The sequence below is a fragment of the Pseudomonas reidholzensis genome (genome assembly GCF_900536025.1).
Taxonomy (GTDB): Bacteria; Pseudomonadota; Gammaproteobacteria; order Pseudomonadales; family Pseudomonadaceae; genus Aquipseudomonas; species Aquipseudomonas reidholzensis.
On the sequence record NZ_UNOZ01000031.1, the window covers coordinates 164,803 to 280,145 of the forward strand.

Annotated in this window: 83 protein-coding genes (2 of these 83 only partly in view); 39 read left to right on the forward strand and 44 right to left on the reverse strand. The window is 64.1% G+C overall.

Translation table 11 applies throughout. The features are described from left to right. The 4 genes in view from CCOS865_RS23100 to CCOS865_RS23115 are tightly spaced (at most 22 nt apart) and all read right to left on the reverse strand, a layout consistent with a single transcriptional unit that may run on beyond the window. On the reverse strand, positions 1 to 1,001 hold the 5' portion of the coding sequence (locus CCOS865_RS23100) for a GspE/PulE family protein (RefSeq protein ID WP_119145205.1). It extends 448 nt beyond the left edge of the window; 1,001 of the gene's 1,449 nt are visible here — the first part of the coding sequence; it begins with the start codon at positions 999 to 1,001; the stop codon falls past the left edge of the window. Then, positions 1,001 to 2,947, reverse strand: a complete 1,947-nt coding sequence (gene gspD / locus CCOS865_RS23105) for a type II secretion system secretin GspD (protein ID WP_119145207.1) — start codon at positions 2,945 to 2,947, stop codon at positions 1,001 to 1,003. The genes CCOS865_RS23100 and gspD overlap by 1 nt, the downstream gene beginning before the upstream one ends. Positions 2,948 to 2,969: 22 nt before the next feature. Then, positions 2,970 to 3,395, reverse strand: coding sequence for a pilus assembly protein PilZ (locus CCOS865_RS23110; protein ID WP_119145209.1), 426 nt, complete (start codon positions 3,393 to 3,395; stop codon positions 2,970 to 2,972). Further along, positions 3,392 to 5,032 (reverse strand): bifunctional UDP-sugar hydrolase/5'-nucleotidase, encoded by a 1,641-nt coding sequence (locus CCOS865_RS23115; RefSeq protein ID WP_119145211.1) that lies wholly within the window; start codon positions 5,030 to 5,032, stop codon positions 3,392 to 3,394. Before CCOS865_RS23115 ends, CCOS865_RS23110 begins: the two co-directional genes overlap by 4 nt. Before the next feature lie 223 nt (positions 5,033 to 5,255). Between CCOS865_RS23115 and CCOS865_RS23120 the strand changes: the two genes are divergently transcribed. Further along, complete coding sequence (locus CCOS865_RS23120; RefSeq protein ID WP_119145212.1) at positions 5,256 to 7,304, forward strand: PhoX family protein; 2,049 nt, start codon at positions 5,256 to 5,258, stop codon at positions 7,302 to 7,304. Between the two features lie 140 nt (positions 7,305 to 7,444). Here CCOS865_RS23120 and gspK read toward each other — a convergent pair whose 3' ends face one another. Continuing rightward, positions 7,445 to 8,410 carry a type II secretion system minor pseudopilin GspK gene (gene gspK / locus CCOS865_RS23125; protein WP_119145214.1) on the reverse strand — a complete coding sequence of 322 codons (966 nt, stop codon included), beginning with the start codon at positions 8,408 to 8,410 and terminating at the stop codon, positions 7,445 to 7,447. A gap of 145 nt (positions 8,411 to 8,555) precedes the next feature. Between gspK and tatA the strand changes: the two genes are divergently transcribed. Genes tatA through tatC form a run of 3 tightly spaced genes read left to right on the forward strand, consistent with a single transcriptional unit; the run spans position 8,556 to position 9,843 of the window. After that, positions 8,556 to 8,786, forward strand: coding sequence for a twin-arginine translocase TatA/TatE family subunit (gene tatA, locus CCOS865_RS23130; protein WP_119145216.1), 231 nt, complete (start codon positions 8,556 to 8,558; stop codon positions 8,784 to 8,786). Next, a complete protein-coding gene (gene tatB, locus CCOS865_RS23135) occupies positions 8,786 to 9,088 on the forward strand; it encodes a Sec-independent protein translocase protein TatB (RefSeq protein WP_119145218.1) in 303 nt (100 codons plus the stop codon). Before tatA ends, tatB begins: the two co-directional genes overlap by 1 nt. Beyond that, positions 9,085 to 9,843, forward strand: a complete 759-nt coding sequence (gene tatC, locus CCOS865_RS23140; RefSeq protein WP_119145220.1) for a twin-arginine translocase subunit TatC — start codon at positions 9,085 to 9,087, stop codon at positions 9,841 to 9,843. The genes tatB and tatC overlap by 4 nt, the downstream gene beginning before the upstream one ends. Before the next feature lie 46 nt (positions 9,844 to 9,889). Here tatC and CCOS865_RS23145 read toward each other — a convergent pair whose 3' ends face one another. Further along, positions 9,890 to 10,201 carry a YqfO family protein gene (locus tag CCOS865_RS23145; protein WP_119145222.1) on the reverse strand — a complete coding sequence of 104 codons (312 nt, stop codon included), beginning with the start codon at positions 10,199 to 10,201 and terminating at the stop codon, positions 9,890 to 9,892. 3 nt (positions 10,202 to 10,204) lie between these two features. Then, positions 10,205 to 14,104 (reverse strand): phosphoribosylformylglycinamidine synthase, encoded by a 3,900-nt coding sequence (gene purL, locus CCOS865_RS23150; protein WP_119145224.1) that lies wholly within the window; start codon positions 14,102 to 14,104, stop codon positions 10,205 to 10,207. Positions 14,105 to 14,439: 335 nt separating this feature from the next. Here purL and mltF point away from each other — a divergent pair, with 335 nt between their 5' ends. Then, positions 14,440 to 15,897, forward strand: coding sequence for a membrane-bound lytic murein transglycosylase MltF (gene mltF / locus CCOS865_RS23155; RefSeq protein ID WP_119145226.1), 1,458 nt, complete (start codon positions 14,440 to 14,442; stop codon positions 15,895 to 15,897). 128 nt (positions 15,898 to 16,025) lie between these two features. Here the strand turns inward: mltF and tadA are convergent, their stop codons facing one another. Then, the gene (gene tadA / locus CCOS865_RS23160; RefSeq protein WP_119145228.1) at positions 16,026 to 16,505 is read right to left on the reverse strand and encodes a tRNA adenosine(34) deaminase TadA; all 480 of its coding nucleotides are present in this window, start codon (positions 16,503 to 16,505) and stop codon (positions 16,026 to 16,028) included. Beyond that, positions 16,505 to 17,887: a multicopper oxidase family protein gene (locus CCOS865_RS23165; RefSeq protein ID WP_119145230.1), complete on the reverse strand. Its 1,383-nt coding sequence runs from the start codon at positions 17,885 to 17,887 to the stop codon at positions 16,505 to 16,507. Before CCOS865_RS23165 ends, tadA begins: the two co-directional genes overlap by 1 nt. 278 nt (positions 17,888 to 18,165) lie before the next feature. Here CCOS865_RS23165 and CCOS865_RS23170 point away from each other — a divergent pair, with 278 nt between their 5' ends. Beyond that, positions 18,166 to 21,042 carry a dermonecrotic toxin domain-containing protein gene (locus CCOS865_RS23170; protein WP_415842603.1) on the forward strand — a complete coding sequence of 959 codons (2,877 nt, stop codon included), beginning with the start codon at positions 18,166 to 18,168 and terminating at the stop codon, positions 21,040 to 21,042. 76 nt (positions 21,043 to 21,118) lie between these two features. Here CCOS865_RS23170 and CCOS865_RS23175 read toward each other — a convergent pair whose 3' ends face one another. Both CCOS865_RS23175 and CCOS865_RS23180 read right to left on the reverse strand, forming a co-directional pair. Then, the gene (locus CCOS865_RS23175; protein WP_119145234.1) at positions 21,119 to 21,541 is read right to left on the reverse strand and encodes a type II toxin-antitoxin system VapC family toxin; all 423 of its coding nucleotides are present in this window, start codon (positions 21,539 to 21,541) and stop codon (positions 21,119 to 21,121) included. Further along, positions 21,538 to 21,792, reverse strand: a complete 255-nt coding sequence (locus tag CCOS865_RS23180; RefSeq protein ID WP_119145236.1) for a FitA-like ribbon-helix-helix domain-containing protein — start codon at positions 21,790 to 21,792, stop codon at positions 21,538 to 21,540. Before CCOS865_RS23180 ends, CCOS865_RS23175 begins: the two co-directional genes overlap by 4 nt. 421 nt (positions 21,793 to 22,213) lie before the next feature. Here CCOS865_RS23180 and CCOS865_RS23185 point away from each other — a divergent pair, with 421 nt between their 5' ends. The 3 genes from CCOS865_RS23185 (at position 22,214) to CCOS865_RS28510 (ending at position 37,530) form a co-directional block, all read left to right on the forward strand. Further along, entirely contained in the window at positions 22,214 to 33,988 is an 11,775-nt protein-coding gene (locus tag CCOS865_RS23185) for an autotransporter-associated beta strand repeat-containing protein (protein ID WP_119145238.1), read from the forward strand. Between the two features lie 384 nt (positions 33,989 to 34,372). Continuing rightward, positions 34,373 to 36,682 (forward strand): autotransporter family protein, encoded by a 2,310-nt coding sequence (locus tag CCOS865_RS23190; RefSeq protein WP_119145240.1) that lies wholly within the window; start codon positions 34,373 to 34,375, stop codon positions 36,680 to 36,682. 536 nt (positions 36,683 to 37,218) lie between these two features. Beyond that, positions 37,219 to 37,530: a hypothetical protein gene (locus CCOS865_RS28510; protein WP_119145242.1), complete on the forward strand. Its 312-nt coding sequence runs from the start codon at positions 37,219 to 37,221 to the stop codon at positions 37,528 to 37,530. Positions 37,531 to 38,056: 526 nt separating this feature from the next. Here CCOS865_RS28510 and guaA read toward each other — a convergent pair. The 4 genes from guaA to CCOS865_RS23220 all read right to left on the reverse strand — a co-directional run bounded on the left by guaA (position 38,057) and on the right by CCOS865_RS23220 (position 42,631). Beyond that, entirely contained in the window at positions 38,057 to 39,634 is a 1,578-nt protein-coding gene (guaA, locus tag CCOS865_RS23205; RefSeq protein WP_119145244.1) for a glutamine-hydrolyzing GMP synthase, read from the reverse strand. 78 nt (positions 39,635 to 39,712) lie between these two features. After that, entirely contained in the window at positions 39,713 to 41,182 is a 1,470-nt protein-coding gene (gene guaB / locus CCOS865_RS23210) for an IMP dehydrogenase (RefSeq protein WP_119145247.1), read from the reverse strand. A 92-nt stretch (positions 41,183 to 41,274) separates the two neighbouring features. Continuing rightward, the gene (locus tag CCOS865_RS23215) at positions 41,275 to 41,826 is read right to left on the reverse strand and encodes a sugar ABC transporter ATPase (protein WP_119145249.1); all 552 of its coding nucleotides are present in this window, start codon (positions 41,824 to 41,826) and stop codon (positions 41,275 to 41,277) included. Positions 41,827 to 41,875: 49 nt separating this feature from the next. Next, a complete protein-coding gene (locus CCOS865_RS23220; protein WP_119145250.1) occupies positions 41,876 to 42,631 on the reverse strand; it encodes a sulfite exporter TauE/SafE family protein in 756 nt (251 codons plus the stop codon). Positions 42,632 to 42,723: 92 nt separating this feature from the next. On the opposite strand from CCOS865_RS23220, the gene CCOS865_RS23225 reads away from it, so the two are divergent. The 4 genes from CCOS865_RS23225 to leuA all read left to right on the forward strand — a co-directional run bounded on the left by CCOS865_RS23225 (position 42,724) and on the right by leuA (position 48,836). Then, positions 42,724 to 43,602, forward strand: a complete 879-nt coding sequence (locus CCOS865_RS23225; RefSeq protein WP_119145251.1) for a LysR family transcriptional regulator — start codon at positions 42,724 to 42,726, stop codon at positions 43,600 to 43,602. Positions 43,603 to 44,528: 926 nt separating this feature from the next. Then, positions 44,529 to 45,908, forward strand: coding sequence for an exodeoxyribonuclease VII large subunit (gene xseA, locus CCOS865_RS23230; protein WP_119145252.1), 1,380 nt, complete (start codon positions 44,529 to 44,531; stop codon positions 45,906 to 45,908). A gap of 3 nt (positions 45,909 to 45,911) precedes the next feature. Next, complete coding sequence (locus CCOS865_RS23235; RefSeq protein WP_119145253.1) at positions 45,912 to 46,739, forward strand: M23 family metallopeptidase; 828 nt, start codon at positions 45,912 to 45,914, stop codon at positions 46,737 to 46,739. A 423-nt stretch (positions 46,740 to 47,162) separates the two neighbouring features. Continuing rightward, the gene (leuA, locus tag CCOS865_RS23240) at positions 47,163 to 48,836 is read left to right on the forward strand and encodes a 2-isopropylmalate synthase (protein ID WP_119145254.1); all 1,674 of its coding nucleotides are present in this window, start codon (positions 47,163 to 47,165) and stop codon (positions 48,834 to 48,836) included. Between the two features lie 66 nt (positions 48,837 to 48,902). Here the strand turns inward: leuA and CCOS865_RS23245 are convergent, their stop codons facing one another. The 4 genes from CCOS865_RS23245 to zwf form a co-directional block, all read right to left on the reverse strand. Continuing rightward, a complete protein-coding gene (locus CCOS865_RS23245; protein WP_119145255.1) occupies positions 48,903 to 49,640 on the reverse strand; it encodes a monalysin family beta-barrel pore-forming toxin in 738 nt (245 codons plus the stop codon). Between the two features lie 124 nt (positions 49,641 to 49,764). After that, positions 49,765 to 50,439: a bifunctional 4-hydroxy-2-oxoglutarate aldolase/2-dehydro-3-deoxy-phosphogluconate aldolase gene (locus CCOS865_RS23250; RefSeq protein ID WP_119145256.1), complete on the reverse strand. Its 675-nt coding sequence runs from the start codon at positions 50,437 to 50,439 to the stop codon at positions 49,765 to 49,767. 17 nt (positions 50,440 to 50,456) lie between these two features. Continuing rightward, the gene (pgl, locus tag CCOS865_RS23255) at positions 50,457 to 51,170 is read right to left on the reverse strand and encodes a 6-phosphogluconolactonase (RefSeq protein WP_119145257.1); all 714 of its coding nucleotides are present in this window, start codon (positions 51,168 to 51,170) and stop codon (positions 50,457 to 50,459) included. After that, entirely contained in the window at positions 51,157 to 52,626 is a 1,470-nt protein-coding gene (gene zwf / locus CCOS865_RS23260; protein WP_119145258.1) for a glucose-6-phosphate dehydrogenase, read from the reverse strand. The genes pgl and zwf overlap by 14 nt, the downstream gene beginning before the upstream one ends. Before the next feature lie 211 nt (positions 52,627 to 52,837). On the opposite strand from zwf, the gene hexR reads away from it, so the two are divergent. Further along, positions 52,838 to 53,701 (forward strand): DNA-binding transcriptional regulator HexR, encoded by an 864-nt coding sequence (gene hexR / locus CCOS865_RS23265; RefSeq protein WP_208644562.1) that lies wholly within the window; start codon positions 52,838 to 52,840, stop codon positions 53,699 to 53,701. Here the strand turns inward: hexR and CCOS865_RS23270 are convergent. From CCOS865_RS23270 to edd, 10 genes are all read right to left on the reverse strand, one after another. Continuing rightward, positions 53,694 to 54,548, reverse strand: a complete 855-nt coding sequence (locus CCOS865_RS23270; protein WP_119145262.1) for a D-hexose-6-phosphate mutarotase — start codon at positions 54,546 to 54,548, stop codon at positions 53,694 to 53,696. The two genes, hexR and CCOS865_RS23270, sit on opposite strands and share 8 nt — an antisense overlap. A 118-nt stretch (positions 54,549 to 54,666) precedes the next feature. Beyond that, entirely contained in the window at positions 54,667 to 56,010 is a 1,344-nt protein-coding gene (locus tag CCOS865_RS23275) for a carbohydrate porin (RefSeq protein ID WP_119145264.1), read from the reverse strand. Positions 56,011 to 56,047: 37 nt separating this feature from the next. Beyond that, complete coding sequence (locus tag CCOS865_RS23280; protein ID WP_119145266.1) at positions 56,048 to 57,202, reverse strand: ABC transporter ATP-binding protein; 1,155 nt, start codon at positions 57,200 to 57,202, stop codon at positions 56,048 to 56,050. Positions 57,203 to 57,205: 3 nt separating this feature from the next. Beyond that, complete coding sequence (locus CCOS865_RS23285) at positions 57,206 to 58,051, reverse strand: carbohydrate ABC transporter permease (RefSeq protein ID WP_119145268.1); 846 nt, start codon at positions 58,049 to 58,051, stop codon at positions 57,206 to 57,208. Further along, the gene (locus CCOS865_RS23290; RefSeq protein WP_119145269.1) at positions 58,044 to 58,952 is read right to left on the reverse strand and encodes a carbohydrate ABC transporter permease; all 909 of its coding nucleotides are present in this window, start codon (positions 58,950 to 58,952) and stop codon (positions 58,044 to 58,046) included. Before CCOS865_RS23290 ends, CCOS865_RS23285 begins: the two co-directional genes overlap by 8 nt. Before the next feature lie 174 nt (positions 58,953 to 59,126). Continuing rightward, on the reverse strand, positions 59,127 to 60,413 hold the full coding sequence (locus CCOS865_RS23295; protein WP_119145271.1) for an ABC transporter substrate-binding protein: 1,287 nt from the start codon (positions 60,411 to 60,413) through the stop codon (positions 59,127 to 59,129). A gap of 147 nt (positions 60,414 to 60,560) precedes the next feature. Beyond that, positions 60,561 to 62,015, reverse strand: coding sequence for an ATP-binding protein (locus CCOS865_RS23300; protein WP_119145272.1), 1,455 nt, complete (start codon positions 62,013 to 62,015; stop codon positions 60,561 to 60,563). Further along, positions 61,996 to 62,721 (reverse strand): response regulator, encoded by a 726-nt coding sequence (locus tag CCOS865_RS23305; protein WP_119145274.1) that lies wholly within the window; start codon positions 62,719 to 62,721, stop codon positions 61,996 to 61,998. Before CCOS865_RS23305 ends, CCOS865_RS23300 begins: the two co-directional genes overlap by 20 nt. 161 nt (positions 62,722 to 62,882) lie before the next feature. Then, complete coding sequence (locus CCOS865_RS23310; protein ID WP_119145276.1) at positions 62,883 to 63,842, reverse strand: glucokinase; 960 nt, start codon at positions 63,840 to 63,842, stop codon at positions 62,883 to 62,885. After that, entirely contained in the window at positions 63,839 to 65,665 is a 1,827-nt protein-coding gene (edd, locus tag CCOS865_RS23315) for a phosphogluconate dehydratase (RefSeq protein ID WP_119145277.1), read from the reverse strand. The genes CCOS865_RS23310 and edd overlap by 4 nt, the downstream gene beginning before the upstream one ends. Positions 65,666 to 65,947: 282 nt before the next feature. On the opposite strand from edd, the gene gap reads away from it, so the two are divergent. From gap to CCOS865_RS23350, 7 genes are all read left to right on the forward strand, one after another. After that, positions 65,948 to 66,949 (forward strand): type I glyceraldehyde-3-phosphate dehydrogenase, encoded by a 1,002-nt coding sequence (gene gap, locus CCOS865_RS23320; RefSeq protein WP_119145279.1) that lies wholly within the window; start codon positions 65,948 to 65,950, stop codon positions 66,947 to 66,949. Positions 66,950 to 67,111: 162 nt separating this feature from the next. Further along, entirely contained in the window at positions 67,112 to 67,624 is a 513-nt protein-coding gene (locus CCOS865_RS23325; protein ID WP_119145280.1) for an RNA polymerase sigma factor, read from the forward strand. A gap of 92 nt (positions 67,625 to 67,716) precedes the next feature. Next, the gene (locus tag CCOS865_RS23330; RefSeq protein WP_119145282.1) at positions 67,717 to 68,679 is read left to right on the forward strand and encodes a FecR family protein; all 963 of its coding nucleotides are present in this window, start codon (positions 67,717 to 67,719) and stop codon (positions 68,677 to 68,679) included. Between the two features lie 126 nt (positions 68,680 to 68,805). After that, positions 68,806 to 71,412: a TonB-dependent receptor gene (locus CCOS865_RS23335; protein WP_119145284.1), complete on the forward strand. Its 2,607-nt coding sequence runs from the start codon at positions 68,806 to 68,808 to the stop codon at positions 71,410 to 71,412. Between the two features lie 131 nt (positions 71,413 to 71,543). Then, entirely contained in the window at positions 71,544 to 72,149 is a 606-nt protein-coding gene (locus CCOS865_RS23340; protein ID WP_119145287.1) for a biliverdin-producing heme oxygenase, read from the forward strand. A 52-nt stretch (positions 72,150 to 72,201) separates the two neighbouring features. Then, a complete protein-coding gene (locus tag CCOS865_RS23345; RefSeq protein WP_119145289.1) occupies positions 72,202 to 72,615 on the forward strand; it encodes a YbaN family protein in 414 nt (137 codons plus the stop codon). Positions 72,616 to 72,672: 57 nt separating this feature from the next. Next, a complete protein-coding gene (locus CCOS865_RS23350; protein ID WP_119145291.1) occupies positions 72,673 to 74,022 on the forward strand; it encodes a CoA transferase in 1,350 nt (449 codons plus the stop codon). 109 nt (positions 74,023 to 74,131) lie between these two features. On the opposite strand, the gene arcD (CCOS865_RS23355) is transcribed toward CCOS865_RS23350, so the two are convergent. Continuing rightward, entirely contained in the window at positions 74,132 to 75,559 is a 1,428-nt protein-coding gene (gene arcD, locus CCOS865_RS23355; protein ID WP_119145293.1) for an arginine-ornithine antiporter, read from the reverse strand. 435 nt (positions 75,560 to 75,994) lie between these two features. Between arcD (CCOS865_RS23355) and arcD (CCOS865_RS23360) the strand changes: the two genes are divergently transcribed. The 13 genes from arcD (CCOS865_RS23360) to CCOS865_RS23420 all read left to right on the forward strand — a co-directional run bounded on the left by arcD (CCOS865_RS23360) (position 75,995) and on the right by CCOS865_RS23420 (position 91,734). After that, the gene (gene arcD, locus CCOS865_RS23360) at positions 75,995 to 77,422 is read left to right on the forward strand and encodes an arginine-ornithine antiporter (protein ID WP_119145294.1); all 1,428 of its coding nucleotides are present in this window, start codon (positions 75,995 to 75,997) and stop codon (positions 77,420 to 77,422) included. 36 nt (positions 77,423 to 77,458) lie between these two features. Then, the gene (gene arcA / locus CCOS865_RS23365) at positions 77,459 to 78,715 is read left to right on the forward strand and encodes an arginine deiminase (RefSeq protein ID WP_119145296.1); all 1,257 of its coding nucleotides are present in this window, start codon (positions 77,459 to 77,461) and stop codon (positions 78,713 to 78,715) included. Positions 78,716 to 78,787: 72 nt separating this feature from the next. Next, on the forward strand, positions 78,788 to 79,798 hold the full coding sequence (locus CCOS865_RS23370; RefSeq protein ID WP_119145298.1) for an ornithine carbamoyltransferase: 1,011 nt from the start codon (positions 78,788 to 78,790) through the stop codon (positions 79,796 to 79,798). A 180-nt stretch (positions 79,799 to 79,978) separates the two neighbouring features. Then, positions 79,979 to 80,908, forward strand: coding sequence for a carbamate kinase (arcC, locus tag CCOS865_RS23375; protein ID WP_119145300.1), 930 nt, complete (start codon positions 79,979 to 79,981; stop codon positions 80,906 to 80,908). Positions 80,909 to 80,961: 53 nt separating this feature from the next. After that, a complete protein-coding gene (locus CCOS865_RS23380; protein WP_119145302.1) occupies positions 80,962 to 81,330 on the forward strand; it encodes a DUF5064 family protein in 369 nt (122 codons plus the stop codon). Between the two features lie 122 nt (positions 81,331 to 81,452). Beyond that, positions 81,453 to 82,961 carry a sigma-54-dependent transcriptional regulator gene (locus CCOS865_RS23385; protein ID WP_119145304.1) on the forward strand — a complete coding sequence of 503 codons (1,509 nt, stop codon included), beginning with the start codon at positions 81,453 to 81,455 and terminating at the stop codon, positions 82,959 to 82,961. 213 nt (positions 82,962 to 83,174) lie between these two features. Continuing rightward, on the forward strand, positions 83,175 to 84,380 hold the full coding sequence (gene gltS, locus CCOS865_RS23390) for a sodium/glutamate symporter (protein WP_119145306.1): 1,206 nt from the start codon (positions 83,175 to 83,177) through the stop codon (positions 84,378 to 84,380). Between the two features lie 273 nt (positions 84,381 to 84,653). Next, entirely contained in the window at positions 84,654 to 85,037 is a 384-nt protein-coding gene (gcvH, locus tag CCOS865_RS23395; protein ID WP_119145308.1) for a glycine cleavage system protein GcvH, read from the forward strand. A gap of 9 nt (positions 85,038 to 85,046) precedes the next feature. Further along, positions 85,047 to 87,902 carry an aminomethyl-transferring glycine dehydrogenase gene (gene gcvP, locus CCOS865_RS23400; protein ID WP_119145310.1) on the forward strand — a complete coding sequence of 952 codons (2,856 nt, stop codon included), beginning with the start codon at positions 85,047 to 85,049 and terminating at the stop codon, positions 87,900 to 87,902. Between the two features lie 166 nt (positions 87,903 to 88,068). Then, positions 88,069 to 89,445: an L-serine ammonia-lyase gene (locus CCOS865_RS23405; RefSeq protein ID WP_119145312.1), complete on the forward strand. Its 1,377-nt coding sequence runs from the start codon at positions 88,069 to 88,071 to the stop codon at positions 89,443 to 89,445. A 26-nt stretch (positions 89,446 to 89,471) separates the two neighbouring features. Next, positions 89,472 to 90,593, forward strand: a complete 1,122-nt coding sequence (gcvT, locus tag CCOS865_RS23410) for a glycine cleavage system aminomethyltransferase GcvT (RefSeq protein ID WP_167469097.1) — start codon at positions 89,472 to 89,474, stop codon at positions 90,591 to 90,593. A gap of 345 nt (positions 90,594 to 90,938) precedes the next feature. Then, the gene (locus tag CCOS865_RS23415) at positions 90,939 to 91,151 is read left to right on the forward strand and encodes a cold-shock protein (RefSeq protein WP_119145316.1); all 213 of its coding nucleotides are present in this window, start codon (positions 90,939 to 90,941) and stop codon (positions 91,149 to 91,151) included. A 94-nt stretch (positions 91,152 to 91,245) separates the two neighbouring features. Further along, positions 91,246 to 91,734: an RDD family protein gene (locus tag CCOS865_RS23420; RefSeq protein WP_119145318.1), complete on the forward strand. Its 489-nt coding sequence runs from the start codon at positions 91,246 to 91,248 to the stop codon at positions 91,732 to 91,734. 602 nt (positions 91,735 to 92,336) lie between these two features. Here the strand turns inward: CCOS865_RS23420 and CCOS865_RS23425 are convergent. From CCOS865_RS23425 to CCOS865_RS23445, 5 genes are all read right to left on the reverse strand, one after another. Then, a complete protein-coding gene (locus tag CCOS865_RS23425) occupies positions 92,337 to 93,293 on the reverse strand; it encodes a helix-turn-helix transcriptional regulator (RefSeq protein WP_119145320.1) in 957 nt (318 codons plus the stop codon). A 264-nt stretch (positions 93,294 to 93,557) separates the two neighbouring features. After that, positions 93,558 to 94,613 (reverse strand): GlxA family transcriptional regulator, encoded by a 1,056-nt coding sequence (locus CCOS865_RS23430; protein ID WP_119145322.1) that lies wholly within the window; start codon positions 94,611 to 94,613, stop codon positions 93,558 to 93,560. A 74-nt stretch (positions 94,614 to 94,687) separates the two neighbouring features. Continuing rightward, positions 94,688 to 95,716 (reverse strand): glycine betaine/L-proline ABC transporter substrate-binding protein ProX, encoded by a 1,029-nt coding sequence (gene proX, locus CCOS865_RS23435; RefSeq protein WP_119145324.1) that lies wholly within the window; start codon positions 95,714 to 95,716, stop codon positions 94,688 to 94,690. Between the two features lie 58 nt (positions 95,717 to 95,774). Next, positions 95,775 to 96,725, reverse strand: coding sequence for a glycine betaine/L-proline ABC transporter permease ProW (proW, locus tag CCOS865_RS23440; protein WP_119145326.1), 951 nt, complete (start codon positions 96,723 to 96,725; stop codon positions 95,775 to 95,777). A 31-nt stretch (positions 96,726 to 96,756) separates the two neighbouring features. Continuing rightward, entirely contained in the window at positions 96,757 to 97,917 is a 1,161-nt protein-coding gene (locus CCOS865_RS23445; RefSeq protein ID WP_119145328.1) for a quaternary amine ABC transporter ATP-binding protein, read from the reverse strand. 399 nt (positions 97,918 to 98,316) lie between these two features. Here CCOS865_RS23445 and CCOS865_RS23450 point away from each other — a divergent pair, with 399 nt between their 5' ends. Together CCOS865_RS23450 and galE are read left to right on the forward strand one after the other, a co-directional pair. Beyond that, complete coding sequence (locus CCOS865_RS23450) at positions 98,317 to 99,297, forward strand: LysR family transcriptional regulator (protein ID WP_119145330.1); 981 nt, start codon at positions 98,317 to 98,319, stop codon at positions 99,295 to 99,297. A 560-nt stretch (positions 99,298 to 99,857) separates the two neighbouring features. Next, complete coding sequence (galE, locus tag CCOS865_RS23455) at positions 99,858 to 100,820, forward strand: UDP-glucose 4-epimerase GalE (protein WP_119145332.1); 963 nt, start codon at positions 99,858 to 99,860, stop codon at positions 100,818 to 100,820. A 35-nt stretch (positions 100,821 to 100,855) separates the two neighbouring features. On the opposite strand, the gene CCOS865_RS23460 is transcribed toward galE, so the two are convergent. The 8 genes from CCOS865_RS23460 to CCOS865_RS23490 all read right to left on the reverse strand — a co-directional run bounded on the left by CCOS865_RS23460 (position 100,856) and on the right by CCOS865_RS23490 (position 110,669). Further along, positions 100,856 to 101,665 carry a CpsD/CapB family tyrosine-protein kinase gene (locus CCOS865_RS23460; protein ID WP_119145334.1) on the reverse strand — a complete coding sequence of 270 codons (810 nt, stop codon included), beginning with the start codon at positions 101,663 to 101,665 and terminating at the stop codon, positions 100,856 to 100,858. An 11-nt stretch (positions 101,666 to 101,676) separates the two neighbouring features. Beyond that, positions 101,677 to 103,242 (reverse strand): GumC family protein, encoded by a 1,566-nt coding sequence (locus CCOS865_RS23465; protein ID WP_119145336.1) that lies wholly within the window; start codon positions 103,240 to 103,242, stop codon positions 101,677 to 101,679. 20 nt (positions 103,243 to 103,262) lie between these two features. After that, positions 103,263 to 104,372 (reverse strand): hypothetical protein, encoded by a 1,110-nt coding sequence (locus CCOS865_RS23470; RefSeq protein WP_119145338.1) that lies wholly within the window; start codon positions 104,370 to 104,372, stop codon positions 103,263 to 103,265. Positions 104,373 to 104,398: 26 nt separating this feature from the next. Continuing rightward, the gene (locus CCOS865_RS23475; protein WP_119145340.1) at positions 104,399 to 104,959 is read right to left on the reverse strand and encodes a polysaccharide biosynthesis/export family protein; all 561 of its coding nucleotides are present in this window, start codon (positions 104,957 to 104,959) and stop codon (positions 104,399 to 104,401) included. A 250-nt stretch (positions 104,960 to 105,209) separates the two neighbouring features. After that, entirely contained in the window at positions 105,210 to 105,386 is a 177-nt protein-coding gene (eppA, locus tag CCOS865_RS28245) for an EPS-associated small membrane protein EppA (RefSeq protein ID WP_167469098.1), read from the reverse strand. Positions 105,387 to 105,804: 418 nt separating this feature from the next. Continuing rightward, positions 105,805 to 106,920: a glycosyltransferase 61 family protein gene (locus CCOS865_RS23480; RefSeq protein WP_119145342.1), complete on the reverse strand. Its 1,116-nt coding sequence runs from the start codon at positions 106,918 to 106,920 to the stop codon at positions 105,805 to 105,807. A 74-nt stretch (positions 106,921 to 106,994) separates the two neighbouring features. Further along, positions 106,995 to 108,149 carry a hypothetical protein gene (locus CCOS865_RS23485; RefSeq protein ID WP_119145344.1) on the reverse strand — a complete coding sequence of 385 codons (1,155 nt, stop codon included), beginning with the start codon at positions 108,147 to 108,149 and terminating at the stop codon, positions 106,995 to 106,997. Positions 108,150 to 108,428: 279 nt separating this feature from the next. Then, positions 108,429 to 110,669: a putative bifunctional diguanylate cyclase/phosphodiesterase gene (locus CCOS865_RS23490; RefSeq protein ID WP_119145346.1), complete on the reverse strand. Its 2,241-nt coding sequence runs from the start codon at positions 110,667 to 110,669 to the stop codon at positions 108,429 to 108,431. Between the two features lie 140 nt (positions 110,670 to 110,809). On the opposite strand from CCOS865_RS23490, the gene CCOS865_RS23495 reads away from it, so the two are divergent. The 3 genes from CCOS865_RS23495 (at position 110,810) to CCOS865_RS23505 (ending at position 114,259) form a co-directional block, all read left to right on the forward strand. Further along, positions 110,810 to 112,429, forward strand: a complete 1,620-nt coding sequence (locus tag CCOS865_RS23495) for an NADP-dependent glyceraldehyde-3-phosphate dehydrogenase (protein ID WP_119145348.1) — start codon at positions 110,810 to 110,812, stop codon at positions 112,427 to 112,429. Positions 112,430 to 112,522: 93 nt separating this feature from the next. Next, positions 112,523 to 112,990, forward strand: coding sequence for a VOC family protein (locus tag CCOS865_RS23500; RefSeq protein ID WP_119145350.1), 468 nt, complete (start codon positions 112,523 to 112,525; stop codon positions 112,988 to 112,990). An 84-nt stretch (positions 112,991 to 113,074) separates the two neighbouring features. Further along, positions 113,075 to 114,259, forward strand: coding sequence for a hypothetical protein (locus tag CCOS865_RS23505; protein ID WP_119145352.1), 1,185 nt, complete (start codon positions 113,075 to 113,077; stop codon positions 114,257 to 114,259). Positions 114,260 to 114,620: 361 nt separating this feature from the next. Here the strand turns inward: CCOS865_RS23505 and ilvA are convergent, their stop codons facing one another. Next, on the reverse strand, positions 114,621 to 115,343 hold the 3' end of the coding sequence (ilvA, locus tag CCOS865_RS23510; protein WP_119145354.1) for a threonine ammonia-lyase, biosynthetic. 840 nt of this gene lie beyond the right edge of the window; 723 of the gene's 1,563 nt are visible here — the last part of the coding sequence; its start codon lies beyond the right edge, outside the window; the stop codon is at positions 114,621 to 114,623.

Genomic DNA, 115,343 nt, shown 5'->3' on the forward strand with positions numbered 1-115,343 from the left:
TGGCCGGTGAGGCTGGCCTGCACGGCGATCTGTGCGGTCTCCTGGTCACGGATCTCGCCGAGCATGATCACGTCCGGGTCCTGACGCAGGATGGCGCGCAGGCCCGTGGCGAAGGTCAGGCCGGCGCGCGGGTTGATCGCGGTCTGGCCGATGCCGGCGATGGCGTATTCGACCGGGTCCTCGACGGTGAGGATATTGCGGCTGCCGTCGTTCAGGCTGTTGAGGCTGGCGTACAGCGTGGTGGTCTTGCCCGAGCCGGTCGGGCCGGTGCTCAGGACGATTCCGTTGGGCCGCGCCAGGCAACTGCGCAGGCCGCGCAAGACCGCCTCGGGCATGCCCAGGTTGGTCAGCGCGAGCAGGCTCGCCTGTTTGTCCAGCACGCGCATCACCACCCGCTCGCCATGGATACCGGGCAAGGTCGAGACCCGCACATCGACCTCGCGGCCCGCAGCGCGCAGGGTGATCCGGCCATCCTGCGGCTGGCGCTTCTCGGCGATGTCCAGGCGCGCCATGACCTTGATCCGCGACACCAGCATCGCCGACAACGCGCGTGGCGGGCGCAGCACTTCACGCAGGTGGCCGTCGACGCGCAGGCGCACCACCAGGCTCTGTTCGAAGGTCTCGATGTGGATGTCCGAGGCACGCAGGCGCAGGGCCTGGCCGAACAGGCCGTTGATCAGGCGGATCACCGGCGCTTCGTCGTCGCTTTCGAGCAGGTCTTCGATGCGTGGCATCTCGCTCATCAGGCTGTCCAGGTCGACCTGCTCGCCGATGCCGTCGATCAACGCCTGGGTGGTGCCGCTGCCGGCTTCGTACAGCTGGCCCAGGCGCGCATCGAAGGCCTCGGCATCCAGGTACTCAAGCCCTTGGGGTTGGCCATGCACGCGCAGCAGCTCCTGCAGCTGGTCACTGTCGGCGTCGGGCCGCAGCCACAGCTGCCAGCCTTCGGCGAGCGGCGCCATGGCCAAGCCGGCCTGACGCGCCAGGCGGTAGGGCAGCATCACCAGTTACCGCCTTCAAGCCGCGCCCGGCTCGACGGGAACACCTTGAGCAGCGGCGTGCCTTCGGCCAGCTCGGGCAACTGCAGCGGCGTGGTCTGTTGCAGGGTGCGGTATTTTTCCTGGCTGAGGCCGGCCAGGCTCGGCCCGTCACGCAGGATCCGCGGGCGAATGAAGACCATCAGGTTCTGCTTGGTGTTCTTGCTCGCGTCGGAGCGGAACAGCCGGCCCAGGTAGGGAATGTCACCGAGCAACGGCACACGCTGGTTGCTGGTGCTGAGCTCGTCGCTGATCAAGCCACCGAGGATCACCAGGCCATTGTCCTCGACCATGACCTTGGTCTTGATCTCGCGTTTGTTGGTGATCACGTCGCTGGCGCTGGTGCTGTCGGCGATCGACGAGACCTCCTGGACGATGTCCAGGCGCACGCTGTTGTCGATGTTGACCTGCGGCTTGATGCGCAGCTTGACCCCGACTTCCTTGCGCTCGATGGTCTGGTAGGGGTTGGCGTTGTTCTGGGTCACGGAGCCGGTGACGAAGGGCACTTCCTGGCCGACCAGGATCGACGCCTCGGCGTTGTCCAGGGTCAGCAGGGTCGGCGTCGACAGCAGGTTGAAACCGCTCTTGCCCTTGAGCGCGTTGATCAGCATGGCGAAGTTGAAGCCGCCGCCAAAGCTGCCGATGCCGGCGGTGACGCCGGTGGTGGCCGACAGCAGGTCACCCAGCGCCTCGTTGTCGCCACTGGCGGCGGCGCCGGCGATGTTGGCGATGTTGACCCCGTTGCTGCCGAAGTTGACGATCCCCGCGCCGAACTTCTCGTCGGCGAACAGCCACTGCACGCCCAGCTCCTGCGCCTGGCTGTCGGAGACCTCGGCAATGATCGCCTCGACCACCACCTGGGCGCGGCGAATGTCCAGCTGTTCGACGATGTTGCGGTAGGCGGCCAGCTCGCTGTCCGGGCCGACCATGACCACGGCGTTGGTGCCTTCTTCATATTCCAGGCGGATGCCCGAATCGCTGGCCATCGCCAGCGGCTGGTCCTTGCCCTCGCCCTGCCCTTCGCCCTGCCCGCCGGCGGGCACCGCGCCGGTCTGGCTGAGGCCGCGCAACACCTTGACCACCTCACTGGCGTTGGCGTGGCGCAGGTAGATCACCTGGGTGTTGCTGCTGTGCAGGTTGTCACCGGGCCGGTCAAGCTGGGCCAGCAAGGCCTTCACCCGTTCGCGGCTGTCGGCGCTGCCGCGCACCAGCAAGGCGTTGCTGCGCGGGTCGGCGACCACCTGGGCGCGGTCGGCCGCTTGCTCGCTGGCCAGCAGGCGGGTGACCAGCTGGGCGGTGTCGGCGGCACTGGCATGCTGCAGCTTCATGACCTGCAGCGGCTCTTCGCTGACCTGGTCGAGCTGGCGCAACAGCTTGTCGATGCGTTCGAGGTTGCTGCGCCAGTCGGTGACCACCAGCAGGTTGGCCGCCGGGTACGGCGTGATCACCCCGACCCGGGGGTCGATCAGCGGCTTGAGGATGCCGAGCATCTGCTCGCTGGCGGCGTTGCGCACATTGAACACGCGGGTCGCCACGCCATCGCTGCCGGCGGTTTTTTCGCCGCCACCTTCGACCGGTACCGGCTCCAGCCGCGCGGCCTGGTCGGGGACGATCTTCACGCTGCCGTTGGGCAGGTCGACCGCGGCATAGCCCTGGGCGCGCAGCTGGGCGAGAAAGATGTCGTAGATGGCATCGGCGTCATGCCGGTCGACGGTGCGCACGGTGACCTTGCCCTTGACCCGCGGGTCGACGATGAAGGTGGTGCCGGTGATGCGCGAGACGCTGTCGATGAACTCGACCAGGTCGGTGTCGACGAAGTTCACCTCGTACATCGGCGTGCCGCCCTCGTCGAACACCTCCGGCTCTTCGGCCCAGGCCAACGACAGGCTCAGGGTCATCACAGCCGCCATGCAGTATCTAGCCAACATCGCTCTATCCTTGCCGCTTGAAGCCGGTCACGGCAGGCCGTGGCGGCCAGGGCAGGCGCTCGCGCCGCCCCTGGTTGTCGAAAATAAGGCCATCGCTGTCGATGTCCTGCAGGACGATGCCGGGCGCCAGCCGCTGGCCACGGCCCAGCGTGCGCACCTGCTGGCCATAGCGCAGCACCACCACGGTGGATGACAGCGGCTGGGCACGCAGGCCGCCGAGGTATTGCAGGGGCAACCGGGTCAGCGGGATCACGCCGTCAGCGACTGGCGCCTGCCACTGCCCAACCATCAGGCCGGGCAATGCCGGTGCAGCCATTGCCGGCGCGGCGGCCAGCTGCGGCTGGCGGCTGGCTTGCAGCACGCACTGCGCGGCCAGCCAACCGGCCAGGGTCAGCAGGGCGGCGTTGAACAGTCGGCCGCGCCAGGTCAAGCCGGCACCTGCCGTGGGTGCCAGCCGGGATGGCCTTGTACGTAGCGCACTTCGGGCAACTGCAGCGGCGCCAGTTGCCAGTCGCTGGGCTGGCGCACCAGCCAGGCTTCGACCGTCTGCCACAGCGGCTCACCGGCCTGCGGGTCGAACTGCAGGCCGAAGGTGCGGCACAGGCCCTCTACCGGTTCGAGGCCGCTGATGCGCTTGCCCTGTGGGCTGTAACTGACGCGCCAGGCCTGGCCTTGCCAGCGCGGCAGGTCCTGGCTGTTGTCGAGCAGCAAGGGGTCGCCGAACAACTGCTCGGCGGCGTTTTCCAGCACCTGCTCGACCTGCCGCGCGGGCGCTTCGACCACGGGCGCGGTGTAGCCGCCCGTGAGGCTGATCAGGTGTTCGCGGGTGATCGTCTCGCCCGCCGCCAAGGGCGCGTCGTAACGCAGGCCGGGGAGCAACACCGGCATGCTGCTGTCATTGGCCAGGGCCTGGTGCAGCAGCCGGTCCCAACTGCCGCCACGGGTATCACGCCGCCACAGCGCCTGGGGTGCGCGCGCCAGGGGTTGGTCGAGCCAGGCGGCGTGGCCGGCGCGTTGCTGGCGCAGCACGCCACGCAACTGGCTGGCGCGGGCCTGGGCGGTGGGCGGCAGCTGATGCTCGAACGCGGCAAAGAAGCGTGCATCGAACTGCCACTGGCCGGCCACCTGCTGGCAGCGCAGGCGAAACGCGCCACTGGCCCGGCAACCGGCGAACAGCACCGGCACCCGCCGGCCGCTGGCCTGGGTGGCCTGCACCGGTGCCGGCCACAGGTCCTGGCCACGGGCACACAGCAGCACGTCGATTTCATTGACCCGCTCGGCCAACCACAGGCCGGGCCCGGTGCCGACATCGGCCAGGGCCACTACCAGGTCCGCGTCGCGCCGAGCTTGCTGGAAGACCGGCTGCAGCGATTGATACCACTGCTTGAGCGAGGCTTTCTGATCCTGCGCATAGGGGTCGGTGACACCGACCACGGCGATGCGCACGCCGCCGCGCTCGAACACCCGCAGGCTGTCCAGGCCAAACGCCTTGGCCTGGTCGCCGGCAAGCCCGGCACCGAGGGTAATCGCAGAGGATTGGTGATACAGCGCCGCGCAGCGTTGTGGCCAGAGCACCCGCTCGTCGCTGCTGACGCGCACTTCACTGCCGAGCAACTGGCTGCCCTGCACGCCGCTGTCGCCTTGGGTCAGGTAGGCCAGGCCGCTGCCGTTCCAGCCTTGGCCGTTCTCCAGGGTCAGGCAGTTGTGCGCGCCGGCCTCGCTGCGCAGTTGCTCGAGCAGCGCCGCCAGTACCGGGTAGCCGCCAAGCTGGGCATTGCCGGCCTGGCTGGCGTCGAGCAAGGGGGCAAGCTCGGCATGCGCGGCACTGGCATTGCTGCCGGTCATCCACGGTGCGCGGCCGAGATGGCTGACCGGGCCCAGCCGGGTGGCCGGCACCACGGCCTGGCCAGGTTGCCGGGCATCCAGGGTGTCGGCGACATACAGCAGGTCTACCGAGGCACCGCCAGCGCCCTGGCCGGGGAGTGCAGAACAGGCGCCGAGCAGCGGTGCCAACGCACCGACACCCATCCAGCTGATCACTTCGCGTCTGCCCACACTACTAGCCATCAGGCCCGCATCCTTTCCGAGTTCACTTAGGGTCCCGGATATTGCGGCGCTCACATGACAGTTTAATGGCAGATATTCGACAGTAATTGCCGAATGATCTGTAAACCGCATCGCCTAAGAACGACTAGTTTTAAGCGGACCTTAATATTTCTGCCAAAGAATCATCACACAAGCGCTCTAAAGTCGCGGGTTCCTCCAACTCAGCCACTATAAGGACACCCTGATGAGTCGAGACACCGGCGACAACCTGGACCGGAACCTGAGCGCAAACCTGCCAATGGCCAGCGTCATGGACGCTTACCTGAGCCGTCGCACCGTGATGCGGGGCAGCCTTGGCGCAGCGATCGCGATGATCGCCGGTACCGGTCTGACAGGCTGCTTCGACAGCGGTGGCGGTTCCGACGACGATGATCCGGTTACCGAACCAGAAGTACCGAAACTCAAGCTGGGCTTCACCTCCATCGCCGGCTCGCGCACCGACGCCTGCGTCGTCGCCGCCGGCTACAGCGCCTACGTGCTGGCACCTTGGGGCACGCCGCTGAACAGCCAAGCCAACCCGTGGAAATCCGACGGCAGCAACACCTCCACCGACCAGGCCAACGCCATGGGCATGCACCATGACGGCATGCACTTCTTCCCCATCAACGGCAGCTCCGAGGATGGCCTGCTGGCGATCAACTTCGAGTACATCGATGCCCAGGCCCTGCACCCGGCCGGCCCGACCACCGATGCCGGCGGCAAGCGCCCGGTCGAGGAAGCGCGCAAGGAAATCAACGCCCACGGCGCTGGCGTGGTGCGCCTGAAAAAGGTCAGCGGCCGCTGGCAGGTGGTCGACAACGACCCGCTCAACCGCCGCTTCACCACCGTCTCGCTGATGGACATCGCCGGCCCGCTGCGCGGCACCGACCACGTCAAGACCAAGTTCTCGCCGGGCGGTACCCAGGCCCGTGGCACCAACAACAACTGCGGTAACGGCTACACCCCGTGGGGCACCTACCTGACCTGCGAAGAGAACTGGCCCGGCATCTTCGTCAACAAGGCCGCCCGCCCGGCCGACCAGGTGCGCATCGGCGTGAGCAGTACCAGCGGCCAGTACAAGTGGGAAACCTGCGCCGGTGACGCCACCGAGGTGGATGATGAATTCGCCCGCTTCGACATCACCCCGACCGGTGCCAGCGCCACCGACGACTTCCGCAACGAAGCCAGCACCTATGGCTACATCGTCGAGATCGACCCGTACGACGCCAGCACCCGTGCGGTCAAACGCACCGCGCTGGGCCGCTTCCGCCACGAAGGCTGCTGCCCGGGCCTGCCGGTAGTCGGCAAGCCGCTGGTCTGGTACACCGGCGACGACTCCAACAACGAGTACCTGTACAAGTTCGTCTCCACCGCGCTGTGGGAAGCGGCAGACGCCACGCCAGCCGATCGACTCGCCACCGGTGCCAAGTACATGGACCAGGGCAAGCTCTACGTCGCCCGCTTCAATGCCGACGGCACAGGCAACTGGCTGCTGCTCGACGTGGCCACCGCGACCACCGGCGGCAGCACCCTGGGCGCGCTGTATGGCGACCTGGCGGGGATCATCCTCAACACCCGTGGCGCGGCCGATGCGGTCGGTGCAACGCCGATGGACCGTCCGGAGTGGACCGCGGTGCACCCGACCAACGGTGATGTCTACCTGACCCTGACCAACAACAGCGCGCGGACTGCCGACAAGGTCGATGCGGCCAACCCGCGTGGCCCGAACCGTCATGGTCATATCATCCGCTGGCACGACAGCGACGATCAGTTGAGCTTTGACTGGGATATCTTCGTGTTCGGCGCCAACGCCGCCGGCACCGCCGACATCAACCGCTCGGGCCTGACCGAACTGAACCAGTTCGCCAGCCCGGACGGCATGAGCTTCGATAGCCGCGGGGTGTTGTGGTTCGAGACCGACAACGGCGAGTCGACCCTGACCAGCTACACCAATGACCAGTTGCTGGCGGTGATCCCGACCGATCTGGTGGACGCCTCGGGCAAGCAGATCCCGGTCAATGCGCAGAACCAGGTGGACCTGCGTCGGTTCTTCGTTGGGCCCAACGGCTGTGAAGTGACCGGGATCGCCTTCTCGCCGGACAACAAGAGCATGTTCGTCAACATCCAGCACCCGGGCAACTGGCCGTACAACGATGTGGCCACCGATGCGGCGCCAGCGGGGGCTACCGTGCGCCCACGGGCTTCGACGGTGGTGATCCAGCGTAATGATGGCGGTGAGATCGGTACTGCCTGATCCATTGCCGGGGCCGCTATGCGGCCCATCGCTGGCAAGCCAGCTCCTACAGGGACAGCGTCGGTTTTACGATCGGCGCTGTGCTGTAGGCGCTGGCTTGCCTGCGATGGGCTGCGAAGCAGCCCCAGCACTCTCAAGGCTTAAAAGGGCAGCGGCTCACGGCTGCGGACCCGCACCTGCTGCGCCGGCACCCGCGCATGCCACTGCACCACCCCCAGCGCCTCGATCTGAAACTGGCTGCGCAGCCTCACCCCCTCCTCCTCGAACGACAGCTGCAACAGGTAATGCCCACTGTTGAGCAGCAAGCCTTCGCTCAACCGGGCAAACGTCTCGTCATCCACCGCCCCCAATGCCTGGCGCAACGCCGCGGCATCCACATACCCCGCCGCCGGCCGCCCACTGACGATACGGCTGAGCAGCGAACGCGGATAACGCCCCTCGTACAACGCGTCCAGCAACCCCAGGTGCTCCAGCCCCAAGGCATTGGCGTTCAAGCGCCAGCCGCTGGTCTGCGGCAGGGCACACAACATCGGGTAACGGCTCTGTCGACTGGCATCCGGCTCGAGCAGCAGGTTCAACTCGCTGCTGTCGACCATCGGCTGGTTGGCGGCAAGGCGCGCCGGTTGCTGGCGCAGGTACTGCGCACTCTCGGCGCCTTGCAGGCGCGCATCGCTGTCACTGTCGAGCCAATCGCCAAGCGCGTGCACCAGCCGCTCGGCCACCATGTCATCGCCGAGCAGGAAGCGCAACTGGCGCTCGGCGCGCTCGGCATCCTCACCGAGCAAGGCGTTGACGTTGAAGCAGGTGTGCTGGTCGCGTACCCGCAACTGCGCATTGCCGGCGCCAAAATCATAGTTCAGCGGCTGCCCGCGCAAGGCCTGCCAGAACAGCGGGCTGGCGCGCCAGGCCGGGTCACGCAAGGCCTGCGCGGCGTAGACCAGGCCCGCCTGCTGCATCGCTCGTGCCTGCACGCGTTGCTGCAACAGGCGCACTTCATCGACTTGCCGGCGGCCCCCCTCGACCAGCCAGGTCAGCCCTGCGGCAATCATTGCCAGCGCCACCATGACCATCAGCAGCGCGGCGCCGCGCTGTCGTTCCCTGCCCATCCTTGCCACCGTTTGCATCGCCGAAAACGCCAGTCAACACCGCGCGTGTTTCAGCCAGATGGCAACCTGCGCGACAGTCATGTTCACGTCATCTACGACAGGCAGGATTGCCTCTCTTTTCATGGCCTTACAGGAGTGGTCTCTAATGGGTGGCATCGGAATCTGGCAACTGGTGATCGTGCTGATGATCGTGTTTCTGCTGTTCGGCACCAAGCGCCTCAAGGGCTTGGGCAGTGATGTCGGCGAGGCGATACAGGGGTTTCGCAAGTCCATGGGTGGCGACAATGACGCCACTCCGAGCAACCCACAGGTCCAGCAGCAACCGCCGCTGAACGCCCAGCCCGTGCAGCAGGCCCAGACGGATCGGCAGGCCTGATGTTCGAGGTAGGCTTCACCGAACTGCTGCTGGTGGCGGTCGTCGCCCTGCTGGTGCTCGGGCCCGAACGCTTGCCGGTAGCGGCACGTACCCTGGGCCGCGGGCTGGGCCAGGCACGCCGGGCGATGAACGCCCTGCGCGCCCAGGTCGAGCGGGAAATAGACCTGCCGGCGCTCGACAGCGCACCGCTGCAAAAGCTCGAACAGGACCTGCGCCAAGGCATCCGCCTCGAGGCAGAACCGGCCAATGACGCCGCAGCACCGCTGGCTGCCAAGCTGCCGGCCAAGGAGGGTGTGTCATGAGCGTGGCCATGCAATCCGATCCACGCATGCCGCTGACCGCGCACCTGCGTGAGCTGCGCAAGCGCCTGATGCGCGCGCTGCTGGTGATCGCCGTGCTGTTTGCCGGGCTGTTTCCGTTTGCCCAGACCCTCTACACGCTGATCTCCGAGCCGCTGCGGCGTTACCTGCCGGAAGGCACGAGCATGATCGCCACCAGCGTCACCTCGCCGTTTCTCACGCCGTTCAAGCTGACGGCGATGTGCGCGCTGTTCCTCGCCATGCCGTTGTTGCTGCACCAGGCCTGGGGCTTTATCGCCCCTGGGCTGTACAAGCGCGAACGGCGCATCGCCCTGCCGCTGCTGGTGTCGAGCATCGTGCTGTTCTATGGCGGGATGGCCTTTGCGTTCTTCCTGGTGTTCCCGATGATGTTCGGCTTCTTTGCCAGCGTGACCCCGGACGGGGTGGCGATGATGACCGACATCGGGCTTTACCTGGACTTCATCATGGCACTGTTTCTGGCGTTCGGCCTGGCGTTCGAGATTCCGGTGGCGACGTTCATCGTGGTCTGGGCGGGGTTGACCGATGTGCCGACGCTGCGCCGTAGCCGGCCTTATGTGATCGTCGGGTGCTTTGTGGTGGGCATGATTCTGACACCGCCGGATGTGTTCTCGCAGACGATGCTGGCAGTGCCGATGTGGGTGCTGTTCGAGGTGGGGTTGTTGGCGTGCGGGATGATTCGACGGCCTGAGGCTGGCCGGGAGATTGTTGCTGAATGAGCTGATGCAATCGCGGGGCAAGCCCCGCGATTAGCGTCAGTGAGCTCTAGAACTCGGCGAGCCGCCAGACCTCATAGGCTGGCGTCTCGTACGGGTGGCTCTGCTTGAGTGCAGCGACGACCTGAGCGATCAGTTCGTCAGCCACCACCAGCTCCACCTTCCACTCGTCCACCACTTCGACCTGGCCCGCCTGCCCGAGAAACGGCTGGCTGCCGTCCATCGGGCGAAACTGGCCTTGGCCGAGGGTCTGCCAGGCGCAGTGCTCATAGTCGCCGATGCGTCCGCCGCCAGCGGCGAACACAGCGGCCTTGACCACCTCGACATGGCTCGCCGGGACGAACAAGGCGAGCTTGTACATGGCTTAGTTCACCCAGACCCGCGCATTGCGGAACATGCGCATCCAGGCCGCGTCTTCCTGCCACTCGTCCGGACGCCACGAGTTCTGCACGGCGCGGAACACACGCTCCGGGTGCGGCATCATGATCGTCACACGGCCGTCGCGGCTGGTCAGGCCGGTGATCCCGCGTGGCGAACCGTTCGGGTTGGCCGGGTAGCGTTCAGTGACCTTGCCGTGGTTGTCGACGAAGCGCAGTGCCACGCAGCCGGACTGGTCGGCCTGGAGCAATGCATCCTGGCTGGCGAACTCGGCATGGCCTTCACCGTGGGCAATGGCGATCGGCATGTGCGAACCGGCCATGCCCTGCAGGAAGATCGAGTTGGACTTCTGTACCTCGACCATCGCCACGCGCGCCTCGAACTGCTCCGAGCGGTTACGCACGAAGTGCGGCCAGTACTCGGTGCCCGGGATCAGCTCGTGCAGGTTGGACATCATCTGGCAACCGTTGCACACACCCAGGGTGAAGCTGTCGGTACGCTCGAAGAAGGCCTGGAAGGCATCGCGAGCACGGCTGTTGAACAGCGCCGACTTGGCCCAGCCCTCACCGGCACCGAGCACGTCACCGTAGGAGAAACCACCGCAGGCGACCAGGCCCTTGAAGGCGTCCAGGTCGACGCGACCGGCGAGGATATCGCTCATGTGCACGTCGATGGCGTTGAAGCCGGCACGGTCGAACGCTGCCGCCATCTCGACCTGGCCGTTGACGCCCTGCTCACGCAGGACCGCCACTTGCGGACGCACGTCCTTCTTGATGTACGGCGCGGCGATGTCCTGGTTGACGTCGAAGCCGAGCTTGACGCTCAGGCCCGGGTTGTCTTCCTCGAGCAGGCCGTCGTACTCCTGATCGGCGCAGTCGACGTTGTCGCGCAGGCGCTGGATCTGGTAGCTGGTTTCTGCCCACTGACGCTGCAGCAGGCGACGGTCGCCCTTGAACAGCTCTTCACCGGCCAGCTTGATGAGCACTTCGCCGTTGTTGATCGGCTGACCGATCACCGCGACGCAGTCTTCACCCAGGCCAGCGGCGCTGAACTGTGCCAGCACGTCCGGCGTGGCGTCCTGACGTACCTGGATCACCGCACCGAGCTCTTCGTTGAAGAGGATGGCGCTGACTTTCTCTGGCTTGCTGGTCAGGGTGTCCAGTTCCAGGTCAAGGCCGCAGTGGCCGGCGAAGGCCATTTCCAGCGCGGTGGTCAGCAGGCCGCCGTCGGAACGGTCGTGGTAGGCCAGCAGGTGACCGTCGGCGTTGAGGCCCTGGATCACGGCGAAGAAGGCCTTGAGGTCTTCAGCGTCGTCGACGTCAGGCGCTTGCGCACCGAGCTTGCCGTGGGTCTGGGCCAGGATCGAGGCGCCCATGCGGTTCTTGCCGCGGCCCAGGTCGATCAGGATCAGGTCGGTTTCGCCCTTGTCCATGCGCAGTTGCGGGGTCAGGGTCTTGCGGATATCGACGACCGGGGCGAAGCCGCTGACGATCAGCGACATCGGCGAGGTGACGCTCTTCTCGGCGCCCTCTTCGCTCCACTGGGTCTTCATCGACATGGAGTCCTTGCCCACCGGAATGGTCAGGCCCAGCTCAGGGCACAGCTCCATGCCGACGGCCTTGACCGTGTCGTACAGACGCGCGTCTTCGCCCGGGTGGCCGGCAGCGGACATCCAGTTGGCCGACAGCTTGATGTCGGACAGCTTGCCGATGTGCGCGGCGGCCAGGTTGGTCAGGGTCTCGCCGATCGCCATGCGGCCCGAGGCCGGGGCGTCGAGCAGGGCCAGCGGGGTACGCTCGCCCAGTGCCATGGCTTCGCCGCTGTAGACGTCGAAGCTGGTGGCGGTAACGGCGCAGTCGGCCACCGGTACCTGCCACGGGCCGACCATCTGGTCGCGGGCAACCAGGCCGGTGATGGTGCGGTCGCCGATGGTGATCAGGAAGCTCTTGCTGGCCACCGCCGGGTGACGCAGGACACGCTCGACCGAGTCGCTCAGTTGCAGCGTGCTCGGGTCGAAGTCATCGCCCAGCTCGGCTTCGCGGGTCACCGAACGGTGCATGCGCGGCGGCTTGCCCAGCAGCACGTCGAGTGGCATGTCCACCGGGGTGTTGCTGAAGTGGCTGTCGGTCACGGTCAGGTGCGGCTCTGCGGTGGCTTCACCGACCACGGCGAACGGGCAACGCTCGCGCTCGCAGATGGCCTTGAAACGCTCGAAGTCGGCAGCATCGACTGCCATCACGTAACGTTCCTGCGACTCGTTGCTCCAGATCTCGTGCGGGGCCATGCCCGGCTCGTCGTTGGGCACGTTGCGCAGTTCGAAGCGGCCACCACGGCCACCGTCGTTGACCAGCTCCGGGAAGGCGTTGGAAATACCGCCCGCGCCGACGTCATGGATGAAGGCGATCGGGTTCTGGTCGCCGAGCTGCCAGCAGCGGTCGATGACCTCCTGGCAGCGGCGTTCCATTTCCGGGTTTTCGCGCTGTACCGAGGCGAAGTCGAGGTCTGCCGAGCTGGCACCAGTGGCCACCGACGACGCGGCGCCGCCGCCCAGGCCGATCAGCATGGCCGGGCCGCCGAGCACGATCAGCTTGGCGCCAACGGTGATCTCGGCCTTCTGCACGTGGTCTTCACGGATGTTGCCCAGGCCGCCCGCCAGCATGATCGGCTTGTGGTAGCCGCGCACTTCTTCACCGTGCGGGGTGTTGATCGACTGCTCGAAGGTACGGAAGTAGCCGGTCAGTGCCGGACGACCGAACTCGTTGTTGAACGCCGCGCCGCCGAGGGGGCCGTCGACCATGATGTCGAGGGCGGTAACGATCCGCTCTGGCTTGCCGTAAGGCTTTTCCCATGGCTGTTCGAAGCCTGGGATACGCAGGTTGGACACGGTGAAACCGGTCAGGCCAGCCTTGGGCTTGGCACCGCGGCCGGTCGCGCCTTCGTCACGGATCTCGCCACCGGAACCGGTAGAGGCACCGGAGAACGGCGAAATGGCGGTCGGGTGGTTGTGCGTCTCGACCTTCATGAGGATGTGCACCGGCTCCTGCACCGCACCGTACTGGCGGGTTTCAGGGTTCGGGAAGAAGCGCCCGGCGACGCTACCGACGATCACCGAGGCGTTGTCCTTGTAAGCCGACAACACGCCTTCGCTGTGCATCTGGTAGGTGTTCTTGATCATGCCGAACAGGCTTTTTTCCTGCGACTGGCCATCAATATCCCAACTGGCGTTGAAGATCTTGTGCCGGCAGTGCTCGGAGTTGGCCTGGGCGAACATCATCAGTTCGATGTCGTTGGGGTTGCGCTTGAGGCCCTGGAAGGCCGCTACCAGGTAGTCGACTTCGTCTTCGGCCAGGGCCAGGCCCAGGTCGATGTTGGCTTGCGCCAGGGCGGCACGGCCGCCGGCAAGCACGTCGACCGAAGTCATCGGCTTGGGCTGGGCGTGGCTGAACAGGTCGCTCGCCTCTTCCAGACGGGCCAGGACACGCTGGGTCATGCGGTCGTGCAGCTCGGCGGCGATCAGTGCGGCATCGGCATCGCTGACGCTGCCGGCAACGTAGTAGGCGATACCACGTTCCAGCCGGTGGATGTTCTGCAGGCCGCAGTTGTGGGCGATGTCGCTGGCCTTGCTGGCCCAGGGCGAAATCGTGCCCAGGCGCGGGACCACCAGGAACAGGCGGCCGTTTGGCTCCTGCACCGGTACGCTCGGGCCGTACTTGAGCAGACGGGCCAGCACCTGCTGCTGGTCAGCGGTCAGCTCACCGTCGACTTCGGCGAAGTGGGCGAATTCGGCATACAAGCCGGTAACAGCGGGGACTTTCTGGCTCAGTTGCTCGAGTAGCTTACCGTGGCGAAAGGCAGAAAGGGCAGGAGCGCCGCGCAGGATCAACATCGTCGGGACAGCCTCAGGAAGGGGTGTGCTTAGAGGCCGTGCATTCTAGCGTAATTCGAGCGGTTTCGGCACCCGCTCGACACCAATGCTGCCGGGCGGCGGAACCGGACTCCGAGGTCAAAAAATAACGTCACTTTTTACGTCAGGCGCAAACCCTGCAGGAGCGGCTTTACCCGTCAGAAGGGTCATGCGCCAAGCACCGTATCTGTGGGCAAACCCGCCCCCACAAGGGCCTGGCCGGGGTCGGCGAGGTCGATTCGGCCATAAACCGCTAGCAGACAAGCCACTTATTGTCGAGATATGGCAGGCGCGGCCCTTTGCGTATACTGCAACCTATGTTCGCCCACACTGCTTTGCGCCAGCGTTGCGCCAGATGGCTCTTCGCAACCGGACTCTTCCTGATGCTCGGTGCCTGTGTTGAAAAACCCAGCACACTCGAGCGCGTCAAGGAGGACGGTGTGCTGCGCGTGATAACCCGCAACAGCCCGGCCACCTACTTCCAGGATCGCAACGGCGAAACCGGCTTCGAATACGAGCTGGTCAAGCGTTTTGCCGATGACCTGGGGGTGAAGCTGGAGATTGAGACCGCCGACAATATCGACGAAATGTTCAACCAGCTGGGCAAGCCGTCCGGCCCGGTATTGGCCGCGGCGGGCCTGGTGAGTAGCGAAAAGCGCGTCACCCAGGCGAAATTCTCCCACCCGTACCTGGAAGTCACGCCGCAGGTCATCTACCGCAACGGTCGTTCGCGGCCGACCCAGGCCAAGGGCCTGCTCGGCAAAAAGATCATGGTGCTCAAGGGCAGCAGCCACGCCGAACAGCTGGCGACACTTAAAAGGCAGTTTCCCACGCTGGAATACGAAGAGTCCGACGCGGTTGAAGTGGTCGACCTGCTGCGCATGGTCGACGAGGGGCAGATCGACCTGACCCTGGTCGACTCCAACGAGCTGGCCATGAACCAGGTCTACTTCCCCAACGTGCGCGTGGCCTTCGACCTCGGCGACACCCGTGACCAGCGTTGGGCGGTGGCCGCCGGGGAAGACAACAGCCTGCTCAACGAGGTCAACGAGTTTCTCGACAAGGCGCAGAAGAACGGCACCTTGCAGCGCCTCAAGGACCGTTACTACGGGCATGTCGACGTGCTCGGCTATGTCGGTGCCTACACCTTTGCCCAGCACCTGCAGCAGCGCCTGCCCAAGTACGAAAAGCACTTCAAGGTCTCGGCCAAGGTCGAGGAAGTCGATTGGCGCCTGCTGGCGGCGATCGGTTACCAGGAGTCGATGTGGCAACCCGAAGTCACCTCCAAGACCGGTGTGCGCGGCCTGATGATGCTCACCCAGCGCACCGCCCAGGCCATGGGCGTGTCCAACCGCCTGGACCCCAAGCAGAGCATTACCGGCGGCGCCAAGTACTTCATGCTGGTCAAGGCGCAGCTCGACGACAGCATCAAGGAGCCGGACCGCACCTGGTTCGCCCTGGCGGCCTACAACGTCGGCAGCGGTCACCTGGAAGACGCGCGCACCCTGGCCAAGCGTGAGAAGCTCAACCCGAACAAATGGCTGGACGTGAAGAAGATGCTTCCGCGCCTGTCGCAGAAGCAGTGGTTCAGCAAGACCAAGTACGGCTATGCGCGCGGCGGCGAGCCGGTGCATTTCGTGGCCAACATCCGCCGTTACTACGACATCCTGACCTGGGTGACCCAGCCGCAGCTCGAAGGCCAGGTGGCCGAGGGCAACCTGCATGTGCCAGGGGTCAACAAGGACAAGCCGGCGGAGCAGTCGCCGCCGATGTAGTGCCAGTTGTCGCCTCTTCGCGGGGCAAGCCCGCTCCCACAGGGACCGCGCTAGTCTTCAGTACTGCTGCATACCTGTGGGAGCGGGCTTGCCCCGCGAAGAGGCCCTGCCCGACCAACGCCGATCTGTCAGCCCTTGGCCCGCCGGGCCTTGAAGAACTCACTGAGTATCTGCCCGCACGCCTCGGCCAGCACCCCGCCCTCATACAGCACCCGATGGTTGAGGAACCCCTGGGTAAAGAACTGCCCCTGGCTCTGCACGATCCCCGCCTTGGGCTCCAGCGCGCCATACACCACCCGCGCCACCCGCGAATGGACGATCAGGCCCGCACACATGCTGCACGGCTCCAGGGTCACGTACAGCGTGCTGCCCGGCAGCCGATAATTGCTGGCCGCCTTGGCTGCCGCGCGAATCGCCACCATCTCGGCATGCGCACTGGGGTCGCTGTCGACGATGGGTCGGTTGAAGCCACTGCCCAGCACCTGGCCGTGCTGCACCAGCACCGCGCCCACCGGCACCTCGCCCAACGCCGCGCCTTCGGCGGCCAACTGCAGGGCCAGGCGCATGAATTCCTCATCCCGGCTGCGATCAATGATCTGTGGGCGCATCAGACCACCGCAATCGCGGCCATCAGGCCGGTTTCCATGTGGTCGATGACATGGCAGTGGAACATCCAGGTACCGGGGTTATCCGCCACCAGCGCCACCTGCGCGCGTTCGTTCTTGCCCAACAGGTAGGTATCGGTAAACCACGGCTCGACGATCTTGTGGCGATTGGAGCCGATCACCTTGAAACTCATGCCGTGCAAATGGATCGGGTGCTGGTACTGGGTCATGTTCTTCAGCTCGAAGATGTAGCTCTTGCCCTTCTCCAGGGTAGCGATTGGCCGGTCGGCACAGGTCTTGTCGGTGATGTCCCAGGCCTTGCCGTTGATCTGCCACAGGCTCGGCGGCCGGCCGCTGTCGGTGTCGACCGAGACCTTGCCGACCCACTCGAAGTTGAAGTTGATCTTCTCGGCATTCTCCAGGTCCGGCTCGGCAATCGGGTTGGCCGGCAAGGCCTTGGGCCAGTCGCCCGGCGCCTCGCTGCTGGCCACCGAACGCAGGGTACCGAGGCGCACGAAGCCGTCGCGCAGGGAAATTTCTTCGCCAGGCTCGGGGATGCGGATCGCCAGGCAGATACGCATGCCCGGGCCCAGCCAATAGTCGTCCTCGAGCGGGCGCGGCGTCACCGGGTTGCCGTCCAGCGCATAGATCATCGCCTCGCAATTGCCGCGCAGGTTGAGGCGGTAGGTCCAGGTGTTGTCGAGGTTGAGCAGGCGCACCCGCACCACCTGCCCGGCGGGCAGTTCGGTGACCGCGTCGGCCTGGCCATTGATGGTGATCAGGCGTCCGGCGGTGCCATTGCGCGCCGCCTCACGGGGAATGCTGAACGGCAGCCAGGCGCCCTGCTCGTCGACATGCCAGTTTTTCAGGCTCAGCGTGCGCTCATGCTGGAAGCCGGTGGGCTCGCGTTCTTCGACGATCAGCGGGCCGACCAAGCCGCGGCCGAGCTCTTCGGAGCTGCTGACATGCGGGTGGTACCAGTAGCTGCCGGCGTCTGGCACGCGGAACTTGTAGTCGAAGAACTCGCCCGGCTTGACCGGCAGCTGCGACACGTAAGGCACGCCGTCCATTTCCAGCGGCAGGCGGATGCCGTGCCAATGAATGGTGGTTTCCACCGGCAGGTGGTTGATGAAGCGCACCCGCAGCCAGGTGCCCTGGCGCACCCGCAGCTCGGTGCCCGGCGCCGACGGGCCGAAGGCCCAGGCCTCGGTCTTGAAGCCCGCCACCAGCTCGACCTCGAGCGGCGCGGCGATCAGTTCATAGTCATGCCCGGCATTCTCGTCCTCGACCTTGCCCAGCCAATAGCGCGCTGCGCCTCCAGCGCCCAGGCCAACCACGACCAGGCCGGTGAGGCCCTTGAGCATTTGTCGACGGGTAAAGGACATCGGTGCGGGTACCTCGTTATACGCGATCAGTCTGCCAGCAGCGGCTGGCGAGGAAGGGCGAATACGATACACCTGCAAGTGAGAAAGATTAAGTGAAGAGTGCCCACCAGCCCGGCGCCTGGCCCAGACATATGTAACACCCGAGCCGTGCCGAACGGCCCATCCTGAGCCCTCCCCACCCACCGCAGGAGAGGCTCATGGCGTCGCGCGAGCAACCGCAGGCCGTTCAACGACAATTGAGAGCACTGGCCGAGCCGCTGGTCAGTGCATGCCCGGACATGCGTCAGATGGCCCGGGAAGCCGCCACCGCTACGTTGAGCAAGTATCAGCAACCTGCGCTGGACCCTGACCAAGTCTACTTCAACCGCTTCACCACGGCCGTTAGCGCCCCGACCTACAGTGGCTGGGCCCACCATGAGCGGCCGGTCCAGTCCCTGACCTTGCCGCAACTGGTCATGCAGCGCTTCGACGTCAACGATCAGGACAACGCCGACCTGCTCAGCGACTACACCGGGTTCTATACGGCCGGTGCCAACAAAGCCGTGTTCGATGCCTCGAACCAGATCCCGATCGACCCCCAGCGGGTGCTCGAAGACTTCTGGGCGTTCGACTTCAGCAGCGTTTTTCATCAGCGGCTCACGGCGTTCTGGCAACAGCACGCCGACGACTTCTGCGTGCTGGCGAAAACCAACTTCATGGCCAAGGTGATGGAGGTGTGCGCCGATCACCCTGGCAGTGAACTGGCCAAACGCTCGCTGCTGGCGGCAGACGCGCTGGGCAGTGAGATCACTTCGCCCGTCACGCTGGAGCACCTGCGGCGAACCACGACGCCTGCGCAAGGCTCCCAACTGCGCAGCCTCGACATCGGCGGGTACGTGGCCAGCGATATCCTGCGTATCGCGATGACCGACGGCGCCGAGCTGGTCTATGTGCCAGGTGAAGTGGATGCCCTGCACCTGTTCGCCAATCGCAACGAACTCTACTGGTGGGTACTCAGCCAGACCAACGCGCGTGAGAATCGTGCGCGCTTCATGAGCCACTTCGCGCTGGCCTGCCACGCGGAACACGGTAGCGACGTCGGCCTCAACCACCAGCTTGATCTGATGTTCTATCACTGGGGCGGTGATGACGGTCAGTACCTCAATCAGCGCGACCAACGGATTCAGGGCGATGCCTTCATCCACCTGCGCGACTCGGCACACCAGCGCATGCTGGACGACGCGCATTTTGCCCTGCGCTCGAACAGCGACCTGCGCAAACAACTGTGGATCGGGTACCTGAAGGCGTTCGGACAAGTCTTCGGCCCCATGGCCGCCTTGAATTGGCCGATTGCCCTGGCCGTAGTCGGCGCAGGGCTGGCAGACACGGGCTTGAACATCGACCAGGCGGTCAATGGCCACACGACCGCCGAACGCCGAGCTGGCGTGGTCGGCGCCGTGTTCGCGGCTATCGATACGCTGTTCAATGCAACGCTACTGGCCAGTGTCAGCGGCGCACTGGGCGAAGAGCTTGTCGAGGCGGGTGCGGGTGAGCCATCGACTGAAATCGAGCCGCAAACACCCTTGAGCAGCAGCGAACTGGAGGCGCGCCTACCCGAGCCATTCCAGCCAAAAGCGCCGGATCAGTTGCTGGCGGGCTTCGAGTCCAATGAAATCCTCAACGGCGCACCGGGCAGCGGTGAACTTGCAGGGGTCTACACCCAGCAAGGACAGTTCTATGTGCTGATTGACGACCTGCCCTATCAGGTGCGGTATGTAGGGGAATCCACTCAGTGGGTGGTCGTCGACCCGGAGTCGCCCTTCTCGTTCGCTCGCCACGTGCCCCTTCAGCGCACGCCCGAGGGTGCCTGGCAACCCATGGCACGCAACGGACTCAAAGGCGGCAAGCCGCCCAAGGCCCTGCTCAAACTCCTGGGGATCAGCGCCACTCCGTCTGCACTACCGCCCTTGGAAGTCACGCCGTACGAGGTGCCGGCCGCACGGCGTGCGACGTTCATGAAATACGATATTTCCCCACAGAACAGGGTCATCAGCGGGGACCACTTCTCGTTCGATGCAGAGGCCAATCACGTCTACGAGGAATATGCCCAACTGCGAGACCGACTGGCCGCCGACGCCACTCAATACATCCATTCCGCCACGCTGCCAGAGCGCCCGCAAACGCCGGACCTTGCCAGCCAGGCGAGCCCGAAACAGATCATTCGGGGCATCTACGAAAACACGGACGGCCTGGTCATTGGCGAGTCGCATTCTGCATTGGGCAGCAAGCGCTTCCTCATCGACAATATGGCCGAGTTGAAAAAACAGCAGGTGAAAGTGCTGTACATGGAGCACTACACGACCGACTTCCAACAGGTCGAACTGGACCAATTCAACCGCACCGGGCAGCTGCCAGACAAAATCCAGCGCTACATCAAAGCCCAGGATTTCGGCCATATCACTGACCGCTCAGGCCACTACACCTTTGAAAATGTCATGCTCAAGGCCCAACAGCATGGCATCCGCATCCAGGCGATAGATTGCATGGCCAGCTATGCACAGGCATGGGCCAAGACCCCAAGCCCGTTGGCACGCCAACAGATGATGAACTACTTCGCCCACCTCATCATCGACGCAGACCAACTGATACGTGGCAAGAGCAGGTGGGTAGCGTTGGTGGGCAACACCCACGCCAACAGCTATGAAGGCGTACCCGGCTTGAGTGAGATGCAAAAGGCGATCGGCCTGCGCGTGGTGGATATCGATATCGGCCAACCCGGCGGCATCGGCGTTGACCCCGGCTTCCCCTATATTGACGAGAACATCACAACCACTCGAATCAAGAGCGAGCTCTTGTTGCGGGCTCCATTGACAGTTGCCCAGGCAGAGACCGGTAGCCTTGACGCGCTGCCCCCACCCGCCGTTGAGGACAGCCAGCTTGAGCAACGATTAAGTACAGCCGGGGACTTCATGTTCATCACCAGGGACAATAGGCCGTCCCTGGTGCACCGCAACCGCGTCGGCCAACTGGTGTTTACGCCCATTCTTGTGGATGACCATTTCTTCTATATCGACAACAGCCGTTGGCCTTGGGCGGATCAGTACCGCACACCTGAGCTGAAGCGCTTGAAGGTTCTGTTTGAACGCAATGGCATGCATTACAAGCCTGCCAGCTAGGGCATAAAAGGGGTGAAATCTCATGGCTTCACCCTTTTTATTGTTCATTCGCAATAGGAGTGCCAGAGACAGCGGGCTAAGTGCGATTCCAAGGGTTGAGGACAGTCAGGCCAGCAGCCTGAAAAGGACTGACGTCGCGCGTAGCAATCAAAAGCCCATTGGCACTGGCGATAGCCGCTATACAGGCATCGGCCGTCTCAATACCACTGCCCGCCTTCCGAGCCTTGACCAACACCTCGGCGTAGGCGTTGGTACACGCTTGGTCAAACGGCAACACACGCCCGAGAAAGACCGGCAGAACACGCCTCTCCAGATGTTCATGCAATGCCGTCCGACGCTTCCCTTGCGGCATCAGGGCAACGCCAGCCCGCAGCTCCGCCACGGTGATTGCCGACAGGTAGAGCGTTTCCAGCGGCTGCGCGTCCAGCCACTCGATAACGCAAGGCTCCGGCTCGCGGCGCAGCGGCTCGGAGATGACATTGGTATCAAGCAGGATCATTCAAAGCTCGCTGCGCGGGCCTGGGTTTTATCGCGCACACCCTCGAAGATTGCCGTTTCTTCATCGCTGAGCGTGACCTCACGCCCGATCTCGGCCAGCAGCGACCCCAGCTTGATACGGCCGCTTGGCCGTACCGCGGACTCAAGGATGTCACGCATCTCGGCCTCGATGCTCCGGCCATGCTGAGCGGCACGCACGCGGATCGCGCGGTGCACCTCTTCAGGCACATTTCGAACAGTAACGGATGGCATCTTGCAATCCTCCAAAACGCTGCGATTGCTTGCAATTTAAGCTAATGCATTCACCCGCACAATGAATACCGGGCTGCAATCCGTAAGATCAGATCGGCGGTAACCTCCGACACCCCAGAGCCGGCTCGCTCTTTTATTACTTAAGTCATATATCCATGTAAGTAATCACTTGGGAACTTCATTGCCCCCTCCTCTCTGACCCAACGTCCCTGACGATTTGTCCGCCATAGAGAGGCTGCACTTTTTTTCGCACACGAGCCGCTCTAGGGCGCGCACTCCCAAATATACATAGCCGCACTCTGGAAAAAGTGGCTAGGTGACACTACCGAATACTACGCGCTGAACTATCGTGATTCTCTCCAACGCCAGCCCATCTGATTTCGATGTGTGGTCGTTCTGAGAAAACAGGGAAGTGCACGCAATGAACCGAGTATTTGCGCTGGTATGGAACGCCTCGATGGGCTGCTGGACAGTGACTCACGAACACAGCAAGCGTTGCCGCAAGGGCTCGCGTCGCCTGGGCAAACTGGCGCTGCCGGCCTTGCTGCTGGGTGCCCTGGCCAGCCAATCGGCTCAGGCCACGTGCTCCGCCGCCGGTAGCACAATCACCTGCAGCGGCATTCCGACGCCGCCGCTGTATCTTAATGACTACAGCAGCGCCACCAGCGGGCTGACGGTCAACGTGACCTCGGGCGCGGAGATGAACGCCACCGAGGGCGGCAAGGTCATCAACCTGACCGGGGCCAACATCAACCTGAACAACTCCGGCACCATCGACCCGAATGTGGGGGCCCTGGTCCCGGTGTCGGTCCTCAGTGGCGGCGCGTTCATCGGCACCGGCGCGACCAGCACGGTCAACGTGGTCAACAACACTAACGGGATCATTCGCGGCACCGGCATGGTGCTCGGCTCCACCCTGACCAGCATCGACGGTCTGGGGATTGCCGTGAACAACGGGGTGTCGGGCACCACGACCATCACCAATGACGGCACTATCACCTCCACCCGACTGCCGCCCGGCGTGAACACCCTGGCCGATACGCCAGTGGTCGGGGTGTATGGCGGTTCGCAAGTCAACATGACCAACAGCGCCACCGGTACGATCAACGGCCGGGTCGCGTTCGAGACGTCGGTGGCGGGCAACACCTTCACCAACGCCGGTAACATCACCGGCGGCGTGTCGATGGGGGCGGGCAGCACCAACACCTTCTACGCGATCACAGGTTCGAGCGTTAACCAAGGTGACGGTGCGCAATTGTCCGTCGGCGTCGGTGGCTTGATCGGCGTCAACCTGACCTTCGCCCCCACCGGGACGATCGATGGCGGCGCAGCCGGTACCAACACGCTGATCCTGCAAAACCCGATCGGCCTCGGCGGCGGCACCACCGGGACCGGCACGGCGTCCAGCCTGGTCTACGTCAACTTCAACAACCTGACCCTCAACAGCGGCACCTGGACCTTGCAGGGCCCGTTGGTCAGCGGCGCGACCACCCTCAATGGCGGTGTCGCGCAGTTCAACGACAACGCGGCGTTCGGCAGCGGTGTGCTGACGTCCAACGGCGGGATTCTGCAGGCCAGCAATGCCGGTTTGACGCTGGGCAACCAGATCAACCTGGGCGCCGGTGGTCTGACCTTGCAGGGCATCAACGGCATGACCCTGAACGGGGTGATCTCCGGCACGGGCGGCCTGACCAAGATCGGCAGCGGCCAGATCAACCTCAGCGGTATCAACACCTACTCCGGCAATACCGTGCTCAACGGCGGTGTGGTGCTGGTGGGCAACAACCAGGCGTTCAGCACCGGCGGCATCACTGTTAGCGGCTCTTCGAGCATCTCGGCGACGGCGCCGATTTCGCTGGCTAACGCGATCACGCTCAACAGCACCCTGACCGCCACCGGCACTGGTGCGCTGACTCTGGGCGGAGTGATCAGCGGCGCCGCCAACCTGACCAAGACCGGCAGCGGCAGCCTGACCCTCAACGGCATCAACACCTACACCGGGATCACCAGCCTCAGCGCCGGCACCTTGCGCGTCGGCAACAACAACGCCCTGGGTACCGGGGTGCTCAACACCAGCAACGGCACCAGCCTCGACAGCACCGGCAATGTGACCCTGGCCAACAACGTCGGCATCACCGGGGCGTTGAACGTGCTCGGCAGCAATGGCCTGACCCTGGCCGGCGTCGTGTCCGGCACCGGCGCAATCACCAAGAGCGGCAGCGCCAGCCTGACCCTGACCGGCAACAACACCAACAGCGGCACCACCGCCCTCAACGGCGGCAGCTTGCTCGTCGGCAGCAACACCGCCCTCGGCACCGGCGCATTGAACGCGGCGGCCGGCACTACGCTGGATGCGACCACCGCCGTGACCCTGGCCAACGCGGTTGCGCTGTCAGGCGGGCTGACCATCGGCGGCACCCAGGCGCTGGGCCTGAGCGGTGTCATCAGCGGCGCCGGCAACCTGATCAAGGGTGGCACCGCGAACCTGACCCTCAGCGGCAACAACACCTTCTCCGGCGGCACAGCGCTGGATAGCGGGACGCTGATCGTCGGCTCCAACACCGCGCTGGGTACCGGCGCCCTGACCACGGCGGCGGGCACCACCCTCGACGCCAGCACCACCGTGGCGCTGAGCAACGCGGTCGCACTGGGCGGCAACCTCAACGTCGCCGGCAACGCCAACCTGACCCTCGGCGGTGTCGTCAGCGGCAGCGGCGAGCTGACCAAGAACGGCGCGGCCAACCTAATTCTCAACGGTGCCAACACCTTCAGCGGCGGCACCACCCTCAATGCCGGCACCCTGACCGTCGGCAATGCCGCCGCACTGGGCAGCGGCAGCCTGACCGTCGCCAACGCCGCGACCCTCGACAGCAACACCTCGGTGATCCTGAACAACAACCTCGCCCTCAACGGCAATCTGGCCATCGGCGGCAGCAACGGCATGATCCTGGGCGGCGTGCTCAGTGGCGCCAGCCAGTTGATCAAGAACGGCACGGCCAACCTGACCCTCAACGGCGCCAACACCTTCACCGGCGGCACCGCGCTCAACGCCGGCAGCCTGACCGTCGGCAACGGCGCGGCACTCGGCAGCGGCACGCTGACCATCGGCGGTGCGGGCGCAACGCTCAACAGCAGCACCAATGTGATGCTGAACAACGCGATTGCCCTCAACTCCAACCTCACCGCCGGCGGCGCCAACCCGCTGACCCTCGGCGGCGTGATCAGTGGCGGAAGTAACCTGATCAAGGCCGGTACTTCGACCCTGACCCTGACCGGCAACAACACCTACACCGGGACTACGTCACTGAATGCCGGGACTCTGATCGTCGGTTCCAACACCGCGCTTGGCACTGGCGTACTCAACGCGGCAGGCGGCACCACGCTGGACGCCAGCACCGCAACCAGCCTGGCCAACAACGTCAACCTCGGCGGCAATGTGACCATCGGCGGCAACAACGCGCTGACCCTCGCGGGTGTGGTCTCCGGGGTCGGTGGCCTGACCAAAAGCGGCCCGGCCGACCTGATTCTCAACGGCGCCAACACCTACTTTGGCAACACCGCACTCAACGTCGGCAAGCTGATTGTCGGCAGCAATACCGCGATCGGCAGCGGCGCATTGAACGCAGCGGCCGGCACCACACTGGATACCAACACCGCCGTCACTCTGGGCAATCAGGTCAACCTCGCCGGTGCCATGAACATCGGCGGCAGTGCCGATCTGACCCTCACCGGAACCGTCGCCGGTGCTGGCAGCCTGGTGAAAAACGGTGCGGCCAACTTGAACCTCAATGGCACCAATACCTACGTCGGCGGCACCACACTGAACGCCGGTACGGTGACCGTCGGCAACAGCTCGGCGCTCGGCACTGGTGCCTTGACCGTCGGCGGTGCGGCAACGCTCGACAGCAGTTCGCCGCTGGCCAGCCTCGCGAACGCGGTTGTTCTCAATGCGGCGCTGAGCGTCGGCGGCACCCAGGACCTGACCCTCGGCGGTGTGATCAGCGGCACCGGCCAGTTGATCAAGAACGGCGCGGCCAACCTGACTGTCAACGGCAGCAACACCTTCAGCGGTGGCAGCACGCTCAATGCGGGTACGCTGACACTGGGCTCGGCCGCTGCACTGGGCAGCGGCGGCTTGACCGTCGGCGGCGCTTCGACGCTGGACACCAGCACCGGCATGAGCGTCGGCAACAACATCACCCTCAACGCCGGCCTGACCCTGGCCGGCAGCAACACACTGAACCTCAGCGGCGTGATCGATGGCGCCGGCAGCCTGACCAAGGACGGCTTCGGCGATCTGACGCTCAGCGGCAACAACACCTTCACCGGTGCGCTGAACATCGCCTCCGGCAGCGTCACCACCGCGAGCAGCGGGGCGCTCGGCAACACCTTCGGCGCCACTATCAGCGCCGGTGCCAGTCTCTATCTCAACAGCAGCGCCAACCTCAACGGCTTGAGCGGCAGCGGCAGTGTGCAGGTCGCCGGTGGCAATACCCTGACCGTGGGCGGCGTGAGCAGCACCAGTACCTTCGACGGCGACCTCGGTGGCAGCGGTGGCCTGACCAAAGTCGGTAGCGGGACGCTGAACCTCACCGGCATCAACGGCATCACCGGCAACACCACCGTCAACGGCGGTACGCTGAACCTCACCGGTTCGCTGGCCAGCTCGCAGCTCAACGTCAACAATGGCGCCACCCTCACAGGCACCGGTTCGGCGCTTGGTTTCATCACCATTAACAGTGGCGCTCATCTGGCGTTGTCCTCGGGCAACACCTTGTCCGCCTCGTCGCTGATTCTGACGGCCAACAGCAATGTCGATGCGAGCCTCGCCACGCCATCGACCACGTCGCTGATGAACATCGGTGGCAACCTGACCCTCGACGGCAATCTCAACGTCACCGATGCCGGCGGTTTCGGCGTGGGTGTGTACCGCTTGTTCAACTACGTCGGTGCGCTGACCGACAACGGTCTGACCGTGGCCGGTGTGCCGGTGGGTTACGACCTCGGCGACATCCTCGTGCAGACCCTGGGTAATCAGGTCAACTTGGTAGTGTCGGCGCCGAACACCAACATGCGTTTCTGGGACGGCAGCCAGAGCATCCCCAACGGCACGGTGGATGGCGGCAGCGGCACATGGAGTGCCGGCGGCAGCAACTGGACCAACTCCAACGGCACCTTGAACCAGACCTGGGCCGGCGACTTCGCGGTGTTCCAGGGCACGGCCGGCACGGTATCGGTCAACGGCACGCAGCTGTTCAGCGGGATGCAGTTCCTCACTGATGGCTACAACGTGGTCAACGGCACGTCGGGGCTGCTGACCGCCGTCAACGGCAGCGGTGGCACCACGGCAATGCGCGTTGACCCGGGTGTGACCGCCACGGTCGGCGTGAACATCGATGGCAGCGGGATTCTCAACAAACTCGACGCGGGCACTCTGGTACTCAACGGTGCCAACAGCTACACCGGCGGTACGCAACTGGACGGCGGCGCCCTGGTGGTGGGCAGCAACACCGCGCTGGGCAGCGGCGCGCTGATCGCCAATGCCGGCACGCAACTCGACAGCAACACCGCCGTGACCCTGGCCAATGCCGCCACGCTCAACGGCAACCTGACGATTATCGGCAGCAATGCCTTGACCCTCAACGGTGTCATTTCCGGCACCGGCGGCTTGATCAAAAACGGTTCGGCCAGCCTGACCCTCGGCGGCAACAATGCCTTCCTCGGGCCGGTGGCACTGAACGCGGGCGGGTTGATTCTGGCGTCGAACAGCGCACTGGGTTCGGCCACCCTGAACGCGGCGAACGGCACCACCCTAGATGCCAGCGACGTCTTCACGGCGGGTAACGCGATCAACCTGGCGGGCCACCTCGGCATCGTCGGCAGCAACGATCTGACCCTGAGCGGGGCGATCAACGGCGCCGGCAGCCTGACCAAGCATGGCGCGGCCAACCTGATCCTCAGCGGTGCCAACAACTTCCTCGGTGGTATCACCCTCAACGCCGGCACCCTGACCGCCGGCAGCAACGGCGCCCTCGGTCTGGGCAACCTGACCGTCGCCGATGCTTCGGCACTGGACAGCAACACGTCGGTGTCGCTGGGCAACAACGTGGTGCTCAACGCCAACCTGACCAACACCGGCAACAGCGACGTAGCGCTCAGCGGCGTGGTCAGCGGCACCGGCGGCCTGATCAAGAACGGCGCCTCCAACCTGACCCTCAACGGCATCAACACCTACAGCGGCGGCACCACGCTGAGCGCCGGTACCGTGACCCTCGGCACCTCGTCGGGCCTGGGCTCCGGCGCGCTGACCGTGGCGGGCGCTTCGACCCTCGACACCACGGCGCCGCTGGTGCTGGCCAACAACGTCAACGTCAACGCCAACCTGAGCGTGGCCGGTAACAACAACCTGACCCTAGGCGGCGTGATCGCCGGGGCGGGCACCCTGACCAAGAACGGTCTGGCCGACCTGACGCTGTCCGGCAACAACATCTTCAGCGGTACCTTCGACGTGCAGGCCGGCAGCATCACCACGCTGGGCAACTCGGCACTGGGCAGCAACGCCGGGGTCAACCTCGGCAATACCGCGACGCTGAACCTCGGCAGTTCGGCCAGCCTCGCCAGCCTGACCGGTAGCGGCACCACACTGATCGGTGGCGGCAACACGCTGAGCATTGGCGGCAACAACGCCAGCAGCATTTTCGGCGGTGTACTCACCGGCACCGGCGAACTGAGCAAACTCGGCACTGGCACGCTGACCCTGACCGGCCTCAACAGCCTGACCGGCAACACCACGGTCAACGCCGGCACCCTGAGCGTCAACGGCTGGCTGGACAGCGCCAGCGTGCTGGTCAGCAGCGGCGGCACCCTCACCGGTGGCGGTTCGCTCGGCGGCGCCGTGAGCGTGGCGGACGGTGGTCATCTGGCCGGCGCCACCGGCAGCACCCTGTCGGTGAACTCACTGGTGTTCAACGCCAACTCCAATTTCGATGTCGCCCTCGGCGCACCGGTCTCCGGTGGCGGCAATCCGCTGGTCACCGTCGGCGGCAACCTGACCCTCGACGGTACCCTCAATGTCAGCGACATCGGCGGTTTTGGCAGTGGCGTGTACCGCTTGATCAACTACACCGGCGGCCTGACTGACAACGGCATGCTGATCGGCACCCTTCCGGGCATCTTCACGCCGGGTGATCTGACGCTGCAAACCGCGCTGGCCAATCAGATCAACCTGGTGGTCACGGCGCCGAACACCACCCTGGGTTTCTGGGACGGCAGCCAGACCATCCCCAACGGTACGGTCGATGGCGGCAGCGGCACGTGGAATGCCGGCGGCAGCAACTGGACCAACTCCAACGGCACGTTTAACCAGACCTGGGCCGGCGACTTCGCGGTGTTCCAGGGCACGGCCGGCACGGTGTCGGTCAACGGCACGCAGCTGTTCACCGGGCTGCAGTTCGTCACCGATGGCTACAACGTGGTCAACGGCACGTCGGGGCTGCTGACCGCCGTCAACGGCACCGACGGCACCACGGCGATGCGCGTTGACCTGGGTGTGACCGCTACGGTCGGCGTGAACATCAACGGCAGCGGCACTCTCAACAAAATCGACAGAGGCACGCTGGTCCTCAACGGCGCCAACAGCTACAGCGGCGGTACCCAACTCACTGGCGGCACACTCGTGGTCGGCAGCGACACCGCGCTGGGCAGCGGTGCGCTGATCGCCAATGCCGGCACGCAACTGGACAGCAACACCGCCGTGACCCTGGCCAACGCCGCCACGCTGAACGGCAACCTCACGGTGCTCGGCAGCAATGCGCTGACCCTCAATGGCGTGATCGCCGGCACCGGCGGGCTGATCAAAAACGGCTCCGCCACCCTGACCCTCGGCGGCAACAACGCCTTCCTCGGGCCGGTGGCATTGAACGCGGGCGGGCTGATTCTGGCGTCGAACAGCGCGCTGGGTTCCGCCACCCTGAACGCGGCGAACGGCACCACCCTGGATGCCAGCGGCACTTTCACTGCGGGCAACGCGATCAACCTCGCTGGCAACCTCGGCATCGTCGGCAGCCACGATCTGACCCTGGGCGGGGCGATCAATAGCGCCGGCAGCCTGACCAAGAACGGCGCGGGCAACCTGACCCTGAGCGGTGCCAACAACTTCCTCGGGGGCATTGCCCTCAATGCCGGCACCCTGACCGCCGGCAGCAACGGCGCCCTCGGTCTTGGCAACCTGACCGTGGCCGGTGCCTCGGCGCTGGACAGCAACACGTCGGTGTCGCTGGGCAACAACGTGGTACTCAACGCGAATCTGACCCATACCGGCAACAGCGACGTGGCGCTCAACGGCGTGGTCAGCGGCACTGGCGGTCTGATCAAGAACGGCGCCTCCAACCTGACCCTCAATGGCATCAACACCTACAGCGGCGGCACCACGCTGACCGCCGGTACCGTGACCCTCGGCACCTCGTCGGGCCTGGGCTCCGGTGCGCTGACCGTAGCGGGCGCTTCGACCCTCGACACCAGCGCCCCGCTGGTGTTGGCCAACAACGTCAACGTCAATGCCAACCTGAGCGTGGCCGGCAACAACAATCTGACCCTAGGCGGCGTGATTGCCGGGGCGGGCACCCTGACCAAGAATGGTCCGGCCGACCTGACACTGTCCGGCAACAACACCTTCAGCGGCACCTTCGACGTGCAGTCTGGCAGCCTGACGACGCTGGGCAACTCGGCGCTGGGCAGCAACGCCGGGATCAACCTCGGCAATGGCGCGACGCTGAACCTCGGGGGTGCGGCCAGCCTCGCCAGCCTGACCGGCAGCGGCACCACACTGATCGGTGGCGGCAACACGCTGAGCATCGGCGGCAGCAACGCCAGCAGCAGTTTTGCCGGTGTGCTCACCGGCACCGGCGAACTGAGCAAGCTCGGCACCGGTACGCTGAGCCTGACCGGCATCAACAGCCTGACCGGCAACACCACGGTCAACGCCGGCACCCTGACCGTCAACGGCTCGCTGGACAGCGCCAGCGTGCTGGTCAACAGCGGCGGCACCCTCACCGGTAGCGGTTCGCTCGGCGGCGCCGTGACCGTGGCGGACGGTGGTCATCTGGCCGGTGCCACCGGCAGCACGCTGTCGGTGAACTCACTGGTGCTCGACGCCAACGCCAACTTCGACGTCGCCCTCGGCGCACCGGTCTCCGGTGGCGGCAATGCGCTGGTCAACGTCGGCGGCAACCTGACCCTCGACGGCGCCCTCAACGTCAGCGACGTCGGTGGTTTTGGCAGTGGCGTGTATCGCCTGATCAACTACACCGGCGGCCTGACCGACAACGGCCTGCTGATCGGCAGCGTCCCAGGCAGCGTCACTGCGGGCGACCTGACCCTGCAAACCGCGCTGGCCAACCAGATCAACCTGCTGGTCACCGCGCCGGGCGTCACCGTGCAGTTCTGGGACGGCAACCAACTGGCCGCCAACGGCTCGGTGGATGGCGGCAGCGGCACCTGGGGCACCGGCACCAGCAACTGGACTGACGTCAACGGCACGACCAATCAGCTCTGGAGCAACAGCTTCGCGGTGTTCCAGGGTACTGCGGGCACCGTCACCGTAAACGGTACGCAAACCACCACTGGCATGCAGTTCGCCACCGACGGCTATCGCCTGCAGAACGGTACGGCCGGTGCGCTGAACCTGGTCAACGGCGCCACGGGCAATGCTGCGGTTCGCGTCGATCCCAATGCGACTGCCGTCCTCGACGTCACGCTCACTGGCAGTGCTGCGCTCGGCAAATATGACAGCGGCACCCTGGTGCTCAATGCGGCCAACAGCTACAGCGGTGGCACGCAGCTCAACGGCGGCACGTTGGTGCTTGGCAACGCCGCAGCCTTGGGCAGCGGCGGACTCACCGCCGCCAACGGCACCACACTGGACACAAACGTAGCGTTGGCCCTGGGCAATGCGATCACCCTCGACGGTGGCCTGGCTGTCGCCGGCAGCCACGACCTGACCCTCAATGGCGCGATAAGCGGGAGCGGCTCGCTGAGCAAGCAGGGCAGCAGCACCCTGACACTCAACAGCGCCAACACCTACAGCGGCGGTACCCGGCTCGAGGGGGGCACGCTGGTGGTCGGCAACAGCGCTGCTCTGGGCAGCGGCGGCCTGATTGCTGCGCCAGGCACCCTGCTGGACAACAGCACTGCGCTGACGCTGGGCAATGCCGTCACCCTCGACGGCGAGCTGACCCTCGTCGGCAGCCACGACCTGGGCCTGAGCGGCGTGATCAGCGGCAGTGGTGCGTTGATCAAACAAGGCGTCAACAACCTGACCCTGAGCGGCGACAATACCTTCAGCGGCACCCTCGACATCCTCGACGGCAGCCTGACCCTGAGCGGCGACAACGCCCTGGGCAACGCCCACCTGAACCTCAGCGAAGCGGCTAGCCTCAGCGTCAGCGGCATCACTGAGCTCGGGGCATTGAGCGGCGAAGGCGATCTGGTCCTTGCCTCGGGCAGCGAGCTGCAGGTGGGCACTGACAATTCCAACAGCGTCTACGACGGCACTCTCAATGGTCCGGGCCGGCTGAGTAAAACAGGCAGCGGCAAGCTGGTGCTCAACGGCCAGTCCAGCGTCGCTGGCGGCACCCAGGTCAACGCCGGCAGCCTGGTCATTGGCGGCGCCCGCGGCAGCACCGCGAGCCTGACCAGCGATGTGCAGGTCGCCAGTGGCGCGCTGCTCGGCGGCCATGGGACCATCATTGGCCGGGTCGACATCGCCAGCGGCGCAACGCTCAACCCCGGCAACTCCATCGGCACGCTGCGCGTCAACGGCGACGTCAACCTGGCTGCGGGTTCGAACCTGGAAATCGAAGCCAATCCCGATGGCACGTCGGACCAGTTGATTGCCACCGGCACCGTCACCCTGGCCGGCGCCAACCTCAAGGTCCTGGCCGGCACCGGCGACTGGGCGTCCAGCACCCGCTACAACATTGTCCAGGCCGCAGCGCTCAACGGCACCTTTGCCAGCGTCAGCAGCAACCTGGCCTTCCTCACGCCGGAGCTCGCCTACTCGGCGACCGGCGTGCAACTGATCCTCGAGCGCAACGGCGTCAGCTTCGTCTCGGTAGGCCGCACCTTCAACCAGCGCGCGGCCGCTGCGGGCGTCGAATCACTGGCTTCAGGCAACCTCTACGATGCCATCAGCGCACTCACGGTCGAACAAGCCCAGGCAGCCTACGACAGCCTCTCGGGCGAGTTGCATGCCAGCACCCAGGGCGCGCTCTTCGACGACAGCCGTTACCTGCGCGATGCCATTGGCCAACGCCTGCGCGCGGCCCAGGGGCAGGCGTCGACCGACGCCATCCTGCACATCGACGCCGACAGCGGCATGACCTTCTGGATGCAGGGCTACGGCGGTTGGGGCGACAGCCGCGGCAACAGCAACAGCGCGCGCCTGGATCATGACAGCCGCGGCACCCTGCTGGGCATCGATGTGCCGGTCGGCGATAACTGGCGCGTGGGTGTCGCGGCCGGCTACGGCACCAGCAAGCTGGATGTCGATGCGCGCAACTCCTCGGCCGAGATCGACAGCACCTCGCTGACCGTGTTCGCGGCAGGCCAATGGGATGCAATCAACCTGCGCCTGGGCGCTTCGCATGCCTGGAGCGACATCGACAGCAGTCGCCACGTCGAGGCTGGCAGCATCAGCGAGCACGACAAAGCCAGCTACGACGCCAACACCACGCAAGTCTTCGGCGAACTGGGCTACGCCATCACCGCCGGCGACTTCACCCTGGAACCCTTTGCAGGCCTTGCGCATGTGCGGGTCGACAGCGACAGCTTCAAGGAGCACGGCACCAGCACCGCCTTGCGCGGCGAGAGCAAGAAGGACGACCTGACCTACGGCACCCTCGGCCTGCACGCCTCGACCGCGCTGACCCAGGTCGGCGCCGTACCGATCGCGCTGCAAGGCACGCTGGGCTGGCAACACGCGTTCGACGAGCTCGATCCGCAGCGCCAACTGTCGTTCGCCGGTAGCGATTCGTTCACCGTCAAGGGCACCCCTCTGGCGCGGGACACCGCACTGGCGCAACTGGGCGTGACCGCCCAGGTCGCCAGCGGCACCACGGTGGAGCTGGGGTATTCCGGGCAGTTCGGCGATGGCTACAAGGACAACGGCATCCGCCTGGGGCTGAATGTGAGCTTTTAACAACGGTCGTCGGCTGGCGCTGCACGGTAATTGCCAGAGCTGAAATGCAAAAAGCCCGCAATGATGCGGGCTTTTTGCTGCAGGTTGCTTTACCCGCTGGCGGTCAGTGTTCGAGGCGTTCGGCCCCGCACAACTTACCAATGACCGCTGCATTAACTATAAAGTTCCGCGTACTTCTGAAAAAATCTTTGAAAAACAACTATAGCGTCGAATTTTAAAGATTTTCTCCGCGCTGGTTATTTTTATGATGAATTGTCCTACAAGGATCGTGTAAGTTTGAGCGCGCTTGAATCAGCACCCACTGACAAGCTGGCAGGGACGCCAAAAACAGACGCTGACGTGCGGGTTGTTCCCTGTCGGTTTCTGCCCTGTAAGGATACTGCCTTGAACATTTCCCACCTGCGTCGCTCATTGTTGGCGCTGTCCGTCGCCGCGGCCACGGCCCATGCCGCACCCGACCTGAATCACGACCTGAGCACAGGGGCGTACAACCGCTCCGGTGATGTGTTCAACAACGCCACCTTCACCGGGACGTCGCAAAACGCAGGTGTCTATCTGATCGACGCGACCCTGGCGGGCAACCTGGTCAACCAGGGCAACATCAACCAGACAGCTGCAAGCCCCACCGACTTCCCGACCGGCCTCTCCGTGGTCGTCACTTCCACGATCGCGGGCGATCTGGTCAATGATGGCGACATCACGGTGAGCGGCAACGCCGCCACGGGGCTGGACCTTTATCAGGTAGCTATCGCGGGTGAGGTGAACAATAACGGCACCCTCGCAGTGACTGGCGACCGTGCCGAAGGCATGCTGATCACCTCGACCCAAGCGCGCATCAATAACGCGGGCACTATCACCGCGAGGGGTAACGACGCTACGGGTATCGAGATCGAAAATGCCCGCTTCACCGGTCAAAGCTCGGGCACTGACTTCAAGACTGATATCAACAACAGCGGGACGATCTCAGCCGACGGGGTCGGTATCCACCTTGTCAGCCTCGACACCGCCGGCACAGTCAACAACATCGGCCGTTCCGACTCCTTCGCCATCACCCAGACAGGTGGGCTGATCGAAGGCGGCACCGCAGCGATTCTGGTGGACGACGATGCACCCCCTACGAATTTCTACTGGCAGGGAGGCCAAGTAAAGGGTGACCTGCTGGGCCTCGGTGGTGTGCTGGTGAAAGGTGACGCGCTGTTCGAGGGTTCGACCATTCGCGCCGGCTACGTCGACATCGACGGTGGCCGCCTGACACTGCTCAGCCCGCAAACCACGATTGACGGCGACCTCGACCTGGACAGCGACACGGCGCGTCTGCGCCTGCTGCTGGACAACGACACACTGCCCAACGCGCCGATCCTGAAAGTCACCGGCAATACCTACTTCTCCGCAGGCAGCCAGATCGAACTGCAGGCGCGCTCCGACGACTTCCGCACGTCAGCCCAGGGCACCCGCTACACCCTCCTCAACTCGGGCACGTGGGAAGAGCCACAGAACCTGTCCGTGGTGTCCTCCTCGGCGCTGCTTGAGGTGAAAGACTTCGGCATTGAAGGCCAGGACGTGAAAGCTCTGGTTGCCACCCGCAGCGACGAGGTTGTCACGCAGGACCTGCTGAGTGTCAGTGCTTCGCAAAACGCGGTGAACGCCATCAATCCGCTGAAGAATACGGTGATGGCCCAGATGGACGAAAGCGACCCGGTATTCCAGCGTTTCGCCAACGCCGCCACGAGTGAAGAGCTGGCCAGACTTGCCGAAACCCTGGCCCCGGACGTCAGCCGTGGGGTCATCAACGCCGCCACCAACAGCCAGAACCTGGTCGCAAGCGCCATCAACCGCCGCGCCAGCAAGGCGCGTAACGGCCTGTCGTCCGGTGACGTCCTGGCAGAACAAGGCGTATGGCTGCAAGCGCTGTCCAGCGATGCCGACCAGGACAGCCGCCACGGTATCGCCGGTTACGACGCCAAGACCAACGGCATCGCCGTGGGTGCCGACGGCAAGCTCAACGCCGATACCACCGTGGGCCTGGCTTACAGCTACCTGACCAGCGACGTCAAATCCGACCTGGGCAACAAGACCGACGTCAGCGGCCATGCACTGACCCTGTATGGCAACTGGACCCACGACAACTTCTTTGTCGACACCTCGCTGATGTACGGCTGGAACGACAACGAGTCCAAACGCTACATCGCAGGCACCCGCGCCAAGGCCGACTACGACAGTGAGATCTTCGGCGTCAGCGCACTGGCAGGCTACACGTTGCAACTCGACAAGCAGTGGGTGCTGGAACCCCAGGTGGGTGCGCGCTACGCCAACGTTTCGATCGATGCTTACCGTGAGAAAGGCAGCTCAGCCGCCCTCAACGTTGGCAGCCAGCGCTATGAAATCGGCGAAATGGGCTTGGGCGCTCGCCTGGCCGCCGCGTTTGACGTCGGTGTGGGCACCCTGGAGCCGGAAGCCAAGCTGATGGCCTGGCACGACTTCATCGGCGACAAGGCCGGTACCACCTCCACCTTCGTGCTCGGCGGTACCCCGTTCACCACCAGCGGCGCAACACCGACCCGCGACAGCTACGAGCTGGGGCTGGGTGCGAACTACCGCGTGGGTGCCTGGAGCGTGGGTGGGACCTACAACTACCTGACCAGCAGTGATGCCCACGCCGATACCTTCACCGCGAACGTGCGCTACGACTTCTGATCGACGCCGTCGCCTGAAACAACAAAACCCGCCTAGGCGGGTTTTGTTGTTTCAGGCGGGCTGTTTTTGCTAGCGGGTGCCGGACGATGCCGGCCGCCCACTCACTCCCACTCGAACATAAACAATATTAAAAAATCAATATAAATCATAGCTTTATTTTTGTCATTTATGCTAATGACACGAAAAATACCATAGACGAAAACCTGTTTTCACAAGCACTGCATCATTCATGCGATGTCATGATCGGCTGGGGAATTGACACGTCTGCCAATACCGCACTGATCCTATATTGACTCAAGATCCAATACCGGAAAGTACTCGCAGACCAAGAGTTACGGTCAGTGGAATGTTGGTAAATGGACCAATACTTCATAAGCTGAAACACGCTCGCCTATGGGAATGACTGAACGTGCTGGACGGCAATCAAACAATGCATAACCGCTATGAGGATGCCGGGGCCGCTTGCAAACCCTTCTAGAGCGACTCACCCTACGGCGTCTCACACTTATCCGAGTCAACCCATAAGGAAGAACGCCATGTTCACGAGGAGCCTGTTGCTGAGTTTTTGCGCTGTGTTACTGGTTGGCTGCACAGGAAGGGGCTTTCAACCGCCGGCTCCGGATTACACAAAATGGTACAAGGAGGCCGTATCGCAGACAGGGATCATTGCTGCGATGCGTGCGTGCGGATATACCAATGTTGATGGCGCAGGAGACAGGTCGCCAATCGATGTGAGGTTACTGAACTTCTATTGCATGAAAGACGCAGGCTACAAACGCAAAGATAACTTGGACATGTGCAAGCTCGGTCGTATTGGCGAATCGCCGGTGTGCGACGGCCGCCGTTAATCCATCACCAAAAGGACACAGGGAATGAACAATCTACGCAACGGACTGTATGGCACAGCATTGGTGTTGGCTGCAGTGTGCCAAGACCATGACCTTTGTGCCTCGGCCTGGCGTGGACTACATGGTGCAGGCCACCATGTCGGCGGACTGTTCGTTCCAGCTGGATGAATTGGAGGCGGGCGGCAAGCAGTGGGCGATGGTCCAACCGCAGCCAGCGGGGAAGGTGTCAATGTGCAACGCGATTGATAACTTCTAGCCGGAAATCTGCGCGGGTTGAAGGCTGCGCGTGAAATTCTTCAATACACACGCCAACACCCTAGGGGGAGATGGGCAAACAGTTATTGCTGACATCTGCGCTGCTAAGCGTTCTCGATACCATGCCGGCATTCCTTGTCCGGGACATGGTATCGATGTAGCTCTCTCACATACGTACGATGGGCGCCATTAAAAACGCCATTGATGACGTAGTAAAGATCACTATCAGTTCTTATTTTTTACAATAAAATCAGATAGTTGAAAACAAACCTCACTCCCACTCGATGGTCGCAGGCGGCTTGCTCGACACGTCGTAGGTCACCCGCGAGATGCCTTCGATCTCGTTGATGATACGGCCGCTGACAGTCTCCAGCAGCTCGTACGGCAGGTGCGCCCAGCGCGCGGTCATGAAGTCCACGGTCTCGACGGCGCGCAGGGCCACGACCCAGGCGTAGCGACGGCCGTCGCCCACGACACCTACCGACTTCACCGGCTGGAACACCACGAAGGCCTGGCTGGTCTTGTGGTACCAGTCGGCCTTGCGCAGCTCTTCGATGAAGATGTGGTCGGCGCGACGCAGGATGTCGGCGTATTCCTTCTTCACTTCACCGAGGATCCGCACGCCCAGGCCCGGGCCTGGGAACGGGTGGCGGTAGACCATGTCGTACGGCAGGCCGAGCTCGAGGCCGATCTTGCGGACTTCGTCCTTGAACAGCTCACGCAGCGGCTCGACCAGCTTGAGGTTCATTTCCTCTGGCAGGCCACCGACGTTGTGGTGCGACTTGATCACGTGGGCCTTGCCGCTCTTGGCGCCAGCCGACTCGATCACGTCCGGGTAGATGGTGCCCTGGGCGAGGAACTGGATGTTGTCCAGCTTGCTGGCTTCGGCATCGAACACGTCGATGAAGGTGCGGCCGATGATCTTGCGCTTCTTCTCCGGGTCGGCTTCGCCTTCCAGGTTGCCCAGGAACTGGGCCTCAGCGTTGGCGCGGATCACCTTGACGCCCATGTTCTCGGCGAACATGGCCATCACCTGCTCGCCTTCGTGCAGGCGCAGCAGGCCGTTGTCGACGAACACGCAGGTCAGCTGGTCGCCAATCGCGCGGTGCAGCAGCGCGGCAACCACCGACGAGTCGACGCCGCCGGACAGGCCCAGCAGGACGTTGGCCGAACCGACCTGCTCACGCACCTGGGCAATGGCGTCTTCGACGATCTGCGACGGGGTCCACAGGGCATCGCAACCGCAGATGTCGAGGATGAAGCGCGAGAGGATGCGACCGCCCTGCTTGGTGTGGGTCACCTCAGGGTGGAACTGCACGCCATAGTAGCCGCGCTTGTCGTCGAACATGCCGGCGATCGGGCAGCTCGGGGTGCTGGCCAGGACGTGGAAGTCTTCTGGCATCTTGGTGACCTTGTCACCGTGGCTCATCCAGACGTCGAGGCCGAATACGCCGTCGTCGTCGATGTGGTCTTCGATGCCGTCCAGCAGGCGGCTCTTGCCGACCACGTCGACGCGAGCGTAACCGAACTCGCGCAGCTCGGAGCCTTCTACCTTGCCGCCCATCTGTTCGGCCATGGTCTGCATGCCGTAGCAGATGCCCAGCACCGGTACGTTCAGGTCGAACACGGCCTGCGGCGCGCGCGGGCTGTTGGCTTCGTGGACAGACTCTGGGCCGCCAGCGAGGATGATGCCGCGCGGGTTGAATTCGCGGATCGCTTCATCGTCCATGTCGAACGGGTGCAGTTCGCAGTAGACACCGATCTCGCGCACGCGGCGGGCGATCAGCTGGGTGTACTGGGAACCGAAATCGAGGATCAGGATGCGGTGAGCGTGAATGTCGAGGGCCATGACTCAATCTCGTCAGTGGAAATCGGAAACGACACGGGGCTGTCGTAACAGCCCCGCTTGCTAGTGATGCTGGAAGCCTCAGCCTACGCGGTAGTTTGGCGCTTCCTTGGTGATCTGCACGTCATGCACGTGGGACTCGGCCATGCCGGCACCGGTGATGCGTACGAACTCCGGCTTGGTGCGCATCTCGTCGATGGTCGCGCTGCCGGTGTAGCCCATGGACGAACGCAGGCCGCCCATCAGCTGGTGGATGATCGCCGACAGGGCGCCCTTGTACGGCACACGGCCTTCGATACCTTCCGGCACCAGCTTCTCGGCACCGGCCGAGGAGTCCTGGAAGTAACGGTCGGACGAGCCTTGCGCCTGTGCCATGGCACCCAGCGAGCCCATGCCGCGGTAGGCCTTGTACGAGCGACCCTGGAACAGCTCGACCTCGCCCGGGGCCTCTTCGGTACCGGCGAACATCGAACCCATCATGACGCACGAAGCGCCGGCGACGATGGCCTTGGACAGGTCACCCGAGAAACGGATGCCGCCGTCGGCGATCAGCGGTACGCCAGTGCCTTCAAGCGCAGCGGCGACGTTGGCGATGGCGCTGATTTGCGGCACGCCGACACCGGCGACGATGCGCGTGGTGCAGATCGAGCCTGGGCCGATACCGACCTTGACGGCGTCAGCGCCGGCTTCGGCGAGGGCCTTGGCGGCAGCGCCGGTGGCGATGTTGCCGCCGATCACCTGCACTTGCGGGTAGGTTTCCTTGACCCAGCGCACGCGGTCGATCACGCCTTTGGAGTGACCGTGGGCGGTGTCGACCACGACCACGTCAACGCCAGCGGCAACCAGCGCGGCTACGCGCTCGCCGGTGTCCTTGCCGGTACCGACGGCAGCGCCGACGCGCAGACGGCCTTGGTCGTCCTTGCTGGCCAGCGGGTAGGCCTTGGCCTTTTCGATGTCCTTGACGGTCATCATGCCCTTGAGGCTGAAGTGTTCGTCGACGATCAGGACTTTTTCCAGGCGGTGCTTGTGCAGCAGCTCGCGGACTTCGTTCTTGTCGGCGCCTTCGCGGACGGTGACCAGACGCTCTTTAGGCGTCATCACGTCGCGGACCTTGGCGTCCAGGCGGGTCTCGAAGCGCACGTCACGCGAGGTGACGATGCCGACCAGGTCGCCGTTGGCCAGCACTGGCACACCGGAGATGTTGTTCAGGCGGGTCAGGTCGAACAGGTCACGCACGGTGGCGTCGGCCTCGATGGTGATCGGGTCCTTGACCACGCCAGCCTCGAACTTCTTGACCTTGCGAACTTCGCCGGCCTGCTGCTCGATGGTCATGTTCTTGTGGATGATGCCGATGCCGCCTTCCTGGGCCATCGCGATGGCCAGACGTGCTTCGGTCACGGTATCCATGGCGGCGGAAACCAGCGGAATGTTCAGCTCGATGCCACGGGTCAAACGGGTCTTGAGACTGACTTCATTGGGCAGTACCTCGGAATAACCAGGTACAAGGAGAATGTCGTCGAAGGTCAGGGCTTCTTGGCTGATACGCAGCATCGCGGGGGCTCCCGGGCGGGAAAAATGGAAGCGCGCCATTATACTCATGCACGGCGCGCCGCTCAATGCAAAATAAGGGCCTTCGGTCAGGCCTATGGCAGTTTTACCTGCACAACCGCCACTTTCTGGTCGAGCCAGTCGGCAAAGGCGGCGAGGAAGGCCGGGGTAAAACCGGCCTCGCCCCAGTTGTTGAAGATGAACCCCAGGTTGGAAAAGGCACATGGCTGCAGAAACAGAAAGCCATTGATGTCGTCTTCGAACGCGCACAGCGGGCAGGTGAAGTTGTCACTGACCCCGGGCATCCACTCTTCCAGGCTCTCGAACAGCGGCTCGCCGACCTCGCGTCGGCACTCTGGGCAGCCGGCTTCTTCGAGAAACCCCTCGGCGGGGGTATAGATGCAGCGCTTGAGCATCACTTCCAGGCCGTTGACCGGCTGATCGAACGGCAGCTTCTCGGGGTGCAGGGCAATCTTGCGCGCGCCCGCCGCCAAGGCATAGCCCATTCGGTTACCGGTGCGACCGCAGGTACTCGGCTGCTCCTCGATGATCTTTTCACGCACCAGCCAGCGCAGGATCGCCCGCGCACGGGCCTCGTGCGCCGGGACGGTGGACAGCTTGGGGACGATGATGCTCTGGGTGTTCATGAACAAGGCAGGCCTGGGACTTCGGTAATCTGCCAATTCTACCGCCTGCTCAGCCGCTCAGGTAGCGACCAATCAGCGCCAGGCCGCTGGCCAGCACCAGCCAGGTGACCAGCCGCACGAAGGCTTCGCGCGACAGTTTCAGGGTCAGGTGCCTGCCCACCCAAAGGCCGACCAGCATCACCGGCAGCAGGCAGGCCGCGAGCAGCAGCAGGCCGGTGTCGGCATACACGCCGGCGATGAGGAACAGCGACAGACGCACCACCGTGCTGCAACTGATCAGCGCGCTCTGGGTGGCGCGGGCCTGCTCCTTGGAGTCCAGCCGCGCATTGAGGTAGATCGCGTAGAGAAACCCGCCGCTGCCGAACAGCGCGCCAAACAGCCCACCGACGGTCCCCATCGGGGCCGCCCAAAGGCCCTTGAGGCGTGCCGGCCGGACCTTCACCATCAGGCTGTAGAGCGCATAGGCGGTGACGAATAAACCCATCAGCAACAGCAGCAGATCGGACTTGAGCTGCAACAGGAAGACCACGCCAAGACTGCAGCCCAGCGCCATGAACGGCAGCAGCCGCAGCAGTTCGTCGCGCGCCACCGCCTTGCGCGCCGGCAGCCAGTTACCAAAGGCGGCGACGAAATCCAGCAGCACCAGCAACGGAATGATCTTCGCCAGCGGCATGAAATGGATCAACACCGGCCCGGCCACCAGTGCGGTGCCGAAGCCGGCGATGCCGAAGACGATGTAGGCGATGCCGACGCCGAGCAGGATCGGCAGCCAGTCGAAGGCGGAGAAAGACAGTTGGGCAAACATGCGCTGGATTCCAGAGGGGTCAGGGAAAGGTTAGCCAGCGGCGAGCCATGCCGACTAATATGCCTTTCCCTCACTACCCATCTCGAAAAAGCATGACGTCGATCCGCCAGTTACGCTACTTCGTCGAAATCGCCGAATGCGGCAGCTTCAGCGCCGCCGCCGAGCGCCTGTTCATCGCCCAGTCGGCCTTGAGCCGGCAGGTCAAGGAGCTGGAACAGCAGCTCGAGACCCAGTTGTTCGAACGCACGGCGCGTTTGCCGCGCCTGACGGCGGCGGGCATGGCCTTTCTCGAGCGTGCCCGGCAGTTGCTGGCCGACCTGGACAAGGCCGAGCGTCTGACCCGCGAGATCGGCCAGGGGCTGCGCGGCAGCCTGCGGTTAAACCACTCCAGCACCGTGCCGCTGACCGGTGGGCTGTTGACGCGGCTGGGGGGCTACCTGCAAGGCAACCCAGGGGTGTCACTGGAGATTGCCCAGCAATCGTCGGAAGCCCAGCTGGAGGACATTGCCGAGGGCCGCCTGGAAATCGGCCTGCTGCGCTTGCCGGTGTTGCGCCAGCATGAAGGCATCGAGGTCCATGCGTTGTTCAGCGAGCCCTTGCTGCTGGCAGTGGCAGCGCAGCATCCATTGGCGGCTGCGCACAGCGTTCACCTGGAGCAATTGCGTGACGAGCGGTTCATTTCCATCCCGCATCGCCAGCGCGGCGGCTTGAGCTACCTGTCGGCCTCGCTGTGCATGCAGGCGGGGTTCTTTCCGCAGGCCGCGCAGGTGGTTTCGCGCAAGACCACGCAGTTGCAGCTGATTCAGGCAGGGTTCGGGGTGGCGCTGCTGCCGGCGTGCATGCGCGACATCGCACCGCCATCGGTACCCTTCGTACCGCTTGAAGAGGATTGCAGCAGCACCGTGGCGCTGGCCTGCAGACGCGATGCCGGCGCACTGGTGCGCCAGTTCGTGGAAGCGATGCACGGTTGATGGCTCTTTCGCGGAGCAAGTCGCATCGGCGCCCCAGGGTTCTTCACGGGTTATTGGGATAGTTGCTGGTGGGGGCGCGTTTCGATTATTGAGCGTATCCGGTTGGTGTGGTGCGGCCACTGGCCCCTTCCGCCCTTACGGCGGGTCACTTTTTTTCTTGGAAAAAAGTAACCAAAAACCGCTTGCTCCTGCATCAGTCCCGCTCGAAGCGGGATTCCCTCACTCCGGTCTTGCTCCCGCGAGGACCTCCGTTCGGCCTCCTGAAGTCGCAGTAGATCAAGATCACAAGCCAGATCAAGATCAGGGGCCAGATCAAGGGCCAGGGCAACGGCTGGCGAATCGCTGCGCTCTCGCTTGTTTATAAGGGCGGTACAGCGCGGCAGCGCCAGAATTTGCATTGACCTTCCGGCCATCGCGGGCAAGCCCGCTCCTACAGGTCGGCGCGGTCCTTGTAGCAGCGGGCTTGCCCGCGATGAGGCCCGAATATCCACCACCCATGCCACTATCGAAGATAACGCCAGCCCAGGCGCCACCCCTAACTTGGCGACCTCAGGAGGCCGGAGTGAGGGAACCCGCAGCGCAGCGGAGGGCCGGATGTGGGAGCCGGCGGTTTTTGGTTACTTTTTTCCAAGAAAAAAAGTAACCCGCCGTAAGGGCGGAAGGGGCCATAAGCGCCACCACAGGGAACGGATAAGCCCCCAACGCCCAACGCATCTACAGCGAACACACGCAAAAAACATGGGCATCACGCGGTCGGCGTGGGAGCTGCCTTGCCGGGGCGCCGGACCGGTCGGAAAGGGCTGCGTAGCCGCCCCAGCTTCTTGACTGACTGGCATTCGGGCTTGCCCCGCGAAAGGGCCAGCACTGCCTTACCTGCATTTCAGCGACCGATGCACAACTGCGCCGCGTCCTTTATGATGCCCGGCATGATCAAAGACCCTTTCGAACGACTCGGCCTTGAGCGCGAGGTCCTCACCGTCAGCCAACTGAACGGCCGTGCCCGCGTGCTGCTCGAGGACGTGTTCCGCAACGTCTGGGTGGAAGGCGAGATATCCAACCTGGCCCGCCCGGCCTCAGGCCACATCTACTTCACCCTCAAGGACAGCGGCGCCCAAGTGCGCTGCGCCTTGTTCCGGCAGAACGCCACGCGGGTCCGCCAGGCCCTGCGTGACGGCCTGGCCGTGCGGGTGCGCGGCAAGGTTTCGCTGTTCGAGGGCCGTGGCGACTACCAGCTGATCCTCGACACCGTCGAGCCCGCCGGTGACGGCGCGCTGCGCCTGGCCTTCGAGGCGCTGAAGGAAAAACTCGGCGCCGAGGGGCTGTTCAGCACCGAGCGCAAGCAACCGCTGCCCGCCCACCCGCAACGCATCGGCATCATCACCTCGCCCACCGGTGCGGTGATCCGCGACATCATCAGCGTGTTCCGCCGCCGCGCGCCGCAGGTCGAGCTGAACCTGATCCCCACTGCGGTACAGGGCCGCGAGGCGATCAACCAGATCGTGCGCGCCCTGCGCCTGGCCGACAGCCGCGGTTTCGATGCGCTGATCCTGGCCCGTGGCGGGGGCTCGCTGGAAGACCTCTGGTGCTTCAACGAAGAGGCCGTGGCCCGCGCCATCGCCGCCTGCGTGACGCCGATCGTCAGCGCGGTGGGCCACGAGACCGACGTGTCGATCAGCGACTTCGTCGCTGACGTGCGCGCGCCGACGCCGTCGGCCGCCGCCGAACTGCTGGCACCCGACAGCAGCGGCCTGCAGCTGCGCCTCGAGAGCCTGCAGCGGCGCCTGTTGCTGCGCATCCAGAACCGCCTCAGCCATGACCGCCTGCGCGTCGACGGCCTGGCCCGGCGCCTGCGCCACCCCGGTGAACGGCTGCGCCAGCAGGCGCAGCGCCTGGACGACCTGGACATGCGCCTGCGCCGGGCCTTCGCGCTGACCATGAGCAAACGCCACGAGCGCCTCGGGCGGCTCGACACGCGGTTGTCCGCGCAGCATCCGGGACGCACCCTGAAGCTCCTCGAGCAACGCCTGGACAGCCTCGCCGAGCGGTTGCCGCGGGCCATGCGCGAGGTGCTCAAGGACCGCCGGCAACGCTTCCAGGCGCAACTGCAGACGCTGCAGGTGGTCAGCCCGCTGGCTACCCTGGCGCGCGGCTACAGCATCCTGCTCGACGACCGTGGCCAGGCGATCCGCAGCGCCGCGCAGACCCGCAACGGCCAACGCCTGACCGCTCGCCTGAACGAAGGCGAACTGCAGGTGCGGGTCGAGGACAACCACCAGACTCCGGTCACCCTTTCGCTACTGGACTGACACATGCCCCGCCTGCTCGCTCCCCTGCTTGCCCTCTCGCTTGCCCTGCTGGCCACCGGCGCCCAGGCCAGCTACATCACCCGCACCCTCAACAAGCCAGTACCGGGCGGGGTGGCCGTGGTCGACCTCGGCCCCGCTGCCAGCGCGCCGAATGCCCGCTTCGACGGTAAGCCGGTGCTGGTGGTCAAGGAGCAGGACGCCTGGCTGGCCATCGTCGGCATCCCGCTGACCCAGAAGCCGGGCACCGCCACCCTGAGCGAGGGCTCACGCAGCCTGCCGTTCACCGTCGCCAGCAAGAAATACCCCGAGCAGCACATCACCCTGAAGAACAAGCGCCAGGTCAATCCGGACCCCGCCGACCTCAAGCGCATCGACCGCGAGCTTGCCGAGCAGATCAAGGCCTACCGCAGCTTCAGCCCCAACCTGCCGAGCAACCTGGTCCTCGACAAGCCGGTCAACGGCCCGCTGTCGAGCAAGTTTGGCGTGCGCCGCTTCTTCAACGGTGAAGAGCGCAACCCGCATGCCGGCCTGGACTTCGCGGTGCCGGCGGGCACGCCGATCAAGACTCCGGCGAATGGCAAGGTGATCCTCATCGGCGATTACTTCTTCAATGGCCGGACGGTGTTCGTCGACCATGGCCAGGGCTTTATCAGCATGTTCTGCCACATGTCGAAAATCGACGTTAAGCCGGGGCAGCAGTTGCGCCGTGGCGAGGTGGTCGGCCGTGTCGGCGCGACCGGGCGGGCGACCGGGCCGCACATGCACTGGAACGTCAGCCTGAACGATGCACGGGTGGACCCGGCGATCTTCATCGGTGCGTTTCAGCCCTGAGACCGCGTCGCCCTTTTCGCGGGTAAACCCGCTCCTACAGGGGGCTGCGGCGAGCTCAGGATCGACGCAATCCCTGTGGGAGCGGGTTTACCCGCGAAGAGGCCGCCACAGGGGTTGCTAGTTGCGCCAAGCAAAAGCACTGCGCAACCGACATCAACCATACACTCCGATGTCGATATAAAATCTCGCACAAGCGCTTTTTTTAAGCATTCCTCTCAATTTTTTCCGAACACTTGCCATCCCTCACCGCTCTGGTTAGGGTTGAGGGCATGAAAACCTTCACCACCCTCATTCTGCTCCGTCAACACCGCAGCCTCTGCCTGGTCAGTGCACGACTACCAGGGTGAATCGCGTCGCCTCGCCTTTTCATCTCGTTATCGTTCGGCAGGCCCGATCTCGGCCGCACATCAAAGGATTACTTCCATGACCATGCTCAAAGACCCTTCGAAGAAATACCGCGCATTCCCGACCATCGACCTGCCCGACCGCACCTGGCCCTCCAAGGCCATCACCGAGGCGCCGATCTGGTGCAGCTCGGACCTGCGTGACGGCAACCAGTCGCTGATCGAGCCAATGGACGCGGAGAAGAAGCTGCGGTTCTGGAAGACCCTGGTGCAGGTCGGCGTGAAGGAGATCGAAGCGTCGTTCCCGTCTGCCTCGCAGACCGACTTCGACTTCGTGCGCACCCTGATCGAAGACGGCCATATCCCTGACGACACCACCATCCAGGTGCTCACCCAGGCCCGTGAAGACCTGATCGCGCGTACCTTCGAGTCGCTGCGCGGGGCCAAGAAGGCCATCGTCCACCTGTACAACGCTACCAGCCCGTCGTTCCGCCGCATCGTATTCAACCAGGACAAGCAGGGCGTGAAGGACATCGCGGTGAACGCGGCCAAGCTGTTCGTCAAATACGCCGCCCAGCAGCCAGAGACCCACTGGACCTTCCAGTATTCGCCCGAGACCTTCAGCGCCACCGAACTGGAGTTCGCCAAGGAAGTCTGCGATGCGGTAATCGAAGTGTGGAACCCGACGCCTGAGCACAAGATCATCCTCAACTTGCCGGCCACCGTCGAAGTGTCGACGCCAAACGTCTACGCCGACCAGATCGAGTGGTTCTGCCGCAACGTCAACCGTCGCGACAGCGTGCTGATCAGCCTGCACACCCACAACGACCGTGGCACCGGCATCGCCGCCACCGAACTGGGCCTGATGGCCGGCGCCGACCGTGCCGAAGGCTGCCTGTTCGGCAACGGCGAGCGTACCGGCAACGTCGACCTGGTGACCCTGGCGCTGAACCTCTACACCCAGGGCATCGACCCGAAGCTGGACTTCTCCGACATCGACGGCGTGCGCAAGGTGGTCGAGGAGTGCAACCAGCTGCCGGTGCACCCACGTCATCCGTATGTCGGCGACCTGGTCCACACCGCCTTCTCCGGCTCGCACCAGGACGCCATCCGCAAGGGCTTCGCCAAGGTCCAGGACAGCGAGTTGTGGGAAGTGCCGTACCTGCCGATCGACCCGGCCGACATCGGCCGCAGCTACGAGGCGGTGATCCGCGTCAACAGCCAGTCCGGCAAGGGCGGCATCACCTACCTGCTCGAGCAGGAATACGGCATCAGCCTGCCACGCCGCATGCAGATCGAGTTCAGCCAGGTGGTTCAGGGCGAGACCGACCGTCTGGGCCTGGAAATGACTGCCCAGCAGATCCACAGCCTGCTGCACAAAGAGTACCTGCAGGCCAACACCCCGTACGCGCTGGTCAGCCATCGCCTGCAGGAAGAAAACGGCCACAGCGCCGTGGAAGTGGAAGTCGCCGGTGAAGGCGAGACCACCCTGCACTGGCGCGGCAAGGGCAATGGCGCCCTGGAAGCCCTGGTGGCCGGCCTGCCGATTGCCGTGGAGATCATGGACTACAACGAGCACGCGATTGCCGCGGGCACCACTGCCAAGGCGGCGGCGTACATCGAACTGCGGGTCGCCGGTGGGCGTCCGGTGCATGGCGTGGGCATCGATGAAAACATCACCACGGCCAGCTTCAAGGCCCTGTTCAGCGCGCTTAACCGCTCGCTGAGCCAGCAGGAGGCGAAGGCGGCCTGAGCCACCCACCGTTGCAACAAAGCCCGCAGACTCTGCGGGCTTTGTATTTATAGGGCCTGACAGTGCTCAGTAGCGAGAACCGGGTCGGTTGTACGCCGTGGTATGGAACAGCCAGCGACCGCTGTTATCGGCGATCTTGTAGCCTTTCATGAGTACCGCCCGCTGCACTTCATGCCACGTCAGCGGTGTAATCGAAGATTCGGCCATGACCGGCACCACGGTGTCAGTCGCCACAGAGGTCAGGAAGCACAAGTCCTCGCGCTGCTCATCCACTGTTTTCACCTGAGAGTACTGGAACATCCCATCCAGATGGCCAGCCGAAGTCACCAGGTGGGCAAACACCAGGTGCACCTGGTAGAAGTTGTAAACCCCCGGCCCTTGAATCTCAAACGACTGAGTGCGCTTGGTCGAGCCATGGATACCCTCGGTGTAACTGCTGGAAAGCTTCACGCCTCCGGCGCCTGCCAGGATAAATCCATTACCCAGAGACACTTCAGTCTCCATGGTCTCGGTCACAGACGCGCTATAGCCCTGGGTAACCTCAACGGCGTGCGTGTACTTGGTGTCGCTGGGTATACGAATGGTCTGGAGATGGTCGAGGTAGGCAAACACCGGAACACTGTAAGTCCCCCAGTTCTGGTTCCAGACCCACATATCCCCGTACACGGTTCTGCCTCGCACCCAGCAACCGGGATTGAGCGACTGACCCGACTCGCCGAGCAAGTAGTTATCAATTTCATAACTACCGCTTTTCTCCGGCATCCAGTTGATCTTTTCAATGATCTGCTTATCGATAATGCTCACTGGCCACTCCTTGAATTGAGTCATTCATGACGTCGCCACCCTAGAAGAAACAGGCCGTGCGACAAATCATGAAAGGTTTCCTGGCTCATTCAGGTTGCGGCCGGGTAACACTTAACGAACGCGTTCAGTCCAGCAATGCCAACGCCTCGGCACTGCACTCGGTAATCCGCGCCCAGTCGCCATTCTTGATCCAGCCACTGTCGAGCATCCAGGTCCCGCCCACGCACATCACGTTGGACAGGGCCATGTAGTTGCGCACGTTGGCCGGATTGACCCCACCGGTAGGGCAGAAACGGATATCGCCGAACGGCCCGCCAAAGGCTTTGATGGCCGCCACGCCGCCGCTGATCTCCGCCGGAAACAGCTTGAAGCGGCGATAGCCCAGCGCGTAGCCCATCATGATTTCCGACGGCGTGCTGATGCCCGGCAACAACGGGATATCGCTGTCCACGCCCGCTTCGAGAATGTCCTGGGTAATCCCCGGGGTCACGACAAACTGCGCGCCCGCCGCCTGTACCGCGGCAAACATGCCGCGGTCGAGCACGGTGCCGGCACCGATGCACAACTCAGGGCGCTGCTCGCGCAGCACCTGGATAGCCTTCAGGCCATGCTCGGAGCGCAGGGTGACTTCCAGGGTGCGGATGCCGCCGGCGGCCAAGGCATCGGCCAGCGGCAGGATGTCTTGCTCGCGGGCGATGGTGATCACCGGGAGGATCCGCGCCTGGTCGCAGATAGAGTCGATCCGGGCGGTTTTTTCGGCCATCGAGAGCAAAGGCTGTGGGCGTTCGAGGGTGGTCATGACAGTGGATCCTTGGCTCATGGGCACCAGTAGATGTCCAGGGGGTCTTGAAGAAAGGCGCGAATCGGCATTTCGCTGGGGTCGTCGCCCGCCAGCGCGGCGCGCAGGGTAGCGAGTTTGCCCTCGCCTTGCACGGACAGCGCGGTAAAGGCGGCACTGGCGAGCACGGCGCGGGTCAGCGACAGGCGCTGGTGCGGCACGCTCGGCGCGAGCATCGGCAACACCCGGCGCTCACCGACCTTGGCCAGCCCCTGACGCAGCAGCGGGCTGGCCGGGAACAGCGAGGCGGTATGGCCATCGTCGCCCATGCCCAGCACCAGCACGTCGATCGGCGGCAGCTCGGCGAGGGCCTGGTCGGCCTGTTCGGCGGCGGCGTCAAGGTTGCCGGCAGGCTGGTACAAGCCGACAAAGCGCGCCTTGGCCGCCGGGCCCTTGAGCAGGTGACGGGCGAGCAGCCCGGCATTGCTGTCGGCATGCTCGACCGGCACCCAACGTTCGTCTGCCAGGCTGACGGTCACCTTGGACCAGTCCAGCGGCTCGGCCGCCAATTGCTCGAGAAACGCTACCGGGCTGCGCCCGCCAGACACCACCAGGCAGGCCTGGCCCTTGGCGGCGATGGCCTGGCGCAGGCGCTCGGCGACATCCCCCGCGAGGGTCGCGGCCAGGGCCTTGGAATCGGCCAGTGAGTGCGTCGTCACCCCGCCTGGCAGTTGCAGTTCAGATATCGCCATACCACGACCTCCCGTCTCTTGTTATCAGTGCAATCGAGCTCATCGGCCCCCACGACCCCGCCGCATAGGGCTTGGGCGCTTCGCCAGTGTTCTTCCAGCCGGCGATCAACTGGTCGCACCATTGCCAGGCGTATTCGATCTCGTCCTTGCGCACGAACAGGTTCTGGTTGCCGCGCATCACTTCCAGCAACAGCCGCTCGTAGGCATCGGGGATCCGCGCGCTGTGCCAGGTGTCGGAGAAATTCAGTTGCAGCGGGCCACTGCGCAGTTGCATGCCCTTGTCCAGGCCCTGCTCCTTGGTCATCACCCGTAAAGAGATACCTTCGTCCGGCTGCAGGCGGATGATCAGTTTGTTACCGATCTGCAAACGCTGTTCCGGGGCGAAGATGTAGTGCGGGGTTTCCTTGAAGTGGATGACGATCTGCGACAGCTTGCCGGGCATGCGTTTGCCGGTGCGCAGGTAGAACGGCACACCCGACCAGCGCCAGTTGCGGATGTCGGCACGCAGCGCGACAAACGTTTCGGTATCGCTCTGGGCGTTGGCGTTGGGCTCTTCCAGGTAGCCCGGTACCGGCTTGCCCTCGCTGTAGCCGGCGATGTACTGGCCACGCACCACGGCGGTGCTCAGGGCCTCGCCGGTGATCGGTGCCAGGGCCTTGAGGACCTTGACCTTCTCGTCACGGATACTGTCGGCAGAGAGGTCGCTGGGCGGGTCCATGGCGATCAGGCACAGCAGCTGCAGCAGGTGGTTCTGGATCATGTCGCGCAGCTGGCCGGCCTTGTCGAAGTAGCCCCAGCGGCCTTCGATGCCGACTTTTTCGGCCACCGTGATCTCCACGTGGGAGATGGAGTTCTGGTTCCACTGGGTTTCGAACAGGCTGTTGGCAAAACGCAGGGCAATCAGGTTCTGCACCGTCTCCTTGCCCAGGTAATGGTCGATGCGATAGACCCGGCTCTCCGGGAAGAACCGCGCCACGGCGTCGTTGACCCGCCGCGATGACTCGAGATCGTGACCGATGGGCTTTTCCAGCACCACGCGGGTGCGTTCGACCAGGCCGGCCTTGTCGAGGTTTTCGCAGATGGCCCCGTACACCGCCGCCGGTGTGGCGAAGTAGGCGATCAGCGGCAGCTCGCGGGCGGCCTGCTCGGCCAGCACCTGATACCCCTCGGGTTGCAGAAAGTCCAGGTGCAGGTAGCTCAAGCGCGCCAGGAAACGCCCCAGCGCTGCGCTCTCGAGGTCGGCATTGGGCACATGACGGTGCAGATGGGCCTCGATGCTGGCCAGGTGCTCCTCGCTGCTACCGGCCTCGCGGGCCAGCGCCAGCAGGCGTGAATCCGGGTGCAGCAAGCCGGCCCGGTCGAGCTGATAGAGCGCGGGGAACAGCTTGCGCAGTGCCAGGTCGCCGAGGGCGCCAAACAGGGCAAAGGTGCAAGGTTCAACACTGATCGCAGCCATGATGTTGGTTCTTTCCCTAAAGTTGGCCTAGGAATATCGTGTTCAAACGCGCTTTTCAAGTATCAATGTAGTAAAAACCACAACATTACCGACAAGTGTGACAGACAAGTGGTAGATCCACCCTACCGACAGTACGATAGACAACCCTGCAAAAAGCCTGCTGCAACGCCAGCCGGCTGTCTTCTCGACCCAAGGACATACCATGGACCGCGTGCGCAACCTCCTGGAGCAGATCCAGGGACGCCTCGACGAGCTGAACAAGGCCGAACGCAAAGTCGCCGAAGTCATCCTGCTCAACCCGCAACAAGCCACCCGCTTCAGCATCGCCGCCCTGGCCCAGGCGGCCAAGGTCAGTGAACCGACGGTCAACCGCTTCTGCCGCTCGTTCGGCGTCAGTGGCTACCCCGAGCTCAAGCTGCAACTGGCCCAGAGCCTGGCCAGCGGCGCTGCCTATGTCAGCCGCGCGGTCGAGGCCGACGATGATCCGGCCGCCTACACGCAGAAGATCTTCGGCAGCGCCATCGCCTCGCTCGACAGTGCCTGCCAGCAGCTCGACCCGCAACAGATCAGCCGCGCGGTGGACATGATGATCCAGGCCCGGCAGATCCACTTCTTCGGCCTCGGCGCCTCGGCACCGGTGGCCCTCGACGCCCAGCACAAGTTCTTCCGCTTCAACCTGGCGGTGTCGGCCCACGCCGACGTACTGATGCAGCGCATGCTCGCCTCGGTCGCGCACACCGGCGACCTGTTCGTGATCATTTCCTACACCGGGCGCACCCGCGAGCTGGTCGAAGTGGCGCGCGTGGCCCGCGAAAACGGCGCCTCGGTGCTCGGCCTGACCGCCGCCGGCTCGCCGCTGGCCGGCGCCTGCAGCCTGAGCCTGCACATCCCGCTGCCGGAAGACACCGACATTTACATGCCGATGACCTCGCGGATCATCCAGCTGACCGTGCTCGACGTGCTCGCCACCGGCATGACCCTGCGCCGCGGCGTGGACTTCCAGCCGCACCTGCGCAAGATCAAGGAAAGCCTCAACGCCAGCCGTTACCCGATCGAAGACGACGAGCTCAATTGAGCCGGTGCGCCTGCAACCGCAGGTGCGCGCGCTGCCCCGGCGCCAGGCTCAGGCCGGCGTCGCTGCCACTGGCGGCCTCGACGCAGACAAAGCCCTGGCTCTCGCGCCCGCTGACGCCCATCAGCGGCCGGTTGCCCGGGTGCCAGACCACGGTGTCGTCACTGTCGCCGGTATCGATGCACAGCTCGCGCTGCCAGGCCGGGTCGTGCAGTTGCACACGCGGCGTGCCGGGATAGACCTTCTGGCAACTGCCCTTGAGCTTCAACGCGCCGTGTTCGCGGCAGGCCTGGCGGCTCAGGCGGTCATAGCCGTCGATGTCCTCGAGCCCAGACAGCGCTATCTCTGAAACGTCACTGATCCGCCAGTAGGCCAGCAGCGCATGGCTCAGCTGGCAGGGTTCGCTGTCCTGGTGCTCGGTGCTCAGGCTCAGCTCCATGCGGCTGCCGAGCCGGGCGTGCAGGTCGACCTGCCAGTCGCACAGGTCCAGCCGCCACTTCAGGCTCACGCCTTCTTCATCTTCACTGCTGTCGATCAGCTTCCAGTCCAGCAGCCGCGCCCAGCCATGCGCCGGCCACAGGTCTTCACTGGGATGGCGGCCGTACCATGGCCAGCACACCGGCACCCCGCCGCGGATCGCGCCGACCTCTGGCCATTGCTCCGCGCACCACAGCCACGGCCGCTCGCCGGCGGGCTGGAAGTGCAGCAGCTGGGCGCCCTGACGGCTGAACACCGCCTGGCAACGGGGATGATCGATGATCAGCACATCGCGCTGCTGATAACGCTCCCACTCGAACGTCGGCCTTGGCCGTTGCGCGCAGAAGAAGCGATGTAGCGGATGTTCAGGCATGGTTCCAAAGCTCTTGTTGTTTGAGATAGCGCTGTCTCGGCCTGAACCCGACAACCACTGCAGACCAGTGGTTGTCGGGAAGCCGGGAATGGATGGCGTAAATTTACAACAATTCGCCTCAGAATGACGACTGAATCTTCAAGCCCGCGACCAGCGCGTTGTCCACTTCATCGACCGCCCCAGGGCTCTTGATGTACTGCAGGTTGGGCCGCACGGTCAGCCAGTTGGTGACATGGAAGCCGTAGTACAGCTCGGCGTTGTACTCGGTGCGCTGCAGCGGGACGAAGCCCGGGTTGTCGTAGTCGTTGATGCCGCTCAGCCCATTGAGCTGCTCGGCGCGTTTTTTCACGTCGTCGTTGACGTGGATGCGGGCGATGCCGAAGCCGATGTCGTCCTTGGGGCGGGCATCGAACGCGCCTTTGTAGACCAGGCCGACCTGCTGGTAGTTGTCGACCACGTTGGTCGCCTTGTCGTGCACGGTGAAGTTGGCGAACAGGCTCAGGCCGCGGCTGACGTCGCCGCCATGCGCGGTGACCTGCTGCTGCGCGACCACCCACCAGCCGTGCTTGCTGGAGTGCGACTTGAAGCCGGCGCCGCTGAGGCCCTGCGGGTTGCCGTTGACGTCCTCGTAGATGTCCTCGGCCTCGGCCGTGCTGTAGTAGTAACCCAGCCGGTATTCACCCGGCAGGCCATTGACCTTGGGCGACCAGACCGCCTCCACCGGCACGATGGCGCCTTTGGTGCCGCTGCCACTGAGCTTGAAGCCGTTGCCGGTTTCCAGGTTCGACGGGTTCTGCTCGAAGGCACCGACCTGGACGAAGAACTCCGGCGTGATGTTGTATTTCACCCGCAGCGCCCACTGGCTGACGGGCCAGTTGTACCAGATGCCACCCACCCAGTTACCGACCTGCGAGCCGCAGAACGCCAGGTTCTGGAAGTCGCAAGGGAAGCTGTTGAAGTCTTCGCCTGGGCCGAAACGGCCGGCCTTCACGTCCAGCGCGCCGTCGAAGTACTTCTGCTTGATCCACATCTGCGTCAGCCGCCAGGTCTGGCCACGGCCCCAGACTTCCTGCACCGAGCTGAACTGCCCGGCGCGTGGGTCACTGATGCGGTCGTTGGACAGGTTGCGGCCACTGCGCTCGGTGATCGCCAGCTTGAACTCGGTGTCGCCCCAGCCGAGGATCTTTTCCAGGTCGAGTGCCACGCCAAGGGCGAACTGGTCGCTGTAGCGCGCAGTCTTGTCGTCGTTGTAGCCACCGTTGAGGTTGCCGGCCACCTCGCCGACATAGTCGAGGGTGAAGTCGTAGCCCTTGTCCAGCAGCTCGGTGCGGGCGCCGCCCCAGTCACCGGTCATCCATTTCGATTCACTGGAAAAGGCCTCGGCGGCCTGCGCGCCGCTGCTGCCGACCAGTGTCAGCAGCGCCAGCGAGCCCAACGTCCTGATGCGTTTGCGATGGTTCATCCCTTTGCGTCCTCTTTTTTTGTTATGGATAGACGTTTCAACGGCCCTTGAAGCGAGCCACGTTGTCCTTGAGTGGTGCGGCGGCACTGGACAGGTCCAGGCGCTCACCGCTGTGCGCGTCGAACAGCAACACCCGCGCCGGATCCAGCAGCAGATCAAGGCTGTCGCCGACCTGGCAGGCGACATCCGGTGCCAGCCGGCAACAGACCTTGGTCTGGTTGAGGGTGACGAACACCAGCAGGTCGGGCCCGGTGGGCTCGGTGACCTGCACCTCGGCACGGATCGCCGGCAGGCCATTGCCCTCCCCTGCGCCCAGGCTGATCTGCTCAGGGCGCACGCCGAGGATCACCTCGCGCCCGTCGAAGGCATCGGTGGCCACGCCCAGGGGCAGCTCACAACGCGCCTGGCCACTGTCGAGCAGGGCCAACAGGCGGCCGTCCTGGCGGGTCAGGCGGACCGGAATGAAATTCATCGGCGGCGAGCCGATGAAGCTGGCGACAAACTGGTTGGCCGGGTCGTTGTAGATCTGCTGCGGCGTGCCGAACTGCTGGATGATGCCGTCCTTCATCACCGCCACCTTGTCACCGAGGGTCATCGCCTCGATCTGGTCGTGGGTGACGTACACCGTGGTGGTCTTCAGGCGCTGGTGCATCAACTTGATTTCGGTGCGCATCTCCACCCGCAGCTTGGCGTCGAGGTTCGACAGCGGCTCGTCGAACAGGTAGAGCTTGGGCCGCCGGGCCAATGCCCGGCCCATCGCCACCCGCTGTTGCTGGCCACCGGAGAGCTGGCCCGGCTTGCGCGTGAGCAGGTGCTCGATCTGCAGCAGCTTGGCCACCCGCGCCACTTCTTCGTCGATCGCGGCCTGGGGCAGCTTGCGGATCTTCAGGCCGAAGGCGATGTTGTCGCGCACGTTCATGGTCGGGTACAGCGCGTAGGACTGGAACACCATGGCGATGTCGCGGTCCTTCGGGCTCATGCCGCTGACGTCCTGCTGGTCGATCAGGATCGCCCCACCGCTGATGCTTTCCAGGCCGGCGATGCAGTTCATCAAGGTCGACTTGCCGCAGCCGGAAGGGCCGACCAGGATCAGGAATTCACCGTCCTCGATGGCCAGCTGGATGTCCTTGAGCGTGTCTGCCAGGCCCGCGCCGTAGCTCTTGTTTACATTGCGAAGTTCGAGTGTTGCCATGACTTACCCCTTGACGGCGCCAGCGGTCAGCCCGCGCACGAAATACTTGCCCGCGACGATGTAGACCAGCAGGGTTGGCAGGCCGGCGATCATTGCCGCGGCCATGTCGACGTTATATTCCTTGGCCCCGGTGCTGGTGTTGACCAGGTTGTTCAGGGCCACGGTGATCGGCTGCGAATCGCCACTGGAGAACACCACGCCGAACAGGAAGTCGTTCCAGATCTGGGTGAACTGCCAGATCAGGCAGACCATGATGATCGGTGTCGACATCGGCAGGATGATCCGCCCGAAGATGGTGAAGAAGCCGGCGCCATCCAGCCGCGCCGCCTTGACCAGCGCGTCGGGAATGGTCACGTAGTAGTTGCGGAAAAACAGCGTGGTGAAAGCCAGGCCGTACACCACATGCACCAGCACCAGGCCGCTGGTGGTGCTGGCCAGGCCGAGCTTGCCGAGGGTGAACGAGGCTGGCAGGAGCACGGTCTGGAACGGCAGGAAGCAGCCGAACAGGAGCAGGCCGAAGAACAGCTGCGAGCCGCGAAAGCGCCACATCGACAGCACGTAGCCGTTGAGCGCACCAATCGTGGTGGAGATCAGCACCGCCGGCACGGTGATCATGATCGAGTTCCAGAAGTAACCACTGACCGTGGCCCAGGCCTTGGCCCAGCCGATGCCGGTGAACACCGTCGGCCAGCTCAGCAGGTTGCCGGCGCCGATGTCTTCGGGGGTCTTGAAGCTGGTCAGGAGCATCACTACCAGCGGCACCAGGTACAGCAGCACGGCCAGGATCAGCACCGCGTGAATGGCGATCCGCCCGAGGCTGATCGACGGCGTGTCGAGGCGACTAGTCATGGCGCTTGGCCCTCAGCTCGGAGTACAGGTAAGGCACCAGGATCGCCAAAATGGCTCCGAGCATGAGGATCGCGCTGGCCGAGCCCATGCCCATCTGGCCGCGGCTGAAGGTGAACGCGTACATGAACATGGCCGGCAGGTCGGAGGCGTAACCCGGGCCGCCGGCAGTCATCGCGGCCACCAGGTCGAAGCTCTTGATGGCGATGTGCGAGAGGATCATCAGCGCACTGAAAAACACCGGGCGCAGGCTCGGCAGCACCACTTGCCAGTAGATCCGTGGCAGGCTCGCGCCGTCGATCTGGGCGGCGCGGATGATCGACTGATCGACCCCGCGCAGGCCGGCGAGGAACATCGCCATGATGAAGCCCGAGGCCTGCCACACCGCCGCGATGACCAGGCAATAGACGACCCGGTCGGGGTCGATCAGCCAGTCCAGCCGAAAGCCCTCCCAGCCCCAGTCACGCAGCAGCTTGTCGAGGCCCATGCCAGGGTTGAGCAGCCACTTCCAGGCGGTGCCGGTGACGATCATCGACAGTGCCATGGGGTAAAGGTAGATCGTGCGGATGAAGCCTTCGCGGCGGATGCGCTGGTCGAGCAATACCGCCAGCAGCACACCGATGACCAGGCTGATGCCGATGAACAGGCCGCCGAACAGCAGCAGGTTCTTGCTCGCCACCCACCAGCGGTCGTTGTCGAACAGCCGCTGGTACTGGGCCAGGCCGGCCCATTTGTAGGTCGGCAGGAAGGTCGAGGTGGTGAACGAGAGGACGAAGGTCCAGAGGATGTAGCCGTAGAAGCCCACCAGGACGATGAACATGCTCGGCGCCAGTACCAGCTTCGGTAGCCAGCGCTGCAAGGCGTCCAGGGGTGAGGCCCGCAGGCGGGCGGTCAAGGTATTCATGCGTGCGATACCTGTCGGTCAGGAGGGAATGGGGGCGCTGCGCGCCCCTTTCGCGACACAAGGCCGCTCCCACAGAGATCCCGGCAAGCCAGGAATTCATGTCGAGCGCGGTCCCTGTGGGAGCGGCCTTGTGTCGCGATGGGCCGCGCAGCGGCCCCGACGATTCAACAGACGCTACTGAGCGGCCTGGATGGCGGCGCCGAGCTTCTTCGCAGCGTCGGCCGGGTCCGCCTTGGGGTCGTTGATGTAGTTGGTCACCACATCGAAGAACGCCCCCTGCACGGCGAGGTTCGTCGCCATGTTGTGCGCCATGCTCGGCTGCAGGCCGCCGGTCTGGGCGTCAGCCAGGAAGTCCTTGGCCGAGGTCTGCGCGCAGGCATCGAAGCCATGCCCGGCCATGTCCGCAAGCATGTCCTTGCGCACCGGAATAGAGCCCTTGTTGCTGCTGAAGAGCTTCTGGAAGTCCTGGCCCATGACCACCTTGGCGATGTCCTGCTGGCCCGCCGAGGTGCCGGCGTCCTTCTGCTTGAACACCACCAGCGAGTCGATGTTGTAGGTGAATGCCTTGTCGGTGCCGGGGAACGGCACGCACTGGTAATCCTGGCCGGCGACCTTCTTGGCCAGGGTCCACTCGCTCTTCGCCCAGTCGCCCATGACCTGCATGCCGGCCTTGCCATTGATGACCTTGGCCGCCTCGAGGTTCCAGTCCTGGCCCTTGCCGTCGGCGTCCATGTAGGTGGCGATCTTTTTCAGCTCGGTCAGCGCCTTGACCATCTGCGGGCCGGTCAGCGTGGCGTTGTCGAGGTCGACCATGGCCTTCTTGTAGCCATCAGCGCCCATCACCGAGAGCACCACGGCTTCGAACACGGTGCTGTCCTGCCACGGCTGGCCACCGTGGGCGAGCGGGATGAAGCCTGCGGCCTTGAGTTTTTCAGCGGCGGCGTAGAACTCATCGAGGGTGGTCGGCGGCTTGGCGATGCCGGCCTTCTTGAACACTTCAGGGTTGATCCACAGCCAGTTGACCCGGTGGATGTTGACCGGCACGGCCACATAGTCACCTTCGAACTTCACCGTGTCGGCGACTTTCTTTTCCAGCAGGCCATCCCAGTTCTCGGCCTTGGCGACATCCTTGAGCACGTCGCTGTCGAGCAACCCGGTGGAGGCCCAATCCTGGATGTCGGGGCCTTTGATCTGGGCGATGCCCGGCGGGTTGCCGGCCACCGCACGGCTCTTCAGCACGGTCATGGCGGTGGCACCACCGCCGCCTGCCACTGCGCCGTCCTTCCAGGTGAAGCCGTCTTTCTCGACCTGGGCCTTGAGCACGTCGACGGCGGCTTTCTCGCCACCGGAGGTCCACCAGTGCACCACTTCGACACTGCCTTTGGAATCGGCGGCGAGCGCGCTGAGAGGTAGCAGTGAGGCAAGAGAGATCGCGGCGGTGAGGCGCAGAGTGGAGTTCATCGAAGTACCTTTCTTGTTGTTATGCAGTGCAAGACTGTCGCTTGCGTTGCAGAAGAGTGTAATAAGCCGATGCGGCCCACCAGGTAACGAAGCGCTGTACGAATGTCACCTGGCGGTTACATGCTCGAGGATTGAGCCCGTTCGCGGTCACTCGGCCATGCGCGGCAGGCACAAGGTCACCCGCAGGCCACCGTCGCGCAAATTCAGCAGGCTCACCTCGCCACCATGGCTGTGAGCGATGTTGCGCGCGATCCCCAAGCCCAGGCCATAGCCCTGCTGCTGCCCGGCCAGGCGAAAATGCGGCACGAACACCTGCTCCATCTGCTGCTGCGGCACCCCAGGCCCCTGGTCGTCGACCTGCAACACGAAGTCTTCGGCGCCGTCGATGATCCGCAGGTGCGCGCGCTCACCGTACTTGATGGCGTTGTCGACCAGGTTGCCGATACACCGGCGCAGCGCCAGCGCCTTGCCCGGATACGGCGCCAGGGCGCGCCCTTCAAGGGTGATACGGCCGTCGCCGAGGTACGGCTCGGCCAGCGTCTCGAGCAACTGGTTGAGGTCGATCGGCTCGATGTTCTCGTGGATATCGGTGTCCTTCACGCACTGCAGCGCACCCTTGACCAGCAACTCGAGCTCGTCCAGGTCGCGGCTGAATTTCACTTGCAGGGCCTCGTCCTCGAGCAGTTCGACGCGCAGGCGCAACCGCGTGATCGGCGTGCGCAGGTCATGCGAAATGGCGCTGAACAGCTGGCTGCGCTCGGTCAGGTAGCGGCTGATGCGCTCGCGCATGTTGTTGAAGGCACGCCCCACTTCGACCACTTCGCTGCCCCCGCCTTCGGTCACCGGCGCCACGTCGGCGCCCAGCGACAGCTCCCGCGCGGCCCGCGCCAGACGCTTCAACGGGCGGCTCTGCCAATGCACCAGAAGGCCGATGAACAGCAGCAACAGGGCGGTGGTGAGGGCGATGAAGCCAATCTGCTGACGTGGCAGCCGTTCGGCCTCGAGGCTGGTGTACGGCTCCGGCAACAGCGACGCGATGTACAGCCATTCGCCCTCGCCCAGGCGGATCTGGGTGACCAGCACCGGCGGGTTGAGGGGTTCCAGGGTCAGTGAGTAATGCGCCCACGAGCGCGGCAATTCGTCGAGCTTCAGGCCGCTGTTGAAGATGCGCAGGTCATCGGGGCTGACGAACTCGACGGAGACCTCGATCTGCTGCCCCAGGCGCTCGTGCAGCACGTCCTGGAACACGTCGATCACCGCCTGTTTGCGCGCGGTGATCGGCAACGCAGCCATGCCCAGCGGCTTGTCGTTGAGCGAGACGAAGAAGCGCGTGCCGCCCATGCTGCGCAACTGGTCGAGGACCATCGGCCGGTAGGCCACCGGCAACGAGCGGAAGTAACTGACACTGGCGCTCATCGAGTGCGCCAGGCTGCGCGCACTGGCCTGCAGGCCCTGCAGCTGGCTGGCGCGCAACTGAGCGACCCAGATCAGGCTCGACAGGCCTTGGGCGAGCAGCACCACCAGCAGGGTCAGCAGCAGCATGCGCCCCAGCAACGAGCGCGGCAGCAGGCGCCAGCGGCGCTCAGTGGCCGGGGCAGACATGCGCCGCCAACAGGTAGCCACTGCCGCGCACGGTGCGGATCAGCCGCGGCGGTTTGTCGGTGTCGCGCAGGCGCGAGCGCAGGCGGCTGACTGCCATGTCGACGATGCGGTCGAGCGGCATCGGTTCACGGCCACGGGTAGCGTTGCCGATGGTGTCGCGGTCGAGGATCTGCTGCGGGTTGTCGAGAAACAGCTTGAGCAGGGCAAAGTCGGCGCCGGACAGCACCACCTCTTCGCCGTCGCGGTGGAACAAGCGGTGGCTGATGGTATCCAGGCGCCAGTCGTCGAACACCAGCACAGCGCTGGCGGGGGCCACCTGGCCAAATTCGGCGCGGCGCAGCAGGGCCTTGATCCGCGCCTGCAGCTCGCGTGGGCTGAAGGGTTTGCCCAGGTAGTCATCGGCACCCAGCTCGAGGCCGATGACCCGGTCGGCCTCGTCGGAGCTGGCGGTGAGCATGATGATCGGCACCCGTGACAGGCGCGGGTGCTGGCGCACCCAGCGGCACAGGCTGAAGCCGTCTTCGTCGGGCAGCATCACGTCGAGGATCACCAGGTCGCACGGGGTGCTGTCGAATGCCTGGCGAAAGCCCTGGCCATCGGCCTCGGCATGCACCTGGAAGCCGGAACGGCTCAGGTAGGTTTGCAACAGTTCGCGAATGTCCTGGTCGTCGTCGACCATCAGGATCGATCTGCCGGCAGTGCTCACAAAGTCCCTTCCTTTGGTCGACGCGGGTCTCTAGGCCCACTGTTATTTTTATAGCGCTGCCACTGGCCCTATCGCGGGCAAGCCAGCTCCTACAGGATACAGCGGCATGCGGTCATGTACTCTGTAGGAGCGGGCTTGCCCGCGATAGGGTCGGCAGCGTTTCAGTGCTCCAAGGTCTGCTGCAGGGCCACCCCGGCACCCAGCAAGCCGGAGAACTCGGCGGTAACCAACCACACCGGCACCCCGTTGAAATACTCGCTCATGCAGCCTTTGTCAGCAAAACTCGCGGCAAAGCCACTGCGCAAGAACAACTCGGTAAACCGCGGAATCACCCCGCCCACAATATAGACCCCACCGCGTGCGCCCAAGGTCAGCACGTTGTTGCCCGCCACCCGCCCAAGAAACCGGCAGAACTGCTCGACCACCGCCAACGCCCGGGGCTCGCCGCCCAACGCGGCATCGGTGATCTGGGCCGGCGACGCGTGCCGTGGGCTATCGCCATCCAGCGCGCACATGGCCTGGTACAAGCGCACCAGGCCACCGCCACTGAGCACCGTCTCGGCGCTGACATGGCCGATCTGCCGATGCATCTGTTGCTGGATCGCCGCCTCGCGGGCATTGCCCACCGGCAGGTCGACATGCCCGCCCTCGCCCGGCAACGCCAGCCAGCGCTGCTCGCCCAGGCGCAGCAGGCTGCCGACGCCGAGCCCGGTGCCCGGGCCGATCACCAGCGCCGGCCGCGACGCATCGGCCTCGCCCGCACACACCTGGCGAAATTCACCGTCGCGCAGGCGGGTCATGCCCAGGGCCATCGCCGAGAAATCATTGATCAGTTGCAGGTGCTCGACCTGCAAGGTCTGGCAGAACGCCCTGCGGCTCAGCCGCCAATGGTTGTTGGTAAAACGGAATTCATCGCCATCGACCGGCCCGGCCACCGCCAGGCACACCGCCGCCAAGCCGCCCCGGGCGATGCCCTGGGCGCCCAGGTACGCTTCGATCGCTTGCTCGGGGCTGGTGTAATCGGCGGTGGCGAACACCTGGACCGCGTGCAACTGGTTGTCGCGCCACAGGGCAAAACGTGCGTTGGTACCTCCGATGTCGCCAACCAGCAGGTCTTTCACGTGAGATTCTCCAGGCCAGAGGTAAAGGCGCTGGCGCCCTGCTCAGCCGAGCTGAACGCCACCCGCATGAAGCCGAACAGCTCGCGCCCGCACCCCAGGTCGTTGCCCAGGGGTGCGGCGGGCAGGTCACGGCTGGCCAGTTCCTCGGCCGAGACCATCACCTGCAGCGTGCCTTCGACACCATCGACCCTAACCCTATCACCATCGCGCACGCGTGCCAGCGGGCCGCCGTCATAGGCTTCCGGGCAGACATGGATCGCCGCCGGGATCTTGCCCGAAGCACCGGACATGCGCCCATCGGTGACCAACGCCACTTTGTAGCCGCGATCCTGCAGCACACCGAGGAACGGCGTCAGCTTGTGCAGCTCGGGCATGCCGTTGCAGCGCGGGCCCTGGAAGCGCACCACCGCAACGAAATCGCATTCCAGCTCACCGGCCTTGAACGCATCGGCCAGCGACTGCTGGTCGTGGAATACCCGCGCAGGCGCCTCGACCACCTGGTGCTCGGGCGCCACCGCAGAGACCTTCATCACCCCACGACCAAGGTTGCCCTGCATGACCCGCAGGCCGCCCTCGGCCGAGAACGGCCGCGCCACCGGGCGCAGGATGCTCTCATCGAGGCTCTGCGCAGGCCCTTCGCGCCAGACCAGCCGGCCGTCCTCGAGGAACGGCTCCTGGGTGTAGCGGCGCAGGCCATGGCCGGCAACGGTATTGACGTCTTCGTGGAGCAGCCCGGCGTCGAGCAGCTCGCGGATCAGGAACGCCATGCCGCCCGCGGCCTGGAAGTGGTTGATGTCGGCCTTGCCGTTCGGGTAGACGTGCGACAGCGTCGGGACCACTTCGGAGAGGTCGGCCATGTCTTGCCAGGTCAGCTTGATCCCGGCCGCCTGGGCGATCGCCGGCATGTGCAGGGTGTGGTTGGTCGAACCACCGGTGGCGTGCAGGGCGACGATCGAGTTGACCAGGGCCTTCTCGTCGACGATCTCGCCCAGCGGCATGAAGTTGCCGCTGGCCTTGGTCATCCGCGTGACCTGCTGCGCGGCCTCGGCGGTGAGGGCATCGCGCAATGGCGTGTAAGGGTTGACGAAGGAAGCGCCAGGCAGGTGCAGGCCCATCACTTCCATGACCAGCTGGTTGGTGTTGGCGGTGCCGTAGAACGTGCAGGTGCCTGGGCTGTGGTAGGAGTTCATCTCCGATTCGAGCAGTTCTTCGCGGCTGGCCTTGCCTTCGGCGTAGCGCTGGCGCACGTCGGCTTTCTGCTTGTTGGAGATGCCCGACAGCATCGGCCCACCGGGCACGAAGACCGTCGGCAGGTGGCCGAAGCGCAGCGCGCCCATCATCAGCCCGGGGACGATCTTGTCGCAGATGCCCAGCATCAATGCGGCGTCGAACATGTTGTGCGAAAGGGCGATGGCGGTCGACATGGCGATCACCTCGCGGCTGGCGATCGCCAGCTCCATGCCCGGTTCACCCTGGGTCACGCCATCGCACATGGCCGGCACGCCGCCGGCAAACTGGCCGACCGAGCCGATATCGCGCAGGGCCTGCTTGATCTGTTCCGGGAAGTGCTGATACGGCTGGTGGGCCGAAAGCATGTCGTTGTAGGCCGAGACGATCGCCACGTTGGCCGCGTTCATCAGGCGCAGGGTGTTCTTGTCTTCGCTGCCGCAGCCGGCCACGCCATGGGCGAAGTTGGCGCACTGCAGGCTGGCACGCATGGGTCCGTCGCTGGCCGCGCCGCGAATCAGTTGCAGGTAGCGCTCACGGGTGGGACGGCTGCGTTCGGTCAGCCGTTGGGTGACCTCAAGGATGCGCGGGTGCATGTACTGGACTCCAGGCTGACGGTAAGGGTGGTCTGAAGCGGCATTTCCCCTCCAAACGATTGCGACCTAGGCTCAAGGTAATGGTGCCTGGTGCATCGCGGAAGCAGCTCGCCCGACCACTCGTTGTATGTTTAATCAAAATACTGCCATCAAAAGGGCTTGTTTTCTATCCCGCAACGCATAATCTTGTTATTCCAATAACAAAACCGTTTCAGTGAAGGCAGCTATTTCGGCCACAGACGTTGTGCCACAGCCTTCCCCCGACTGCCAGAGGTATTGCCCATGACCCTTCGCATCGCCATCAATGGATTCGGCCGCATCGGACGCAACGTCCTGCGCGCACTGTATACCCAAGGTTACCGTCAGGACCTGCAGGTCGTCGCCATCAATGACCTGGGCGACAGCGCGATGAACGCCCACCTGCTCAAATATGACAGCGTGCACGGCATTTTCGACGCCGAAGTCGCCGCCGATCACGAAAGCCTGACCGTCAACGGTGACCGGATTGCCGTCAGTGCCATTCGCAACCCGGCCGAGCTGCCCTGGAAAGCCGAGGCGATCGACGTGGTGTTCGAATGCACCGGGCTGTTCACCGACCGGGCCAAGGCCGCTGCCCACCTGAGCGCCGGCGCCGGCAAGGTGATCATCTCGGCACCGGGCAAGGGCGTCGATGCGACCGTGGTCTACGGGGTCAACCATGACGTGCTGCGGGCCTCGCACCAGATCATCTCCAGCGCCTCCTGCACCACCAACTGCCTGGCGCCGATCGCCCAGGTGCTGCACCGTGAATTCGGCATCGAGCAAGGCCTGATGACCACCATCCATGCCTACACCAACGACCAGGTGCTGACCGACGTCTATCACAGCGACCCATACCGCGCGCGCTCGGCGACCCAGTCGATGATCCCGAGCAAGACCGGCGCCGCCGAGGCGGTCGGGCTGGTGCTGCCGGAGCTCGCAGGCAAGCTCACTGGCATGGCCGTGCGGGTGCCGGTGATCAACGTCTCCCTGGTCGACCTGACCGTGAACCTCAAGCGCGATGCCAGTGCCGATGAGGTCAACCAGTTGTTCCTCGAAGCCAGCCGGCACTCGCGCGTGCTCGGCTATAACGCGCTGCCGCTGGTGTCGTGCGACTTCAACCACAACCCGCTGTCGTCGATCTTCGACGCCAACCACACCCGCGCCAACGGTCGCATGCTCAAGGTGCTGGCCTGGTACGACAACGAGTGGGGCTTCTCCAACCGCATGCTGGATAACTGCCTGGCGCTGTGTAACGCACGCTAGACAGGCACGCTGGCCAAGCGTGGGAGCGGCGATTCGCTCCCACATGGCCGCGAGCAGGCCGGCACGGAGAAATCAACTTACCAATTCTTTACCCCATCAAGGCTTGACCTAGAGCATGGATGATAAGCATTATCATTCACCCCGCACCGGTCAGGTTTCCTCGTGAGTCAGTCTCGCTTCAACACCGTCTTCCTTACCCAGCGTCTCAGCCTGCTGCGCACGCTGCAGGGCATGGTGGGCAACCCCAGCACGGCTGAAGACCTGCTGCAGGAAACCTACCTGCGGGTCACCCGCGCCCTGGGTGAACGGCCGATCGAGCACCTTGAGCCGTTTGTCTTCCAGACTGCCCGCAACCTCGCCCTGGACCACCTGCGCGCCCGCCGCGTGCAGGCCCGGACCCTGGTCGACGACGTGCCCGACGAGGTCTTGCACAATGTCGCCGCGCCCACCAGCAGCAGCGAGGACGCCGCCCACGCCGAGCAGTTGCTCAAGCACCTGAGCGTCAGCCTTGGCCAACTCAGCACGCGCCAGCAGCGGATCTTCATCCTCAGCCGCCTGCACGGCGCCAGCTACCTGGAAATCGCCGAGCAACTGAATGTCTCTGCCAGCACGGTACAGAAGGAACTGAAACTGATCATGGCCATCTGCATGGGCGTGGCCGACCGGCTCAAGTGAAGCGACCGCTCGCCCGCGCATGAGGCAAAACCCTTGCCTTGCCCCGTCGCAGCCGTGATGATTTGCAAAAACGCTCATCGCAAGGATCCCCCGTGACCGACCGCCCCGTCCCTCCCCCGTCACCCGCCGGGCCCGATGCCCGCGCCCGTGCCATGGACGAGGCACTGGACTGGCTGGTGCGCCTGCAGTGCGCCAGCGAAGCCGATACCCGCGACTTCGAGGCGTGGCTGAGCGCGGCCGCGGAAAACGCCGAGGCCTACGTCGAGGCCGAAGCCCTGTGGAATGGCGCGGCGCTGCGCCAGGCCGCGGTGCAGGTGCACCAGCAGCAACGCAAGACCGTTGGCGGGCGCCTGCGCCGCCACTGGAAACCGCTGGCGACGGCCGCGCTGCTGCTGGTCGGGCTGTTCACCGCTGGCAACCTGCCGGTGCGCCTGCAGGCCGACCACCTGACCGTGGTCGGCGAACGGCAACGGCTGCAACTGGACGACGGCGCCAAAGTCCTGCTCAACACCAACTCGGCCTTCGCCAGCGAGCGGCGCGACGGCCGGCCGGTTGCCCGCCTGTTGCAGGGCGAGGCGTACTTCCAGGTGACCGGCGACAGCCCGCTGCCGCTCGAAGTGCAAGCCGGCCCGCTGCGCGCGCAGGTACGCGACACTGACTTTGCCGTGCGGTATCTGGATGGCGAGGCGCAGGTCCGCGTGCAGCGCGGTGATGTCGACTTGCAGGCCGCCAGCAACCAGCGCGTGCGGCTCAGCGCCGGCGACAGCATCAGCGTCGGCCCGCAGGGTTTTGGCCAGCGCCTGCGCCCGGACATGCACAAGGACCTGGCCTGGATCGAGGGCCGCCTGGTGTTCGAGAACTGCCCGTTGAGCCAGGTGCTGGCAGAGGTACGCCGCTACTACCCGGGCTGGATCATCAGCCGCAACGCGCAGCTCGAGCAGGTCTCGGTGACCGGCAACTACCGCCTTGACCAGCCGCTGGAAACCCTGCGCGCGCTGGCGCACATCACCTCCGCGACCCTGCACGAATACCCGGCGGTGGTCATTCTCAACTGACCTCGGATTTATTTTTACGCGATCACGCCACCCCACGCGTCTCGTTATAGCCAATGCAACTGATTCTTGTTTTTAAGCAGGAACAGATCGCACCTATAACAGTTCGCGCGTCTGGGAGCGCCTTCGATGTCCACAGGTCAAACTCGCCCGTCTCCATCTACCCGCCGCAGGGGGCAACTGTCCCTGCTTACCCTGGCGCTGCTCGCCAGCGGTGCCTGCAGCCTGCCCGCGCTGGCCGTCGAGCCGGCCCAGGCCAGCAGCCCGCGCATGGGCGACTATCGCTTTGCGATCGCCCAACAGCCGCTGGTCGCGGCGATCAACGCCTTCAGCGAAGTGACGGGCTGGCAGGTCGGTTTCAGTTCTGAACTCGCCGAGGGCGTGTCCTCGCCCGGCGTGCAGGGCTCGCTGAGCCCGCAAGCCGCACTCAAGCGCCTGCTCAATGGTACCGGCCTGAGCTACCGCAAGATCAGCAACGGCAATGTGGTGCTCGAACGCCAGTCGGCAGGTAACGCGATCGCCCTGCAACAGATGACCGTCAGCGCCACCCGCAGCGCCCAGGATGTCAGCCAGGTGCCGAGCAGCGTCAGCGTGCAGACCCGCGAGCAGCTCGATCGGCAGAACGTCAACACCATTCACGACCTGGTCCGCTACGAGCCGGGCGTGTCGGTGTCGGGCACCGGACAGCGCAGCGGGCTGAACGGCTACAACATCCGCGGCATCGACGGTGACCGGATTCTTACCCAGGTCGATGGTGTGTCGGTCCCTGACAGCTTCTTCTACGGCCCCTACGCGCAGACCCAACGCAACTATGTCGATCCAGAAATCGTCAAGCGCGTGGAGATCCTCCGCGGCCCGGCGTCGGTGCTGTATGGCAGCAATGCCATTGGTGGCGCGGTCAGCTACTTCACTCTCGACCCGGATGACATCATCAAGCCGGGCAAAGACGTCGGCGCGCGCCTCAAGACTGGCTACAGCTCGGCCGACGAGAGCTGGCTGACTTCGGCCACCGTCGCCGGTCGCCAGGGCGATTTCGATGGCCTGCTGCACCTGAGCCAGCGCAATGGCCACGAGAAGGAATCGTACGGCGAACACGGCGGCACCGGACTCGACCGCAGCGCGGCCAACCCGGAAGACGTGCGCACCACCAACATTCTCGCCAAGGCCGGCTGGAACTACGCCGACGACGCACGCCTGGGCATCACCTACGAGCGCTACAAGGATAACCGCGAGCAAAATATCCTCAGTGCCGTCGGCGGGCCCTTCATCCCGGGGATGGGTGCATCGGGCATGTACCGTTCGCGCACCAGCGACGATACCGTCAGCCGCGAACGGTTTGGCATCAACCACGCGTTCGGCCTCGACAGCGTTGTCGCCGACAACGTCAAGTGGAGCCTGAACTACCAGATCGCCAAGACCGACCAGAACACCGAGGAGCTTTACGTTCCCATCGTCCGCCAGGTACTGCGCACGCGCAACACGACCTACAAGGACCGCCAGTGGGTGTTCGACGCGCAGGCCGACAAGGCCTTTGCGATTGGCCCGACCGACCACCTGCTGACCTACGGCACCACCCTCAAGCACGAGAAGGTCACCGGCTCCCGCAGCGGTGACGCGACCTGTGTCGCGGTCGGCTCAGGGTGCGCCTCGGCCGGCGCCAGCTATCCCGGGTATGTCCAGGCGCTGGTCAGCGACTTCCCCGACCCGACCATCAACACCTACAGCCTGTTCGTCCAGGACGAGATCCGCTGGAACCAATGGACCTTCCTGCCAGGCCTGCGCTACGACTACACCCAGCTCAAGCCGCACATGACCGATGCCTACCTGCGCGGTCTGCAGGGATCCTCGACCACCCCTGCCGACCAGGTCGACGACGCGCAGAAAAACTGGCACCAGTTCTCGCCCAAGCTCGGCGTGACCTATGCCTTCAACGACAATTACACCTGGTACGGCCAGTACGCCGAAGGCTTCCGCACACCGAGCGCCAAGTCGCTGTACGGCCGCTTCGAAAATCCGGGTCTGGGCTATGTAGTCGAGCCCAACCCCGGCCTGGAACCGGAGAAAAGCAAGAGCTATGAAACCGGCCTGCGTGGCAACTTCGACGCCGGTAATTTCGATGTGGCGGTGTTCTACAACAAGTACCGCGACTTCATCAACGAAGAGGCGGTGCAGTCCGCCGACCTGGGCAACAGTTTCCAGGCCAGCAACATCAAGCACGCCACGATCAAGGGAACGGAGATCAAGGGTCGCCTGAACCTGGACTACTTCGGCGCGCCCGAGGGCCTCTACTCGATCGGCTCGGTCGCCTATCTGTACGGTCGCAACGACGATGACGGCCAGCCACTGAACAGCATCAACCCGCTGACCGGCGTGTTCGGCCTGGGCTACGAGCAGGCCGACTACGGCACCTTGCTCAGCTGGACCCTGGTCAAACGCAAGAACCGTGTCGACGACACCCGCTTCTTCGCACCTGACGGTTCCAGCTCGCGCTTCCGTACCCCTGGCTACGGGGTGCTGGACCTGACCGGTTTCTACAAGATCACCGACGACCTGACCGTCAATGGCGGCCTGTACAACCTCACCGACAAGAAGTACTGGCAGTGGGATGACGTGCGCAAATACGCCAGCGTCGGCGCCAATGGCCAGAGCGAGGCGGCCGTCACCCAGCCGGCCAACCTCGACCGCCTGACCGCGCCGGGCCGCAACTTCGCCATCAACCTGATCTGGGATATCTGACCCAGCGCGTTTTGCCAGTGGCGGCCCCGCGATAGGGCCGCCCCTTGCACAACGCGGGTGAGGTTTTTTTACTGTCCCGCGCCTGCTTGTTCGTCTTGTCATTAGACCCCCTATTTCCCAAGGACCTGCCCATGACCGCCGCCCCCGCCGAGCGCCCGAGCCTGCGCTCGCAACGCCTGAACCAGATCACCCACGCGCCGCACAGCGAGCTGGACGCGCTGGTCAAAGCCCATGCGCCGTTCGACAGCCGCGCAAGCTTTGCCCGCTTCGTGGTCGCCCAATACCTGTTCCAGTCCGAACTGCAGGCCCTGTACACCGATCCGCAACTGATCGCGATCGTCCCTGACCTGGCCCAGCGCTGCCGCGCCGAGCAAGCCCGCCTGGACCTCGCCGACCTCGACACCGAGGCCCCCGCCCCGCTCGCTGGCGCCCTGCAGACGCCGAGCCTGGGCGAGGCGCTGGGCTGGATCTTCGTCTCCGAAGGCTCCAAACTGGGCGCCGCGTTCCTGATCAAGCGTGCTGTGGCCCTCGAGCTGTCTGACAGCTTTGGCGCACGCCACCTCGGCGAACCGGCCGGTGGCCGTGCCGAAGGCTGGAAGCAGTTCACCCGGATCCTCGACGGCCTGGCGCTGTCGGCCGAAGAAGAAGCCGCCGCCGAGCGCGGTGCCGTGGCCGCCTTCGAGCGTTTCACCACGCTGCTCAAGCATGCCTACGCTGCAGACGCCGCGCTGGCCTGATACGCTTTACCCGGCCACGGCGCCCGTGGCCGGCCGTCCTTGCAGTGAGACCATGACCCGACTTGCCCGCTCGAAACTGTCCCGCCTGCTGTATGGCATCCTGGCTTATGTGAGCCTGGGGATCGGCCTGGTCGCGATCGTCATCCCGGGCCTGCCGACCACCGAGTTCATCCTCCTCGCCGCCTGGGCCGCGACCCGCAGCTCGCCGCGCCTGAGCGCCTGGCTAGAAAACCACCGGCTGTTCGGGCCGATCCTCTACAACTGGCGCAACGGCAAGGTCATCCAGCGCCGGGCCAAGGTCAGCGCGACCCTCAGCATGCTGTTTTGCGCTGCCCTGATGCTGACCTTTCTCGACCACCACTGGCCGGTGTTCCTGGCAATCGGCGGCATGACCCTGGGCAACCTGTGGATCTGGTCGCGCCCCGAGCGCGCCACGCCACCGGCTTCGGGCTGCAACGCCAACTGAGTAGTTGCGTCATCGCCGAGGATGTACTGCACTTGGACCCACCAAGGAGGATCCTGCATGCAGTCGTTGCTCGAGAACATGACCCACGAACTGGCCCTTGATAGCGCCGCGATCCGCTGGCAAGGCGTAGGGGTACTGCCTTCGACCTTTGCCGTGAGCGAGCTGGCCGCCGCCAGCATCGGCGCCGCCGGCCTGGCCCTGGCCCAGTTGCTCGCGCAACAGAGCGACAGCTGCCCGCTGGTCCGGGTCGACCGCCGCCTGGCCTCGTTCTGGTTCGCCAGCAGCCTGCGCCCGCAGGGTTGGCAGGCACCCGGCCTGTGGGACGCGATCGCCGGCGACTACCCGACCCGCGACGGCTGGATCCGCCTGCACACCAATGCTCCACATCACCGTGCCGCCGTCGAGCGGGTGCTGGGCGCCTGCAACGAACGTGCGCAGGTGGCCGCGCAGGTCGCGCGCTGGACTGGCGATGAGCTGGAAACCGCAGTGGTGGCGGCGGGAGGCTGTGCGGCGCAGATGCGCAGTTGGCTCGACTGGTGCGCGCATCCGCAGGGTCAGGCGGTGAATCGTCAGCCGTTGGTCCTGCGCGAAACCTTCAGCGCCGACCCGCCACCCCTCTGGAGCGGCAGCCGGGCGCGGCCGCTGGCCGGCGTCAAGGTGCTCGACCTCACCCGCATCCTCGCCGGGCCCATTGCCACCCGCCTGCTGGCCGGGTTTGGCGCCCAGGTGTTGCGCATCGACCCGCCTGGCTGGGAAGAACCCGCAGTGGTGGCCGAAGTCAGCCTGGGCAAGCGCTGCGCCCGTCTGGATTTGCGCGACCCGATTGACCGGCAACAGTTCGAAGGCTTGCTGGCGGACGCCGACATTCTGGTCCACGGCTACCGCGCCGAGGCCCTCGAGCGGCTCGGCCTAGGCCATGAACGGCGGCGCCAGCTCAACCCCGGGCTGGTCGACGTGAGCCTCAACGCCTATGGCTGGGCAGGCCCCTGGGAGGGCCGACGCGGCTTCGACAGCCTGGTGCAGATGAGCACCGGTATCGCCCGTGAGGGCATGCGCTGGCAGCAGGCGGACCATCCGGTGCCGCTGCCGGTGCAGGCGCTGGACCATGCCACCGGTTACCTGATCGCGGCCGAGGCGATTCGCGGGCTGGCGCAGCGGCTGCGCGACGGCAGCGGCAGCCGTGCGCGGCTGTCACTGGCGCGCACGGCGAAGCTGCTGATCGAGCAGGGCACGCTGAGTGATGACCTGCCGTTGGCGCTGGAGACGCCGGAAGATCTTGATCCACGTATCGAGCACACGCCTTGGGGATTGGCGCAGCGGCTCAAGGGACCGTTGCAGGTCGGCGAGGCCGCCTTGCAGTGGGATCTGGGGGCTTGTGAGCTGGGGTCTGCGCAGCCCCGATGGTGAACCTGGGGCTGCGTTGCAGCCCATCGCGGGCAAGCCCGCTCCTACAGGAACCGCGCGCCTCTGTAGGAGCGGGCTTGCCCGCGATGGCTTGCAACACGGCTCCACAGGCTCATAGGCTCAACACCCCTGAATACAGGCCATACGCCGCCAACCCCGCCCCCACCAGCACCGCCGCGAAGATCAGCTTCTCCCACGCGGTAAACAACACCTGCCCCTGCTCATGCTTGGCCCGGGCAAACAGGATCACCCCCGGCGCATACAGCAGCGCCGACAGCAGCAGGTACTTGAGCCCGCCGGCATACAGCAGCCAGATCGCATACACCAGCGCCACCCCCGCCACCAGCAGGTCCTTGCGCCTTACCTGCGCCTGGCCGCCATAGCCCTCCCCGCGCAGCGCCAGCAACAACGCATAGGCCGCCGACCACAGGTACGGCACCAGGATCATCGACGAGGCGAGGTAGATCAGGCTGGTGTAGGTACCCGCCGACACCAGGGTGATCAGCAAGAAGCCCTGGATCATGCAGTTGGTCAGCCACAGCGCATTGGACGGTACCTGGTTGGCGTTTTCCCGGGTGAGGAAACGCGGCATGGTCTTGTCCTTGGCCGTGGCGTAGAGGATTTCAGCACACAGCAGTGCCCACGACAGCAACGCGCCGAGCAGCGAGACCGCCAGGCCAAGGCTGATCAGCAAGGCCCCCCACGGCCCGACGATGTGCTCGAGCACCGACGCCAGTGACGGGTTCTGCAGGCCGGCTAGCTCCGGCTGGGTCATCACCCCCAACGACAGCACATTGACCAGCACCAACAGCGCCAGCACCCCGAGAAAGCCGATCACGGTGGCCTTGCCGACGTCCGAGCGGCGCTGCGCGCGCCCCGAGTAGACGCTGGCGCCCTCGATGCCGATGAACACGAACACCGTCACCAGCATCATGTTGCGCACCTGCTCCATGACGCTGCCGAACTTCGGGTTGCTCAGCCCCCAGATATCACGGGTAAAGATGTCGGCCCGAAAGGCAAAGGCGGCGATGACGATGAAGATCAGCAGCGGCACCACCTTGGCCACGGTGGTCACCTGGTTGATGAACGCCGCCTCCTTGATCCCTCGCAGCACCAGAAAATGCACCGACCACAGCAGCAACGAAGCGCAACCGATCGCCAGCGGGGTGTTGCCCTCGCCAAACACCGGGAAGTAGAAACCGAGGGTGCTGAACAGCAGCACAAAGTAGCCGACGTTGCCCAGCCAGGCGCTGATCCAGTAGCCCCAGGCCGAGGAGAAGCCCATGTAGTCGCCGAAACCGGCTTTGGCGTAGGCATACACCCCAGAGTCCAGCTCCGGTTTGCGGTTGGCCAGGGTCTGGAACACGAACGCCAGGGCCAGCATGCCGACCGCGGTGATACCCCAGCCAATCAGCACGGCGCCGACGTCGGCGCGGGCGGCCATGTTCTGCGGCAATGAAAAGATCCCACCGCCGATCATCGAGCCGACCACCAGCGCGATCAGGGCGCCAAGGCGCAGCTTCTGTCCGGGTTCGCTCATGGGCCTCCCAAAGTGCCTGTAATGTCACGCGCCTGAAACACATCAACGGCTATATAAAAACAGCCTGTTATACGCGTGGAAGTTCTTAAACCTAATGCACTCATAACGCTTTTGTCTATCCCCTGGCGAGGCTAAAACTACCCGCTGCCGAGTAACTGTAGTCGCATTTGTTATTGCTACTAATTCTCGTGAAAAATTTGCCAAAGCGCTAAAAGCGACTAGCTTCAGAACTCGCAGGTTGAACAGAGCGTTTGCTCTAGAAGTACATGGAGGTGCCAGCGCACAAGGCCTGCAGCGAAATGCTGTCGGCACTCTCCAGGAGACGCGTGAAGGATTTTTATCCCTTCACGACTTCATGAACTGATCTACATCAGCGAATGACCCCGGCGTCGGATTTACCATGACGTCAACTTTCTCCTGGTACGGAGTTGTTAAATGTCTGAATCTCCCGAAAAACTAAAACTCGGTGCCCTCGTTGCACTTGTCGTCGGCTCGATGATTGGCGGCGGGATCTTCTCGTTGCCACAGAACATGGCCGCCAGTGCCGGCGTCGGCGCGGTATTGATCGGCTGGGCCATCACCGCCGTCGGCATGCTCACCCTGGCGTTCGTGTTCCAGACCCTGGCCAACCGCAAGCCGGACCTTGACGGCGGGGTCTACGCCTATGCCAAGGCCGGGTTCGGCGACTACATGGGCTTTTCTTCCGCCTGGGGCTACTGGATCAGCGCCTGGCTGGGCAACGTCGGTTACTTCGTCCTGCTGTTCAGTACGCTGGGGTATTTCTTCCCGATCTTTGGTGAGGGCAACACCCCGGCGGCGGTGATCGGCGCGTCGATCCTGCTCTGGGCCGTGCATTTCCTGGTGCTGCGCGGGATCAAGGAAGCGGCGTTCATCAACCTGGTCACCACCGTGGCCAAGGTCGTGCCGCTGGCGCTGTTCGCGCTGATCTGCCTGTTCGCCTTCAAGCTCGATGTGTTCACCGCCGACATCTGGGGGCTCGGCTCGCCTGACCTGGGCAGCGTGATGAACCAGGTGCGCAACATGATGCTGGTCACCGTCTGGGTGTTCATCGGCATCGAGGGCGCGAGCATCTTCTCGTCCCGCGCCGAAAAACGCGCCGACGTCGGCAAGGCCACGGTCATCGGCTTCATTACCGTGCTGTTGTTCCTGGTGCTGGTCAACGTGCTGTCGATGGGGGTCATGACCCAACCGGAGCTCGCCAAGCTGCAGAACCCGTCGATGGCCGCCGTGCTCGAGCATGTGGTCGGTCACTGGGGGGCGGTGCTGATCAGCGTCGGCCTGATCATCTCGCTGCTTGGCGCCCTGCTGTCGTGGGTGCTGCTGTGCGCCGAGATCATGTTCGCCGCCGCCAAGGACCACACCATGCCGGAGTTCCTGCGCCGGGAAAACGCCAACCAGGTGCCGGCCAACGCGCTCTGGCTGACCAACGCGATGGTGCAGATCTTCCTGGTCATCACGCTGTTCTCGGCCAGTACCTACCTGTCGCTGATCTACCTCGCCACCTCGATGATCCTGGTGCCCTACCTGTGGTCGGCGGCGTATGGCTTTCTCATGGCCTTGCGCGGCGAGACCTACGAGCAAGCCCCGGGCGAGCGCAGCAAGGACCTGCTGATCGGCGCCATCGCCCTCATCTACGCGATCTGGCTGCTGTATGCCGGGGGCGTCAAGTACCTGCTGCTGTCGGCCCTGCTGTATGCGCCTGGGGCGATCCTGTTCGCCAAGGCCAAGCGCGAACTGGGTCAACCGATCTTCACCACCGTCGAGAAGCTGATCTTCGCCGTCGTGGTAGCGGGCGCACTGTTCGCCGCCTACGGCCTGTACGACGGTTTCCTGACTTTGTAAGCAATCCTTGTATTTGCACCATGGAGGCAAGCAACCATGTCCACCGATAAAGTTAAGTACGGCGTCCATTCCGAAGCCGGCAAACTGCGCAAAGTGATGGTGTGTTCCCCAGGCCTGGCGCACCAGCGCCTGACCCCGAGCAACTGCGACGACCTGCTGTTCGATGACGTGATCTGGGTCAACCAGGCCAAGCGTGATCACTTCGACTTCGTCACCAAGATGCGCGAGCGCGGCATCGAAGTGCTGGAAATGCACAACCTGCTGACCGAGACCATCCAGAACCCCGAAGCGCTGAAATGGATCCTCGACCGCAAGATCACCCCCGACACCGTCGGCGTCGGCCTGACCAACGAAGTGCGCAGCTGGCTCGAAGGCCTCGAGCCGCGCAAGCTGGCCGAGTTCCTGATCGGCGGCGTGGCCGGTGAAGACCTGCCCGACAGCGAAGGCGCCAGCGTGATCAAGATGTACCGCGACTACCTGGGCCATTCGAGCTTCCTCCTCGACCCACTGCCCAACACCCAGTTCACCCGTGACACCACCTGCTGGATCTACGGCGGGGTGACCCTCAACCCGATGTACTGGCCGGCGCGGCGCCAGGAAACCCTGCTCACCAGCGCGATCTACAAGTTCCACCCCGAGTTCACCGGGGCCGACTTCGAGGTCTGGTACGGCGACCCCGACAAGGACCATGGCAAGGCCACCCTGGAAGGCGGCGACGTCATGCCGATCGGTAACGGCGTGGTGTTGATCGGCATGGGCGAGCGCACCTCGCGCCAGGCCATCGGCCAGTTGGCGCAGTCACTGTTCGCCAAGGGCGCGGTGGAAAAAGTGGTAGTCGCCGGCCTGCCGAAATCCCGCGCGGCGATGCACCTGGACACCGTGTTCAGCTTCTGCGACCGCGACCTGGTCACGGTCTTCCCGGAAGTGGTCAAGGAGATCGTGCCGTTCGTCATCCGCCCGGACAGCAGCAAGCCCTACGGCCTGGACGTGCGCCGCGAGAACAAGACATTCATCGAAGTGGTTGCCGAGTCGCTCAACCTCAAGCAGCTGCGCGTGGTGGAAACCGGCGGCAACAGCTTTGCCGCCGAACGCGAGCAGTGGGATGACGGTAACAACGTGGTCGCCGTGGAGCCTGGCGTGGTCATCGGCTACGACCGCAACACCTACACCAACACCCTGCTGCGCAAGGCCGGCATCGAAGTCATCACCATCAGCGCCGGCGAGCTCGGCCGTGGCCGTGGCGGCGGCCACTGCATGACCTGCCCGATCGTCCGCGACCCGATCGACTACTAGTCAACGACCTGCAACCCGGCTGCGCTTACCCAGCGCCGGCCGGGGACCTCACCGAATCCAAGGAGAACTGTCATGGCGTTCAACATTCATAACCGCAACCTGCTCAGCCTCGAGCACCACACCACCCGCGAACTGCGCTACCTGCTCGACCTGTCCCGCGACCTCAAGCGCGCCAAGTACACCGGCACCGAGCAGCAGCACCTGAAGGGCAACAACATCGCCCTGATCTTCGAGAAGACCTCGACCCGTACCCGCTGCGCCTTTGAAGTCGCTGCCTATGACCAGGGTGCCAACGTCACCTACATCGACCCCAATTCCTCGCAGATCGGCCACAAGGAGAGCATGAAGGACACCGCCCGCGTGCTCGGGCGCATGTACGACGCCATCGAGTACCGCGGCTTCAAGCAGGAGATCGTCGAAGAGCTGGCGAAGTTTGCCGGGGTGCCGGTGTTCAACGGCCTGACCGATGAATACCACCCGACGCAGATGATCGCCGACGTGCTGACCATGCGTGAAAACAGCGACAAGCCGCTGCACGACATCAGCTACGCCTACCTGGGTGATGCCCGCAACAACATGGGCAACTCGCTGCTGCTGATCGGCGCCAAGCTCGGCATGGACGTGCGCATCGCCGCACCCAAGGCGCTGTGGCCGCATGATGACCTGGTCGAGCGTTGCCACAAGTACGCCGAAGAAAGCGGCGCGCGGATCACCCTCACCGAAGACCCGAAAGCGGCAGTCAAGGGCGTCGACTTCGTCCATACCGATGTCTGGGTGTCGATGGGCGAGCCGGTCGAAGCCTGGGGCGAACGCATCAAGCAACTGCTGCCCTACCAGGTCAATGCCGAGCTGATGAAGGCCACCGGCAATGTGCGGACCAAGTTCATGCACTGCCTGCCGGCGTTCCACAACTCCGATACCAAGATCGGCAAGCAGATCGCCGAGCAGTATCCGCATCTGTCCAACGGCATCGAGGTGACCGACGACGTGTTCGAGTCGCCGGCCTGCATCGCCTTCGAGCAGGCGGAAAACCGCATGCACACGATCAAGGCGATCCTGGTCTCGACCCTGGCTGATCTGTAACAGCCCGACGGCGCCCGTGGGGGCGTCTCGGACCCTGTGGGCGGGTTTACCCGCGAAAGCGTCCTTCGCCGCGACGGCGGTGCCTGATCTGACGCGTTCGCGGGTGAACCCGCTCCCACAAGGACCGGGTCGCTCTCAGGAACAGCGCTCCCCATTCGCTTCGCCAAAGGACATTTCACCATGCGTATCGTTGTTGCATTGGGCGGCAACGCCCTGCTCCGCCGCGGCGAGCCGTTGACCGCTGAGAACCAGCGCGCCAACATCCGCGTCGCCACCGAACAGATCGCCAAGGTCCACCCTGGCAACCAGCTGGTCATCGCCCACGGCAACGGCCCGCAAGTCGGCCTGCTGTCGCTCCAGGGCCAGTCCTACAAACCCGATGAAGCCTACCCACTGGACGTCCTCGGTGCCGAGACCGAAGGCATGATCGGCTACATCATCGAACAGGAGCTGGGCAACCTGCTCGACTTCGAGGTGCCGTTCGCCACCCTGCTCACCCAGGTCGAAGTGGACCCCAACGACCCGGCCTTCAAGGACCCGACCAAGTTCATCGGCCCGGTCTACGGCAAAGAAGAAGCCGAGCGCCTGGCCAAGGAAAAAGGCTGGGTGGTGAAACCCGACGGCGACAAGTACCGCCGCGTGGTGGCCAGCCCGAAACCCAAGCGCATCTTCGAGATCCGCCCGATCAAGTGGCTGCTGGAAAAGAGCAGCATCGTCATCTGTGCCGGCGGCGGCGGCATCCCGACCATGTACGACGCCGATCGCAAGCTCAAGGGCATCGAGGCGGTGATCGACAAGGACCTCTGTTCGGCGCTGCTGGCCGAGCAACTGGAGGCCGACCTGCTGGTCATCGCCACCGACGTCAACGCGGCCTACATCGACTTCAACAAGCCGACCCAGAAGGCCATCGCCCAAGCCCATCCCGATGAACTGGAGCGCCTTGGCTTTGCTGCAGGCTCCATGGGGCCGAAGGTTCAGGCCGCGTGCGACTTCGCCCGGCATACCGGCAAGGTGGCGGTGATCGGCTCACTGGAAGACATCGAAGAGATCGTCAAAGGCACGGCCGGGACGCGGGTTTCTACCGCCAAGCCAGGTATCAGCTACCGTTGAATGCAGTTGGCGGGCTACGGCCCGCCGTTTTCAGCCTTTCCGAGGACCGCACCATGGCCAAGTTCGAACCTGGGCATGTACATATCGAGCGCACCGCGCTGAACACCCACGACCACAGCTACGACCTGAACATCCAGTACGAAGCCGTGCAGGACCCCAAGGAAGGCCGAGGTATCCAGTTCCACATGCACGGCAGCATCGAGGGCAAGCCGGTCGAAGAGAAATTCTTCCTGCCTAAGGACCAGGTCCTGCCGAGCTTTCTCAGCCTGGCCACGCGCAAGGCCCAGAGCTACATGAGCGCCGGCAAGAAGTTCGAGAGCCTGGGCTCTTCACACAAGATCTACGACCTGATGTTCGAGGACATTCGCCAGCAGCTGGACGTCAAGTCCGGCGACCCGATCAAGCCGGAACACTTGGAGTAGAGCAGCTGCAAGCTGCAAGCTGCAAGATGAGAGCGATGGCGTCGACGCTGCTTTTTCTTGCGGCTTGAAGCTTGAAGCTTCAAGCTTCAAGCCCTCCCCGGCCACAGCCCTCTACGCTCCCCATGCGCATCCACGTCAGCTTCATCGACCGCGTCGGCATCACCCAGGAAGTCCTGGCCCTGCTCGGTGCCCGTCACCTCAACCTGGACGCCGTGGAGATGGTCCCGCCGAACGTCTACATCGACGCCCCGACCCTCAGCCCCGCCGTGCTCGAAGAACTCCACGACGCGCTGTTCGAGGTGCAGGGCGTGCAGTCGGTCGAAGTCGTCGACATCCTCCCCGGGCAGCGCCGCCACCTGCAGCTCGATGCCCTGCTGGCCGCCATGAGCGACCCGGTGCTGGCAGTCGACAGCGCCGGCAAGGTGCTGCTGGCCAACCCGGCCCTGATCGCCCTGTGCGGGCGTGAGTCGGCCGGGCGCTCGGTCGGTGAGCTGTTCAAGGACCCGGACCTGCTGCAGGCGCTGCTGGACAACAACTTCCACCTGCCGATGCGCGAGATGCAGCTCGACGGCCAGAGCCTGCTGCTCGATGCCACGCCGATCACCAACGCCGGCGGCCTGCTCACGCTGTACCCGCCCAATCGCATGGGCGAGCGCCTCTCGGCCCTGCACCACGACCACGCCGAAGGCTTCGACGCGCTGCTCGGCGATTCCCCGGCGATCCGCACCCTGAAGGCCCGTGCCCTGCGCGTCGCCGCCCTCGACGCGCCGCTGCTGGTGCATGGCGAGACCGGTACCGGCAAAGAGCTGGTGGCGCGTGCCAGCCATGCCCTGAGCAGCCGTCACGCCGCGCCGTTTCTGGCCCTGAACTGCGCCGCACTGCCCGAGAGCCTGGCCGAGAGCGAGCTGTTCGGCTACGCCCCCGGCGCCTTTACCGGCGCCCAGCGGGGCGGCAAGCCAGGCTTGATGGAGATGGCCAACCAGGGCACGGTGTTTCTCGACGAGATCGGCGAGATGTCGCCGTACCTGCAGGCCAAGCTGTTGCGTTTTCTCAGCGATGGCAGTTTCCGTCGGGTCGGCGGTGACCGCGAGGTCAAGGTCGACGTGCGGATCATCAGCGCGACCCACCGCGACCTCGAGCGCATGGTCGCCGAGGGCAGCTTTCGCGAAGACCTGTTCTACCGCCTCAACGTGCTCAACCTGCAGGTGCCGCCGCTGCGCGAGCGAGGCCAGGACATCCTCCTGCTGGCGCATTACTTCATGCAGCAGGCCTGTACGCAGATCCAGCGCCCACCCTGCCGGCTGACCGAAGGCACCCATGCCGCGCTGCTGGCCAACCCCTGGCCGGGCAATGTGCGCCAATTGCAGAACGTGATCTTCCGCGCGGCGGCGATCTGCGAGAGCGAGCTGGTCGACATCGGCGATCTGGACATCGCCGGGACCTCGGTAGCGCGTGGCCAGGAGGCCGAGGTGGCGAGCCTGGAACAGGCGGTCGGGGATTTCGAGCGCGACCTGTTAGAGCGTTTGTACCTGAGCCATCCCTCGACTCGGCAGTTGGCCAGCCGCTTGCAAACTTCGCATACCGCCATCGCCCAGCGGCTGCGCAAGTACGGCATCCCCAGTAAATCCTGAGATTGACCCGCAGCGCGGTTGCGTGCGGGCCGACGAAACCTTGCGATGAGATCTGCAGCGCCAAATCGGCAAGGTTTTCAGACTTTTCCTAGGAGCTCTTCGGCTATTTGAGCGAATACTGCCGCCTCGATGGGTGACCCTGAACCGACGTCCGCCACCTCACAGGCGCATCCAGGCACCGTTCGCCGTCAACGAGAACGAAGAGTACCTTACATGCTAGAACTTGATTTCTACGGCACACTTGTGGCCGCCTCCCTGGTACTTTTGCTGGGGCGCGGACTGGTCAAACGCATCAGTTTTCTGCGCTTCTACAATATCCCCGAACCGGTAGCGGGCGGTCTGGTCGTGGCGCTGATGCTGCTCGCCCTGCGTGCAGTGGACCTCGAAGTGAAATTCGATACGTCACTGCAAAGCCCCTTGATGCTGGCGTTTTTCGCCACCATTGGTCTGAGTGCGGATATTGCCAGCCTGAAGAAAGGTGGACGGGTCGTTGGCGTGTTCCTGCTCGCGGTCACCGGCCTGCTGGTGGTGCAGAACGCCATGGGCATCGGCCTGGCCAAGGCGCTGGGGCTCGACCCGCTGATCGGCTTGCTGTCGGGCTCGATTTCCTTGTCCGGCGGCCACGGCACCGGCGCTGCGTGGGGCGCGACCTTCAGCGAGCAGTATGGTGTGGCCTCGGCTACTGAACTGGCGCTCGCCGCGGCGACCTTTGGCCTGGTGCTCGGCGGCTTGATCGGCGGGCCGGTGGCCCGACTGCTGATCAACCGTGTGCACACCCCAGGCCTCGAGCACGAGACACCGCGCCTGGCCAAGGGCTTTGAACAACCGAACGAAGAGCGTTTGATCACGCCCTTTTCAATGATCGAAACCTTCGCCCTGATCTCAGTCAGCCTGATGGGCGGCTCGCTGTTGAGTGGGGCGCTGCAGGGCAGCGCGCTGGCCTTGCCGACCTTCGTCTGCGTGTTGTTCGTGGGTGTGCTGTTGCGCAACGGGCTGTCAGCACTCGGGCTCTACCAAGTCTTCGAACGTGAAGTGTCGGTACTGGGCAATGTCAGCCTGTCGCTGTTCCTGGCGATCGCGCTGATGTCGCTCAAACTGTGGGACCTGGCCGCACTGGCCCTGCCGTTCTTCATACTGCTGGCTGCGCAGACGTTGATCATGGCGCTGTTTGCGATTTTCGTGACCTTTCGAATCATGGGTTCCAACTACGACGCCGCCGTACTGGCAGCCGGGCACTGCGGGTTCGGCCTGGGCGCCACGCCAACGGCCATCGCCAACATGCAAGCCGTGACCCAACGCTATGGCCCTTCGCAGATTGCCTTCCTGGTGGTGCCGATGGTGGGCGCGTTCTTCATCGACATCATCAATGTGATTGTCATCAAGCTGTACCTGGCGCTGCCATTCTTTGTTTCACTCTGAAATCTCGAGGCGCCGTATTGAATTCAATACACTGTATTGTTTTCAATACGGAACGCTTTCGAGCGCCATTCGCAAGGGTTTGATCCTCCAAACGTTTTTACGTTCTTCAGTGGCCGTATCGTTTTCGCTACAGCGAACAGGCGCAGTAGCCATGTGATCGTCTTAAGTCATTGAATTAATTGGAATTATTGTAACTGGCCACATTATTGCTAAGGAATTCCCGACCAAGAGCGCGGCCCACCGCGCCCACGCCCTGCTTCCCGAGGAATTTCCATGAGCGAGTTGCGTTTTACCGAAGATCACGAATGGCTGCGTACTGAAGCCGATGGCAGCGTCACCGTAGGCATCACCGCCTTCGCCCAGAACGCCCTGGGTGACGTGGTCTACGTGCAACTGCCGGAGCTGCAACGCTACGAGCAAGGTGCCGAAGCCTCCACCGTCGAATCGGTCAAAGCCGCCAGCGGCGTGTACATGCCACTGACCGGTGAAGTGGTCGCGGTCAACCAGCAGCTCGAAGGCAACCCCGAGCTGGTCAACGAAGACCCGCTGGGCGAAGGCTGGTTCTTCCGCTTCATCCCGGCCGATGCCGATGCCGTGGCCGCCCTGCTCGACCAGGACGCCTACGACCGCCTGATCAAAGCCAACGCTGACGCCTGAGGACCGACCATGACCATCAACCTCGGCACCGCCAACGAATTCATCGCCCGTCACATCGGCCCGCGCAGCGCCGATGAGCAGGCCATGCTCAGCACCCTCGGCTTCGACAGCCTCGAGGCCATGAGCGCCGCCGTCATCCCCGACAGCATCAAGGGCACCAGCGTGCTCGGCAGCAGCGACGGCCAGAGCGAGGCCGATGCCCTCGCGGCCCTGAAAGCCATCGCCGGCCAGAACCAACTGTTCAAGAGCCTGATCGGCCAGGGCTACTACAACACCCACACCCCGGCACCGATCCTGCGCAACCTGCTGGAAAACCCGGCCTGGTACACCGCCTACACGCCCTACCAGCCAGAGATTTCCCAGGGCCGCCTGGAAGCACTGCTGAACTTCCAGACGCTGATCAGCGACCTCACCGGCCTGCCGATCGCCAACGCCTCGCTGCTCGACGAAGCGACCGCTGCCGCCGAAGCCATGACCTTCTGCAAGCGCCTGTCGAAAAACAAGGCCAGCCATAGCTTCTTCGCCTCGGTCCACTGCCACCCGCAGACCCTCGACGTGCTGCGGACCCGTGCCGAGCCACTGGGCATCGAAGTGGTGGTCGGTGATGAGCGCGAACTGACTGACGTCAGCGCGTTCTTCGGCGCGCTGCTGCAATACCCGGCGAGCAACGGGGATGTGTTCGACTACCGCGCGCTGGTCCAGCGCCTGCACGCCGCCAACGCCCTGGTCGCGGTCGCCGCCGACCTGCTGGCCCTGACCCTGCTGACCCCGCCGGGCGAGTTCGAGGCCGACGTGGCCATCGGCAGCGCCCAGCGCTTTGGCGTGCCACTGGGCTTCGGTGGCCCGCACGCGGCCTACTTCGCCACCCGTGACGCGTTCAAGCGCGACATGCCGGGGCGCCTGGTCGGTGTTTCGATTGACCGCTTCGGCAAGACTGCCCTGCGCCTGGCCATGCAGACCCGCGAGCAACACATCCGCCGCGAGAAGGCCACCAGCAACATCTGCACCGCCCAGGTGCTGCTCGCCAACATCGCCAGCATGTTCGCCGTGTACCACGGCCCGGCCGGCCTCAAGCGCATCGCCGAACGCACCCACGGGCTGACCGCGATCCTCGCCGCCGGCCTCACCCAACTGGGCGCCAAGGTGGTCACCGAAGCCTACTTCGACACCCTCACCCTGGCCACCGGCGAGGCCACCGCGGCCCTGCACGACAACGCCCGTGCGCAACGCATCAACCTGCGCCAGATCGACGCTGGGCAACTGGGCCTGTCGCTCGACGAAACCTCCACCCAGGCCGATGTCGAAGCGCTCTGGCAACTGTTTGCCGGCGACCAGCCGCTGCCGGACTTCGCCACCCTGGCCAACGCCCACGTCTCGCGCCTGCCGGCCGCACTGCTGCGCCAGTCGGCGATCCTCGAGCACCCGGTGTTCAACCGCTACCACAGCGAAACCGAGCTGATGCGCTACCTGCGCCGCCTGGCCGACAAGGACCTGGCGCTGGACCGCAGCATGATCCCGCTGGGCTCGTGCACCATGAAGCTCAACGCTGCCAGCGAAATGATCCCGGTGACCTGGGCCGAATTCGGCAACCTGCACCCGTTCGCGCCTGCTGCACAGAGCCAGGGCTACCTGCAGATGACCACTGAGCTGGAGGCGATGCTCTGCGCCGCCACCGGCTATGACGCCGTGTCGCTGCAGCCCAACGCCGGCTCGCAGGGCGAATACGCCGGCCTGCTGGCGATCCGTGCCTACCACCGCAGCCGCGGCGAAGCGCACCGCAACATCTGCCTGATCCCCTCGTCGGCCCACGGCACCAACCCGGCCACCGCGCACATGGCCGGCATGCGCGTCGTGGTCACCGCCTGCGACGCGCGCGGCAACGTCGACATCGACGACCTGCGCGCCAAGGCCATCGAGCACCGCGACCAGCTCGCGGCGATCATGATCACCTACCCGTCGACCCACGGCGTGTTCGAGGAAGCGATCGGCGAAATCTGCGCGATCATTCACGACAACGGCGGCCAGGTGTACATCGACGGCGCCAACATGAACGCCATGGTCGGCCTGTGCGCCCCGGGCAAGTTCGGCGGCGACGTGTCGCACCTGAACCTGCACAAGACCTTCTGCATCCCCCACGGCGGTGGCGGCCCGGGCGTCGGCCCGATCGGCGTCAAGTCGCACCTGGCGCCGTTCCTGCCCGGCCATGCCGCGCTGGAAAACACCACCGGCGCAGTCTGTGCAGCACCGTTCGGCAGCGCCAGCATCCTGCCGATCACCTGGATGTACATTCGCATGATGGGTGGCGCCGGGCTGACCCGTGCTTCGCAGATGGCCATCCTCAACGCCAACTACATCGCCCGCCGCCTGGAAGAGCACTATCCTGTGTTGTACACCGGCGGCAATGGCCTGGTTGCGCACGAGTGCATCCTCGACCTGCGTCCGCTCAAGGACACCAGCGGGATCAGCGTCGACGACGTCGCCAAGCGCCTGATCGACTTCGGCTTCCATGCCCCGACCATGTCCTTCCCGGTGGCCGGCACGCTGATGATCGAACCGACCGAGAGTGAGTCCAAGGAAGAGCTCGACCGCTTCTGCGAGGCGATGATCAAGATCCGCGAAGAGATTCGCGCGGTCGAGAGCGGCAGCTTGGACAAGGACGACAACCCGCTGAAAAACGCCCCGCATACGGCGGCGGAGCTGGTCGGCGAGTGGACCCATGGCTACAGCCGCGAGCAGGCGGTGTACCCGCTGGCGAGCCTGGTCGAAGCCAAGTACTGGCCACCGGTCGGCCGGGTCGACAACGTGTTTGGCGACCGCAACCTGGTCTGCGCCTGCCCGTCGATCGAGAGCTATCAGGACGTCTGAGGCGCCTGTCAGAGGGGCTGCTGCGCAGCCCTTTCGCGACACAAGGCCGCTCCCACAAGGGGCGGCGGCGCTCACAATCCCTGTGGGAGCGGCCTTGTGTCGCGAAAGGGCCGCGCAGCGGCCCCATAGGCCCCGTCAAACGACGCGAAGCCCTGGAGGAACCACCATGTCACTCAGCGTCTTCGACCTGTTCAAGATCGGCATCGGCCCCTCCAGCTCGCATACCGTCGGCCCGATGCGCGCCGCTGCGCGCTTCGCCGAGGGGCTGCGGCGCGACCACCTGCTCGCGCAGACCGTCAGCGTCAAGGCCGAGCTGTACGGCTCGCTCGGTGCCACCGGCAAAGGCCACGGCAGTGACAAGGCTGTGCTACTGGGCCTCGAAGGCGAGCACCCGGACACGGTCGACACCGAATCCATCTCTGCACGCTTGCAGGCGATCCGCGCCAGCGGCCGCTTGAACCTGCTCGGCGAACACCCGATCGCGTTCATCGAAAAGCAACACCTGGCGATGATCCGCAAGCCGCTCGACTACCACCCCAATGGCATGATCTTCCGCGCCTTCGACGCGGCGGGGCTGCAAATCCGTAGCCGCGAGTACTACTCGATCGGCGGTGGTTTCGTGGTCGACGAAGCGGCCGCCGGGCATGATCGCATCGTCGAGGACAGCACCCCGCTGACCTATCCCTTCACGACCGGCAAGCAACTGCTCGCCCACTGCAGCGCCCAGCAGCTGTCGTTCAGCCAGGTGATGCTGGCCAACGAAGCCGCCTGGCGCCCGGAAAGCGAAACCCGCGCCGGCCTGCTGCGGATCTGGCAGGTCATGCAGGACTGCGTCGAGGCCGGCTGCCGCCACGAGGGCATATTGCCCGGCGGGCTCAAGGTCAAACGGCGTGCTCCTGCGCTGTACCGCCAGCTCAGCCAACACCCGGAGGCGAGCTTGCGCGATGCGCTGTCGGTACTCGACTGGGTCAACCTGTACGCCTTGGCGGTCAACGAAGAAAACGCCAACGGCGGGCGCGTGGTCACCGCGCCCACCAATGGCGCGGCGGGCATCGTCCCGGCCGTGCTGCACTACTACATGCGCTTCGTCCCGGGCGCCAGCGACGACGGCGTGGTGCGCTTTCTGCTCACCGCCGCGGCGATTGGCATCCTCTACAAGGAAAACGCCTCGATCTCAGGCGCCGAAGTCGGCTGCCAGGGCGAGGTCGGCGTGGCCTGTTCGATGGCCGCCGGTGCGCTCTGCGAAGTCATGGGCGGCACCGCGCAACAAGTCGAGAACGCCGCTGAAATCGGTATGGAACACAACCTCGGCCTGACCTGCGACCCGATCGGCGGGCTGGTCCAGGTACCGTGCATCGAGCGCAACGCGATGGGCTCGGTGAAGGCGATAAATGCCGTGCGCAAGGCCTTGCGCGGCGACGGCCAGCACTTCGTCTCGCTCGACAAGGTGATCCGCACCATGCGCCAGACCGGCGCCGACATGAAAAGCAAATACAAGGAGACCGCCCGCGGCGGTCTGGCCGTCAACATCATCGAATGTTGAGCCCAACACTAACCAAGGAGTCATCGATGTCCGAAACACTGCTCAAGACCCCATTGCACGGCCTGCACCTGGAACTCGGCGCGCGCATGGTGCCGTTCGCCGGCTATGACATGCCGGTGCAGTACCCGCTGGGCGTGCTCAAGGAGCACCTGCACACGCGTGAGCAGGCCGGCCTGTTCGATGTCTCGCACATGGGGCAGATCCTGCTGACCGGCAGCGCGGCCGCCCAGGCCCTGGAAACCCTGGTGCCGGTCGACATCGTCGACCTGCCCGTGGGCATGCAGCGCTACGCCATGTTCACCGCCCCGAACGGCGGCATCCTCGATGACCTGATGGTCGCCAACCTGGGTAACGAGCAGCTGTTCCTGGTGGTCAACGCCGCCTGCAAAGAGCAGGACCTGGCCCACCTGCGCGAGCACCTGGGCAGCCGCTGCGAGATCCAGCCGCTGTTCGAGCAGCGCGCCCTGCTCGCCCTGCAAGGCCCGGCGGCAGTCAAGGTGCTGGAACGCCTGGCGCCGGAAGTGGCCGGCATGACCTTCATGCAGTTCCGCGCCGTCAGGCTGCTGGACCAGGACTGCTACGTCAGCCGCTCGGGCTATACCGGTGAAGACGGCTACGAGATCTCGGTGCCGGCGGCCGGCGCCGAAGCGCTGGCCCGGCGCCTGCTGGCCGAGCCCGAAGTGCAGGCGATCGGCCTTGGCGCGCGTGACTCGCTGCGCCTGGAAGCCGGCCTGTGCCTGTACGGCCACGACATGGACACCAGCACCACGCCCATCGAGGCCAGCCTGCTCTGGGCGATTTCGAAAGTGCGCCGCGCCGATGGCGCGCGTGCCGGTGGCTTCCCGGGTGCCGAGGTGGTCTTCGCGCAACAACAGCAAGGCGTGGCCCGCAAGCGTGTGGGCCTGCTGCCACAAGAACGCACCCCGGTGCGTGAAGGCGCAGAAATCGTCGATGAGGCCGGTACGGTGATCGGCAGCGTGTGCAGTGGCGGTTTCGGCCCGACACTCGGCGCACCGCTGGCGATGGGCTATGTCGACAGCCAATACAGCGCACTCGACACGGCCTTGTATGCACTGGTGAGGGGCAAGCGAGTTGCACTGAAAGTGAGCAAAATGCCTTTCGTAGCGCAACGTTACTACCGCGGCTGAGGGCACTCGATGGCAGGCGTCAGTTATTCGTTTTCGAACCTGCCTAATAACTTTTGAACATGGCGCCAGCCCAGGCGCCATGCCGTCTGCAGCAATCTGTGCGGTGATCGGAAAAGGCGCCGAATGTGGCCATTTCCGGGGCTTGTTTTTCCCGCTGGAGTTGGCGTACATTCGGCTCACTGTGTTTGCATGGGTCGCAACAGTTCGTGACCTGGGCCGGTAGCCGCGGTCTGCTACAACCCGTTCGACGTCTCTTACTTTCCTGCAATCCAGCCCAGTACGTTTTCGCCTATTGGATGCGAAAGCAACGGTTATCAATTTTCAAGATTCATAGGAAACAAGACAATGGCTGAGCGTCAGAGCGGTACCGTCAAATGGTTCAACGACGAGAAAGGTTACGGTTTCATCACCCCAGAGAGCGGTGCTGACCTGTTCGTTCACTTCCGTGCCATCCAGGGCAACGGTTTCAAAAGCCTGAAAGAAGGCCAGAAGGTCACTTTCGTCGCGGTCCAGGGCCAGAAAGGCCTGCAGGCTGACGAAGTTCAGGCAGCCGACTGAGTTTTGAACAAAAAAACCCCTGCATTGATCTGCAGGGGCTTTTTTATGCCTGCAATTTCATAGAATGAGCCTTTGCCCTCTCGAGCAGGCCTGCATGTCCAAGCATTCTCTCAACCCCCAGGGTGATTTCCCGCCCGTTGGCCTGGGGCGCCGACTGGCGGCGATGTTCTATGACTTCCTGCTGTGCACGGCGCTGTTGATCGTCACGGCGCTGGCTTACAAGCTGATCCAGATGGCGATCATCGGCGAGGCACGCATGCGTGCGCTGACTGACGCCGGGGCGCTGGACGGTGACCCGCTGTTGTCGACGGTGCTGCTGTTCGTGCTGTTCGGTTTCTTCGCCAAGTTCTGGACCCATGGCGGGCAGACACTGGGCATGCAGGTGTGGGGCGTGCGGGTACAGAACGCGGACGGTAGTGCGATCAGCCTGTGGCAGGCGTTGTTGCGCTTTGTGGTGTCGATCGCGTCCTGGCTGTGCCTTGGGCTGGGCTTTATCTGGTCGCTGATCGACAAGCGCAAGCGCAGCTGGCATGACATCTATTCCGAGACGCAACTGGTGCGGGTGCCGAAGCAGAAGAAATAGTTTTATGACAGAGCGTCGGGATCGGGATCGAAGATTGTGGGCTTATCCAAGGCGCCTGGGCTGGCGTTATCTTCGATAGTGGCAATGGTGGTGGATATTCGGGCCTCATCGCGGGCAAGCCCGCTCCTACAAGGACCGCGCCGACCTGTAGGAGCGGGCTTGCCCGCGATGGCCGGAACTGCCAATGCAAATTCTGGCGCTGCCGCGCTGTACCGCCCTTATAAACCAGCGAGAGCGCAGCGATTCGCCAGCCGTCGCCCTGGCCCTTGATCTTGATCTTGATCTTGATCTGGCTTGTGATCTTGATCTACCGCGACTTCAGGAGGCCGAACGGAGGTCTTGCGGAGTGAGGTGACGGCCATGGATGGCCGGCAAGCGCCGCGGGCCAGGAAGGCCCGTCCGGCGCGGTCCTCACGGGAGCAAGACCGGAGTGAGGGAACCCGCAGCGCAGCGGAGGGCCGGATGCAGGAGCAAGCGGTTTTTGGTTACTTTTTTCCAAGAAAAAAAGTGACCCGCCGTAAGGGCGGAAGGGGCCAGTGGCCGCGCCACACCAAACGGATCAGTTCACCTAACCCGAAGCCCGAAGCCCGAAGCCCCACCCCTCACCCCCGCCCCCGCAACGTCTCCGAAGGCAACTCCCCAAACCGCTGCCGATAACTCTCAGCAAACCGCCCCAAATGCATGAACCCATAATCCATCGCCAACTCAGTCACACTGCGCACCGAACAACTCGGATCACTCAAGCACGCCTGCACCCGCTCCAGCTTCCTCTGCCGTACATACTGCTTGGGCGTCGTCCCCAGCTGCCGATCGAACAACCCATACAGCGACCGCACACTCATGCACGCCTGCTCCGCCAACGCCTCGGCCGGCAACTCCAGCTTCAGGTTGCGCTCGATATAGTCCAGGATCCGCTCAAGGCTGGCCCCCGGCGACGCCAGGCTCTCCCGGCGAACATTGGTGCTCATCAGCGTCAGCAGCTTGCTCGCGACGATCTGGCTGTAATGCCCCTGCACCCTCGCCAGCGAATCCCCCACCTCCGCCTCGTGGCAGACCATCGCCAGCAGGTTGACGAAGCCCTCCAGCTCCTCCAGCCGGTAATGGTTGCGCAAGAACCGCACCCCCTCGCTCGGCCGGCCCCAGCGCTGCTCATCACAGATCGACTCCAGCAGCCGCGTCGGCACCTTGAGGATGAACTTCTCACAGTCCTGCGAGTAGGTCAGGTCGACCGGATCGTCCGGGTTGATCAGCAACAACTCGCCCGGCACCAGGTGATGCTCGCGCTGCGGCCCCCGCCACAGGCAATTGCCGTTAAGCAGCACCTGCAGGTGATAGATGCTCTCCAGCGCCGGCGACGTGACCCGCACACTGCCGCCATAGCTGATCCGGCACAGGTCCAGTTCGGCGAACGTGCGGTGGTACAGGCTGGCCTGCGGATGGGTGGTGCGCGACAGGCCGATGCAGTGCTGGCCGACATGCCGGTTGACGTAATCGGAGACGGCATAAGGATCAGCGTGATGAAACACGCTGCTGCGCTCACTCAACAGGCGGCTTTCCATAGGCAAGGCACTCGGTCTGTTATTGTTCTGGGCGCCGCTTCCTACGGGGCACAAGGCCCGTGGTTGCGGTCGTTCACGGTCATTCTATCGGGCCGGTTGGCGGGTACGGCGGGCAGGTGACAACCGGTGGCCAGGCCACACACTAAGCAAAAAGACGCCGGTTGAGCAATCAGACTTGAGTAAAGCGCGGGCGGACAGCGGACAGCAGAGCGCACCCGCGCGTGCGATTATCGAACAGTTATTGACCGGAAACAGGCGGTTGGGTCAATGCACCGCCGATTCATGGCGCGCTGCCCAGCCCTGGCTGCGCGCGCGGAACTGCCGCGGCGCAATCGAAAACAACTCGCGAAAGCGCCGGTAAAAGTGCGGGAAGCTGACAAAGCCACTGGCCACCGCGACCTCGGTCAGCGACTTGCTGGTGTGCTGCAACAGCTGCCGGGCATGGGTCAGGCGCAGTTCCAGATAGTAGCGCGGTGGCGTCGCCTGCACATGACGGCGGAACAGACGCTCCAGATGACGACGTGACAGGCCCGCATGCACGGCGATCTCGTCGATGCCGATCGGGTCTTCGATATTGGCATGCATCAATTCCAGCGCCAGGCGCACGCCACGCGGCAAGCTCGGGTCGATGTCCGGCGCGGCGGCCGGCACCTGGCTCAACACCCGCGCACGGTCACAGGCGAGCATCTGCTCGACCGCACGTCGCAGGCCTTCGCCACCGCTGTGCTCGAGCAGGCCGAGCATCATGTCCAGGGCGCTACTCGCGCCCGCGCAGGTCATGCGTCGACGGTCCAGCACATGCGCCTGGCGGCTGACCCGCACCTGCGCGAACAGCTCGCTCATCATCGCCCGGCCATCCGGGTGGAACGCGCAGTCATGGTCGTTGAGCAGGCCGGCTTCGGCGAGAAAATAGGCGCCGTTCCACAGGCCGCCCAGCAGCGCGCCCTGCTGATCGGCTTGACGCAACCTGCTGCGCAACAGGGGCGCGCACTCCAGGCGCACGCGAAACCCGCCGCACACCAGCAACACGTCGAGGCCCTGCCCCTCCAGGTCGGCCAGTTGCGTGGTGACCGGCAAGGCGATACCCAGGTCGCTCATGACCTGGGCGCCCTCGCCCACCACCTCGATCTGAAACAGTGGCGTCGCGCTCATCAGGTTGGCGGTCACCAGTGTGTCCATGGCGGCGGTAAACGCCATCATGGAAAAGTGTTCACGCAGGACAAAGGCCACCCGCCGGCACGGCAACGACAGTACCGTGCGACCCGAGGGGTCGAGGTGGGCCAGGTTGGTGTTTTTCAGGACGCTTTCGAAATGACTCATTGGCTCAACTCACCAGCAGCCACAGCCCCGGTACAGGGCCCCGGCTGAGCGCCGGGGCGGGTGAAGAACAAACCTTACTTGCTCGCCTGGGTCGCCGCAGCGCGAGACGCCTGCAGCCACGCGTCGAACTGCTGACGGTGGGCGGCAACCCACTCCTTGGCGTGGCGCTTGATGTCAGCCGGCTTCTTCTCGCCCTGCTGCATCCTCAGGTTCTGCGCACTCTCGTCGGCCGTGGTGATCTGCATCAGCGAGAGGAACTTGGTGGCGGCCGGGTTTTCCTCGGCAAACTCCTTGTTCAACACCGCTTCGACCTTGTCCACGGCAAAGCCGAGGTTCTTGCCCTTGTACATCGTGTCGACGGTGTTGTTGCCGTCAGGCAGGTCGGTCTTCGGCACTTCCAGCCAGACCACGTCCTTGTCTTCCACCAGCACCGTAGCGATCCATTGCGGGACCCAGGTGAAGTAGAGGATCGGCTTGCCTTCCTTGTAGCGGGTGATGGTGTCGGCCATCAGCGCGAAGTACGAGCCCTGGTCGACGTGCACGCTCTTGTCCAGGTCATAGGCTTTCATGTGGTGGGCGATCACCAGTTCGCAGCCCCAGCCCGGGTTGCAGCCGGTGAGGTTGGCCTTGCCATCGCCGTCAGTGTCGAACAGCTTGGCGATCTCGGGCTTTTTCAGGTCGGTGATGTACTTGATGTTGTGCGCTTCGGCGGTCTTCTTGTCGATCAGGTAGCCCTGCAGCACACCGGGCATGATGTCGCCGGCCTTGACCATCACGTCGTCACCCCCGGCCTGCTGGTAGAACTTGTCGTGCAGCTTGTCCCACAGGTGTACGGTGAAGTCGGCGTCACCGTTGGCCAGGGCGACCATCATCACCCCGTACTCGGTCTCCTTCGGCTCCTGGACCTTGTAGCCCAGCTCGCTCAGGCCTTCCATGGCGACTTCGCCACGGAAGCGCTCTTCAGCGATGGAGGGGAAGATCGGCGTGACCTTGACGCCTTCGCCGGGTTTGTCGGCCGAGGCGTTCGCGCACATCGCGGCGACCACCAGGGACAGCGCGCTGGCGCACTGGAGGATGCTGCGGGAGAACTTGGATTCGTACATCGTCGCGTACCTTCTTGTGGTTTTTGTCTTCAAGTGCGGCAGTTCGAATACGTCAGTTTCAGGCGGTCTTGCGCCGCTCTGGGTGCCTTGCGCCAAACACCCGCAGGACTACGCCCACGGGCCCTGTGTGGAACCAGCGCACGCTCGGGTCGGCGTTGGTGCGGGCGCCCATGGCCTGGGTCAGGCGGTCGAGGAAGATCGCCAGCAACACCAGGCCCATGCCGCCGACCGTGGCCAGGCCCATGTCCAGCCGGCCGATGCCGCGCAGGACCATCTGGCCCAGGCCGCCGACAGAAATCATCGACGCGATCACCACCATCGACAGCGACAGCATCAGGGTCTGGTTGAGGCCGGCCATGATGGTCGAGGTGGCCAGCGGCAATTGCACCCGGGTGAGCATCTGCCGCGGCGTGCAGCCAAAGGCGCGGGCGGCTTCGATCTTGTCTTCCGGCACCTGACGGATGCCCAGGTTGGTCAGGCGCACCAGCGGTGGCAGGGCAAACACGATGGTCACCAGCACACCCGGCACGTTGCCGATGCCGAACAGCATCACCACCGGCACCAGGTAGACGAACGCCGGCAGGGTCTGCATGGCGTCCAGCACCGGCCGGACGATCTGCTCCAGGCGGTTGCTGCGGGCACACAGGATGCCCAGCGGGATGCCGATCACCGCACAGAAGAACACCGAGGTCAGCACCAGGGCCAGGGTGGTCATCGACTCCGACCAGACCCCGATCAGACCGAGCAAGGTCAGCGTGACGAAGCACAGCAGCGCCATGCGCTTGCCGGCCAGCTGCCAACCGAGCAGCGACGAGAGGAGGATGCCGATGCTCGGCGGGATGCTCTGCAGGATGAATTCGATGCCGTTGAGCACCTGGTCGATCGGCCAGCGAATGGCCCGGAACACATCACGAAAATTGTGCACGAGGAAATTAAGGGTGGCTTCCACCCATTCGCCCAGGGGAATGGTGGCGGACTGGAACGGGTCGAGAAGACTGAAATCGGACATCGTGGCTTACCTCGGCAAGGGTCGCGGACGCTTAGTGGCGGCTCAGGGTCTGCAGCAGCTGGTTCTTCGACAGGGTGCCTTTGAAGGCGCCATCGCGGTCCAGCACCGGCACCGGGTACGGCAACGTGGCGGCGATGTCGAGTACCTCGTGCAGCGGGGTGTCGAGGTACACCGGTCGCCGTTCGTGGAGGCTGTAGCGGTCCGTCGTGGCGGCGCCGCTGGGGTCGGTGTCGACCACGCCGAGCAGGTGCCCGTGATCGTCGACCAGGTAGCCGAACGGCACCCCGGCCTGGAAGCTTGGCGCCTTGCCGTTGACCCGGCAGACCACCAGCGGGTCGAACTCGGCGACATCGCCGGCCTTGAGGATTCGCGAGCTGTCGAAGCCCTTGAAGAAGGTGCGCACGTAGTCGTTGGCCGGCTGGTTGATCAGCTCTTGCGGGGTGCCGATCTGCACCACGCGGCCGCCCTCCATGATCGCGATGCGATGGCCGATGCGGATGGCTTCTTCGATGTCGTGTGAGATGAAGATGATGGTGCGTTGCTGTTCGGCCTGCAGGCGGATCAGCTCACCCTGCATTTCGCTGCGGATCAGCGGGTCGAGGGCGGAGAACGCTTCGTCCATCAACAGGATGGTCGGGTCGTTGGCCAGCGCCCGGGCCAGGCCGACGCGCTGCTGCATGCCGCCGGACAGTTGATGCGGGTAGCTGTGCTCGTGACCGGCCAGGCCCACCTGGCTGAGCGCTTCACGGGCGCGGCTGTTGCGCTCCTGCTCGCCGACGCCGGCGATTTCCAGGCCAAAGGCGGTGTTCTGCAAGACGCTCATGTGCGGCATCAGGGCAAAGGACTGGAACACCATGCCCATTTCCTTGCGGCGCACGTCGAGCAGGGCCTTGTCGGACAGACCGGTGATTTCACGGCCGTTGAGGTGGATGCTGCCGGAGGTGGGTTCGATCAGGCGGTTGAACAGCCGCACCATGGTCGACTTGCCCGAGCCGGACAGGCCCATGATGACGAAGATCTCGCCACGCTTGACGGAGAAGCTTGCATCGAACACGCCGACGACGTGACCGGTCTTGCTGAAGATTTCATTCTTGTCGGCGCCCTTGCGGAGCATTTCCATGGCCAGGTCCGGGTTGGGACCAAACACCTTGAAAATGTTTTTCACCGAGAGAATTTCATCGGCATGGCTCATAACGACCCTCTTTATTATCTTTATAACCAATTTCAAACTTCGCCCCGCCGCGCCGTGAGGCGCTGGATGGCAGTGCGAGTACGCTTGGCAGTCGTTCAAATCCGAACGTGGAGTCAAACCGGCACGCAGAAAATCCTGCTTTGGAAAAATATCGACATCAATTGCATCAATGCCGCGCCGTTGCTTTAACGTTAGGCTTCAGTAGGTAAAGGGTCCAACGACATTTGTACGGCGCAAACCATTACCTGGGGTTATCAATCGCCCTGCGGGCTGCCTGTTACGGCCCTTTCGCGGTCAACCCGCGCCTCTTCGGGCCCGCCGTGGGTTTACCAGCCACTGGCGCTACCGCTACAGTGCCGCGACCTGCCCCGGTATCACCAAGGATCCGCCACCCCGACCATGGTCAAACACACCGAACCCGATCAGACCCTGATCAAGATGCCCTCGCTGCGCGCGGTCAAGGTCTTCGTCGCGGCCGCCAAGTACCAGAACTTCACCCGCGCCGCCGAGGCCCTGTGCGTGACCCAGGCGGCGGTCAGCCGGCAGGTGCGCGAGCTGGAGGCGCACCTTGGCGCCGAACTGTTCACCCGCGTCGGGCGGGCGGTCGAGCTGACCGTGGCCGGTTCGATCTTCTTCGATGCGGTGCAGTTGTCGTTCGTCAACATTTCCCAGGCCGCCGAGCGGATCCGCAGCAACACCGGGACCAAGCAGGTGGTCACGCTGTGCTGCTCGCCGGCGTTCGCCAACCTCTGGCTGGGCCCGCGCCTGCCGAAGTTCTTCGGTGATAACCCGGACATCGACATCAACCTGATCACCACGCAGAACTTCCTGTCGATGGAGCCTGGGGTACGGCCGGACATCTTCATCACCAAGCTGGGCAAGATCCACGAGGGCTACCATTGCCTGCCGCTGAACCACGATGTGGTGTACCCGATCTGCTCGCCGCAGTACCTTGAGCAACACCCTGAACTGCGCACGCTGGAGAGCATCCGCGATGGCGCCCTGCTCAACCTCACGCCCTACGGGCGCTCGCAGGTGGCCGAGCATGTCGACTGGGACGTCTGGCTGGCCTTTCACAACATCGACCTGAAAAGCCGTGCCAGCCAGGCGCCGCACTTCTTCAACGCCAACGACTACAACCTGCTGGTGCAACTGGCCCAGGACCACCAGGGGGTGGCGCTCGGCTGGCATCTGCTGGTCGGGCCGATGGTCGAGCGCGGGCTGCTGGTGCGGCCGGTGCCGCATGAGCTGGTGCTCAAGGACACCTTCCACTACCTGGCGTTCAGCGAAGACAAGGAGCAAGACGCCAGTTGCCGGCGGGTGCGGGACTGGTTGCTGGAGCAATACGCGGTGCCTGCGACGGTGGCTGTGGGCACATAACGGCAGATCATGGGAAAACCGGAGAGGCGACAATTATTATCCTGGCACTAAGGGGTAGCTCAACCTGAGGGCGATTTTTCCGAACTTTGTAGGTTCTTCTAATTGATCGTTCTTAGGCCAAGCCCTTTCAAGGTTTTTTGCATTGATCTGGATTTGTCTTTGGCTTGAGCTCGCTGGGGCCGCTGCGCGCCCCTTTCGCGACACAAGGCCGCTCCCACGGGATGGCGTGTTGCCCAAGTTTTGTTCAATACGCGAAATTTACTGCCCGGCGCCGTCCATGTAGGAGCGGCCTTGTGTCGCGAAAGGGCTGCGCAGCGGCCCCGGCGAGCTCGCGACAAGCGCAATTTCAGAACACCTTGAAAAGGCTGGCTCTTAGGGCAGGCTCCTCGTGCCTGCCGTTCCTTGAAATAGCCTATTTCGCCATCTACCCTCTCAAGTGATCCGTAGTGCCCGCCGCTGCCCACCCCTTATCGACCTAGCCGTTTACACCTTTTTTTCAAGGACCGATGCGCAGGCGCACGCCGCTGCGCCTGCACAACAACAGATTCCAGGAGACGTGGATGAAGTGTCTAGTTGTCGGTGGCGCAGGTTACATAGGCTCTCACATGGTCAAGCACCTGGTGCGCGCAGGTCACCAGGTACTGGTGGCGGACACTGCCGCGGCGCGTCCCGGTATCCCCTGGGTCGGCCTGGACATTGCCGATGCGCCCACGCTGGACGCACTGTTTGCCGAATATCGGTTCGATGCGGTGTTCCACTTCGCCTCGTTCATCCAGGTGGGCGAGTCTGTCGCTGACCCTGCCAAGTACTACCAGAACAACGTCGCGGCGACCCTGACACTGCTCCAGGCCATGGTCCGCGCCGGGATCCAGACGTTGATATTTTCTTCCACCGCCGCGGTGTATGGCGATCCGCAGCGGGTGCCGATCGACGAAGATCACCCCAAGTCACCGATCAATCCCTATGGCCGGAGCAAATGGATGGTCGAGCAGATCCTCCAGGACTTCGACCGTGCCTACGGCCTGAATTCCGTGTGCCTGCGCTACTTCAACGCGGCCGGCGCAGACCCTGAAGGTCTGTTGGGCGAGCGCCATGAGCCGGAGACCCACCTGATCCCGCTGATCCTGCAGGCGGCTGCCGGCCGCCGTGAGGCGGTCACCGTGTTCGGCCGCGATTACCCAACGCCGGACGGCACCTGCATTCGCGACTACGTGCATGTCACCGACCTGGTGTCGGCCCATGCCCTGGCGGTGGACTATCTCATGGCCGGGGGCGCCAGCACCGCTTGCAACCTGGGCAACGGCCAGGGCTTTTCAGTGCAGCAGGTGATCGATACCGCGCGGCAGGTAACAGGCCGGGAGATCAGCATCAGCGAAGCGCCACGCCGCGCCGGTGACCCGCCCAGGCTGGTGGCCGATGCCAGCAAGGCCAAGGCATTGCTCGGCTGGCAGGCGCAATTCGCCTCGCTCGAGCAGATCGTCAGCCACGCCTGGAACTGGGAACGGCAATACCCCTGGCATTGAGTGCCAAGGGTCTGCCGTCGCCAGGCAAGCAGCGTTCAGTAGTAAGAGCGGGTCTTCTGCTCGGCCTTGTTCAACACGGCACCGATCAGGTTGGCGGTTGCCAGGTGGTACAGGCAGTCCTCGATGTCCTTCTTGTTGTTCATCCCGTTGGCCACCACCAGCAGCACACAGTCGAACTTGGGCAGGATGGTGATGGCGTCGTCTGAGCTGAGCAACGGCGGCAGGTCGAAGATGCAGATGCGCGAATCGTAGCGCTCACGCAGGTCATGGATCAGGTTGCTGACCTTGGGCGATGAGAGCATCTCGGTCGACAGCGGGATCGGTTCACGGGTCGGCAGCACGACGAAGCGCGGCAGCGTCGGGTTGACCAGCACCTCTTCCAGCCCGGCCTGGTTACTGAGCAGCTCGTTCAACGACTTGTCCATCGGCAGGCCCAGGCTGCTGCCAACCCGCGGCCGGCGCAAGTCGAAGTCCACCAGCAAGGCGGTCTTGGTGGTGTGATGGGCGATACTCATGGCCAGGTTGATCGCCAGCACGGTCTTGCCCGCTTCGGGCGTTGGCGAGGTGATCGCCAGCGTGCGCCAGCCGTTTTCTTCCATGGTCTGCAAGACCTGGGTGCGCAACAGGTCGAACGCCCAGCTCATGTTCGAGTTCTTGTTGTAGGCGACGATGCGATTACGCTCCAGGTGTTCTGCGCGCAGTGGCACCACCTTGGTATTGATGTAATCGAACTGCCCCAGCGCTTGCGCGTGCTCCACGGTAGGCCCGGCGTGTGCCGGGTCTTGCCCACCGGGGGTAACGGGATGAAGGTTCTTACCAATGATTGCCGGCGTACGTCTGTCCATCGCTGCTTTCCCTATTCAAACCGAGCCATAGCTTTAAATAGCAGAAGGTCCAAAGGCATATAGAACACGTGGACGATCACTAACATGATAGCCATCACCAGCACGCCGGCAATCACCAGCAGAATGCGCCAGCGTTTGCGCCGGGCCAGCTCCGCCTGGGTGGCAATGAACGGCACCGCGACCAGCACCCGGCGGCCGAGCACACTCTCCAGGGCACCGACCCCGCGCACCCGCTGATTGAGCATCTCCAGCAGCATCACCAGCGCCCCGCCACCGGCCGGCGCCAGCACCAGGCCCAGCGCGGCGATCTTCTTGCGGTTGGGCTTGACCGGTTTTTCCGGCATCAGCGGCGGTTCCAGCAGCACGAAGCGCTCGGCCTTGTTTTCCTGCTCGAGGCTTTCGGTAATTTTCGCGCCCATTTCCTTGGCGCGGATCTCTTCGTACTTCTTGCGGGCGTTGTCGTGGTCACGCATCAAGGTAACCAGGCCACGCTCGACCTGAGGCGCCTCGAGAATCTCCGCCTCGTAGCCTTCCATCTTTTTCACCAGATCGCGCTTCTGATCGGCCAGCGAGACGATGCGCGTTTGCGCGGCGCCGATCTTGGTCCGCGCGCGGGCGACCTCGAGGCTGTCGGTAGACAAGGCTTTGCCCCGCCCACCGCTGGCTTCGAGCGCCTCGATCTTGCGTTTGATCGCAACCACATCGGGGTGCGCGGCGGTGTACTTGCTCAGCAACCGGGTGTATTCGGCCTTGAGACTCGGCAGGTCTTGCGGCTGCTCGGTCGAGCCAGCGCGTTGGCTGTCGGGCTTGATGCTCATGCCGGCGCTGGCCGCCGACAGCTCCAGTTCCAGGTAGCGCAGCTCTTCCTGCGCGCTCTTGTAGTCGCGGTCTACCTCCCTGTATTCCAGCTCCGCGCGCGACAACATGCTCATGCGCAGCGCCTGGTTTTCCGGCAAGGCATTGGCATGCGACTGTTTGAAGTCGGCCAGCTGGTTTTCCAGGCTGGCCAGCTCGGCGCCGAGCTTGTTGGCTTCCTGGGTGAGAAACTCGGTGGTTTCACTGGCGCGTTCGGTGCGCTGCTTCATGTTTTCATTGAGAAACAGCGTGACCAGTTCGGTGGCGACTTCCTTGGCCACTTCCGGGCGCCGGTGTTCGAACGAGACACTGAAGGCCACCGTAGTTTCGCCACGGCCCTTGACGAAGGTGCTGAGGGTGTTGACCACGATCGCATTGCGCATCTGGTCGATCTTGTCGGACTCGCTGAGCTGGCGGCCCTTGTCGGTAAACAGGCTGTACTTGTCGATGATCCGCAGCAGGTTTTCGCGGGTCATGACCCGTTGCCGGATGACTTCGATACGTTCATCGGCAAAGCTGTTGTTGTTCGCCGACACCAGCTCCGGGGAAATCTGCTGTGACTCCACCAGGATGGTCCCGGTCGACTGGTACAGCGCCGGGACACTCATCGCCACGGCCACCGTCACTGCCAGGATAACCGCCATGGTCACCCCCAGCAGCAGCGCGCGGTCTTTGATGATGGCGATGTAATCCTTCAAGGACAGCTCGTATTCAGACTTCATGGAGGCCACCAATCCGAGGTTCAGAGGTCGGGAAATCTATAGGTCAGGGTCAATCCGATGATCGTACCCACCGCATCTGGCAAGCCGTCTTGCTGGCGCTCCTTGTACATCAACGATAGGCGCACATCGCAAAAAGGCGAAAGATCTCGGCGGGCCCAGACGCCGTAGGTCTGCAAGGTATTGGGGGTTTGCCCTTTACTGTCCTGCCAGGCGGCTTCGACGCCAACCCGGGTCAGCTCGTCGACCGCGTAACTCCACGTGCCGCGCACCGAGTCGATTTCGGCAAAACCACCCTCGGCGCTGGCCACCGTGGTGCGCTCGGCGTTCACCGTGGCATCGGCGCGTTCCCCGGTGTAGCGCAGTGACAGCCCGCCTTCGCCGCGCCGCCCGGCATCCGAGACCTGGTTGACGCCAATGTGCGCAGTGCCCGAAAGCGCCTCGGAGAACTGATACGTGACGCCCACGCCCGGGGTGTAACTGTTGGACGCCGACGTGAAGTCGTCATCGACCGGCTCGTAGCGGCGTGCCGTGAAGTCGGTAAACACCTGGGTACGCTCACTCCAGGCGTAGGTCAGGGTGACGACCGTGGCCAGTTCTTCGTAGCCGGTCAGCGTATCGATGTCATAGCGTGCCCGGTTGTAGGTGGTTTCGTTAGCCAGCGTAGTCCGATCGCTCAGCGCGCTGCGCCAGTTTCCCGCCAGGGTGTAGAGCTTCTGTGTGCCATCGGTGGTCACCACGCCGGTCTCCTGCACGGCGCCGGTCAGGGTCGAGCTCTCGTTGTACCTGGCCAGCAGGCCAAATTCGCCGGTTTCGGTCTGCCGTTGCCAGCCCAGGCTGAGGGTGGGGTCTTCGCGGTCGGAGACAATGTCGGTGTCGGATGAGCGCAGCACATGCAGGCCCAGGCCGAACCGCAGCTGGTCGCGACCAAAGGTGCCGACCAGTGTGTAGTCCGGGGCGATGATCGTGCGTACCACGCCCTTCTCGTCCGAGGTCAGCAGCAACGGGTTGCTGTCGTACTCGACCGTGGTCGGTACCTCGACCGATGACAGCCAGATGGCCGCCTGGGCCGCACCCGGGTACGGCAAGATCAAGATTGCCGTGGCAACACCAGTGGTACGAAGCAGGGGCACGATCGGTCGGAAAACGTCAGGCGAGATCAAGGTACGACCAGCGTGTCGCCGGCCTGCAGAAGGATATTGGTGGACATGTCACGCCCTGAGACCAAATCCTTGTAGCGCACAGGCAGGATGGTTTGGGTGCCGCCCTTGTTGCGGATCACCTTGATCTCGCCTTCGTCGGCGAACTTGTCGAGCCCACCGGACATGCTCAGTGCCTGCAGCACCGCCGTGGGGCCGGCCATCTGCACCGGGCCCGGCTTGATCACCTTGCCCTGCACATAGACCAGGTTGCCGCCGATGCTGACCACCACGACGCTGACTTTGGGTTCGGAGATGTACTTCTCGAGTTTGCTGGCGATCTTCTGCTCGACGGCCGTGACATCAAGCCCGGCAACGTTGTCGATGCGCCCCGCCAGGGGGACGGTGATACTGCCGTCAGGCAGCACCGTGGCATCTTGGCGCAAGCTCTCTTCCTGCCAGACCGAAACCGCCAATACATCGCCGGAATTGAGCAAGTAAGCCGCGCTTCTTTCATCGGCATTGCTGGCAGCAGACCCCATCACCAGCACGCAGACCACAGAACACATCAAACGCACCATGAGGGTCCCTCCGGCATCTAGCCGCGCTAAGAGCACTGAATGAGAACAGCAGACAACCTCTCGCTCACTGCGCAGCCCTGACACCTGCTGCGCTGGCCTCGATGATCCTGGAGGCCGGTAGCCACTGGAATATAGCAACGCATCGGGAATTAACAAGCGGCGTCAGGCCCGAACGTGCTTATACGATTATCCAGCGCCAATTTGCTGTCGTGCCGGCGGGCCGTACAGCAACTTTCCAGTACCGTGTCAGTTATATTTTTCTTCTGTTTGCCACTGCAACAAAACCAATAACGGCGAACCCGAAGAGCCAACCCGCTGTCGCCAGAGGAATAACACTTGCTTGACTGACATACGAGTCAGCTGCACGCGCCGCACCACTCAAAAGTACCAACAAGAAGATCGATTTAATGAACAGAGTCGTGCGCATGATTCCCTCCTGGAAAGAGGATATACATCGTGGGTGTGGGGTATTTCCTGGCTGTTGAAATGAGCTTATGGGCACAATGACATTACGTCAACGATCCGACACCATGATAAAAATCAATCGCCCAAGGGTTGGGTAGTCAAAAAGCCGACAGGCAAAGATTGCAGGGCGCAGCGGAAGGACTGACGCTCGTTAAAGTCTGCAAAAATCCTTTATAACTCAGCATCTACCGGAATCTACAAGGTGGCATGGGCTGATCTGGATCCCCTTTTTGTCCACCCTGACGGTCGGTCTATGCGCTGTATCCACAGCGCGTAGTGTTTCACGGCAGAGAAGCAAAATGCCAATCGTTGGCCTTTGCAACCAGAAATTGGCGCTTTCACGCTATACAAGGGGCGCGGCCTGCAGGGATGCAGGCACATTACTGCGGGAGCAGATCCAGGGTACGTTCAACCTCGTCAATGTCGATGGTAAAGCCATCACCTTCTGGCGTACCCACGACAAAGGCAAAGTGCTGGTGGTCGCGGTCCGTCAGGTATTTGAAGTAACTGACGAAACGGTTCGGTGGTTGCAAGGCCAACAAGGCACCGCCCGGTTTCAATACATTGACACCGTGTACCAACTGACTGCCTTCTACACCGATTACAACATGCGCCCCGGCACACGCCGCGACGATACTGGGCACATCGGTTTTCAACGGATTGACGATGCGAAACCCCCGCGTGTTGTGCAGGTGTTCGGCGATTTCGAGCTCATTGCGCAGAAAACGCAGATCACCGTCCCCGCCCCGCAGGATGAACACGCCGGGGTGCTCCTCATGGGGCACATGCGCGAGCAACTTCTCGCCCATGGCGCAGTAGCGCTCATGCCGGCTGCGGTTATTGCTGAGGTCGTCGAACAACACCAGCTCGCGGAAAAACGCTGTACGCAGGCGCAGCGGCTTCATCCCCAGCCAGTCTTCATAGGCGGGCGCCTGGGTAAACAGCGGAAACCTGGCCGACGGCGCAGTCGTCACCGGCACGCCCTCGTTGCAGGCCAGGGCATAGGTCACGCAGTCTTCCATCAACCAGGTACCAAACCAGGAGTTGCCGTTCTGCGTGCAGTAAACGGCACCTCGCTCGATTTCATGGTCGACGATGATCCGCGGAAAATCGGTCGGCTTGATCGACAGCCAGAGGCTGGCATTGTCCTTGTACAGCGCCCCGTCGATCAGCCAGACGTCCTTGAGCAGATAGCCACGCGTCGGGCCATGGTCCGAGCTTAGGCCGCCTTGCATGGTGCGGGCGGGATGCTCATAGGGAAAAAAACGCTTGCCCTCCCAGCCCGTCACCCGCTCCAACTGATTGGGCAAATAGAAGGCCGGAGGCGAAACGGTGGTTTCACCCGGGGCGATATCCCAGCTCGTGGTGGCCAGGCTCTTGAGGAGGATTTCTGGCGAGTGACCAAGGTGTTTGCGGGCCATGTGCAGGTACGCGGCCAAGGTCCACTTGCTTCGATTGGCGGCAGGCGCCGGGCTGAATCTGGAAAGGCTGCCCATCAGGGTTCTCCCATGGTCTAGTGGTGGTTGATCGGGCGCTCAGCACCCGATCCCTGCCTGCCCTGGCGAGTACTTCAGTTGGTCAGCACCCGCTCCATCACCGGAGGGGACTGGAAATTGGCGTAGCGACTGCGCAGGGTTTCCAGGAACCCTTCGGCTGAATGCGTGCCTCCATACAGATAGATCTTGTGCAGCCCGCCAAACACCATTTCGTGATAACGGCTGGCGAGTTCTTCATCGCTTGCGCCTTCCGGCACACCCAAATGAAGGGTCAACTTGTTATTCTCAACCGCAAACAGAGGGGTCTCCCACAGAAACGTTGCGGTGCCGGTCTTAGGTAACCGGACAAACATATAGGCGTGGTTACCCAATACATCGATGTCGCCACCGCGGCGGCGCTTCCACTTCAGCAGTCCGTCATCGGGCCGCGCCAGGCACAGGCCGATATCGTAATAATCGAAACCATTTTCCAACGCCCACTCGAGCGCCATGAAGGTGGTGATCGAGTTGACCTCACGTAACTTCTTGGCGTCTGAAAACACCGCCTCGCAATAGCCAAAACGCAGCGTGCTCCAATAGCGTTTGCCGGCACGCGTCAACTCGCAACCCAGGTGGCAGGCGACCACCTGGCCATCCACGCTGATCAGGTCGAGCCGGCCGACGCCCTTGGCGATGCGGAACACCTCGTCGGTCTCGATCTGCGCCGCATGGATACCCTGCCGGGCGGTTGCGTAAGGCCGCAGCAGCTGGGTGTCGGCCATGGCTATCTCTTCATCGGAGAGCGTCTGGCGCATGCTGTACAGCGGGCGATTCTTGCGGATACTGCGGCGCAGTTCGCTGTCGTAGCGCGCCGTGATCTCATCCAGCGAACGCCCCAGTGGCACCACGGCGCTTAAATAGTGCGGCACGTTCAAGGTGCCGCTGGTGGGCATTTCGCTGACCACCACCAGATGCTTGGAGAGGGCCGACTGCGCCGCCGCTTCTGCCTCCAGGTCGTCGCCCTGACCTTTGCCGCCGATCAGCAGCTTGGCCATGTCCCGCCGGGTCTTCCTGCCGATGTAGAGAATTTCATACGGGCTGGTCTGTTTCAGCCGAAACCGGGTAATTTCCCAGCGCCAGAAGCAGGCCCGCCCAAGCAGTTCGCGTAACTTGCTTGAAACATGACGCAGTTCATAGCGCAGGGAGGGCGAGATGAATTTTCGAGCGACAGTGGCCAGCTTCTCTTTCATTTCTTCACCGACATCCTTTGAAATTGTCTATGGGCAGAGTAGAAAAAGATAATGGTGAAACCGAATGTTTTATACTTAATGCCTTGATATATAAAACATCAGTGGCTACGCCGTCGCTCTCACATTTGGTAACAATTAAAGATGCAAGGGCGCGGCTTTGCAAGCGGCATTTTGACAGCATTGAATATAGATTTTATGACGTCAAATTTCCTCCTGAAAGGGAGCATCAGCGACCCCGAATCAATCGAACAGAGGTAATTGCGCGTGGCGCTTTACAGTTCAGAGAGGCGAACGCCGGCTACGCCCTTCGCGGCCGGCCAGCCAGCTCTGCAAGGCCTGCGCGGGCATCGGCCGCGCCATCAGGTAGCCCTGCCCCTGGTCGCAGCCGGCATTGCGCAGGAAGTCGTACTGCTCCTCGGTCTCGATGCCCTCGGCGGTAATCCGAAAGCCTAGCGCATGGCCGAGGTCGATGATCGCCCGCGCGACCGCCACCGCATCGTCATCCCCCGGCAGGTCCTTGATGAAGGCGCGATCGATCTTCAGGTGGTCGATGGGCAAGGCGCGCAGGTAGGCCAGCGACGAATAGCCGGTACCAAAGTCGTCCACCGCCGTGGCCACGCCCATGGCCTGCAACTGGGCGAGCACGGCACAGGCCTGCTGCTGGCTTTCCATCAGCAGGCTTTCGGTAATTTCCACTTCCAGCAGGTTAGGCGGCAGCGCATGGCGCTCGAGTGCCTGGGCCAGGCTGCTGACATAGTCGCTGCGCTCGATCTGCAGGGCCGCGACGTTGATTGCCATGGTTCCGGGCAGGCAGTCGGCATCGCGCCATTCGGCCAACTGCGCGCAGGCCAGTTCCAGCACCCGTTCGCCGACCGGAATGATCAGGCCGGTGCGCTCGGCCAGCGGGATGAACTCCCCCGGCGAGACCAGCCCATGCTCCGGATCGCGCCAGCGCAGCAGCGCCTCGACGCCTTCGAGGCGGCCGCTGAACAAGTCGACCTTGGGCTGGTACCACAACTCGAATTCGTTTTCCTGCAGGGCCCGCCGCAGGTTGCGCTCCATGTCCAGGCGCTGCTGCAGGCGGGCGGTCATGTCCGGATGGTACGGCCGCCAGGCATTGCGCCCGCTCTCCTTGGCGACGTACATCGCGGTGTCGGCGTGGCGCAACAGGCTGTCGACGTTTTCACCGTGCTGCGGGCACCAGGCCAGGCCAAGGCTGCCAGTGACCAGCGCAGCGTTGCCGTTGAGGTCGAACGGCCGTTGCAGGCACCGCAGCATCGAGCGCAGCTGGTGACTGACCTGGCCCTGGCTGCCTTGCAGCATGAACACGAACTCGTCGCCGCCGAGGCGGCAGACCCGGTCCTCGCTGTCCAGCTCCTGCAGAAAGCGCGCGGTGGCCTGCTGCAGCAGCAGGTCGCCCATGGCGTGGCCGAGGCTGTCGTTGACCTGCTTGAAGCCGTCGATATCGAGCATCACCACCGCCAGGCCGTGGCCCTGGGCAATCGCCGCGGCCAATTGCTGCTGGAACAGCACCCGGTTGGGCAAGCCGGTGATGGTGTCGTAATGGGCCAGGCGCTCGAGCTGCGCCTGCGACTGGCGCAGCTCGCGGTTGCGCTGCTGGAGCAGGCGCCGGCTGCGGTTGAGCTGGGCGACGAACAGGCTGAACAGCCCCGTGCAGGTCAGGGCAAACAGGAACAGCGGCGAGGCGAACAGCCCCAACGCCGGCCAGCCGTGACGCGGCGCGGCCACCAATTGCCAATGACCACCCGGGACTTCGACCGTCTGGGTCAGCAAAGGGTCTTCGAACAGGCGCGGGTCACCCCAGATCAACCGCCCCTCGGCGCCCCTGCCGTCGGCACCGCGCACGGCCACGTCGATGTTCAGGCCAGGGCCCAGCCCAGCCGCCTGCAGCAGGCGGTCGATATCAGCGACGGTGGAGACGTTGCCCCAGTAGAACCTGACCCCGCGCTTGCCAGTGGTAAACACCGGGCGCCGATAGATCAACGCCTCACCGCCCTGGTACAGGCGCACGGGGCCCGCGAGCACAGGCCGTTGCTGCTCACGCGCGTTCTGCAGCATCGGAAACTGTTCGGGCACCCGCCTGAAGTCCAGGCCCATGATCTTCTGGTTGCCCTTGAGCGGGTAGACATCACTGACGACGTCGCCCGGCGCCAGCACCACGTGACGCATGTAGGGCACCGAGTCCAACGCTTCACGGGCCATGCCATGGAAGTGCTCGGCACTGATGCCGCCATCGGCGGCGATCAACTGGGCGATCCCTTCGGTTTCGCCAAACGCGGCGCGCAGCTGTGCTTCAAGCGCGCTGTGCACGCCTGACAGGTGCGCGGCAATGCTCGCCACCTGCTCGTTCTGCTCGCGCTCGACTTCCAGGCGGCCGAGCACCAGCGACAGGCCGATACCGACCACGGCAAAGCCCACCGGCAACAGCCGATTGAAGGTGCGACGCAGCGAGCCCGCGGTCAACGGCGGTGGTTCTAGGGAAAGGTGGTCAGTTCTCATGGGCCCGCGATCGACAGTCGATTGATCCTGTATCGGCGCACGCTCGCCGATATTGAGCCAGACTGGTGTTTTTCTTGGGTCGGGTGCATGCTCGCAAGCTGAAGCGTTTCACCTAGCCAAATACGTGAGGTGCAGTACCCATGGACCGTTTCCTCGATACGCTGTTTCCGACTGCCGATGAAATCCCCGAGGCCTGGCGCCTGGGGCCACCACTGGAGCAGCGCGACTATCTGGTCGATGGCCAGCTCAGGCAATGGCAGGGCCCGCTGGCCACCGTGCGCAGCCCGGTCTGGCTCAAGCAAGGCGGCGAAGAGCAACAGGTGATCCTTGGCAGCGCGCCGCTGCTCGACGCCGACACTGCCCTCACAGCCCTGGACGCCGCGGTGCAGGCCTACGACAAGGGCCGCGGAGCCTGGCCAACGATGCGCGTGGCTGAGCGCATCCAGCACGTCGAAGCGTTTCTGGCGCGCATGCGCGAGCAGCGCACGGCGGTGGTCAAGCTGCTGATGTGGGAGATCGGCAAGAACCTCAAGGACTCGGAAAAGGAGTTCGACCGCACCTGCGACTACATCGTCGACACCATCAACGCCCTCAAGGACCTCGACCGCCGCTCCAGCCGCTTCGAGCTGGAACAGGGCACCCTCGGCCAGATCCGCCGCGCACCGCTGGGCGTGGCGTTGTGCATGGGGCCCTACAACTACCCGTTGAACGAGACCTTCACGACCCTGATCCCGGCGCTGATCATGGGCAACACCGTGGTGTTCAAGCCGGCCAAGTTCGGCGTGCTGCTGATTCGCCCGCTGCTCGAAGCCTTCCGTGACAGTTTCCCGGCGGGGGTGATCAACGTCATCTACGGCCGAGGCCGCGAAACCGTCAGCGCCTTGATGGCCAGCGGCAAGGTCGATGTGTTTGCCTTCATCGGCACGCACAAGGCCGCCAGCGACCTGAAAAAGCTCCACCCGCGCCCGCACCGCCTGCGTGCGGCGCTCGGCCTGGACGCCAAGAACCCAGGGATCGTGCTGCCCCAGGTCGACCTCGACAATGCGGTCGAAGAAGCGCTCACCGGCGCGCTGTCGTTCAATGGCCAACGCTGCACCGCGCTGAAGATCCTGTTCGTCCACGAAGACGTGGTCGAGGCGTTTCTCGACAAGTTCCAGCGCAAGCTCGCCGCGCTCAAGCCCGGCATGCCCTGGACGCCGGGGGTGGCGCTGACGCCGTTGCCGGAGCAAGGCAAGGTGGCCTACCTCGATGAGCTGGTGGCCGATGCCACTGGCAAGGGCGCGCGGGTACTCAACGAAGGGGGTGGGCAGAGCCGCGGCTCGTTCTTCTACCCTGCCCTGCTCTACCCGGTCAGTGCCGACATGCGTGTGTACCACGAAGAGCAGTTCGGCCCGGTGGTGCCGGTGGTGCCGTACCGCGACCTGGAAACCGTCATCGAGTACGTGCTCGACTCCGACTACGGCCAGCAGTTGAGCCTGTTCGGCAACGACCCGCAGACCATTGGCACGCTGGTCGACACCTTTGCCAACCAGGTCGGCCGGATCAACCTCAATGCCCAGTGCCAGCGTGGGCCGGACACCTACCCGTTCAACGGCCGCAAGAACAGCGCCGAAGGGACCTTGTCGGTGCATGATGCCTTGCGCGTGTTCTCCATCCGCACATTGGTGGCGACTCGGTTCCAGGAGGCCAACAAGGAACTGATCAGCGAGATCATCCGCAACCGTCAGTCGAGCTTCCTGACCACCGACTACATCTTCTAGCAACGGGCGCCGTTATCGGGAAATAGCATTGGCACAAATGCCGAAGCTGTACAAACATACAGCTTCGTCAGCCCCCACCCGAGGAGATGAACCATGCCCGCCAAACCTATTCCCGAAGGTCAGCACAGCATCACCCCTTACCTGGGCATCAAGGATGCCGGCAAGGCCATCGAGTTCTACAAGCAGGCCTTTGGCGCCATCGAGATGTTCCGCCTCGACGGCCCCGATGGCCGTGTCGGCCATGCGGAGCTGAAGATCGGCGACTCGTCGTTGATGCTCGCCGAGCCGTGCGGCGAGAGCGGCGGCCTCACGGCCAGTCAGTCGCTCAACGGCGTTGCCGTGGGCCTGCACCTGTATGTCGAGGACTGCGACAAGGTCTACGCCCAGGCCATTGCCGCCGGCGCCAGCCAGGTCAGCCCCTTGAAGGATCAGTTCTACGGCGACCGCAGCGGCACCGTGAAGGACCCGTTCGGCAACTTGTGGTTCGTCTCGACCCACAAGGAAGACCTCTCGCCCGAAGAAATCCGCGCCCGCGCGGCGCAAATGTTCGCCGGCAACTGAGCCTCAGACAGCAAGCCCCAAGCTTCAAGTTGAAAGCGACGCGGCTTTGCTTGAAGCTTGGGGCTTGTAGCTTGGAGCTGCTTCATGCGAATCATCGAAAAAAGCGCCACCCTGGTGCGCAGCCTGACGGCGGCCGAGGAAGAACTGCTGGCCGGTTTCGCCGCCGGCAGCCTCAGCGGCCCCGCCGTGCTGCAGGCCAACCAGATGCTGATGAAGGTGCGCAGCGCCAACCAGTGGCTGGCCTGCGACTGCCGCAAGGACGCCGCGCCGGTGCTCAATATCGCCCTCAATGGCGACACCGGTCGGTTGGTCCTGCGCAACAACCCGGACACCCCCGAGCACGCGCCCGGCTGCCCGTTCACCAAGGACGAGCGCGAGGCCGAAGAGCGCCGCAACGACCCCAGCCCGCCGCCCGCGTGGCTGGCCCCTGATACGCCGCTGCGGCTGATCGGCGACTTCCGCAAGGAGGCCGAGGCCGGCAGCGGCGGCGCGGCAGGTGAGCGGCGTGAACAGCAGCACCTGCTGTCGCTGCTGCTTACCTGGATCGAGATCAGCGGCCTGAACGTGTATGCCACGCACCTGAAGAAAGACCTCACCGCGCAGTTCGCCGAGCTGCGCAGTGTCGCCAGCCGCTACCCGTTGCTGGAGCGGGTGCCGGCCAGCAACTACCTGGAAACCCGGCTCGACATGAAGCACATGATGATGCTCAAGTCGCGCCTGCGTGAAGCCACGCTGTTCGGCAATCACCGTCGCCACGGGCTGTTGCTCGACTGTGTGGAGCAGGTCAAGGGACGCAAGCTGTTCAATGCGCGCAGCGAGGACGGCTTCGACTTCCAGGGCCATCACCTGTACTGGGGCGGCAGCCGCACCAGCGGCCCGCTGCTGGCCCTGGCGCTGTATTCGCCGGCCACTGCGGGCAGCCACTTCTATGAGCTGATCCACGTCGCCAGTGTGCCGGTGCTGTCGCGCGCGCAGCTGTTCCCGGTGTACCGCGACGAAGAGCGCGAGCCGCTCAAGGCGCTGGTGTCGTTGATCGACTGGATGGCCAGCAAGGGCGTCAAGGTGCTGATGCGCCGGCCGGTGATCGGTGGGCAGGTGATGGATGAGCTGGTGCTGACTTCCGACCAGGACCGGGTGTTGTCGGTGTCGCTGCTCGAGCAGCCGGTCGGGCCCGAGCCCGAGACCGAGCACTTCAAGCGCTATGCCGACTTCAAGAGCCTGGAGACGTTTCGCAAGTATGTGGCGGGGTTCTTCATGCGTGAGCGGTGATGGTGCTTCGATTTATAGCGGGGCGCCGCGGGTGCTAGTCACAGCTTCTCTAGCGCCCTCACTATCGAGCGCCGCCCGCGCGGCGCTTCGCGAGTAAACTCGCTCCCACATTTGTTGCAACGCGCCATGGCCTGTGGGAGAGGGGTTGCCAGCCTTGGTGCCAGGCGAAAGGCTGGTGGGAGGCCATCTGGGTCGGCTCAAGATCTTCGCCGGACACACAAGGGCTAAGACAGGGGTCTGTCAGGCCATGGCACGATGCAACAAATGTGGGAGCGAGTTTACTCGCGAAGCGCCGCGCGGGCGGCGCTCGATCTCAAGGACGCCCGAGAAGCCTGTGGCTAGCACCCGCGATGCCCCCTAATCACCCCAGGAACAACCGGTACGCCGGATTCTCTGTCTCGTCCCAATACCGATAGCCCATCTCGTCCAAAGCCCCAGGCAACCCGCCCAGCTCATCCCCCGGCACCTCCAACGCAGCAAACACCCGCGCCTCGGCCGCACCATGGTTACGGTAATGGAACAGGCTGATATTCCAACGCTTGCCCAGCCGTTCGAGGAAGCCCAGCAACGCCCCCGGCCGCTCAGGAAACTCGAAGCGCAACACCCGCTCATCGCTGCCCGGCGCGGCATGCCCGCCGACGGTATGGCGCACGTGCAACTTGGCCAGTTCGTTGTCGGTCAGGTCGAGCACGTTGTAGCCCTGCCCACGCAGGCTGGCCAGCAACTGGTCACGCGGGTCGGTGAGCGGGTGAGTCTGCACGCCGACGAACAGCCGTGCCTCCTTGCCGGGGTAATAGCGGTAGTTGAACTCGGTGATCTGGCGCTTGCCCAGCGCCTGGCAGAACGCGCGGAAACTGCCCGGCTGCTCGGGGATGGTCACGGCGATGATCGCCTCGCGCTGCTCACCCAGCTCGGCGCGCTCGGCGACATGGCGCAAGCGGTCGAAGTTGACGTTGGCGCCCGAGTCGATCGCCACCAGGGTCTGCCCCTGCGCAGCTTCACGGGCGACGTACTTCTTGATCCCGGCCACCGCCAAGGCGCCAGACGGCTCGGTGATCGAACGGGTGTCGTCGTAGATGTCCTT

Excerpts from the sequence above, each read along its gene's own strand:
- CCOS865_RS23170 (WP_415842603.1), top strand. The coding sequence starts at position 18,166 with ATGCGTCAGATGGCCCGGGAAGCCGCCACCGCTACGTTGAGCAAGTAT.
- CCOS865_RS23430 (WP_119145322.1), bottom strand. The coding sequence starts at position 94,613 with ATGAGTCATTTCGAAAGCGTCCTGAAAAACACCAACCTGGCCCACCTC.
- CCOS865_RS23385 (WP_119145304.1), top strand. The coding sequence starts at position 81,453 with ATGCGCATCCACGTCAGCTTCATCGACCGCGTCGGCATCACCCAGGAA.
- CCOS865_RS23490 (WP_119145346.1), bottom strand. The coding sequence starts at position 110,669 with ATGAGAACTGACCACCTTTCCCTAGAACCACCGCCGTTGACCGCGGGC.
- tadA (WP_119145228.1), bottom strand. The coding sequence starts at position 16,505 with ATGCGCCCACAGATCATTGATCGCAGCCGGGATGAGGAATTCATGCGC.
- tatB (WP_119145218.1), top strand. The coding sequence starts at position 8,786 with ATGTTCGAGGTAGGCTTCACCGAACTGCTGCTGGTGGCGGTCGTCGCC.
- CCOS865_RS23220 (WP_119145250.1), bottom strand. The coding sequence starts at position 42,631 with ATGTTTGCCCAACTGTCTTTCTCCGCCTTCGACTGGCTGCCGATCCTG.
- CCOS865_RS23225 (WP_119145251.1), top strand. The coding sequence starts at position 42,724 with ATGACGTCGATCCGCCAGTTACGCTACTTCGTCGAAATCGCCGAATGC.
- proX (WP_119145324.1), bottom strand. The coding sequence starts at position 95,716 with ATGTACGAATCCAAGTTCTCCCGCAGCATCCTCCAGTGCGCCAGCGCG.
- CCOS865_RS28510 (WP_119145242.1), top strand. The coding sequence starts at position 37,219 with ATGTTCACGAGGAGCCTGTTGCTGAGTTTTTGCGCTGTGTTACTGGTT.
- eppA (WP_167469098.1), bottom strand. The coding sequence starts at position 105,386 with ATGCGCACGACTCTGTTCATTAAATCGATCTTCTTGTTGGTACTTTTG.
- CCOS865_RS23460 (WP_119145334.1), bottom strand. The coding sequence starts at position 101,665 with ATGGACAGACGTACGCCGGCAATCATTGGTAAGAACCTTCATCCCGTT.
- CCOS865_RS23175 (WP_119145234.1), bottom strand. The coding sequence starts at position 21,541 with ATGATCCTGCTTGATACCAATGTCATCTCCGAGCCGCTGCGCCGCGAG.
- CCOS865_RS23415 (WP_119145316.1), top strand. The coding sequence starts at position 90,939 with ATGGCTGAGCGTCAGAGCGGTACCGTCAAATGGTTCAACGACGAGAAA.
- CCOS865_RS23340 (WP_119145287.1), top strand. The coding sequence starts at position 71,544 with ATGACCGCCGCCCCCGCCGAGCGCCCGAGCCTGCGCTCGCAACGCCTG.
- gcvH (WP_119145308.1), top strand. The coding sequence starts at position 84,654 with ATGAGCGAGTTGCGTTTTACCGAAGATCACGAATGGCTGCGTACTGAA.
- CCOS865_RS23345 (WP_119145289.1), top strand. The coding sequence starts at position 72,202 with ATGACCCGACTTGCCCGCTCGAAACTGTCCCGCCTGCTGTATGGCATC.
- pgl (WP_119145257.1), bottom strand. The coding sequence starts at position 51,170 with ATGGCGATATCTGAACTGCAACTGCCAGGCGGGGTGACGACGCACTCA.
- CCOS865_RS23275 (WP_119145264.1), bottom strand. The coding sequence starts at position 56,010 with ATGAACCATCGCAAACGCATCAGGACGTTGGGCTCGCTGGCGCTGCTG.
- CCOS865_RS23185 (WP_119145238.1), top strand. The coding sequence starts at position 22,214 with ATGAACCGAGTATTTGCGCTGGTATGGAACGCCTCGATGGGCTGCTGG.
- edd (WP_119145277.1), bottom strand. The coding sequence starts at position 65,665 with ATGCACCCGCGCATCCTTGAGGTCACCCAACGGCTGACCGAACGCAGC.
- arcD (WP_119145294.1), top strand. The coding sequence starts at position 75,995 with ATGTCTGAATCTCCCGAAAAACTAAAACTCGGTGCCCTCGTTGCACTT.
- arcD (WP_119145293.1), bottom strand. The coding sequence starts at position 75,559 with ATGAGCGAACCCGGACAGAAGCTGCGCCTTGGCGCCCTGATCGCGCTG.
- galE (WP_119145332.1), top strand. The coding sequence starts at position 99,858 with ATGAAGTGTCTAGTTGTCGGTGGCGCAGGTTACATAGGCTCTCACATG.
- CCOS865_RS23450 (WP_119145330.1), top strand. The coding sequence starts at position 98,317 with ATGGTCAAACACACCGAACCCGATCAGACCCTGATCAAGATGCCCTCG.
- arcC (WP_119145300.1), top strand. The coding sequence starts at position 79,979 with ATGCGTATCGTTGTTGCATTGGGCGGCAACGCCCTGCTCCGCCGCGGC.
- gspD (WP_119145207.1), bottom strand. The coding sequence starts at position 2,947 with ATGGCGGCTGTGATGACCCTGAGCCTGTCGTTGGCCTGGGCCGAAGAG.
- CCOS865_RS23465 (WP_119145336.1), bottom strand. The coding sequence starts at position 103,242 with ATGAAGTCTGAATACGAGCTGTCCTTGAAGGATTACATCGCCATCATC.
- gspK (WP_119145214.1), bottom strand. The coding sequence starts at position 8,410 with ATGGGCAGGGAACGACAGCGCGGCGCCGCGCTGCTGATGGTCATGGTG.
- zwf (WP_119145258.1), bottom strand. The coding sequence starts at position 52,626 with ATGGCTGCGATCAGTGTTGAACCTTGCACCTTTGCCCTGTTTGGCGCC.
- CCOS865_RS23270 (WP_119145262.1), bottom strand. The coding sequence starts at position 54,548 with ATGCCTGAACATCCGCTACATCGCTTCTTCTGCGCGCAACGGCCAAGG.
- gap (WP_119145279.1), top strand. The coding sequence starts at position 65,948 with ATGACCCTTCGCATCGCCATCAATGGATTCGGCCGCATCGGACGCAAC.
- xseA (WP_119145252.1), top strand. The coding sequence starts at position 44,529 with ATGATCAAAGACCCTTTCGAACGACTCGGCCTTGAGCGCGAGGTCCTC.
- CCOS865_RS23115 (WP_119145211.1), bottom strand. The coding sequence starts at position 5,032 with ATGGCTAGTAGTGTGGGCAGACGCGAAGTGATCAGCTGGATGGGTGTC.
- CCOS865_RS23505 (WP_119145352.1), top strand. The coding sequence starts at position 113,075 with ATGCGAATCATCGAAAAAAGCGCCACCCTGGTGCGCAGCCTGACGGCG.
- CCOS865_RS23300 (WP_119145272.1), bottom strand. The coding sequence starts at position 62,015 with ATGTCTGCCCCGGCCACTGAGCGCCGCTGGCGCCTGCTGCCGCGCTCG.
- CCOS865_RS23480 (WP_119145342.1), bottom strand. The coding sequence starts at position 106,920 with ATGGGCAGCCTTTCCAGATTCAGCCCGGCGCCTGCCGCCAATCGAAGC.
- mltF (WP_119145226.1), top strand. The coding sequence starts at position 14,440 with ATGTTCGCCCACACTGCTTTGCGCCAGCGTTGCGCCAGATGGCTCTTC.
- tatC (WP_119145220.1), top strand. The coding sequence starts at position 9,085 with ATGAGCGTGGCCATGCAATCCGATCCACGCATGCCGCTGACCGCGCAC.
- CCOS865_RS23235 (WP_119145253.1), top strand. The coding sequence starts at position 45,912 with ATGCCCCGCCTGCTCGCTCCCCTGCTTGCCCTCTCGCTTGCCCTGCTG.
- guaA (WP_119145244.1), bottom strand. The coding sequence starts at position 39,634 with ATGGCCCTCGACATTCACGCTCACCGCATCCTGATCCTCGATTTCGGT.
- CCOS865_RS23165 (WP_119145230.1), bottom strand. The coding sequence starts at position 17,887 with ATGTCCTTTACCCGTCGACAAATGCTCAAGGGCCTCACCGGCCTGGTC.
- gcvT (WP_167469097.1), top strand. The coding sequence starts at position 89,472 with ATGTCCGAAACACTGCTCAAGACCCCATTGCACGGCCTGCACCTGGAA.
- CCOS865_RS23335 (WP_119145284.1), top strand. The coding sequence starts at position 68,806 with ATGTCCACAGGTCAAACTCGCCCGTCTCCATCTACCCGCCGCAGGGGG.
- proW (WP_119145326.1), bottom strand. The coding sequence starts at position 96,725 with ATGTCCGATTTCAGTCTTCTCGACCCGTTCCAGTCCGCCACCATTCCC.
- CCOS865_RS23495 (WP_119145348.1), top strand. The coding sequence starts at position 110,810 with ATGGACCGTTTCCTCGATACGCTGTTTCCGACTGCCGATGAAATCCCC.
- CCOS865_RS23475 (WP_119145340.1), bottom strand. The coding sequence starts at position 104,959 with ATGGTGCGTTTGATGTGTTCTGTGGTCTGCGTGCTGGTGATGGGGTCT.
- CCOS865_RS23380 (WP_119145302.1), top strand. The coding sequence starts at position 80,962 with ATGGCCAAGTTCGAACCTGGGCATGTACATATCGAGCGCACCGCGCTG.
- CCOS865_RS23180 (WP_119145236.1), bottom strand. The coding sequence starts at position 21,792 with ATGCCATCCGTTACTGTTCGAAATGTGCCTGAAGAGGTGCACCGCGCG.
- CCOS865_RS23295 (WP_119145271.1), bottom strand. The coding sequence starts at position 60,413 with ATGAACTCCACTCTGCGCCTCACCGCCGCGATCTCTCTTGCCTCACTG.
- CCOS865_RS23120 (WP_119145212.1), top strand. The coding sequence starts at position 5,256 with ATGAGTCGAGACACCGGCGACAACCTGGACCGGAACCTGAGCGCAAAC.
- gltS (WP_119145306.1), top strand. The coding sequence starts at position 83,175 with ATGCTAGAACTTGATTTCTACGGCACACTTGTGGCCGCCTCCCTGGTA.
- CCOS865_RS23445 (WP_119145328.1), bottom strand. The coding sequence starts at position 97,917 with ATGAGCCATGCCGATGAAATTCTCTCGGTGAAAAACATTTTCAAGGTG.
- gcvP (WP_119145310.1), top strand. The coding sequence starts at position 85,047 with ATGACCATCAACCTCGGCACCGCCAACGAATTCATCGCCCGTCACATC.
- CCOS865_RS23420 (WP_119145318.1), top strand. The coding sequence starts at position 91,246 with ATGTCCAAGCATTCTCTCAACCCCCAGGGTGATTTCCCGCCCGTTGGC.
- CCOS865_RS23145 (WP_119145222.1), bottom strand. The coding sequence starts at position 10,201 with ATGTACAAGCTCGCCTTGTTCGTCCCGGCGAGCCATGTCGAGGTGGTC.
- CCOS865_RS23370 (WP_119145298.1), top strand. The coding sequence starts at position 78,788 with ATGGCGTTCAACATTCATAACCGCAACCTGCTCAGCCTCGAGCACCAC.
- CCOS865_RS23250 (WP_119145256.1), bottom strand. The coding sequence starts at position 50,439 with ATGACCACCCTCGAACGCCCACAGCCTTTGCTCTCGATGGCCGAAAAA.
- arcA (WP_119145296.1), top strand. The coding sequence starts at position 77,459 with ATGTCCACCGATAAAGTTAAGTACGGCGTCCATTCCGAAGCCGGCAAA.
- purL (WP_119145224.1), bottom strand. The coding sequence starts at position 14,104 with ATGTTGATCCTGCGCGGCGCTCCTGCCCTTTCTGCCTTTCGCCACGGT.
- CCOS865_RS23285 (WP_119145268.1), bottom strand. The coding sequence starts at position 58,051 with ATGACTAGTCGCCTCGACACGCCGTCGATCAGCCTCGGGCGGATCGCC.
- CCOS865_RS23280 (WP_119145266.1), bottom strand. The coding sequence starts at position 57,202 with ATGGCAACACTCGAACTTCGCAATGTAAACAAGAGCTACGGCGCGGGC.
- guaB (WP_119145247.1), bottom strand. The coding sequence starts at position 41,182 with ATGCTGCGTATCAGCCAAGAAGCCCTGACCTTCGACGACATTCTCCTT.
- CCOS865_RS23290 (WP_119145269.1), bottom strand. The coding sequence starts at position 58,952 with ATGAATACCTTGACCGCCCGCCTGCGGGCCTCACCCCTGGACGCCTTG.
- tatA (WP_119145216.1), top strand. The coding sequence starts at position 8,556 with ATGGGTGGCATCGGAATCTGGCAACTGGTGATCGTGCTGATGATCGTG.
- leuA (WP_119145254.1), top strand. The coding sequence starts at position 47,163 with ATGACCATGCTCAAAGACCCTTCGAAGAAATACCGCGCATTCCCGACC.
- CCOS865_RS23350 (WP_119145291.1), top strand. The coding sequence starts at position 72,673 with ATGCAGTCGTTGCTCGAGAACATGACCCACGAACTGGCCCTTGATAGC.
- CCOS865_RS23425 (WP_119145320.1), bottom strand. The coding sequence starts at position 93,293 with ATGGAAAGCCGCCTGTTGAGTGAGCGCAGCAGCGTGTTTCATCACGCT.
- CCOS865_RS23405 (WP_119145312.1), top strand. The coding sequence starts at position 88,069 with ATGTCACTCAGCGTCTTCGACCTGTTCAAGATCGGCATCGGCCCCTCC.
- CCOS865_RS23215 (WP_119145249.1), bottom strand. The coding sequence starts at position 41,826 with ATGAACACCCAGAGCATCATCGTCCCCAAGCTGTCCACCGTCCCGGCG.
- CCOS865_RS23500 (WP_119145350.1), top strand. The coding sequence starts at position 112,523 with ATGCCCGCCAAACCTATTCCCGAAGGTCAGCACAGCATCACCCCTTAC.
- CCOS865_RS23485 (WP_119145344.1), bottom strand. The coding sequence starts at position 108,149 with ATGAAAGAGAAGCTGGCCACTGTCGCTCGAAAATTCATCTCGCCCTCC.